Annotated in this window: 95 protein-coding genes, 1 rRNA gene and 1 pseudogene (1 of these 97 running past the window's edge); 37 read left to right on the forward strand and 60 right to left on the reverse strand. The window is 39.3% G+C overall.

Annotation, left to right across the window (positions count from 1 at the left end; all coding sequences use genetic code 11):
• Positions 1-94 precede the first annotated feature (94 nt).
• Positions 95-203, forward strand: a 5S ribosomal RNA gene (rrf, locus tag G3567_RS07600).
• Positions 204-336: 133 nt separating this feature from the next.
• On the opposite strand, the gene G3567_RS07605 is transcribed toward rrf, so the two are convergent.
• From G3567_RS07605 to G3567_RS07640, 8 genes are all read right to left on the reverse strand, one after another.
• Positions 337-2,361, reverse strand: a complete 2,025-nt coding sequence (locus G3567_RS07605) for a M3 family metallopeptidase (protein ID WP_164004737.1) — start codon at positions 2,359-2,361, stop codon at positions 337-339.
• A 14-nt stretch (positions 2,362-2,375) separates the two neighbouring features.
• Positions 2,376-3,434, reverse strand: coding sequence for a nucleoid-associated protein (locus G3567_RS07610; protein WP_164004738.1), 1,059 nt, complete (start codon positions 3,432-3,434; stop codon positions 2,376-2,378).
• A 42-nt stretch (positions 3,435-3,476) separates the two neighbouring features.
• Positions 3,477-3,995: an IS1096 element passenger TnpR family protein gene (locus G3567_RS07615; RefSeq protein ID WP_164004739.1), complete on the reverse strand. Its 519-nt coding sequence runs from the start codon at positions 3,993-3,995 to the stop codon at positions 3,477-3,479.
• Complete coding sequence (locus G3567_RS07620) at positions 3,985-5,022, reverse strand: COX15/CtaA family protein (RefSeq protein ID WP_164004740.1); 1,038 nt, start codon at positions 5,020-5,022, stop codon at positions 3,985-3,987. The genes G3567_RS07615 and G3567_RS07620 overlap by 11 nt, the downstream gene beginning before the upstream one ends.
• Before the next feature lie 93 nt (positions 5,023-5,115).
• On the reverse strand, positions 5,116-6,543 hold the full coding sequence (locus G3567_RS07625; protein ID WP_164004741.1) for a CCA tRNA nucleotidyltransferase: 1,428 nt from the start codon (positions 6,541-6,543) through the stop codon (positions 5,116-5,118).
• Between the two features lies 1 nt (position 6,544).
• The gene (locus G3567_RS07630; protein WP_164004742.1) at positions 6,545-7,114 is read right to left on the reverse strand and encodes an L-threonylcarbamoyladenylate synthase; all 570 of its coding nucleotides are present in this window, start codon (positions 7,112-7,114) and stop codon (positions 6,545-6,547) included.
• Positions 7,115-7,134: 20 nt separating this feature from the next.
• Positions 7,135-7,776 (reverse strand): class I SAM-dependent methyltransferase, encoded by a 642-nt coding sequence (locus G3567_RS07635; protein ID WP_164004743.1) that lies wholly within the window; start codon positions 7,774-7,776, stop codon positions 7,135-7,137.
• Positions 7,777-7,839: 63 nt separating this feature from the next.
• Positions 7,840-8,589, reverse strand: a complete 750-nt coding sequence (locus G3567_RS07640; RefSeq protein WP_164004744.1) for a DUF5672 family protein — start codon at positions 8,587-8,589, stop codon at positions 7,840-7,842.
• Between the two features lie 122 nt (positions 8,590-8,711).
• Here G3567_RS07640 and G3567_RS07645 point away from each other — a divergent pair, with 122 nt between their 5' ends.
• Positions 8,712-9,467: a lipopolysaccharide kinase InaA family protein gene (locus tag G3567_RS07645; protein WP_164004745.1), complete on the forward strand. Its 756-nt coding sequence runs from the start codon at positions 8,712-8,714 to the stop codon at positions 9,465-9,467.
• On the opposite strand, the gene G3567_RS07650 is transcribed toward G3567_RS07645, so the two are convergent.
• Positions 9,456-10,208 carry a glycosyltransferase family 2 protein gene (locus tag G3567_RS07650; protein WP_164004746.1) on the reverse strand — a complete coding sequence of 251 codons (753 nt, stop codon included), beginning with the start codon at positions 10,206-10,208 and terminating at the stop codon, positions 9,456-9,458. The genes G3567_RS07645 and G3567_RS07650 overlap by 12 nt on opposite strands.
• 130 nt (positions 10,209-10,338) lie before the next feature.
• On the opposite strand from G3567_RS07650, the gene G3567_RS07655 reads away from it, so the two are divergent.
• Complete coding sequence (locus G3567_RS07655) at positions 10,339-11,169, forward strand: glycosyltransferase family 2 protein (protein WP_164004747.1); 831 nt, start codon at positions 10,339-10,341, stop codon at positions 11,167-11,169.
• Here the strand turns inward: G3567_RS07655 and G3567_RS07660 are convergent.
• Together G3567_RS07660 and G3567_RS07665 are read right to left on the reverse strand one after the other, a co-directional pair.
• A complete protein-coding gene (locus tag G3567_RS07660) occupies positions 11,138-12,226 on the reverse strand; it encodes a glycosyltransferase family 9 protein (RefSeq protein WP_164004748.1) in 1,089 nt (362 codons plus the stop codon). The genes G3567_RS07655 and G3567_RS07660 overlap by 32 nt on opposite strands.
• Before the next feature lie 102 nt (positions 12,227-12,328).
• Positions 12,329-13,144 carry a 2,3,4,5-tetrahydropyridine-2,6-dicarboxylate N-succinyltransferase gene (locus tag G3567_RS07665; protein WP_164004749.1) on the reverse strand — a complete coding sequence of 272 codons (816 nt, stop codon included), beginning with the start codon at positions 13,142-13,144 and terminating at the stop codon, positions 12,329-12,331.
• An 82-nt stretch (positions 13,145-13,226) separates the two neighbouring features.
• On the opposite strand from G3567_RS07665, the gene ruvX reads away from it, so the two are divergent.
• The 5 genes from ruvX (at position 13,227) to G3567_RS07690 (ending at position 16,251) form a co-directional block, all read left to right on the forward strand.
• A complete protein-coding gene (gene ruvX / locus G3567_RS07670) occupies positions 13,227-13,634 on the forward strand; it encodes a Holliday junction resolvase RuvX (RefSeq protein ID WP_164004750.1) in 408 nt (135 codons plus the stop codon).
• A gap of 106 nt (positions 13,635-13,740) precedes the next feature.
• A complete protein-coding gene (gene def, locus G3567_RS07675; RefSeq protein WP_164004751.1) occupies positions 13,741-14,331 on the forward strand; it encodes a peptide deformylase in 591 nt (196 codons plus the stop codon).
• Positions 14,332-14,385: 54 nt separating this feature from the next.
• Positions 14,386-14,817 (forward strand): DUF5606 family protein, encoded by a 432-nt coding sequence (locus tag G3567_RS07680; RefSeq protein ID WP_164004752.1) that lies wholly within the window; start codon positions 14,386-14,388, stop codon positions 14,815-14,817.
• Positions 14,818-14,894: 77 nt separating this feature from the next.
• Positions 14,895-15,674, forward strand: coding sequence for a nucleoside triphosphate pyrophosphohydrolase (gene mazG, locus G3567_RS07685; RefSeq protein ID WP_164004753.1), 780 nt, complete (start codon positions 14,895-14,897; stop codon positions 15,672-15,674).
• A gap of 103 nt (positions 15,675-15,777) precedes the next feature.
• Positions 15,778-16,251: a DUF4168 domain-containing protein gene (locus G3567_RS07690; RefSeq protein WP_164004754.1), complete on the forward strand. Its 474-nt coding sequence runs from the start codon at positions 15,778-15,780 to the stop codon at positions 16,249-16,251.
• 51 nt (positions 16,252-16,302) lie between these two features.
• Here G3567_RS07690 and G3567_RS07695 read toward each other — a convergent pair whose 3' ends face one another.
• From G3567_RS07695 to G3567_RS07740, 10 genes are all read right to left on the reverse strand, one after another.
• The gene (locus tag G3567_RS07695) at positions 16,303-18,213 is read right to left on the reverse strand and encodes an endonuclease (RefSeq protein WP_164004755.1); all 1,911 of its coding nucleotides are present in this window, start codon (positions 18,211-18,213) and stop codon (positions 16,303-16,305) included.
• A 33-nt stretch (positions 18,214-18,246) separates the two neighbouring features.
• Positions 18,247-19,458: an RsmB/NOP family class I SAM-dependent RNA methyltransferase gene (locus tag G3567_RS07700; protein ID WP_164004756.1), complete on the reverse strand. Its 1,212-nt coding sequence runs from the start codon at positions 19,456-19,458 to the stop codon at positions 18,247-18,249.
• A gap of 30 nt (positions 19,459-19,488) precedes the next feature.
• Entirely contained in the window at positions 19,489-19,935 is a 447-nt protein-coding gene (locus G3567_RS07705; RefSeq protein WP_164004757.1) for a hypothetical protein, read from the reverse strand.
• Positions 19,928-20,425, reverse strand: a complete 498-nt coding sequence (locus G3567_RS07710) for a hypothetical protein (protein WP_164004758.1) — start codon at positions 20,423-20,425, stop codon at positions 19,928-19,930. The genes G3567_RS07705 and G3567_RS07710 overlap by 8 nt, the downstream gene beginning before the upstream one ends.
• Before the next feature lie 31 nt (positions 20,426-20,456).
• Positions 20,457-20,996: an RNA polymerase sigma factor gene (locus G3567_RS07715; protein WP_164004759.1), complete on the reverse strand. Its 540-nt coding sequence runs from the start codon at positions 20,994-20,996 to the stop codon at positions 20,457-20,459.
• A gap of 9 nt (positions 20,997-21,005) precedes the next feature.
• Positions 21,006-22,835, reverse strand: coding sequence for an ABC transporter ATP-binding protein (locus G3567_RS07720; RefSeq protein WP_164004760.1), 1,830 nt, complete (start codon positions 22,833-22,835; stop codon positions 21,006-21,008).
• Positions 22,836-22,844: 9 nt separating this feature from the next.
• Positions 22,845-24,566 carry a phospho-sugar mutase gene (locus tag G3567_RS07725; RefSeq protein WP_164004761.1) on the reverse strand — a complete coding sequence of 574 codons (1,722 nt, stop codon included), beginning with the start codon at positions 24,564-24,566 and terminating at the stop codon, positions 22,845-22,847.
• Positions 24,567-24,577: 11 nt separating this feature from the next.
• The gene (locus tag G3567_RS07730) at positions 24,578-25,555 is read right to left on the reverse strand and encodes a glycosyltransferase family 2 protein (protein WP_164004762.1); all 978 of its coding nucleotides are present in this window, start codon (positions 25,553-25,555) and stop codon (positions 24,578-24,580) included.
• A 4-nt stretch (positions 25,556-25,559) separates the two neighbouring features.
• A complete protein-coding gene (locus G3567_RS07735) occupies positions 25,560-26,072 on the reverse strand; it encodes a DUF4199 domain-containing protein (RefSeq protein WP_164004763.1) in 513 nt (170 codons plus the stop codon).
• A gap of 71 nt (positions 26,073-26,143) precedes the next feature.
• Positions 26,144-27,073 (reverse strand): DUF302 domain-containing protein, encoded by a 930-nt coding sequence (locus G3567_RS07740; protein ID WP_164004764.1) that lies wholly within the window; start codon positions 27,071-27,073, stop codon positions 26,144-26,146.
• A gap of 116 nt (positions 27,074-27,189) precedes the next feature.
• On the opposite strand from G3567_RS07740, the gene G3567_RS07745 reads away from it, so the two are divergent.
• Genes G3567_RS07745 through G3567_RS07755 form a run of 3 tightly spaced genes read left to right on the forward strand, consistent with a single transcriptional unit; the run spans position 27,190 to position 30,687 of the window.
• On the forward strand, positions 27,190-27,675 hold the full coding sequence (locus tag G3567_RS07745; RefSeq protein WP_164004765.1) for a biotin/lipoyl-containing protein: 486 nt from the start codon (positions 27,190-27,192) through the stop codon (positions 27,673-27,675).
• 11 nt (positions 27,676-27,686) lie between these two features.
• On the forward strand, positions 27,687-29,153 hold the full coding sequence (gene accC / locus G3567_RS07750; RefSeq protein ID WP_164004766.1) for an acetyl-CoA carboxylase biotin carboxylase subunit: 1,467 nt from the start codon (positions 27,687-27,689) through the stop codon (positions 29,151-29,153).
• Positions 29,146-30,687, forward strand: a complete 1,542-nt coding sequence (locus tag G3567_RS07755) for an acyl-CoA carboxylase subunit beta (RefSeq protein ID WP_164004767.1) — start codon at positions 29,146-29,148, stop codon at positions 30,685-30,687. The genes accC and G3567_RS07755 overlap by 8 nt, the downstream gene beginning before the upstream one ends.
• An 84-nt stretch (positions 30,688-30,771) precedes the next feature.
• Here G3567_RS07755 and argS read toward each other — a convergent pair whose 3' ends face one another.
• Positions 30,772-32,550: an arginine--tRNA ligase gene (gene argS / locus G3567_RS07760; RefSeq protein ID WP_164004768.1), complete on the reverse strand. Its 1,779-nt coding sequence runs from the start codon at positions 32,548-32,550 to the stop codon at positions 30,772-30,774.
• Positions 32,551-32,639: 89 nt separating this feature from the next.
• On the opposite strand from argS, the gene G3567_RS07765 reads away from it, so the two are divergent.
• Together G3567_RS07765 and G3567_RS07770 are read left to right on the forward strand one after the other, a co-directional pair.
• Positions 32,640-33,065 carry a hypothetical protein gene (locus G3567_RS07765; RefSeq protein ID WP_164004769.1) on the forward strand — a complete coding sequence of 142 codons (426 nt, stop codon included), beginning with the start codon at positions 32,640-32,642 and terminating at the stop codon, positions 33,063-33,065.
• 3 nt (positions 33,066-33,068) lie between these two features.
• On the forward strand, positions 33,069-34,496 hold the full coding sequence (locus tag G3567_RS07770; RefSeq protein ID WP_164004770.1) for an SDR family oxidoreductase: 1,428 nt from the start codon (positions 33,069-33,071) through the stop codon (positions 34,494-34,496).
• A 1-nt stretch (position 34,497) separates the two neighbouring features.
• Here G3567_RS07770 and G3567_RS07775 read toward each other — a convergent pair whose 3' ends face one another.
• Positions 34,498-35,469 (reverse strand): hypothetical protein, encoded by a 972-nt coding sequence (locus tag G3567_RS07775; RefSeq protein ID WP_164004771.1) that lies wholly within the window; start codon positions 35,467-35,469, stop codon positions 34,498-34,500.
• A gap of 82 nt (positions 35,470-35,551) precedes the next feature.
• Here G3567_RS07775 and G3567_RS07780 point away from each other — a divergent pair, with 82 nt between their 5' ends.
• Entirely contained in the window at positions 35,552-36,709 is a 1,158-nt protein-coding gene (locus tag G3567_RS07780; RefSeq protein ID WP_164004772.1) for a cysteine desulfurase family protein, read from the forward strand.
• Here G3567_RS07780 and G3567_RS07785 read toward each other — a convergent pair.
• The 5 genes from G3567_RS07785 to G3567_RS07805 all read right to left on the reverse strand — a co-directional run bounded on the left by G3567_RS07785 (position 36,695) and on the right by G3567_RS07805 (position 43,885).
• A complete protein-coding gene (locus G3567_RS07785) occupies positions 36,695-39,151 on the reverse strand; it encodes a TonB-dependent receptor (protein WP_164004773.1) in 2,457 nt (818 codons plus the stop codon). The genes G3567_RS07780 and G3567_RS07785 overlap by 15 nt on opposite strands.
• An 11-nt stretch (positions 39,152-39,162) precedes the next feature.
• Entirely contained in the window at positions 39,163-40,863 is a 1,701-nt protein-coding gene (locus G3567_RS07790; protein ID WP_164004774.1) for a M23 family metallopeptidase, read from the reverse strand.
• Positions 40,864-40,887: 24 nt separating this feature from the next.
• Positions 40,888-41,679, reverse strand: coding sequence for a TrmH family RNA methyltransferase (locus tag G3567_RS07795; protein WP_164004775.1), 792 nt, complete (start codon positions 41,677-41,679; stop codon positions 40,888-40,890).
• A gap of 68 nt (positions 41,680-41,747) precedes the next feature.
• Positions 41,748-43,139 carry a dihydrolipoyl dehydrogenase gene (gene lpdA, locus G3567_RS07800; protein WP_164004776.1) on the reverse strand — a complete coding sequence of 464 codons (1,392 nt, stop codon included), beginning with the start codon at positions 43,137-43,139 and terminating at the stop codon, positions 41,748-41,750.
• An 80-nt stretch (positions 43,140-43,219) separates the two neighbouring features.
• Entirely contained in the window at positions 43,220-43,885 is a 666-nt protein-coding gene (locus G3567_RS07805; protein WP_164004777.1) for a ZIP family metal transporter, read from the reverse strand.
• Between the two features lie 95 nt (positions 43,886-43,980).
• On the opposite strand from G3567_RS07805, the gene G3567_RS07810 reads away from it, so the two are divergent.
• The gene (locus tag G3567_RS07810) at positions 43,981-45,135 is read left to right on the forward strand and encodes a THUMP domain-containing class I SAM-dependent RNA methyltransferase (protein ID WP_164004778.1); all 1,155 of its coding nucleotides are present in this window, start codon (positions 43,981-43,983) and stop codon (positions 45,133-45,135) included.
• 1 nt (position 45,136) lies between these two features.
• Here G3567_RS07810 and G3567_RS07815 read toward each other — a convergent pair whose 3' ends face one another.
• From G3567_RS07815 to rlmD, 3 genes are read right to left on the reverse strand one after another with little or no spacing between them, the layout of a single operon-like run.
• Positions 45,137-45,883: a DUF6048 family protein gene (locus G3567_RS07815; protein ID WP_164004779.1), complete on the reverse strand. Its 747-nt coding sequence runs from the start codon at positions 45,881-45,883 to the stop codon at positions 45,137-45,139.
• Positions 45,849-46,349, reverse strand: a complete 501-nt coding sequence (locus tag G3567_RS07820) for a DUF6452 family protein (RefSeq protein WP_164004780.1) — start codon at positions 46,347-46,349, stop codon at positions 45,849-45,851. The genes G3567_RS07815 and G3567_RS07820 overlap by 35 nt, the downstream gene beginning before the upstream one ends.
• Positions 46,346-47,761 carry a 23S rRNA (uracil(1939)-C(5))-methyltransferase RlmD gene (rlmD, locus tag G3567_RS07825; RefSeq protein WP_164004781.1) on the reverse strand — a complete coding sequence of 472 codons (1,416 nt, stop codon included), beginning with the start codon at positions 47,759-47,761 and terminating at the stop codon, positions 46,346-46,348. Before rlmD ends, G3567_RS07820 begins: the two co-directional genes overlap by 4 nt.
• A 184-nt stretch (positions 47,762-47,945) precedes the next feature.
• Between rlmD and rocD the strand changes: the two genes are divergently transcribed.
• A complete protein-coding gene (gene rocD / locus G3567_RS07830) occupies positions 47,946-49,250 on the forward strand; it encodes an ornithine--oxo-acid transaminase (RefSeq protein ID WP_164004782.1) in 1,305 nt (434 codons plus the stop codon).
• Positions 49,251-49,366: 116 nt separating this feature from the next.
• Here rocD and G3567_RS07835 read toward each other — a convergent pair whose 3' ends face one another.
• A complete protein-coding gene (locus tag G3567_RS07835) occupies positions 49,367-50,257 on the reverse strand; it encodes a transporter (RefSeq protein WP_164004783.1) in 891 nt (296 codons plus the stop codon).
• Positions 50,258-50,476: 219 nt separating this feature from the next.
• Here G3567_RS07835 and G3567_RS13565 point away from each other — a divergent pair, with 219 nt between their 5' ends.
• From G3567_RS13565 to G3567_RS07855, 4 genes are read left to right on the forward strand one after another with little or no spacing between them, the layout of a single operon-like run.
• Entirely contained in the window at positions 50,477-50,605 is a 129-nt protein-coding gene (locus tag G3567_RS13565) for a hypothetical protein (protein WP_262887117.1), read from the forward strand.
• A 30-nt stretch (positions 50,606-50,635) separates the two neighbouring features.
• Positions 50,636-53,056, forward strand: a complete 2,421-nt coding sequence (locus G3567_RS07845; protein WP_164004785.1) for a YfhO family protein — start codon at positions 50,636-50,638, stop codon at positions 53,054-53,056.
• Between the two features lie 3 nt (positions 53,057-53,059).
• Positions 53,060-54,331 carry a glycosyltransferase family protein gene (locus G3567_RS07850; protein ID WP_164004786.1) on the forward strand — a complete coding sequence of 424 codons (1,272 nt, stop codon included), beginning with the start codon at positions 53,060-53,062 and terminating at the stop codon, positions 54,329-54,331.
• A gap of 4 nt (positions 54,332-54,335) precedes the next feature.
• Positions 54,336-55,802 carry a lipopolysaccharide biosynthesis protein gene (locus G3567_RS07855; protein ID WP_164004787.1) on the forward strand — a complete coding sequence of 489 codons (1,467 nt, stop codon included), beginning with the start codon at positions 54,336-54,338 and terminating at the stop codon, positions 55,800-55,802.
• Positions 55,803-56,082: 280 nt separating this feature from the next.
• Here G3567_RS07855 and uvrA read toward each other — a convergent pair whose 3' ends face one another.
• Entirely contained in the window at positions 56,083-58,875 is a 2,793-nt protein-coding gene (gene uvrA, locus G3567_RS07860; RefSeq protein ID WP_164004788.1) for an excinuclease ABC subunit UvrA, read from the reverse strand.
• Between the two features lie 215 nt (positions 58,876-59,090).
• Here uvrA and G3567_RS07865 point away from each other — a divergent pair, with 215 nt between their 5' ends.
• Positions 59,091-59,678 carry an RNA polymerase sigma factor gene (locus G3567_RS07865; RefSeq protein ID WP_164004789.1) on the forward strand — a complete coding sequence of 196 codons (588 nt, stop codon included), beginning with the start codon at positions 59,091-59,093 and terminating at the stop codon, positions 59,676-59,678.
• A 53-nt stretch (positions 59,679-59,731) separates the two neighbouring features.
• Positions 59,732-59,881 (forward strand): hypothetical protein, encoded by a 150-nt coding sequence (locus tag G3567_RS13350; RefSeq protein ID WP_205521204.1) that lies wholly within the window; start codon positions 59,732-59,734, stop codon positions 59,879-59,881.
• A gap of 31 nt (positions 59,882-59,912) precedes the next feature.
• Here G3567_RS13350 and G3567_RS07870 read toward each other — a convergent pair whose 3' ends face one another.
• Entirely contained in the window at positions 59,913-60,581 is a 669-nt protein-coding gene (locus tag G3567_RS07870; RefSeq protein WP_164004790.1) for an endonuclease III domain-containing protein, read from the reverse strand.
• A gap of 30 nt (positions 60,582-60,611) precedes the next feature.
• Between G3567_RS07870 and bcp the strand changes: the two genes are divergently transcribed.
• Together bcp and xerD are read left to right on the forward strand one after the other, a co-directional pair.
• On the forward strand, positions 60,612-61,061 hold the full coding sequence (gene bcp, locus G3567_RS07875; RefSeq protein WP_164004791.1) for a thioredoxin-dependent thiol peroxidase: 450 nt from the start codon (positions 60,612-60,614) through the stop codon (positions 61,059-61,061).
• Positions 61,062-61,185: 124 nt separating this feature from the next.
• Positions 61,186-62,082, forward strand: coding sequence for a site-specific tyrosine recombinase XerD (gene xerD / locus G3567_RS07880; protein WP_164004792.1), 897 nt, complete (start codon positions 61,186-61,188; stop codon positions 62,080-62,082).
• On the opposite strand, the gene G3567_RS07885 is transcribed toward xerD, so the two are convergent.
• Positions 62,083-62,688, reverse strand: coding sequence for a hypothetical protein (locus G3567_RS07885; protein WP_164004793.1), 606 nt, complete (start codon positions 62,686-62,688; stop codon positions 62,083-62,085). It abuts the gene before it with no gap.
• 2 nt (positions 62,689-62,690) lie between these two features.
• Complete coding sequence (locus G3567_RS07890) at positions 62,691-63,185, reverse strand: RNA polymerase sigma factor (RefSeq protein ID WP_164004794.1); 495 nt, start codon at positions 63,183-63,185, stop codon at positions 62,691-62,693.
• Positions 63,186-63,276: 91 nt separating this feature from the next.
• On the opposite strand from G3567_RS07890, the gene G3567_RS07895 reads away from it, so the two are divergent.
• Complete coding sequence (locus G3567_RS07895) at positions 63,277-64,572, forward strand: NAD(P)/FAD-dependent oxidoreductase (protein WP_164004795.1); 1,296 nt, start codon at positions 63,277-63,279, stop codon at positions 64,570-64,572.
• A gap of 75 nt (positions 64,573-64,647) precedes the next feature.
• On the opposite strand, the gene G3567_RS07900 is transcribed toward G3567_RS07895, so the two are convergent.
• The gene (locus G3567_RS07900) at positions 64,648-65,751 is read right to left on the reverse strand and encodes a TlpA disulfide reductase family protein (protein WP_164004796.1); all 1,104 of its coding nucleotides are present in this window, start codon (positions 65,749-65,751) and stop codon (positions 64,648-64,650) included.
• Between the two features lie 148 nt (positions 65,752-65,899).
• On the opposite strand from G3567_RS07900, the gene G3567_RS07905 reads away from it, so the two are divergent.
• Positions 65,900-68,278 carry a GAF domain-containing protein gene (locus G3567_RS07905; protein WP_164004797.1) on the forward strand — a complete coding sequence of 793 codons (2,379 nt, stop codon included), beginning with the start codon at positions 65,900-65,902 and terminating at the stop codon, positions 68,276-68,278.
• A 33-nt stretch (positions 68,279-68,311) separates the two neighbouring features.
• Here the strand turns inward: G3567_RS07905 and G3567_RS07910 are convergent, their stop codons facing one another.
• Positions 68,312-69,493: a Pycsar system effector family protein gene (locus G3567_RS07910; protein ID WP_164004798.1), complete on the reverse strand. Its 1,182-nt coding sequence runs from the start codon at positions 69,491-69,493 to the stop codon at positions 68,312-68,314.
• 38 nt (positions 69,494-69,531) lie between these two features.
• On the opposite strand from G3567_RS07910, the gene G3567_RS07915 reads away from it, so the two are divergent.
• Complete coding sequence (locus G3567_RS07915; RefSeq protein ID WP_164004799.1) at positions 69,532-73,260, forward strand: metallophosphoesterase; 3,729 nt, start codon at positions 69,532-69,534, stop codon at positions 73,258-73,260.
• Here G3567_RS07915 and G3567_RS07920 read toward each other — a convergent pair.
• On the reverse strand, positions 73,257-74,000 hold the full coding sequence (locus G3567_RS07920) for a C40 family peptidase (RefSeq protein ID WP_164004800.1): 744 nt from the start codon (positions 73,998-74,000) through the stop codon (positions 73,257-73,259). The genes G3567_RS07915 and G3567_RS07920 overlap by 4 nt on opposite strands.
• Before the next feature lie 15 nt (positions 74,001-74,015).
• Positions 74,016-75,191 carry an acetyl-CoA C-acyltransferase gene (locus G3567_RS07925; RefSeq protein WP_164004801.1) on the reverse strand — a complete coding sequence of 392 codons (1,176 nt, stop codon included), beginning with the start codon at positions 75,189-75,191 and terminating at the stop codon, positions 74,016-74,018.
• A gap of 214 nt (positions 75,192-75,405) precedes the next feature.
• On the opposite strand from G3567_RS07925, the gene G3567_RS07930 reads away from it, so the two are divergent.
• Positions 75,406-77,448 (forward strand): HD family phosphohydrolase, encoded by a 2,043-nt coding sequence (locus tag G3567_RS07930; RefSeq protein WP_164004802.1) that lies wholly within the window; start codon positions 75,406-75,408, stop codon positions 77,446-77,448.
• A 1-nt stretch (position 77,449) separates the two neighbouring features.
• Positions 77,450-78,139 carry a (d)CMP kinase gene (cmk, locus tag G3567_RS07935; RefSeq protein ID WP_164004803.1) on the forward strand — a complete coding sequence of 230 codons (690 nt, stop codon included), beginning with the start codon at positions 77,450-77,452 and terminating at the stop codon, positions 78,137-78,139.
• Positions 78,140-78,396: 257 nt separating this feature from the next.
• Here the strand turns inward: cmk and gap are convergent, their stop codons facing one another.
• The 8 genes from gap to G3567_RS07975 all read right to left on the reverse strand — a co-directional run bounded on the left by gap (position 78,397) and on the right by G3567_RS07975 (position 91,349).
• Complete coding sequence (gene gap / locus G3567_RS07940; protein ID WP_164004804.1) at positions 78,397-79,398, reverse strand: type I glyceraldehyde-3-phosphate dehydrogenase; 1,002 nt, start codon at positions 79,396-79,398, stop codon at positions 78,397-78,399.
• A gap of 2 nt (positions 79,399-79,400) precedes the next feature.
• Positions 79,401-80,297: a lipoyl synthase gene (lipA, locus tag G3567_RS07945; protein WP_164004805.1), complete on the reverse strand. Its 897-nt coding sequence runs from the start codon at positions 80,295-80,297 to the stop codon at positions 79,401-79,403.
• A 202-nt stretch (positions 80,298-80,499) separates the two neighbouring features.
• Positions 80,500-81,135: a PAQR family membrane homeostasis protein TrhA gene (trhA, locus tag G3567_RS07950; protein ID WP_164004806.1), complete on the reverse strand. Its 636-nt coding sequence runs from the start codon at positions 81,133-81,135 to the stop codon at positions 80,500-80,502.
• A gap of 109 nt (positions 81,136-81,244) precedes the next feature.
• Entirely contained in the window at positions 81,245-82,171 is a 927-nt protein-coding gene (locus G3567_RS07955) for a PorP/SprF family type IX secretion system membrane protein (protein WP_164004807.1), read from the reverse strand.
• Complete coding sequence (locus G3567_RS07960; protein ID WP_164004808.1) at positions 82,168-89,199, reverse strand: PKD-like domain-containing protein; 7,032 nt, start codon at positions 89,197-89,199, stop codon at positions 82,168-82,170. Before G3567_RS07960 ends, G3567_RS07955 begins: the two co-directional genes overlap by 4 nt.
• A 298-nt stretch (positions 89,200-89,497) precedes the next feature.
• On the reverse strand, positions 89,498-90,013 hold the full coding sequence (locus G3567_RS07965) for a DUF4468 domain-containing protein (protein ID WP_164004809.1): 516 nt from the start codon (positions 90,011-90,013) through the stop codon (positions 89,498-89,500).
• Between the two features lie 71 nt (positions 90,014-90,084).
• Positions 90,085-90,363, reverse strand: a complete 279-nt coding sequence (locus tag G3567_RS13470) for a hypothetical protein (protein WP_235923524.1) — start codon at positions 90,361-90,363, stop codon at positions 90,085-90,087.
• A 344-nt stretch (positions 90,364-90,707) separates the two neighbouring features.
• Positions 90,708-91,349 (reverse strand): SDR family oxidoreductase, encoded by a 642-nt coding sequence (locus tag G3567_RS07975; protein ID WP_164004810.1) that lies wholly within the window; start codon positions 91,347-91,349, stop codon positions 90,708-90,710.
• 323 nt (positions 91,350-91,672) lie between these two features.
• Between G3567_RS07975 and G3567_RS07980 the strand changes: the two genes are divergently transcribed.
• From G3567_RS07980 to G3567_RS08000, 5 genes are all read left to right on the forward strand, one after another.
• Positions 91,673-92,221 carry a type 1 glutamine amidotransferase domain-containing protein gene (locus G3567_RS07980; RefSeq protein ID WP_164004811.1) on the forward strand — a complete coding sequence of 183 codons (549 nt, stop codon included), beginning with the start codon at positions 91,673-91,675 and terminating at the stop codon, positions 92,219-92,221.
• A 179-nt stretch (positions 92,222-92,400) separates the two neighbouring features.
• Positions 92,401-92,979: an RNA polymerase sigma factor gene (locus G3567_RS07985; protein WP_317164167.1), complete on the forward strand. Its 579-nt coding sequence runs from the start codon at positions 92,401-92,403 to the stop codon at positions 92,977-92,979.
• Positions 92,980-93,045: 66 nt separating this feature from the next.
• On the forward strand, positions 93,046-93,594 hold the full coding sequence (locus G3567_RS07990) for a hypothetical protein (RefSeq protein ID WP_164004812.1): 549 nt from the start codon (positions 93,046-93,048) through the stop codon (positions 93,592-93,594).
• Positions 93,566-94,855 (forward strand): hypothetical protein, encoded by a 1,290-nt coding sequence (locus tag G3567_RS07995; RefSeq protein ID WP_164004813.1) that lies wholly within the window; start codon positions 93,566-93,568, stop codon positions 94,853-94,855. The genes G3567_RS07990 and G3567_RS07995 overlap by 29 nt, the downstream gene beginning before the upstream one ends.
• Positions 94,856-94,993: 138 nt before the next feature.
• Entirely contained in the window at positions 94,994-95,494 is a 501-nt protein-coding gene (locus tag G3567_RS08000; RefSeq protein ID WP_164004814.1) for a hypothetical protein, read from the forward strand.
• Between the two features lie 114 nt (positions 95,495-95,608).
• Here the strand turns inward: G3567_RS08000 and G3567_RS08005 are convergent, their stop codons facing one another.
• The 5 genes from G3567_RS08005 to pyrE form a co-directional block, all read right to left on the reverse strand.
• Positions 95,609-98,083 (reverse strand): M14 family metallopeptidase, encoded by a 2,475-nt coding sequence (locus G3567_RS08005; RefSeq protein ID WP_164004815.1) that lies wholly within the window; start codon positions 98,081-98,083, stop codon positions 95,609-95,611.
• Positions 98,084-98,153: 70 nt separating this feature from the next.
• Positions 98,154-99,059 (reverse strand): sterol desaturase family protein, encoded by a 906-nt coding sequence (locus G3567_RS08010; RefSeq protein ID WP_164004816.1) that lies wholly within the window; start codon positions 99,057-99,059, stop codon positions 98,154-98,156.
• Between the two features lie 107 nt (positions 99,060-99,166).
• Positions 99,167-103,135 (reverse strand): PAS domain S-box protein, encoded by a 3,969-nt coding sequence (locus G3567_RS08015; protein ID WP_164004817.1) that lies wholly within the window; start codon positions 103,133-103,135, stop codon positions 99,167-99,169.
• Positions 103,136-103,247: 112 nt separating this feature from the next.
• Positions 103,248-103,640, reverse strand: coding sequence for an SRPBCC family protein (locus G3567_RS08020; protein ID WP_164005091.1), 393 nt, complete (start codon positions 103,638-103,640; stop codon positions 103,248-103,250).
• A 2-nt stretch (positions 103,641-103,642) separates the two neighbouring features.
• A complete protein-coding gene (gene pyrE / locus G3567_RS08025) occupies positions 103,643-104,287 on the reverse strand; it encodes an orotate phosphoribosyltransferase (protein WP_164004818.1) in 645 nt (214 codons plus the stop codon).
• 8 nt (positions 104,288-104,295) lie between these two features.
• Here pyrE and G3567_RS08030 point away from each other — a divergent pair, with 8 nt between their 5' ends.
• Complete coding sequence (locus G3567_RS08030; RefSeq protein ID WP_164004819.1) at positions 104,296-104,919, forward strand: NUDIX hydrolase; 624 nt, start codon at positions 104,296-104,298, stop codon at positions 104,917-104,919.
• Here the strand turns inward: G3567_RS08030 and G3567_RS08035 are convergent.
• Complete coding sequence (locus tag G3567_RS08035) at positions 104,887-106,629, reverse strand: M14 family metallopeptidase (protein ID WP_164004820.1); 1,743 nt, start codon at positions 106,627-106,629, stop codon at positions 104,887-104,889. The genes G3567_RS08030 and G3567_RS08035 overlap by 33 nt on opposite strands.
• A 63-nt stretch (positions 106,630-106,692) precedes the next feature.
• On the opposite strand from G3567_RS08035, the gene G3567_RS08040 reads away from it, so the two are divergent.
• The gene (locus G3567_RS08040; protein ID WP_164004821.1) at positions 106,693-108,756 is read left to right on the forward strand and encodes a TonB-dependent receptor; all 2,064 of its coding nucleotides are present in this window, start codon (positions 106,693-106,695) and stop codon (positions 108,754-108,756) included.
• Between the two features lie 44 nt (positions 108,757-108,800).
• Here the strand turns inward: G3567_RS08040 and G3567_RS08045 are convergent.
• The 6 genes and pseudogenes from G3567_RS08045 to G3567_RS08070 all read right to left on the reverse strand — a co-directional run.
• Positions 108,801-109,159 (reverse strand): annotated as a pseudogene (locus G3567_RS08045) (amidohydrolase); the annotation flags it as partial.
• A 12-nt stretch (positions 109,160-109,171) separates the two neighbouring features.
• On the reverse strand, positions 109,172-109,552 hold the full coding sequence (locus tag G3567_RS13475) for a DsrE family protein (RefSeq protein ID WP_317164168.1): 381 nt from the start codon (positions 109,550-109,552) through the stop codon (positions 109,172-109,174).
• A gap of 163 nt (positions 109,553-109,715) precedes the next feature.
• Entirely contained in the window at positions 109,716-110,174 is a 459-nt protein-coding gene (gene coaD, locus G3567_RS08055) for a pantetheine-phosphate adenylyltransferase (protein WP_164004822.1), read from the reverse strand.
• A 36-nt stretch (positions 110,175-110,210) separates the two neighbouring features.
• Complete coding sequence (locus G3567_RS08060) at positions 110,211-111,200, reverse strand: D-alanine--D-alanine ligase (protein WP_164004823.1); 990 nt, start codon at positions 111,198-111,200, stop codon at positions 110,211-110,213.
• A 39-nt stretch (positions 111,201-111,239) separates the two neighbouring features.
• Positions 111,240-111,929, reverse strand: a complete 690-nt coding sequence (locus G3567_RS08065; RefSeq protein ID WP_164004824.1) for an RluA family pseudouridine synthase — start codon at positions 111,927-111,929, stop codon at positions 111,240-111,242.
• A gap of 56 nt (positions 111,930-111,985) precedes the next feature.
• Positions 111,986-113,614 carry an acyl-CoA carboxylase subunit beta gene (locus G3567_RS08070; protein ID WP_164004825.1) on the reverse strand — a complete coding sequence of 543 codons (1,629 nt, stop codon included), beginning with the start codon at positions 113,612-113,614 and terminating at the stop codon, positions 111,986-111,988.
• A 259-nt stretch (positions 113,615-113,873) separates the two neighbouring features.
• Here G3567_RS08070 and G3567_RS08075 point away from each other — a divergent pair, with 259 nt between their 5' ends.
• A protein-coding gene (locus G3567_RS08075) for a translocation/assembly module TamB domain-containing protein (RefSeq protein WP_164004826.1) crosses the window boundary here: on the forward strand, positions 113,874-115,343 show its 5' portion. Its footprint extends 3,552 nt past the window's final position; the window shows 1,470 of its 5,022 coding nt (coding positions 1-1,470); its start codon is at positions 113,874-113,876; its stop codon lies off the right edge, out of view.

The following is a 115,343-nucleotide window of genomic DNA, read 5'->3' on the forward strand; positions in this document are numbered from 1 at the left end:
TTATTAGAAGTGAGATATTAGACATCAGAGCTTAGATACAAGACATTAGATCAAAAACCTAATAAGTCTAAACTCTAATATCTACTTTAAGATTTAAGGTGGTTATAGCAACGGGGCTCACCTCTTCCCATTCCGAACAGAGCAGTTAAGCCCGTTAGCGCCGATGGTACTACATACCGTGGAAGAGTAGGTCGCCGCCTTCTTTATAGAAAAACCCTTAATTACAGCCGTAATTAAGGGTTTTTTATTTTTAATGCATTTTAAACTATAAGACAATAAAAAACCTCTGCATAAATCCAATTATGCAGAGGTTTCTGTTTTGTATGGTACCTAAACCTAGACTAAACCTGCCCTCTTGAGCAAAGCCTCGGGATCTGGTTCTCTTCCCCTGAATTCTTTATAAAGTTTCATAGGGTCTACGGTTCCTCCTTTTTGAAGTATATTTTCTTTATAACTCGAAGCTACAGCAGCATTGAATATTCCTTCTTCCTTAAATAATTCGAAAGCATCTGCATCCAGTACTTCTGCCCATTTATACGAGTAGTACCCCGAACTATAACCGCCCTGGAAAATATGTCCAAAAGCTGTGCTCATGCACGTCTCATCCACCTCAGGTAATAATTCTGTATCGGCGAAAGCTTTGTTTTCATGGGTTTTGATATCTTCAATGCCAATAGTGCTTTCAATCGCGTGCCAAGCCATATCAAGCTTTCCAAAGCTGACCTGTCTGGCGGTTTGTAAACCTTCCATGAAATTAGAAGATCGCTTTATCTTTTCAATGTACTCCAGTGGTATAACTTCGCCGGTCTTGTAATGTTTTGCAAATAGCTCCAAAGCCTCTTTTTCATAACACCAGTTTTCCATAAGCTGACTTGGTAGTTCAACAAAATCCCAATAGACGGAAGCACCGGAAAGTGAAGGATAGTTCGTTTTGGCATTCATAGCATGAAGCGCATGCCCAAATTCATGAAAAAGGGTAGTGACTTCATTGAACGTTAGAAGTGACGGCTGCTTCTTGGTGGGTTTTGAGAAATTACAAACAATAGAGACCTGAGGTCTTTCTTCCCTGCCCTCCTTCTTATACTGATCTTTATAAGTCGTCATCCAGGCGCCGTCTCTCTTGCCGGCTCGGGGATGAAAATCAGCATACAATGTGGCTAAGTACTTGTCATTTTCATAGACTTTGTAGGTCACCACGTCTTTATGGTACACCTCTATGCTCTTATCTTTTTCAAATCTTAGCTTGAAAAGTTTCGCGGTGATCTCAAACATTCCATGTATCACCTGATTCAGTTCAAAATAAGGCTTAAGCGTTTCTTCATCCAGATCGAATGTCTTTTGTTTTAGCTTTTCAGTATAATAGGCTTTATCCCATTTTTGAAATTCTTTGATACCATCCGTTTCTAAAGCAAAATCTTCAAGTTCTTCGATTTCTTTTTTAGCTGCAGGAAGTGCTTTTTCCAGAATATCATCCAGAAAAGTTTTCACGTTGTTTACGCTTTTAGCCATCCTTTCCTGAAGAACAAAATCAGCGTGAGATTCGAAACCCAACAATCGAGCTCTCTCCAATCTCAATTCCACGATATCTAGTACATTTTTCTCATTATTGAATTCATTGTTTTTGAAAGCCTTGGAACCGAAGCCTAAAAACATTTGTTTTCTCAAGTCTCTATGTTTTCCAAATTTCATCACAGGGATGTAAGTGGGATAGTCTAAGGTCAAGATATACCCTTTCTTAGCTTTTTCTTTTGCCAGTTCTCTTGCCGAATCTTTTACAGAATCCGGAATGCCTTCCAACTCACTTTCATCTGAAATATGTAACTCAAAATTATTGGTCTCCGCTAAAACATTTTCGCCAAATTTTAATGAAGCAAGAGATAGTAATTTGTCTATTTCTCTTAACCGGGCTTGTTTTTCTTTGTCTAAATTAGCTCCGTTTCTTGTGAAGTTTTTATAAATCTTCTCAAGTAGCCTGAGTTGTTCTTCAGAATAATTGTGGGCAGACCTGTTGTCAAAAACATCCTTGATTCTTTCGAATAAATCGAAATTCAAAAGCAAATCATTATTAAACTCACTTAACAGCGGAGAAATGTCCTGAGCTAATTTCTGAATTTCAGGAGTGGTCTCAGCAGAATTTAAATTAAAAAAAATACTGGCTATTCTTCCCAACAGGTTTCCAGAAAACTCCAGGGTTTCGATTGTGTTTTCATACGTTGCCTTTTCTGGATTTCTTACGATTGAATCTATCTCTTTTCGAGCCTGTTCCAGACTTTTTTCAAATGCAGGTTTAAAATGTTTTGCCTGTATTTTTGAAAATGGAGGATGATCAAACTTTTGTAATAAGGGGTTTATTTCAGTCATAGATTAATTTTGATTTAGCTTTTTTCTTCTTTGTTGAAGTAAACGAGGTAATAGAACATCTGTCGATCTTCATCCCATCCTTTTTCAATAAATTTCTCCGCACTATCGCCTTTAATAAAGTCCATTTTGATCTGGACATTCGTATCCAGGTTGATCACGCTTTTTATTTTTTTCCGTGCTGCGGTGACGGCAGTATTGGAAATTGGAAAATCGGATAGGTCTTCAACTTTATATTTTGGAGCTTTCTCGGTTTTATAATTTTGAAATTCTGGTTCCAAAGCCGGATTTTCCAGGACATCATTGAGGAAATTTCGCTCGTTGAAGTTATCGTTGGAGGCGAAGTGATTCATGGCTTTATTCATAAACAGTACTTCCTGTTGTTTGTCTTCAGCAGGGAGGACAACGTCTTTGGCAAAATTCTCACAGAACTTCAAATACTTTTTGGTATAGAAATTCTCATCTTCAAAAAAGTCCACTTGCAGAAACTGTTCAAGCCAGTATTTGGTATCGTATTTATTGGAATCTACCGAGAGTATTTTATAACCGGTTTCTTTTTCAGTATTGAAAATTAAAGCACCCTTATCCAGCTTATTCAGGTAAACCCCCTGTTGCAGGATAAGGTCAAGGTTATTTTGTTTTTCTTCAAACTGAAGAAAATCGTGTTTCAATTCTGATTTGAAAATCCCAATAGCAGAAACTTTTTCATTGTCGAGGAGCATATTTTCAAAATAAACCACATAGACTTCTCCGCCTTTGATGTGTTGATGCTTGGATTCTTCAAAAAGCAGTTGTGTAATCTTTTTCGAGACGGTATGGCTTTCAGAAGGATTATTGAATATGTCTGTAGCCAGGTTGTAGAGCTGGTGAAATTCCAAATCATTCTCATGTACAAAGTGATAGTAATTTTCCTCCTTGTCTCTAAAGGATTTCAGGAAATACTCTTTGATAAGCGGTTTTAATTCATCAGATAATTCGTGAGGATTTTCTGAGATGAATAAAGATTCATTCCTGCTTTTGTTTCCTACACGATGAATGGACATGCTCTCGATTTGAGCACTGAATAAGTTGATCATAAAAAAAGTATGTGTTTATCTGTTAGTGTTGATGGAATTCGATTAATTCCAGTTTTCATCAAAATCGAAATCATCTAAATTTTCAAAGGTAATGTCGTCATTATCGCCATTATCCTCATCATAATCATCCAATTTTTCAGCTTCAAATTTCTTTTCAGGCGGTGACTCGGGTAACTGGCCCTGAGCAAACATGAGATTGGGGTAATCCTGTCCTTCTTCCGGTTCAGCAATATCGGCCAATTCGACATAAAACGTCCACATATTGAAGAAATCGTAGACATAAATCATTTTGGTATAATCTCTTGAAAACACAGAGTCGAGTGTGGTTTCATCCATCATATTGACTTGGTCGTCCTCGTCTCCCATAGTGAAGAGCAGGTATTCTTCTCCCTGATTCCAGTCCTCATCACTTTTGTAAAATGATGCCATTTCGGTTCCGTCAAACCCAAAAGCCTGAGCGATGGCATTGTGAAGATCCTCCAAAGTGGAATCGTCTCTGATTTCTATGTCCCGTATAACATCGTCCAGGGTGTCTAGAACGACTCTATATTTATAAATCATGGGTTTTGTTTTTTGAAATTAAATTCGCTTCAAAACTTTGCATTAAAATATAAAATTGTACTCCAAATAACAAAGCAGCGAAGACTAAATGCAAAGGTTGAGAAAGAAACGGGAAATCCAGGTAATACATCGCGATTCCAGTCAGAATTTCAACACCGACTAATACTATCATCCAGTTGGTGAGCTTAAAGCCTAACTTTCGGGATCTGTTTAACCACCAGATGCCAGCATTGACGAGGAGTACTAAAATAGAAAACGAGCGATGCGCATAAAAAACCAGGTTTGGATTTTCCAGCCATTCGCTCTTATTGGAATAGCCCACACTATCTATTTGTTCATCCACAAATTGTCTCACCTGAGTTCCCATAGCTACCTGTATCAAGCTAAGAATAACTGCGAACACAAGCAAATTTCTGAAAGTAAATGTGCTTATCAAGGAAGAGTCTTCGTTGGAAGACAGTTTAAGAATATAAATAAGCAGGGCTACCAGCAAAAGCGCAACAAGCATATGAATGGTAATTCTTACAGGGGATAAAACCGAATAAACCACTGTCGCGCCCAACCAGGCCTGAAATAGAAGCAAGACAAGGCACAGAATAGAAAACAAGGTGAGTTTTTTATTTTTCTTCCATTGTCCAAAGGAGCTGATGCACATAATCAGTATAGCTATTCCAGCCAAAGCACCCAGAAGCCTGTTGATATATTCTATCCACGTATGGGCAGCGTTGAACTCCGCATAATCATGTTTCTCATAGGTGCTCCAATGCGCCTGATCATAACGATCTGAAGAAGTAAAAGCTTCTTTGGCTACTTTAAGCGACTCCTCCACAATGATGACCTGGCCTTTAAAATAGTCATGCTCAGGTTCCCATCTTAACTGACTTTCCTCGGTGGGAGGGATATAATATCCAAAACATTTTGGCCAGTCTGGGCAACCCATGCCGCTTCCTGTCATTCGCACCACTGCACCAGCGATGATAACCAGATAAATGATGATAATTGAGGCTTTAATCGATTTTCTGAACACGGTCTAGATTTTCTGTAAAGATAATTTATATGTGCTAGTTAAGGCATCAAATAATGAGTTTACAAGTCTATTTTGGGATGTTTTTGATAAAAATTAAGCTTGTTGTTTGAAGCCATAGGATTTTCCTTCCTTAAGCATAAATTCAAATGCAGCATCATATTCATTGGGGATAACGCCATCTAAAATGGCTTCTTTTATTTTGGCTTTGATTTCCCCAACAGCCTGACACGGCTGAATGTTGAAGGTTTCCATAATTTCGTTGCCAGATACCGGAGGCTGAAAATTTCTTACCTGATCACGCTCTTCAACTTCTTTGATTCTGTCTCTAACGAGTTTGAAATTGTTGTGGTATTGCTTGTAGCGTTTTGGATTTTTCGTGGTAATGTCTGCTTCGCAAAGCGTCATCAAATCTTCCAAATGTTCTCCGGAATCATGAACCAGTCGTCTCACAGCAGAATCAGTCACATCTTCATCCACAATGGCTATGGGTCTTGAGCTTAGCAAAACGAGCTTTTGGACATATTTCATTTTATCATTCAGTGGCATTTTCAGTCTTTTGAAAATCTGATATACCATTTTTGAACCTTTGAATTCATGTCCATGAAATGTCCAGCCAATTTTCTTATGAAAGCGTTTTGTAGGCGCTTTGCCTATGTCATGCAGTAATGCAGCCCAGCGCAACCAGACATTATCGGTTTCTTTGGATATGTTGTCTACCACTTCCAAGGTATGCCAGAAATTATCCTTGTGTTTTTGCCCATCAATTTCATCTATACCTTCCAGATTTGTAAGCTCCGGAAGAATGCGTTTGAGCAATTGAGTATCGTGAAGTAATTTAAAGCCTAAGGAAGGTTTTTCAGAGGCTAATATCTTGTGTAATTCAGTAACAATGCGCTCCTTACTAAGGATATCGATTCTGGAGGCATTGTCCTGAATAGCCTGCATGGACTTGGGGTCTATCACAAAATTAAGCTGGGATGAAAACCTGATGGCTCTCAGCATTCTTAAGGGATCATCAGAAAATGTGATTTCAGGATCCAGAGGGGTTTTAATCACTTGGGTTTTCAAATCCTGCAACCCGTCAAAAGGGTCTAAAAGTTTTCCAAAATGAGTTTTGTTCAGTTGAAGGGCAAGTGCATTGATGGTGAAATCCCTGCGATTTTGATCCTCTTTCAAACTTCCCTGTTGCACTTCAGGGTTTCTGCTGTCTTCAGAATAAGATTCTTTTCGGGCGCCTACAAATTCAACTTCAAGACCAAAAACATTCAGCATTGCCGTACCGTAGGTTTTAAAAACGGTGACCGGTGGTTTCCCAGGTAACTTTTCAGAAACTTTTTCAGCAAGTGCAATCCCACTGCCAACGGCAACGATATCGATATCTTTGGCATTACCGCGTTTTAAAAAGAAATCCCTTACAAACCCACCAATAACGTAAGCCTCCAGATTGAGTTCATCGGCAGCCTCGGTGAGGAACTTGAATATTTTGTGTTGTAAAGCGTCTTGGTAATAATTGTCTGACATTTTATTTGCGAATCACTTCAACCTTCCCGTCAAGATCTAACTTAATGATTGTGGAAGGTTTTTTGTTTTTATTGGATTGGTGCAAATTTACGACATAGTCCACGCCTTTTAAAATCTCTTCTGAAATTTCAAAAAAATTGTGAGGAGTTTTTTCGCTGCTTATGTTGGCAGAAGTAGAAACAATGGGTCTTTTATATTTTCTAACAAGCTCTTTGGCGAAAATATCGTTGACTACTCTTATAGCAAGGGTATCGTCTTCTGCGATAAGGTTGGTCGCCACTCTTATCGGATTTTGATAAATAATGGTGGTAGGCTTGTCTGCGTATTTGAGAATGTCATATGCCACTTCAGGAATTTCCTCTACATATTGATTCAGCATTTTGAAGTCAGAAACCAGGCATATCAGGGATTTGCCATTGGATCGTTGTTTTAATTTGTAGATTTTATCGATGGCTTCTGCGTTTGTGGCATCGCAACCTATCCCCCAGACCGTATCTGTAGGGTAGAGGATAAGCCCTCCTCTTTTAAGCGTTTGAATACAGTCCTGTATGGTTTCTTTTTGATCTTTCATAGTGTAAAGTCCTGTTTGTTTTATTTTTTGACGACGGTGGCGTACTGCACATAGAACATATCGATGGCTGTAAAAAATAAAAAAAGATTGTAAAGATAGGGTTTTAAAGAACCTGTTTTATTTATTCCCTTATGCATTATGATTTTGAAACCTAAATCTTCATACATTCTTTTAATGCTTTTTTTGGTGAAAAATCTCAAATGGGTATGATCCATCACACCGCTTTCCTGATATTTCCAATCTTTTTTTAGAACCAGGGATATCATGGCGCTGTGATATCTTATGTTAGGGATCGAACTTATAATCTGTCCATTTGGTGTGAGTTTCTTTTTCATGTTTTCCAAAACGCTGTAAGGATCGATCAAATGCTCTAAAACATCATTAAAATAAATCACATCAAAATAGTTGTCGGGTAGCTCCTCTATAAATTTCTCACATTCTCCAATGAATACCTTATCCAATATTTTTCTGGCTTTTTCTCCGTGGATTTCCATGTATTCTATCCCCCAGGTTTCCGTAGCGTATTTGTCTTTTATCTGTTTAACAAAAACCCCCTCTCCACAACCTACATCCAAAACAGTCTTTGCATCTTCGGGAAAAAACTCTAACATTTCCGGTCTTTTGTTGATGTAGTATTTCCCTTTTTTATTGAGATAGTCCATAATTATATTTACTTGTAATCTGTTTGTTGTGTTTAAAATATCGTTTTGACAACGTTAAATGAATCATTCAAGTCCATTTATATAATTTTTCCAAAACCCCTTAGTTTTATTTTTTTCAAATCCGTGACATCCAAATGGTAATTCGGAATTATTTATTTTCATTCCCAAATTCGGCTTTCTATCCAATGAAAATCGTGAAGCAGTGGTTACATCCGGAATTTTAAAGGATGTATATTTTGGAGCTATTACCGACCAAAATACATCTTCAATCCCAAATAAGTTATGGTGAATATAAGCCTTAACGCTATTTTGGTGATCCTGAAAAAAGCTTAAAAATGCATTTACCTTCCTTAAGGATAATCCGCCGTTTCCGACTTTATTGAATATGATATCCCTATTTTTTACTTTTTTGGATCTGAAAAGTTTAGCGATAAAACGTTCGTCTCTTAGCCAGGGAGCACCTATATAATCATAATCTAAATCACACCAAAAATCCAGTTCATCTTTAAAAAGATAAGCGTCCAACTGATGAATCAGCATGAACTTATAGTTCTCAAATCTTTGGTAAAACTCGTGGCTAAGTAATAATTTATTGTACCCGGAGATGTTTTCGAAAAAAAGAGGATCAAATCTTTCTGCATCACATTGTTCCAGTGCTGCAGGTAGTTGAAGGTGTTTTGGACAGATTATTTTTATCTGATTTTTGTTATAGAGTTCAAATAAATTCTGTATTACTAAATTTTCGTTGTGAGTCAGTTTATCTTTGTAAACCGGAACTAGAATTACATATTTGTCTTTTAAATTTTGTTTCAATTGAAAAATTTAGAATTTAACTTCTGTTTTGCAAATGTAATCAACTCAAAAGGTTTAATATATTAAATATCTAAATCCATTTATTTACGCGTAATTTTAACTCTTCTTGCTTAATCTTTATTATGACCTATAAAGTTTCAAAACACTTTCAAAATCATTTGCAGTCCTTATCAGAACTTATACATTCTTTTGACACTGTAGGAACTGAATTTGGGAATGGAGATAGGAACAGGATCAAAACTGTTGATTTTGAAGGCTTAACGTTAAATATAAAATCCTTTAAAGAGCCTAATTTCATCAATCAAATCGCTTACCAGTATTTCAGAAGGTCTAAAGCCAGGCGTTCTTTTGAGTATGCCACTTTCCTTAAAGGTAAAGGCATTGGTACGCCAGATCCCATAGCATATTTCGAATTCAGAAAAGGGATTGGTTTTGGAAAATCATTTTATATAAGTGAGCACGAGAAACCGGATCTGACTTATAGAGATTTAGTTCGTGAGCCTGATTTGATTAACCATGAGCACATTTTAAGAGCCTTCACACGTTTTACGTTTCAACTTCACGAAAAAGGAGTTGAATTTCAAGACCATTCTCCTGGAAATACGTTGATTTTCCTGGAAAAAGAAGGCATCAGATTTTCTTTGGTGGATTTGAATCGGATGACATTTAAAGCCTTAAATTTTAAAGAGCGCATGTTTAATTTCAGAAGGCTTACGCCCAAAAAGGACATGGTAAGGGTTATGAGTGATGAATATTCAAAACTTGTTGACAGACCACAACAGGAGGTTTTTGAAAGCATGTGGAAATTCACTTCAGAATTTCAGAGAAAATTCCATCTGAAGCAAAAACGAAAAAAGAAATTGAAATCACTTTTCTGACATTTTTTTCAACAGGGGGTATCGCTTGTAAACGCTCAAAGCATTGAGGTAGCAAATGATCAGTCCTTTCTTACCGTCCAGAATTCCCAGACGAATGATATAATTGTGTAAAAATTTATAAAAAGGTTTTATCACAAAATGAAAAGCATTGGGTTTTATCCCTTTGCCGTGAAGTTCTTTAGCTTTAAGGTGTGCATAACAGGCCATTTTTTTACTGTAAGAGTCGAAGCTGCTATAAGAATAATGAGTAAGCTTATTTTTAAACGTTGACAGGTTTCCATCCACTTTCAGAACCTCATGTACAAGTCGTTCCTCCGTATATCTCGATTTGCTTTTTTTAAAAAGACGTATGTTTTTATCAGTCTGCCATCCGCTAAAATAAAGCGGTTTATTTTTAAACATAAATTTTCTGTGAAAGAAATAGGCATCTGCAGTTTCCCTGAGTTTAAGGGTGTTCAGTATTTCTTTTTTAAGGGGTTCAGTCAACCTTTCGTCTGCATCCAGGAAAAGGATCCAGTCATGATTGGCCTTGCTTAAAGCAAAATTTCTTTGCCTGGTGAAATCTTCAAAATGATGCTGAAAGACTTTTACTTTTGGATATGTTTTAGCTATGGAAACGGTTTCATCTTCAGAAAAAGAATCTACAACAATAATCTCATCTGCAAAACTCAGGTTTTCTATAACATGTCCTATGTTTTTTGCTTCATTGAGAGTGATGATGAGTGCCGAAATTTTGGGCATGATGGATTAGCTTGTTTTGGATAGATTGAAGTCTATAAAGGTAAAATATTCTACAAGTTTAATTATAATAAATAGATAATTGATTTGTGTAGTTTCAAAATAAATTAATTTTGCAATAGAACCTAAGCCTATGAGAGCATCTGTCATAATGAGTACTTATAATTCTCCAGAATGGCTGGAGAAAGTCCTGTGGGGGTACAGTGTGCAGACCGTTTCAGATTTTGAAATCATCATTGCAGATGATGGGTCCATACCGGATACCAAAAAGATGATAGAGGCCATTTCAGAAAAAACGCAGCTTACCCTCACGCATGTATGGCACAAAGATGAAGGTTTTCAAAAGACGAGAATTCTCAATAAAGCGATTTTAGCAACAAAAACAGACTATTGTATATTCACTGATGGGGATTGTATTCCCAGGCGTGATTTTGTGGAAGCCCATTTATTGCATAGGATTCAAGGCCATTTTTTATCTGGCGGACATTTTCCACTTTCTTTAAGGTTATCCAGACTAATTTCAAAAAAAAATATTTTGAGCCAGGAGTGTTTTGACTTACACTGGCTAAAAAGCCATGGCTTAAAATCAACTTTTAAAACCGTAAAGCTTACGAAAAGCAGAATTATGGCTACGGTCATGAATTTCGTTACGACAACCAAACCAAGCTGGAATGGAGGAAATGCCTCTGCATGGAAGAAAGATATACTTGCTGTGAATGGTTTTGATGAGCGGATGAAATACGGAGGAGAAGATAGAGAATTTGGAGAACGTCTTATAAATTATGGAATAAGACCTAAGCGAGTTCGCTATTTTGCTATTATCATACACCTGGAACACGACCGAGGTTATGTGAATGAAGAGGCCTGGCAGATTAATAATAAAATAAGGCAAACCACTCAAAACGAAAATAGGACTAAAACCTCACACGGCATTAATCTGCATGTTGAGCAAGAAATCCTTTAAGAACATCAAAAAAAAGTTCAGGTTTCAATTTTGCATACATTTCAGTGGAAATCTTTTCAGATTTATCCAGAAACAAGTCCGGTTCATAATCTTTCAGATGGACAGAGGCGTGTGTTAAATTTTGATCTTCCAATCCATTCCATCCCTCTTTGTTTATCCCGGGTGAAAATATCGAAAAGGTTGGGACATCCAGGGCTTTTCCCATATTAATAGCTCCTCCTTCATTACCGATAATCGCCTTGCAAAATGTTGAAATCGACATAAATTCCCTCAGGCTTCTCATCTTGAAATCAAGCAGAATTTTCTTTTGGGTATTTTTTTCACAGAGTGAATAAAGCATTTCGATAGCGTCCTGTTGAGAGGGCATATAATTTAAAAGCAATAGAGTATTGCTATGGGAAACAATGTAGTCTAAAACCTTAGCCATATAAGGCAGAGGATAGGTTTTAGTCTCATGACTACCCAAAGCACTAATCATAAGGATAGACTCTTCTGTTTTGGACTGAAGGCCTGTGATTCGTTTTCTTGCAGCATCAAGTTCGTCTTTTGTCAAATGAATTTTTGGCTGCTGGCTAAGTATTTTGGAATGCTTAAACGCTTTTACAAGATTCAGCCTGTTTTCAATGGCAGATCCCAATCCAATTTCAGACTGTTTTGAGATTTTTACTGTAGACGTGCAAATGAGTTTATTTACAGGTTTATCCCAGCTGATTTTAATTTTAGCTCCGGAAAACAGAACGGTCAGGTTGCTTTCAAGTTTTCCATAGGCATCGATGACCACATCGTAGTTTGCTTTCCGGATGCTGTTGAGGAAGGTGTAGAACTCCATCTTGCTCGACCTGTAAGCCTCTTCAAAAACAATGACTTCATCAATATAAGGATTGTTTTCTATAACAGGGATTGTAAACCTGTTGACCAGATAGTGAATTTTGGCCCTGGGATAGTTTAGTTTCAGGTTTTCGCAAATAAGACTGGAGACGAGAACGTCTCCAATCATTTTTTGCTGAATGACCAGTATTTTAAATTCCTCCCCAGATTTAACTTTTACCTTTTCCATAACGTTATTATTTCCTTCCCTCCCGATAGCAATCGGGAGCGGAGGCTAGGAGGGGCTTCCTCCCCTTGAGAGATCCCGATTGCTATCGGGAAGGTGAGGATTTTACACCGCTACATCATAGGTTCTTAGCGCGTCATTCAAAGACGTTTTTTTGTTGGTGCTTTCTTTTCGTTTACCAATAATTAAAGCACAAGGGACATTAAATTCTCCGGCAGGAAATTTCTTGGTATAGCTTCCAGGAATCACTACCGATCTGGCAGGAACGATACCTTTCATCTCCACAGGTTCAGGTCCTGTAACGTCTATAATTTTTGTCGATGCAGTCAGGACTACATTGGCACCAAGTACAGCTTCTTTTTCAACCCTTACACCTTCTACCACAATGCTTCTGGAGCCTAAAAATGCGTTATCTTCAATAATCACAGGTGCTGCCTGAAGCGGTTCTAAAACGCCGCCAATGCCAACACCACCTGACAGGTGAACATTTTTGCCAATCTGAGCACAACTTCCAACCGTAGCCCAGGTATCTACCATAGTCCCTTCATCCACGTAAGCACCGATGTTGACGTAACTCGGCATCATGATCACACCGCTTGAAATATAAGCACCGTGTCTTGCTACCGCATTGGGGACCACTCGAATTCCCTTTTCCTTATAACCTCTTTTCAGGGGCATCTTATCATGGTATTCAAAAATACCAGCTTCCAAAGTTTCCATTTTCTGAATGGGAAAATACAGCACCACGCCTTTTTTCACCCATTCATTCACCTGCCAGCCGTCTTTGGTAGGTTCTGCACAACGCAACTCCCCACTGTCCAGTTTGGAAATGACACTTCGTATGGCGTCAATAGTTTCCTGTTCCTGAAGTAAATCTCTGTTATCCCAGGCCTTCAGTATTTTATGCTTTAAATCTTCCATGTTGTTTTTTTTGCGAAGATAAGGTTTATGGTTAAATTCAAAATAGGTTGATGTGGCTTATATTTGTAGCCTAAATAAGTTTATGAAAACTAAAGTTTTAGCCCTGGATTTTGGAATTAAACGAACCGGACTGGCCATTTCTGATGAAATGAAGATGATTGCTTCCGGCCTAAAAACGGTTGACTCCAGACATCTGATGGATGAATTGAAAATTATAATTCCTTCCGAAGCTATCGATACACTTGTTGTTGGTGAGCCTAAGTTTACGGATGGGAAACCCATGCAGTTAGAACGAAATATTTTATTTTTAATCGAAGATGTCCAGAAGATCTTTCCCGATTTGAGCATTGTAAGAATGGATGAACGTTTCACCTCCAAGATGGCTTTTCAAACGATGATAGACTCCGGTCTCAAAAAAAAGCAACGACAGAACAAAGGCCTGGTGGATGAAATAAGTGCTACCATTTTACTACAGAATTACTTAAAGTAAGTCTTTGGGTTTTAAAATTGGATTTGCAAATTCATTATAAATAAAACCTGTATTTTTGCATTTCTAAATCAAAAGGGTGCATACCCTCTCACTTAAATTTGAGATTATGACGTTACCAATTATAGCTTATGGTTCTCCGGTTTTGAAAAAAAAAGCTGTGGAAATTTCAAAAGATTATCCCAAGCTGAATGAGCTGATAGACAATATGTTTGAGACCATGTATAATGCAAGTGGAGTAGGTCTGGCAGCGCCTCAAATCGGATTATCCATTCGTCTTTTTGTAGTGGATGCAAAACCATTTGCTGAAGACGATTCCCTAAGCGATGCTGAAATTAAAGAATTAGAGTCGTTTAAACGGGTGTTTATCAATCCTAAAATTACGGAAGAGTCCGGAATTGAATGGGATTTTAACGAAGGCTGCTTAAGTATTCCGGATGTTCACGAAGACATTTTTAGAAAACCAGAGATAAAAATCGAGTATTTGGACGAAAATTTCGAGCCACAGACTCAAGTATTATCAGGCCTTCCCGCTAGAGTTGTCCAGCACGAATATGATCATATCGAAGGTATTTTGTTTACCGACCACATTTCCAGCTTAAAGAAAAGATTGATAAAGAGTAAATTAAATCATATTTCTAAAGGTAAGATTGACGTTGGCTATAAAATGAAATATCCCCTGGCTAAAAAAATTCGCTAAAGCTATTACAGAAAATAAACAAGTTGCATATTTGTCAGCCAAAAAATAAAACACATGAAATTAGACAAAGTATTATCTATATCCGGGAAACCTGGACTTTACGAACTTAAAGCTCAAACCAGAGGTGGTTTTCTTGCCGAGTCCTTTATCGATGGAAAGAAAATCCCTGTAAGCATGAGAAATAATGTAAGTATCCTTAGCGAAATTGCTATTTATACGTACACCGAAGAAATTCCTTTGAGGGAGGTCTTCCAGAAAATTTACGAAAAAGAAGAGGCTAAGCCTTCCATAGACCACAAATCTTCCAAAAATGAACTTACAACGTATTTTAGGGAGGTTCTTCAGGAATATGACGAAGACAGAGTTTATCCTTCAGACATTAAAAAAGTGATTCAGTGGTATAATCTTTTGATATCAAAAAATATAACTGATTTTTCAGATCCAAAGGCTGAGGAAGATTCACCTCAGGAAGAAAAAGAAAGCTAATTGCGACCAAATGTAAACCCTCTAATTTTATTTTAGAGGGTTTTTTGCTGAATATCCTTACCTTTAAATTAAAAACAATGCACACCAGGCAACAACAACTCGAGGCTTTTGAAAGACTTCTCGATATCATGGACGAATTAAGAGAGAAATGTCCCTGGGATCGCAAGCAAACCATGGAATCTTTAAGGAATCTAACCCTTGAGGAAGTTTACGAGCTGGGAGATGCGATCCTGGAAAAAGATTCAGAAGAAATAAAAAAAGAGCTTGGAGATGTGCTGCTTCACATTGTGTTTTATTCTAAAATAGGCAGCGAAACCAAAGATTTTGATATTGCCGATGTGATCAATTCACTTTGCCGTAAGCTCATTGACAGGCATCCTCATATCTATGGAGATGTGGAAGCCAACGATGAAACTCAGGTTAAAGCAAACTGGGAAAAGCTAAAGCTGAAAGAAGGAAACACGAGTGTTTTACAAGGCGTTCCTAAATCGCTTCCTGCCCTCATCAAAGCAAGTAGGATTCAGGATAAAGTTGCTGGCGTTGGATTTGACTGGGAAGAACCAGCTCAGGTTTTCGAAAAAGTGAAAGAAGAACTTGCTGAACTTCAGGAAGAAGTTCAAAATAAAGATCAGGATAACATGGAAGATGAATTTGGGGATGTCTTGTTTTCGATGATCAATTATGCCAGGTTTTTAAATATTGACCCTGAAACAGCCCTGGAACGGACCAATAAAAAATTTATGTTTAGATTCCAATACCTGGAAAAGAAAGCCAAAGCGCATAATTTAGACTTATCTGAAATGTCTTTAACTGAAATGGATAAATTCTGGAATGAAGCTAAAAGCATAAAACTTTAATAAAATACAAAAGCAATAAGTTAAACCTATCTTTAATCGAGCTGATTTATTTTCAGAACTGATTTAAATTCATATCATTGTTCCTACTTAAAAAAACGAAATCATGACAAAATTAATCACAACTGCAGGCATTTTTTTATTTACGCTTTTTGCTGTGACTGCTCAAACCGAGGATACTCAAGTAACGGATGCAGAATTGCAAAAATTTTCTGAAGCGTATATGTCAGTGCAACAGATGAATCAAACCATTCAACAGGAAATGGTTGTAGCTATCGAAAAAGAGGGGATGACCCCACAGCGTTTTAATGAAATTTATCAGGCAGAGATGGACCCTGAAGTAGAAGTTGATGCTACAGCGGAAGAACTTGAGAAAAAAGAGGCCGTAATGGTAGTCATTCAAAAAATCCAATCAGCCTCCCAGGCTAAGATGGAAGATAAAATTAAGGAAAAAGGATTGACTTTTCAGAGATTCCAGGAGATTGGAGCTCAGGTGCAACAAAGCCCTGAACTACAGCAAAAACTCCAGGGGATGATGATGAAGCAACAGACGGGTTCTAATCCAATGCAAAAGAATTAAACACTCTTTTCTAAAAATCACTTAAAAGGCCAGATGTACATCTGGCCTTTTTTAATTTAAAATCAGTCGTTTTACAACGAAATTATCATCCTGGATAATCTTTATAAAATAGCTTCCTTTTGAAAGTTGATTGAGATTTTCGATGTATTTTTTTTGATGCGTCCTTGTTGTTAGAAGTTTTCTGCCAGTAATGTCATAAACTTCTATGGTTTTAAGTCCGGCTTTATTAAAATCAAAATGAACTTTTGATTTTTTAGATGGATTTGGATATAACTGGACATCCAGTTTATCTTTAAATGAATAATTGGATAAGAGTTGCTCTCCGGTAACTAAAAAATTATCTACAGTCCACCGGGTAGCATTTTCGCCCTGCGTAGTATCATATTTAAAAGCAATATAAACCTGACCGCTCACTGCTGATATATCGACTGTATTGGCCTCAAATGTGAACAATGAACTGTTACCTGTAGGATGAAGCGGTATGGAGATGTTTGGAATTTGGTTCCATTCAAAATCGGAAGGATTTCCGTTGCCATCATAAGTTGAGGAGTAGAGGAGTTCTAACCTGGTGTTTCCAAAACTGGCAGACGTCCAGAAGTTTAGCCTTTCTACCTCATAATTATCAAAGTTTATTTTGTCAGTTGTAATCAGCCAATCCAAACTAGGGACCTGATTTCCATCCCGGTAGGCATTGATCTGATAAGCCTGAGAGTCGTTTTCTCCAAAACTGGTACATTCCCAGGTAATGTCACTAATTTCTCTAACCTTTGTAAAATCAGTCTGATTGGTGTTACAATTTTCAAAATCTTCAAAGATTAACAGATTGGACTCAGCCAGGGTAGTCACCTCTAAAGTTTCACCAGGCTCCGAAATATTTCCGCTTCTATCCACAGCATAGACCCTGAAGTTATATAGAATTTCAGAAGAAAGTCCGGTTACGGTGTAGCTTGTGTTGGTGGAGAGTACCTGTTGAATAGTCACGTTGTCCTGCTCTATGATGTACTCATCTACGCCAATATTGTCCTGGGCAGGTTCCCAGATAAGCTTCACACTAGAATCAGTGATAACATCAGCCTGCAAATTCAGCGGAGCTGTTGGTGCTTGATTATCTGAGGAATTCTCCCAGATTTGGGAGGCAAATTCAGGATGGTCTATCAAGGGGTTTCGGTTGCCCTGAAATTGAAAACCATTGTTGTTTCTGTCTATTTCTCTCTGGCTAACCGGATCGTTACTATGCCAGGAAAGCAGCAAATCGATATACCATCCAAGGAAAAAATCTTTTGGATTGCCAGCCAGGACTCCATTGCTTTTCCAGCTGCTATCGAATTCGTCTTCATAGCGAATGGCAAAATACAGCACAGACCTTGCAATATCCCCCTTAAATTCATCTATGGGTTCAAATACAGTTCCGGTGTAACCGGAAAATGTATTGGGTCCGCGTTTGGATCCATTGTCTGAGGTATAATCCGGATCGCTTACTTCGCCAAAAGGGTAACTTCCCCGGACGCCATTCACATAACCATCGGAAGGGACCACATGAAAATAATCATTTTTCATGGGAGAAGCACTGTTAAAGGTAGATTGCGGAACTAAATGCTCGCGGTTATAACAATCTCCTTCATTCAAGTAAGTCCCGCACTGGTTCTGAAAATGGTCATAAGTGTAGGAGTCGATGCTGTTTACACGCTCAGAATACATGTCCAGGACCGTCCCGTCATTTTCAAAATAATGATCTGTATCTCCGCTGTTTTGTGAATCGTATGCCGTGTATAAAGCCCCGTAACCCTGATCCTGATGATAGGGCTGGCCCGTGTGGTCATTTACATCGTCAATAATGGTTTTCAAAGCGGTCTTCAGCTCGTAGCCCAAAAGCCCTTCTGCACTGTTGTAGTAATTTTCGGGCGCTTGTGCAAAGCTGAAATTCAAAGCAAAAAAGAGGAGAAGCAGCAGGTAATATTTCATTTAAAATAGATTATGGAAACGGGATGATTTAATTTAAACAGATTTTTGAAGAACAGCATAGTAGAAACCATCGAAACCGGACTTATGGGCTAGAATTTTTTCATCGTTTTTCTTCTCAAAAGCATTTCCAGATTCAGAATTTAAAAATTCCTGGACCTGCATCTGGTTTTCAGAAGGTAAAATGGAGCAGGTGGCATAGACCAGTAAACCTCCGGGTTTCACCATTTTGCTGTAGTCCTGAAGTAAATCCTGCTGCTTTTGTCTTATTTCCACTAAAAATTCAGGAGTTAATTTCCATTTTGCATCTGGATTTCGACGCAAGACCCCTAGTCCTGTGCAGGGTGCATCAATAAGTACTCGGTCTGCAGAATCATGTAGTTTTTTGATGACTTTGGTAGAGTCAATGACGCGTGTCTCCAGGTTGTGAGCTCCGGCTCTTTTGGCTCTGCGCTTTAATTCTTTCAATTTATTGGCATAGATATCCATAGCGATAATCTGTCCTTTGTTTTCCATCAGGGCAGCCATATGAAGCGATTTGCCTCCAGCACCAGCACAGGCGTCAACAACACGCATGCCAGGCTCGAGTTCAAGTGCGTGCGCTACTTTTTGAGAAGACCCGTCTTGAACTTCAAAAAAACCTTTTTTGAAGGCTTCCGTTTTAAATACATCAGCTCGGTCGTAAAGCTCTAAAGCTTCTGGATAGCCTTTCACCGTTTTGGTGGGGATAAATTCCTCATCCAAAATGAGCTGAAGTTTTTTAGGTGTGGTTTTTAAAGTATTTGTTCTGAGGATGACTTTAGCCTGCTCATTAAGAGCTTTGATTTCCGGTTCCCAAAGCTTGCCCAGTTCTTTTCGACCAAGTTCATCGAGCCAGTCTGGTATGGATTCCGCATATTTGGTGATTTTAGACAGTTCATCGAACCTGCCTTTAATACGTCGGGTTGGGGTGTCCTCAAATTGCTTCCAGTCTGGAATTTCAATTCCTTTTAAGGTGGCCCAAACGGTAAAGAGTCTAAATAGATTTGGTCTGGAATACGGAGGGTTAACGTCGGCAATTTCAGAATATAATCTTTTCCATCTTACGATGTCGTAAGTGGTTTCTGCTATAAAGCCTCGGTCTCTGGACCCCCAGCGTTTATCGCGTTTTAAAGTATTGGATATTTCCTTGTCGGCGTACTTGCCTTCGTTGAAGATAAGGTGTAAAGTGTCTATGACAGCGAAAACTAAATTTCTATGTAAGCGCATGATTTTGATTTAATCTGCAAAAATAGATATTTAGTCCTTAGAAGACTTATCAGAACGGTATTGTTTCAAAAGTTTTTTATGAAAATCGTACTCCGCTTTTTTTAGCATCATAATTTGCTTGGCAGAAATCACTTCTTTTAAATCATTTACAAAGTCTACTCTGTAATCCACTCTTGCTTGTTTATAAGCCATATAATCTTCCAGAAGCTTTTCCGCTTCTGTCTGATTCAAATTTTTAATGGTATTCAATCTGGATTTGATCTGAGCCCATTCTTCAGATCGGAGCTTATCATACCTGTTGTTATGCTCATTGTAAACAGGCCAGAACCTCTTGGCTTCACTAGCGGTAAGATCGAGTTCTTTCGTGAAAAAGGCAATTTTTAATTGTTCAATTTTATCGCCTTCCGTATCCTGAGCTTTTCCATAAAAGCTGAAAATAAAGGTAAATAAAATCAGAAATATTGTTTTTTTACTCATTGTCAAAATCTTCATCCTCAAGATTATCGTTGAGGTATTCTATAATATCGTTATCTTCTAAAGTTGTAATGTTTTGGTCCACTAATTTATTAACAGAGGTGTTTTCATAATCAATAAACTCTTCAGGATTATCTAAATAGGTATCCAGGTACCTTTCAATCATATCATTATTCAAATCTGAAAACTGGATGTCCTGATTGGGACTTATTTCGTCTATATACAAGGCACCAATAATGGCAAAGGCTACAATAGCTGCTGCGGCTACCCATTTACCCCATTCCCGTAAGTGGATGACTCTGGTTTGATGTTCTTCTGAAGGCGTTTCAAGTTTAAAATTAGCAAAGTAGTCCTCAGGCGTTTTAAAACCAGATTTTTTAACGCAGGCATCCGACTTTAACTTAGATAATACACTAGTCTCCAGGGTCTCGAAATAATTTTCAGGGACCTTGAATCCAGATTTTTTAGCGTGTATGTTTTTAGTTTTTATCATTATAATTAAGACTCAATTTCAGGTGAAAGGTTTAATTCTCTTTCAAAAAATTTTCTACTTTCTTTCTGGCATGGTGAAAGTTAGACTTTAATGCCCCTACACTTGAATTTAATATTTCTGACATTTCCTCGTAAGGTATTTCTTCAAAGTAACGCATATTAAAGACGATCTTTTGCTGCTGAGGCAAGGCTTCAATAGCTTTTTGCAGTTGAAGTTGAATCTCATCGCCTTCAAAATAAACATCACTTTCCAAGGAATCCAAAAGATAATCATTTAATTCCTGATCTGAAAGCTTCATTTTTTTGGCTTTCTTATTCAAAAATGTGATGGACTCGTTGGTAGCTATCCGATACATCCAACTAAAAAGTTTGCTGTCTCCTTTAAAGTTTTTGATGTTTTTAAACACTTTTATAAAGGTATTTTGAAGCACATCATCGGCATCTTCATGCAGTTTCACGATGGTTCTTATATGCCAGTAAAGACGTACTTTATGCTCAGATATAAGAGCCTGAAAGGCCTCATTGGTTTTGATGCCTTTTTGTAAATTCTCAATGATGTCTTCTTCTTTCAAAGTTTTTAGTTATTCAAAGGATTGCATGTCGACTAGTTTTTTATAGACCCCGTCGATAGTCATCAGTTCATCGTGTTTACCCTGTTCTACAATTTCGCCCTGGTGTAGAACAAGAATAGTATCTGCATTCTTAATGGTAGACAGTCGGTGCGCGATGACCATAGAGGTCCGGTTTTGCATCATGTTTTCCAAAGCTTTTTGGACTAGCTGTTCGCTTTCCGTATCCAATGCCGAAGTAGCCTCATCCAGGATCATAAGGGGAGGGTTTTTTAAAACTGCGCGTGCTATCGAAATTCTTTGCTTTTGACCACCACTCAGTTTACCGCCGCTATCGCCAATATTGGTCTCCATCCGTTTTGGGAATGCCATTACAAATTCATATGCATTGGCAATTTTAAGCGCGCTGATCAGTTCATCTTCGCTAGCATCGGGCTTGCCTATTTTCAAATTTTCTTTGATGCTGTCATTAAATAATATGGAATCCTGAGTCACCAGACCCATAAGGCTTCTAAGAGACTCCTGAGTCATGTTTTTGATGTTGACCCCATCGATTTTAATCTCGCCTTCCTCGATGTCATAAAAGCGAGTGACTAAGTTGGCGATAGTAGATTTTCCGCTTCCGGACTGTCCAACCAAAGCTATGGTTTTCCCTTTTTTTACAGTTGCACTAAAATTTTTGAGCACGTATTCTTTTTCGTATCTGAAAGAGACCTGATCAAAGGTTAGTTCTGAAGTAAACGCGTCTTTAGTGACTGCGTCTTCCTTATCCTGAATCGTGTTGTCAGTTTCAAGAATTTCTAAAACCCGTTCTGCGGCTGCATTTCCTTTTTTTACATTATACGATGCTTTGGAAATTCCCTTGGCAGGTGTCAGGATGTTATAAGCCAATCCCATATAGGCAATAAAGGTACTTCCATCCAAAGTTCCGTCAATCAGGACCATTCGGCCTCCATACCATAACAATACAGCAATGACACTGATTCCTAAAAATTCACTGGCAGGCGAGGCCAGATTTTGACGGTTCAGTAATTTATTGGAAAAGTCATAAAATTTCTGAGTGGAAGCTTTGAATTTATTGTAGAAAATAGATTCAGCATTAAAGCCTTTTATGATTTTCAAACCCCCCAGGGTTTCCTCCAAAATGGATAAAAACTGACCTTGCTCTTCCTGAACTCTATCTGATTTTTTCTTTAGAGATTTTCCTATCATCGAAATGATAAACCCGGAAATCGGAATGAATATGAACACAAAAACAGTCAGTTCCCAGCTGATGAGCAGCATGGCTCCAATGGTGAATAGAATAGTAAGCGGTTCTCTGACGATCAGTTCTAAAATGGATAAAAATGAATGCTGAATCTCCAATACATCACTGGTTATCCTGGCAATTGTGTCCCCTTTTCGCTTTTCAGAATAATGAGAAAGCGGTAATTCTATGGTTTTTTTATACAAGGCATTTCTTAAATCCTTCAAGACTCCATTTCTTAAAAACGTAATGAAGTACATCGCGATGTAGTTGGAGATGTTTTTGAGAAAAAATAAGATAATGACCAAACTTATGACCAAAACCAGGGCAAGAGAAGCATCGTCCTGTGCAAATTCATTGACCTGAAAGGACAAGTAGTCCTTGAAATAGTCTTTGGCTTTACTAATACCGCTATAAACAGGAGGCTCTGTTATTTTTCCTGCATCACTACCTTTAAAAAGTACATCCAGCATAGGAATAAGCGCTATAAAGGATAAAGCACTGAACAGGGCATAGAAAGCATTGGCAATGATATTGAGTATGGCGTACTTCTTATAGGGCTTCGCAAAGCGTAGTATTTTTTTAAAATATGTCATAAACTTTATCTAGTCCGTAAGTCCCAAATCAGCTTTTATAGCCTCAATTTTTGAGTCTAATTCCTTATCAACCGTTTCAAATTCTGAAAGTTCTTCTAAAGATGAGTTCACACTGATGTAAAATTTAATTTTAGGCTCGGTTCCGCTGGGTCTTGCCGCGACTTTAGTTCCGTTTTCAGTATAGTAAATGAGAACGTTAGACTTCGGTATATCTATCTCGTGAGGTTCATGAGATTGCATATTTTTTGCAATCGACGTTTCATAATCTTCAATAAGAACCACCTGTTCACCAGCGATCTCTTTATGTGGGTGCTCTCTTAAATCTATCATTTTCTGTTTGATTTCTTCAGCACCTTCGAGTCCGCGTTTTACCAGGGAGACTAAGTTTTCCTTGAAAAAACCATGGTCTTTATAAATTTTGATGAGCTGCTCATACACAGAGGTCCCCTGAGCCTTTAACTCTGCTGCCATTTCACATACCAGTAAAATTGCCGTATTGGCATCCTTGTCTCTAACAAAATCGCCTACCATATAGCCAAAACTCTCTTCACCACCGCCAATATAATCCAATTCCGGATGATCCTTAATCAGTTTGGCTATCCACTTAAAACCTGTCAGGCTTTCCATGTATTTCACCCCATAAGCTTCGGTAATTACTTTCATAAGAGGAGTGGAAACAATGGTTGAGGCTACAAAATGAGACTCTTTAAGATTTCCGCTTTGCTTCATCTTGTCCAGCAGATACCAGGTCATCAGAACCATGGTCTGGTTGCCGTTAAGCAGCGTCAGTTCGCCCTGCTTATTTCTCACGGCAATACCCAGTCTGTCTCCATCAGGGTCTGTGCCGATGGCAAGATCGCTGTTTTGCTTATTGCCAAGTTCGATAGCCATTTCCAGAGCTTCCGGCTCTTCCGGATTGGGAGATTTTACAGTTGGGAACTCCGGATCCGGCTCAGACTGTGCCTCTACCAGCTGAAGGTTTTGGTAACCCGCTTTTTTCAAAAGTGCCGGAACGGTGGTGATCGATGTTCCGTGTAAAGCGGTGAATGTGATATTTAGATTTTTTTTGACTTCAGCAGATAGATTAAAATCGACATTCTTCACTGCTTCGTCTAAGTAGGCATTTTCAACAGACGCATCCAGTGTCATTATCAATTCTGAATTTCCATCGAAATTGATATCTGTAAAATCTAACCTATTAATTTCTGAAATGATTTCCTTATCCTGAGGCGGTACCAGTTGCCCTCCATCTTTCCAATAGACTTTGTAGCCGTTATATTCTGGCGGATTGTGACTTGCCGTCAGCATAATTCCGCAGTGGCAGTCCAGATGTCGAACCGAGTAGGATAGAAGTGGAGTTGGTCTTAATTCTGGAAAGATGTACACATGAATTCCATTGGCAGAAAACACATCGGCTACATGGTGAGCGAAAGCTTTGCTGTTGTGCCTGCAGTCATAAGCAATGACTACTTTTAGGCTTTCATCAGGAAACTGAGCTTTCATGTAGTTTGAAATTCCCTGGGTGTTTTTTCCTAAGGTGTATTTGTTGATTCGATTGGTACCCACACCCATGATTCCACGCATGCCGCCGGTTCCAAAGCTCAGGTTCTGGAAAAAGCTTTCCTCCAGAAGTTTTTGGTCGTTATCCATAAGATTCTGCACCTCTTTTATGGTATCCTTATCAAAAGTATCTGTGAGCCAGGATTTAGCCTTATCTACTATGTTACTCATAATCTTTTAAATTATATTTTTTCAGAAATTGAATACTGTTTTCGTTTATGTTTTGTTCTCAGAAATAATTCCCCCAGAAAACCCGCTAAAAACATTTGAACACCTATAATCATAGATGACAAAGCTATATAAAACCAGGGATTATTGACCACCAATATGTTAGGTAACCCATTCCAGAGCTTATAAAGTTTGGAAGCGCCAATCCATACCGCCGAAAGGAATCCCACTAAAAACATCAAAACACCAATGGCTCCAAATAAATGCATGGGGCGTTTTCCAAATTTTGAAAAGAACCATAGGGTGACCAGGTCCAGAAATCCATTGATGAAGCGTTCTGCTCCAAATTTGGTTTTACCGTACTTTCTAGCTTGATGCTTTACAACTTTTTCTCCTATTTTAGTATAGCCGGCTTGTTTAGCTAATACAGGGATGTAACGGTGCATTTCTCCATTGACATCTATATTTTTTACAACCTCCAGTTTGTAAGCCTTAAGGCCACAATTAAAGTCATGAAGTTTTAGGCCAGAAGTCATTCGTGCAGCCTTATTGAAAAGTTTAGAGGGTAAATTTTTAAAGAGCACAGAATCGTATCTCTTTTTTTTCCAGCCTGAAATGAGATCGTAGTCTTCCGTTTTGATAAGGCGAAATAATTCTGGAATTTCTTCAGGATTGTCCTGAAGATCTGCATCCATAGTAATGACCACCTCTCCCTTTGCTTCTATGAAACCGGCGTGGAGGGCTTGAGATTTTCCGTAGTTTTTTCTAAAATTGATACCGCGTACGCTATCAAACCCGCCTGCATACCCTGGGTGGGAAGGTTCAGAAGAAAGGCTTTTTATAATTTCCCAGGAGTCGTCCGTACTTCCGTCGTTGATGAAAATGATTTCGTAAGTGAATTTGTTGTTCTGCATAACGTCTCTAATCCAACTATGAAGCTCTTTCAGGGATTCAGATTCATTAAGCAGAGGGATTACAATGGATATATCCATAGGATCAATTGTTTCGTTTAATCATCCCAACGATAAGACCGACCAAAAAGGTTTTAAAAATAATGGAGATCAGGCCAAGTGTGGCAAGCACAAATGGAGACGCAAAAATACCCGATAAACCTTTTGTCATTTCAGCTTCTTCTTCACTCATTTGTTGCTGCTGAATTTCAGCTTCCATTTCAGCTTCCATACTGGCTTTCATGTCTGCGATAAATTCGGGCTGAATAAATTCATAATGCATATAGGTGTAGAACGCATAGATTAAACCGCCAATGACACCAATGGATAAGCCTAATTTAATGGAGGTTGTAAGATCTATAAGACCGTCATTATCAATTTTGTAAAGATGAATGGCATACCAGACAATAGCTACCGTGATAACAAAATTCATAATTGAAATCATGGTATTGGACTCATAATTGAACGCATAAAGCAAAACTAAGATGAGAATAGAATAGGCTCCAAAGAGAGAGCCAAATCTCGTAGCGTAAGGTTTTACAGGAATATCTTGATGCATATATAAGTTTTGTAATTCGCAAATATAAGCAATAGCCTACATTTTAAAGGTTTTAATTCTTCCTCTTAGTTTTACTTTTCATCTGAAATAGCTTCAGTAAGCATTTCTTTCAGGTTTTTTGTGATCTTGGTGGGTAAGTCATTTTCAAATTCTTCTCCATGTAATTTTGCCGTGAAGGACAACTCATGGAAATGAACCGAAACCTGCCCGCCTTCCTTTTCCTCTACAAGTACTTTGAGCGGAAGGTCAATGGAGAAATTAGGATTTTGCTTCATAAGCTGAGTGCCGACTTTTGGATTTCCAAATACAAATAGGTGAAGAGGCTTCAGCTCAAGACTGATTTCTTCAGCATCTTTTGAAAAGTCTTTAGATTCAAAACCTGTTAAATCGCCATTGTTCTCAATCATTTTTTCAATCGAAGCAACGGTCTCCTTATAATCTTTCGTGCTTTTTAAAGTGACTATGCCATTATAATCTAAAGAGTCTATTGGAGAAGTTTGTGTATACGCTGCCTTGCTGCTTTGCTTCAAAAAGGTTTCCGAAAGAGCTCCAATGCTTCTCAACGCCGCACTTTTAGGCAGGTTATAGCGCTTCAGGAAATAGTCTTCACTTCTGGCGACAACAAACTTTTCACTATCCATACTATAAAACCCTATTCTCACAGGAAATTCTAAAGCCATCAATGGATTTACTTTAATTAAGGGCACACTGTATCTTGGATTATCTATGAAAAAGACCTGATTAAAACCTAACTCAAGGTTGATGTTTTTTGCATTTTCAGCGTGATCTATGTCTGTAGAAATCTCCAGGGTCCTGTCTGTGTTTACATAGGATTTAAAATTTTCGGCTGCTTCTTTTAAGTCGTCGGTTTTGGTAAAAATTAATCCGGGTGAAACTTGTTCATCAATTTTTGAAATGTCTTTTTTTTCAGGATTGTCTATGCAGGAAATGACAAAAAAGGAGAGTAGGACAGGAAATATAATTTGGAATCTGTTGTGCATTGGTTTTGCTTTTTAACAAATCTACCAAAATAGAAACTATTCGTCTTCGATTTGACCGAATATATAAAGCAGAAGCTTTTAAATCTTTTATATTTACCATCAAACTATAAGAAACCATGAAACATTTGCTAAAAGTCAAAGTAAATGATGTCTATGAGTTTGAATTTGAACAACACCAAATTCAAAACTTAGATGTTCAGAAAACCACTTCTGGAACCCATCATTTGCTTGTCAAAGATAAGTCGGTAACTTCAGAATTAGTCGCTTCAGATTTTTTAAATAGAACGTATACAGTTAAAATCAATTCCAATCTCTATCAGGTTCAGATATCAAATGAACTTGATGTCCTGATTAAGGACATGGGACTTTCCTTATCCGCTCACCAGGTCATCAATGAAATCAAAGCGCCCATGCCCGGGATGATTCTGGATGTGATGGTGGAAGTTGGTCAGGAAGTGAACGAAGGCGATAATTTGTTGGTTTTGGAAGCGATGAAGATGGAAAACACTATCCTGGCACCCAGAGATGCGGTTATCAAATCCATAACTATAGAAAAGGGAAAGACTGTTAGTAAGAATGAGGTTTTAATCGAAATGGAATAAATCACGTTACAATGAAGAAAATATTAGTTGCAAACCGGGGAGAGATAGCCTTAAGAGTCATGAAAACCATCAAGCAAATGGGGATCAAAACCGTGGCTATTTTTTCCGAAGCAGACAGGAATGCCCCTCACGTCAGATTTGCCGATGAAGCGATTTGCGTAGGCCCGGCACCTTCCAATCAGTCCTATTTATTAGGCGATAAAATTATTGAAATTGCCAAGTCTCACGATGTAGACGGCATTCATCCCGGATATGGATTTTTAAGTGAAAATGCAGACTTTGCTGAAAACGTAGAGAAAAACGGCCTGACGTTTATAGGTCCCAAGTCCCATGCCATTCGCATTATGGGAGATAAACTTTCAGCCAAGGAAACTGTAAAAACATACGACATCCCTATGGTACCCGGCATAGATGAGGCCATTACAGATACGCAAAAAGCCAAAGAAATCGCCAAACAAATAGGCTATCCTATTCTTATCAAAGCCTCAGCCGGGGGTGGAGGTAAAGGTATGCGTGTGGTTGACGCCGAAAGTAAACTCGAAGAGCAGATGAAACGGGCCATTAGTGAAGCAGAATCTGCTTTTGGAAATGGTGCTGTTTTCATTGAAAAATATGTGGGCTCCCCCCGACATATCGAAATTCAGATTTTGGCAGACACCCATGGTCACGTGCTGCATCTGTTTGAGCGTGAATGTTCGATTCAAAGAAGACACCAGAAGGTCGTAGAGGAAGCGCCTTCTACGATCTTAAGCCCGGAATTGAGAGAAAAGATGGGACAGGCCGCTATCGATGTGGCAAAATCTTGTGATTATGTGGGGGCTGGAACAGTTGAATTTCTGATGGATGAACATAAAAATTTCTACTTCCTGGAAATGAATACTCGGCTCCAGGTAGAACATCCCGTTACTGAACTTATTACTGGCGTGGATTTAGTTGAACAGCAAATCCGAATTGCCAGGGGAGAGGTTTTGCAGATAGAACAAAAGGATTTGAAAATTAACGGACATGCTCTGGAATTGAGAGTCTATGCCGAAGACCCTACCGATGATTTTCTTCCAAGTGTGGGAACCCTGGAGCGATACAGGAAACCAAGTGGTGAGGGAATACGCGTAGATGATGGATTTGAAGAAGGTATGGAAATTCCTATCTATTACGATCCCATGTTGTCCAAACTCATCACTTATGGAGCCGATCGTGAAGCTGCCTTGCAACTCATGCTGGAAGCTATCAAACTTTACGAAGTGAAAGGCGTCGCGACAACTTTGCCGTTTGGAAAGTTTGTGTTTAATCATGAAGCTTTTCGCTCAGGAGATTTTGATACGCATTTTGTCAAAAACTTTTATACCCCGGAAATTCTGGAGGAGGAAGAAAAAGAAGAGGCTTATTTAGCCGCTTTGATGGCGATGAAGCAGTATCAGGCTGATCAGAAAAAATTACGTTTACCAAAAGTCACTTCAGAAATTAAAACCCATGAGTAAAAACATAAAAATACTTCAAGATAAACTCGACCAAGCCAAACTTGGCGGAGGTCAAAAGCGAATCGATAAACAACACGAAAAGAAAAAATTAACCGCCAGAGAACGGGTAAATTATCTCCTGGATGAAGGCTCCTTTGAAGAAATGGGAGCCCTTGTAACTCACAGAACCACAGAGTTCGGGATGCAGAATCAAATCTATTATGGGGATGGGGTGGTTACAGGTTATGGAACGGTAAACAACAAGCTGGTGTATGTCTATGCTCAGGATTTCACGGTCTTTGGTGGGGCTTTATCAGAAACCCACGCCGAAAAGATCTGTAAGTTGATGGATCATGCTGTTAAAGTAGGTGCGCCCATCATCGGACTCAACGATTCCGGTGGGGCAAGAATTCAAGAAGGCGTAAGGTCGCTTGGAGGGTATGCCGATATTTTTTACAGAAACGTGCAGGCCTCTGGAGTCGTGCCTCAAATCTCCGCCATTATGGGCCCCTGTGCGGGAGGGGCGGTATATTCACCGGCGATGACCGATTTTACGTTTATGGTAGAAAATACCAGTTATATGTTTGTGACCGGCCCCAATGTTGTGAAAACGGTTACCAATGAGGAAGTGACCTCTGAGGAACTAGGCGGAGCAAGTACGCATTCTACCAAGTCTGGTGTGACCCATTTTACCTCGGTGAATGATGTGGAGTGCTTAGAACACATCAAGGTTTTATTGAGTTATATTCCACAAAACAATAGGGAGACGGCTCAACATCTTCCAATGGAATTTGATGATGAACTTCGTGAAAACCTGGATTCACTCATACCCGATAGTCCCAACAAACCTTATGACATGCATGAAGTGATTCGGGGTATTATCGATAAGGATTCCTTTTTTGAAGTTCATAAAAATTATGCTGAAAATATTCTGGTAGGTTTCTCCAGAATAGGAGGAAGGAGTGTTGGCGTTGTGGCCAATCAGCCTATGAGCCTGGCTGGCGTTCTCGACGTGGATGCTTCTAAGAAAGCAGCCAGATTCGTCAGGTTTTGTGACGCGTTTAATATTCCCTTACTCGTCCTGGTGGATGTTCCCGGATTTTTGCCAGGTACAGACCAGGAATGGAACGGTATTATTTTACATGGTGCTAAACTGCTCTATGCCTTAAGTGAGGCTACAGTACCCCGCGTTACCGTTATAACGAGAAAAGCCTATGGAGGCGCCTATGATGTGATGAATTCCAAGCACATTGGCGCTGACCTTAATTTTGCCTGGCCAACGGCTGAGATTGCTGTAATGGGAGCAAAAGGCGCTTCGGAAATTATTTTCAGAAAGGAAATTCAGGAAGCAGAAGATTCTGAATTGAAATTATCTGAAAAAGAAGCTGAATATGCCGAAACCTTCGCCAATCCATTTAAAGCGGCACAAAGAGGCTTTATTGACGAAGTGATTATGCCGAGAGATACACGCAGAAAACTGATCAAAGCTTTTGCCATGCTCGAAAACAAAGAGGTGCAGCGCCCCAAACGAAAACACGGAAATATTCCATTATAGATTCAACAAAAAAACCTCAGAAATGAGGTTTTTTTGTTGAATTGAATTTTTATAATCCCGCTCGTGCTTTATTCAAACTTAGAATTACATGCGTTGAGGAACATCAATTCCAAGCACTTTAAAGCTTTTCTGAATGACTTCACCAACAAGTCTGGCAAGTTCCACTCTAAATTCGATTTGCTGAGGTTCATCTGCTCCCAGAATTGAAATGTTTTGATAGAAGGAATTGAACTCTTTCACCAAGTCATACACATAATTCGCGACAAGCGCAGGACTATACTGCTCTGCTGCCTGTTGAATGATCTCCGGAAACTGATTCAACATCTTGATTAAGGCTTTCTCTTTGACGTCAAACTGATACTTGGACAAATCTAAAGTGGTCACTTCCTGATCTGCCTTTCTCAGTATGGATTGAATTCTGGCGTAAGTGTACTGTATAAAAGGTCCTGTATTCCCTTGAAAATCTACAGACTCTTTTGGATCAAACAGGATTCGCTTTTTTGGATCCACTTTCAGGATGTAATACTTTAGCGCTCCCAGACCTATCATTCTGTATAGCTCGTTTCTCTCTTCCTCATCATAGCCTTCTAGTTTGCCGAGTTCCTGGGAAATGGATTTTGCTGTCGAAATCATTTCTTCGATCAAATCGTCTGCATCTACAACATTCCCCTCCCGGCTTTTCATTTTACCGCTAGGTAAATCGACCATACCATAACTCAGGTGAAAGAGATGGTCTGCCCATTCAAAGCCTAATTTCTTCAGAATCAGAAATAAAACTTTGAAGTGGTAATCCTGTTCGTTTCCAACGGTGAAGATCATTTCGTCGATCTCGTAATCCGAAATCCTTTGGATAGCGGTTCCGATATCCTGTGTCATATAGACAGCTGTACCGTCTGATCTTAGCACTATTTTTTCATCCAGACCTTCTTCAGAAAGATCTATCCATACGCTGCCATCTTCTTTTTTGAAGAAAACGCCGCTTTCCAGTCCGGTATTGATGTGATCTTTACCCAAAAGGTAAGTTTCACTTTCATAATAATTTTTATCGAAATCCACTCCCAGGTTAGCATAGGTAATTTCGAAGCCGTCATATACCCACTGGTTCATGGTTTTCCAAAGTTCAACGACTTCGGTATCACCTGCTTCCCATTTTTTGAGCATGTTTTGGGCTTCAACAAAGATTGGGGCCTCTTTTTTGGCTTCTTCTACAATCTTTCCTTTTTGTACAAGTTCTTCAATTTCTACTTTGTAAGCCTTGTCAAATTCTACATAATACTTACCAACTAAATGATCTCCTTTGACTCCCGAGGTTTTAGGCGTTTCTCCATCTCCGAATTTCTGCCAGGCCACCATGCTTTTACAAATATGGATGCCGCGGTCGTTGATGATCTGAGTTTTATAGACTTGTTTTCCGGCTGCTTTTTGAATTTCAGCTACTGAAAATCCAAGAAGATTATTTCTGACATGGCCCAGGTGTAAAGGCTTATTGGTGTTTGGAGAAGAATATTCTACCATCACCTTGTCGCTTTCAGGGCTTGCTTCTTTAAAACCAAAATTTTGGTCCTCTCGCATGTTTTTGATCAGGTCTGAAAAGTAAGATTCAGCCAGTGATAAATTCAGAAATCCTTTAACCACATTGAATTTTGAAATTACATCAGATGATTTTGTAAGATATTCGCCAATTTGTTCACCCAATTGAACGGGATTGGTTTTTATGTATTTCAAAAGAGGAAAAACCACAAGCGTTAGATCGCCTTCAAATTCTTTTCTAGTGAGTTGAAATTCAAAGGATTCAACATCCACTTGATGCGTTTCTTTTAAGTAATTTGATATGTGCTTAGAAAGTTTTGCTTCTAGGGTCATAGTAATTGTATTTCAGTTGCAAAGATAATCTAAAAATTAGAGGCTATTCCCAGAAGAGCGAGTGGAATTAAGTATATTTCAAAGAAAAAATGCTTTTAAATGTATCTTACAATAGGCCTAAAATAAAAGAGCAGATCATTGAAGAAGTTGGTAAGCCCTTTACAATCATGGAACGTATCAAACTGGGCGGTATAGGTTCAGGAAAACTGAATATTCACTCATCGAGCATTCAGATCTATAATCTTCTTATTTTAGACAACAATTTGAATATTTGTGGTGTTGAGATGAGACCCAAAGGAATTATTGTCACCTTTAGATCTTTACTCGAAACTTATGCGCTGGTTATTCCGTATTACAAACTCAAATTGTACAAAGGTCAGTCTAAGGTTTACTCCATTTACATGGATAATTATTTCGTAAAAGTTGAGGCCAAAGAAAAACGGAATCACGAATTTTTGAAAAAAATTTTAAAATATAAATCAGATCACTTTTCCAGCGATTTTGAAAAATACTAACTTATGAAAATACTTCTTACAGGTGCCAACGGATATATAGGAATGCGGGTACTGCCCATGCTTTTGGATGAAGGCCATGAGGTGGTTTGTGCTGTAAGAAGTGCAGATCGGCTTTCTGTCGATAAAGAAACCAAAAAGAAAATAGAAATAATTGAAGTGGACTTGCTGGATGAGGTGAAGCCAAACCTCTTTCCGAAAGATATTGACGCGGCTTATTATCTCGTTCATTCCATGACGAGTTCGATGTCCAATTTTTCAAAAAAAGAACAAACTACTGCGGAGAATTTTAATGCTTACATGAAAGACACCAATGTTGAGCAGGTGATTTTTCTGAGCGGTATCGTGAATGAAGACAACCTTTCGGAACACCTTGAATCTCGAAAAAACGTGGAGTCTATTCTTTATAAGGGAGATTATAAGCTGACAGTAGTGAGGGCTGGTATAATCGTCGGTTCAGGAAGTGCTTCCTTCGAGATTCTTAGGGATTTATGTGAAAAATTACCAATAATGGTTACGCCGAAGTGGGTTAATACCAAGTGCCAGCCAATTGGAATTCGCGACGTTTTGAAATTCCTTACGGGTGTTTTGGGCAAAGAGGAAACCTATAATGATTCATTTGATATCGGAGGCCCCGATGTGCTTACCTATAAGGAGATGATGAAGAAATATGCGAAAGTCAGAGAGTTGAATCTAACGATTTTCAATGTACCGGTGATGACTCCCAAGCTCTCGTCTTACTGGTTATATTTTGTGACTTCCACCTCTTATAAACTGGCGACGAATCTTGTAGATAGCATGCGGGTGAATGTGATTGCAAAAGATTGTCGCCTTCAGGATATGCTCAACATAGAGCCTCATACCTATGAAGAAGCTATACAGATGGCTTTTGTTAAAATTGAGCAAAACCAAGTCATTTCCAGCTGGAAAGATTCAAAAGTAAGCAGTCGTTATTCTCAGAAAGACTTAAATAAATACATCAAAGTTCCCAAATACGGGTGTTTGCATGATCGCCAGTCTATGAAGGCTGAGAATCCGCACAAGGCTTTGGAAAAAATCTGGGCGATTGGCGGAAAAACGGGTTGGTATTATGCCAACACGCTTTGGAAAATAAGAGGGTACATAGATAAGCTCTTTGGTGGAGTGGGCTTGAGAAGAGGAAGAACAAACTCAGATAAAATCAATATCGGGGATTCTCTGGATTTCTGGAGGGTGCTCATGGCCGACAAAGAAGAACGACGACTGCTTTTATTCGCCGAAATGAAAATTCCGGGGGAAGCCTGGTTAGAATTTTATATCGACGATGAGGATGTTGTTCATCAAAATGCCACGTTTAGGCCCAGAGGATTGAAGGGAAGGCTATACTGGTACTCTATGCTGCCTTTTCACTATTTCATATTTAACGGCATGCTGTTACAAATCTGCAAACCTTGAACTATCTAAAGGATAAGATTTCATCCTCTGTGGTTAAGCTAAAGACTCCAAAACCTTGAGAATCCAGTCGGATAGTCCGTTCTGAAGCTGTATTCTTAAGGGTGATATTATTGAAAACCACAGTGATATTAAAGCTTCTTGAAATTTGATTAGTTCTATAATAATCTACCACTAAAGATTCTGAACTGTCAGTATCCAGGTAATTTGGAATTCCATCCTGATCGGTATCATCATCTCTTGGATTTAAATCTGTTTGTGCAGGGGGAACGCCAGTGTCTAAAGCATTGAGATCCTCATAGCGTGTAATCACCCCGTCGCCATCGTCATCTGCGTCAAGGTAGTTGGGAATTCCATCACCGTCGGTGTCAGCGTTGATTTCATTGGCAGCTGCGGCATTAAGCTCTGAAATGGTAGGAATATTATCATTGTCATCATCGATGTCAAGAAAATTGGGTATTCCATCGTTATCTGTATCCAAATTGAAAACAGTGCCTGTAAAATTCCCGTTTTCATCTATCGGTCTTTCCTCTAAATCGGGTATGCCGTCAGCATCCGTATCCACATCGGGATCAGATTCTCTTGTTATCGTAAATTCCACACTCCCTCCTGAAGTGCTTTCATACTCTTCAATAACATTGGGCTGGCTGGGTGGAATTTCCCCGCAGAAATAGGCATCACTACTCACACTGGCGTCCAGTCTTCTGAAATTGACCAGGTTTGAATTGTTGATGGGAACTGAAAAACCATCTGGATTTATAACATCTATGATATTCTCAAGGATGTCTCGTTGAAAAGTGAAAGCAATAGCTTCATTCGACTCCGTTACGATGTGGAGTACTTTTCGGTTATTATCAAATTCACAAAGATTTAAATTGGATTCTTCATTAAAATTAAAATCGCTTACAATGATATCCCCGTCATCACAAGCTATGAGAGCAAGCAGACTGATGGAAAGTATAACTAGTTTTTTCATTTTCTTAAATCTAGGCTCAAATATAAGATACTAAAGAGATTCCATTAAAATTTAAATTAATTTTGTAAAATAATTTTAAGTCATGGAAACAGTTTATTTAGATAACGCCGCAACGACTCAGATCGATGATGAAGTGATTTCAGCGATGCATGAAAGTATGCGGTCAAATTTTGGAAATCCTTCTTCTACGCATGCCTTTGGCAGAAAAGCCAAGGCAGCAGTGGAGACAGCAAGGAAATCGATTGCCTCTTTACTCAATGTCTCTCCGTCAAATATCGTCTTTACCTCTGGCGGAACTGAAGCCGATAATATGGCTATTTCCTGTGCGGTGAGAGATCTCGGCGTGACCCGGATTATCTCCTCCAGAATAGAACATCATGCCGTTTTGAACTGCCTTGAGTTTTTGGATGCGGAACATAAAATCGATCTTCAGTTTGTCAATTTAGATGAGAATGGCTCTGTCGATTTAGCGCATTTGGAACAGCTTTTAGCTGAAAATCCTACTGCTAAAACGCTTGTCTCTTTAATGCACATCAATAATGAAATCGGAAACATCCTGGATATTAAAGCCGTGGGTGAATTATGCCAGAAACACAAGGCTTATTTCCATAGTGATACCGTTCAGTCTGTAGGGCATTATGAAATGAATCTTTCAGAGATACCTGTTGATTTTATCGCTGTTAGTGCTCATAAATTTCATGGTCCCAAAGGGGTCGGGTTTTTATACGTCAAAAGCAGAAGCCATCTTAAGCCTTTTATTCATGGAGGCTCACAGGAGCGGGAGCTAAGAGCAGGGACTGAAAGTGTTCATAATATAGTCGGTATGCAAAGAGCTCTGGAACTGGCCTGTTCCAACCTGAAAGAAGAATCAAAGTACATCAAGTCCTTAAAAAAACACTTCATGACTTCTTTGAAAGCCGAAATACCGGGCATACGCTTCAACGGGCTTTCCGGAGATTTGGAGAATAGCACCTATACCCTGGTGAATGTGAGTATTCCACTTTCGGTTTCAGAATCTGATATGATGCTTTTTCAGCTGGACCTCAAAGGAATAGCCTGTTCCAAGGGCAGCGCATGCCAGAGCGGTGCTCAGTTGGGTTCTTTTGTGTTAAATGAAGTTTACGGTGAAAAGCTGGATTATCCGGGTATTCGATTTTCATTTTCAAAATTCACAACCCCAAAAGAATTGGATTACGTGATCTCTACGTTGAAAAGCTTAGCTCTTTCAGAAGCGAACTGAGAGTTTTAAATTTAAAACCCGTGGACTCAAAAAGTTAGGAATGGCAAACTGGTTTCGAGTCGAAGCATCTCTTACAAAGGTGTTTGTGATGGAGTTTAACCGGTCAAACATATTGAAGACTTCAAAACCCAGCTCCACACTTTCAAAAATGCTTAGCCAGTCATTTTTGCTGAGGTTGTCATTCGGTTCCTTTAAAGCATAGAAAAAACCCACGTCTACGCGCTGATAATCGGGTAGACGGGTTTGAAAGTCATAGGGGTCTTCAAACTGGGGAGAACCTCCGGGCAAGCCCGTGTTATAAACCAGGTTCAGGTAAAGTTTCAGTTTAGGCATCCTGGGAACATAATCCTGAAATAAGGCAGCAAATTTGAGTCGCTGGTCTGTAGGCCTTGCAATGTACTCCCGCTGGCCCAGGCGCTCCTGAGTTTTTAAAAAGCCAAAGCTGAACCAGCTTTCCGTCCCTGGAACAAATTCCCCATTGAGCCTCATATCCAGTCCGTAAGCATAAGCTTCGGCATCGTTTCTGGCTCGGTATCGAATTCTCACGTTCTCTATGGTATAGGGATTGACATCCTCTAGTTTTTTATAATAGGCTTCCGTAATCAGTTTAAAAGGTCTGTCCCACATTTTAAAACTGTAATCGTTACCGGCGACCACGTGAAAGGACTTTTGAGCCTCTACCGTGGGAATGACCGTTCCGGTAGAATCTCTAAGCGCTCTGTAAAACGGAGGCTGGTGATAAAATCCCCCGGAAAGCCGAAATAACATGTCCTTGTCCCAATTTGGTTTTAAAGAGATTTGAGCTCTCGGACTCCAGATGTGTTGGGTGGTTGAATTGATGTTTTTACCGGAAACTCTCCAGGACTGAGTTCTGAGTCCGGCATTCATCCATAACTTTGAATCTCCAAGGCGCGTTCTGTAGCTCCATTGCAGGAAGGCTGAGATTCTGTCAATTTTTGTTGAATTACGTGCCCTTATGCTTTGGAAAACTTCTAGGGGAGCATCAAATGGATTGTAAGGCTGATCGTTGGCAAAATCGGGTAGTGGAGGTCTGATGCTAAAACCGGCAGAGTCAATGACCTCGTATTCCTTTAAGCGGTCCCGAATGTCTTCATGTGTAAATTTCGCACCGAACTCCAGAAGGTGTTCATCGATCTGATAGCTTGCCAGGTGCTGAAGATTAACGATCAAGGCATCCAGGTTATTCCTGGCATGCGTAAACTGAGAACCGGCCCCTTCGGTAAATTCTACCTCACCAAGGTTACCATCTCCAAAATCTGTACTGACGTTTCCCAGCCGGTAATTGGCAAGGATATCGAAATATTCCTGCTCTTTCGTATGGTAAGCAGAAGCAATAAGCTTTCCAACATATCTGTCGTTTGGTTTATAGGTGGCTTTGAAGGCTCCAAAATAGGTTTCGTATTTGTCTTCTTCTTCGCCTTCATAAAAAACCAGTAAAGCCTTAGGCTCGGTTATGGTTCCGAAATTGGTTTGCCGGGTTATCGGCTCATAATTGTAGCTGTTGATGGCTATATTTCCAAGAAAACTCAATTCAAATTTTGAGTTGAACTGGTAAGTCAAAAAGGTCTGAACGTCTGCAAATCTGGGTTTAAAATTAGCCTCTATATCTTTCGAATTGACAAAAAGAGAATTGTCTCTGTACCTCATGCCTAGGATAGCCGATAGTTTCTTGTCTTCGGAAACACCCTCTACAGAAGCACTTCCGCCCAGGAAACTGGCTTCAAAACTCCCTCCAAAACTTACGGGTCTTCTGTATTCTATATCCAAAACCGAAGACATTTTATCACCATACCTGGCTTTGAAGCCTCCTGCAGAAAATTCAACGTTTCTCACCAAATCGGTATTCACAAAACTCAGACCTTCCTGCTGTCCACTTCGTATTAGAAATGGTCTGTAAATCTCAATATCGTTCACATAGACCAGGTTCTCATCATAGTTTCCCCCTCTTACAGAGTACTGGGTGCTTAGCTCGTTGTTGGAATTCACTCCAGGCAGGGTTTTCAAAAGATTCTCCACACCGGCATTGGCTCCGGGAATCTTGCGAACGGTTTCAGGCGAAAGCGTCGTCACCCCCTCAACTCTGGTTCTTTTTTCATTCTGAAGAAATACCTCACCCATCTGTTCAATAGTGGTCTTTAAAACGAAGTTGATCTCTTCTATCTGATTGGGTTTTAAACTGAGTTTGACTGTAATGGGTTTATACCCCACATGGGATATTTTTAATTCTAAACTTTGATTGGCGGGTAGGCTAAGTCTGTAAAATCCATTGAGATTGGAGACGGTCCCCGACGATGAAGAACTGATATTTGCAAAGGGAACAGGATTTTGGTCTTCGTCAAAAATAATTCCTTGAACATTACCTGTTTGAGAAAAAACTGCCGTAGTGCAAACAACAAAAAGGAATAAATAAAGATATTTCAAGTCTGATGGAATTAGTTTTTCCTGAAAAATACTGCCTCAAATATAGCAGTATTTCCCACCTTATCTGTAACAACGACTTTTAATTCATTTTTAGTATCAGAAATTCTCCCATCGTTAAAATCATGGGTAAGGGTTTTGGTCTTATAATCATATTCCATCAGGATAAATTCGCCGTTCACGGTTGCTCTATAATTTTCAATGCCCGTGTCTTCATCGTCAATTTCCAGCTCCAGGAACCTGAAATTAGAAACCCACTGCTTGTCTCTGAAGTTTTTAGGCTTTATGGTTGGTGCTTTGGTATCTTCAAATAACCGATAAGTTCCAAATTCGTTCACCTTTGTGGTTAGCCTGTCTTTCTTTTTATAGGTGCTTACGTAATAGTTGCTGTCCCAGGGGGTTACCGAAGCGATATAAAGTTTAGCTTGATCTTCCGGGCTATACTGGCTAACGTCAAATCCCAGCGTAAGTGATTTATGCAGTGGAGTAGTAGGGTCGTGTAATTTTACACTCAAACCTTCTATGTCAATATCCAGATAGATGTCTTCATAAAGCGCATCTTTTGGAATATAAACGTCGATTTTACCTTCTTCAAAAACAGAAGCTGAATTTGCTTTGGCAAAATAGTCGGTTTCTTTTACAGCCTTCGGAATTAGATTTTCCCTGACCTCTGTAATTAGCGGAATGACTATGGATTGCGTGTTCCCTCTAAAGTCTGAAACCAAAATCTGAAAACTTTGATCGAGATTGTCTTTCTCAATAGTGACGCTCCCGTCGTTATAAAGATCCTTATACAGACTTAAAGGGTTGTTAGGCTCCAAAAAAAGTTTTTGGATTCTTCGCCTTTCCGTGGCATAGTATTCAAAATCGATAAGACGATTGATATAGCGGGATTCGGAGAACGAAAACTTGTCGAACCTGGCTTCAAAAACAGGCTTTCCATTTAGCTTCGTGACTACGGCATAGATACCGTTTTTATTGTAAGTTAAGTCCAGAATGTCGTTAGCATCTATTCCAAATCCAATCGTTCCAAAGGCTTTAACAGGTTCGGTCCTGTAGCTGCCATCATTGCGCTGAATTAATTTGAGCTGAACGCGGTCTGTCTGACCGTTCACGTGAGAATTTGGACTCAGTGGATAAGCATGAAGGGCGAATATTTGAGGTTTTTTTGAATCCTTGATGTCCTCAAATCCGAATAAAAACGGATTCATGGGTTTCGACCTATAATCCCGAATTTCAAAATGCAAATGTGGTCCTCCGCTTGAGCCAGAATTTCCACTGTATCCAATGATTTCGCCTTGCTCAACCTTCAGTTCTGTATCTGAAGGAAATATCTCGATCTCATAAGATTCCTTCTGGTACTGGGCTTTTTTAACCAAAGCTTCAATTTTAGGTGAAAAATTATTTAAATGCGCGTATACACTTTGATAACCATTGGGATGATAAACATAAAGGGCTTTGCCATAACCGCCATGTTGAATTTTGATTCGACCTACATATCCTTCTGCTGAAGCTTTAACGGCCAGACCTGTGACTCCCTTTGTTTTGATATCCATTCCCGCATGGAAATGATTGGACCGCAGTTCCCCAAAAGTACCTGAAAGTAACAGCGGTATGTCCAGGGGTTTTTCAAAATAATCTTTCGGAATTTCGCCTTGAGCATACAGGGTGCTGATGCTTAATACATAGATTAGAATGAGGTATTTAAGACGCATTTAGGGGAGTTTATAAAATTAAAATTATGAGTTTAAGCGTTGTCGTTTTGCTTCAAAAATAAGAATTGCAGCAGATACGGAAACATTAAGGGAGTCTACTTTACCCTCCATTGGTATATTGATGATCTTATAGGCTTCAGACCTCCAGTGTTCGGACAAGCCTTCGTGCTCTGTGCCTACAACAAAGGCAGCAGGTCCTGTAAAAGCTTCTTCCAGATATGAGCTGGAATCCTGGAGTGCAGCGGCAAAAATTTGAATGTTATGCTTCTTAAGGTAATCAATTATTTCAGAAGTTGTTCCCGTTGCAATAGAATTTGTGAACAGGGTTCCTACGCTGGAACGAATAATATTGGGGTTGTAAAGGTCTGTTTTAGGATTGGCAATAATCACGGCATCCAGACGGGCAGCATCACTGGTCCTTAACAAGGCACCGATATTCCCTGGTTTTTCCGGAGCTTCTGCTACCAGAATTAAAGGCGATTTAGTTTCAAACTTTAACTTTTCAAGCGTCAGTTCTTTGGAATCAGCAACTGCTATCACACCCCCGGTTGAAGAGCGGTAAGTGATTTTTTCAAAAACGGCTTTAGAGATCTCCAGCACTTCACAGTCTAAAGCATCCAGCGAGATGTCCTCTTCGAAAATGTCTGGGCAAACCAGCACTTGCTTTAGGCTATACCTGGCTTCCATGGCATAGGTGAGCTCTTGAATTCCTTCAATGACAAATTCACCGGAGGTTTTCCGAAGTCTGGATTTTTTCTGAAGCAAAAGCAAATGCTTGATGAGCGGGTTGCTAAGGCTTGAAATGTGTTTCCTCATAATTCAAAGCTAAAAAAGCTTCTGAAAGTCAAATTTCAGAAGCTTCATATGTATATAAATCTTAAGGTCTATAAATGAATGACTTCATCGTAAGCCGCTGCTGTAGCTTCCATCACTGCTTCACTCATCGTAGGATGCGGGTGAACAGTCTTTAAAACCTCATGACCAGTGGTTTCAAGTTTTCTGCCCAAAACAGCTTCAGCAATCATATCGGTTACTCCAGCGCCAATCATGTGGCAGCCCAACCATTCTCCGTATTTGGCATCAAAAATAACTTTTACAAAACCATCTTTAGCCCCCGAGGCACTTGCTTTACCGGAAGCTGAGAATGGGAATTTTCCAACTTTGATCTCATACCCTGCTTCCTTGGCCTGTTTTTCTGTCATTCCAACACTGGCTATCTCAGGATTAGAATACGTACAGCCAGGAATATTGCTGTAATCCAGAGCTTCAACTTTTTGACCAGCTATTTTTTCAACACAAATGATGCCTTCTGCAGAAGCCACGTGAGCGAGGGCCGGACCAGGCGTTACATCTCCAATGGCGTAGTAACCAGGAACGTTGGTCTGATAAAAATCGTTGACTGTAATCTTATCCTTATCGGTTTTGATTCCCACCTCTTCCAGGCCGATGTTTTCGATATGGGTTTTGATTCCCACAGCCGATAAAACGATGTCCGCTTCTATCGTTTCTTCTCCTTTTTTGGTTTTAACTGTTGCTTTTACTTTTTTACCGGAAGTATCCACGCTTTCTACCGAAGAATTGGTCATCACCTTGATGCCTTTCTTTTTGTATATTTTTTCGAATTGCTTTGAAACTTCTTCATCTTCCAAAGGAACGATGTTTGGTAAATATTCTACCAAGGTCACTTTGGTACCCATATCGTTATAGAAACTCGCAAACTCTGAACCTATGGCACCAGACCCCACAACAATCATCGATTCTGGCTGCTTATCTAACGTCATGGCTTTTCTGTAACCTATCACTTTTTTACCATCCTGAGGCAAGTTTGGCAACTCTCTGGAATGTGCTCCGGTGGCGATGATTATATGATCTGCTTCATATTCGGTAGTCTTGTCTTTATCATCTTTTACTGAAACTTTCTTTCCTTTTTTGAGGGTTCCATAGCCCATGATGACATCAATCTTGTTTTTCTTCATCAGAAATTGAACCCCTTTGCTCATTCCTTCAGCAATATCTCTGCTGCGTTTGACGACTTTAGTAAAGTCTTTATCGGGATTATCTACTTTAAGACCGTAATCTTCAGCATGGTTCAAATATTGAAAAACCTGTGCACTTTTTAGTAAAGCTTTTGTAGGGATACATCCCCAGTTGAGGCAAACACCACCCAAACTTTCTTTTTCAATAACAGCTGTTTTAAGACCAAGTTGAGATGCTCGTATCGCCGTAACATACCCGCCTGGTCCACTTCCTAAAACTATAACATCGTATTTACTCATAATATTTTTTTTGCTAAGATTTCTAAAAGCGCTAAATTAAGAATAATCCACAAATTCTACACTTAAAACACCAGTCTTATTTATAGAACCAGGGCTAAAGCTATCCCCAAAACGATAATGCCAAATTTGTAAATATTGAATTTGTGATCTTTTGAGGATTCGAATAGAATGGTGGTCGACACATGAAGAAAAATACCGATAACTATGGCATCTAGGTAGAGGCTGATTCCATCAAGTAAAGTGGTATTGTTCTGAACAAAACTTCCAAGTGGGGTCATCAGTGCAAAAAGAACAAGAAAGCTGATTATTTTGAATTTTGACAAATTGGTATTGAACAGAAATGAGGCTATAATAATGGCTATAGGAACTTTATGCACAATGACGGCATAGAGTAAATGTTCGTTGCCATGCAGGGGGATGCCTTCCAGAAAGGCGTGGATCGATAAACTGATAAAGAGGACAAAAGGAAAGCTTTCCTTTTCTTTTGAAAGATGGAAATGCCCGTGTTCTGCTCCGCCGGATAAATATTCTAAAATAATCTGAAGTAAAATACCACCTAAAATAAAAACGCCGACTGAACTGCCCCCTGAATTATAAATATCGGGTAGAAACTCTAAAACAGTAACCGATAGTAAAAAAGATCCGCTAAAGGCAAGTAACAGGTTGATTGTTGTTAATTTCCGATGAAGAAAATATGAGATCCCAAAACCTATAAGTACTGCGAGTATGGGTAAAAGTATATTCATAGGCTTGGTTTAATTCTATTTTGAAAACTTAAATCAACTTCTCAAAAATAAAGGTGCAAAATTAATGTATTTTTGCACTCCTAAATATCTTCTTTATGGAAAATAATTTTAAAATGATTGCGAAGTGTCTTTATGAATTTGAAGACGAACTTGCTAAAGAACTGAGGGAACTTGGCGCAATGGAGATCCATAAAGGGGTTAGACACGTCTCTTTTGTCGGAGATCTTGGATTTATGTATAAAGCCAATCTCAGTTTAAGAACGGCAATCAGCATTTTAAAACCTATTTTCAGTTTTAAAATTCGTAATGAAGATGACTTTTATAACAAAATCAATGCCTTTGCCTGGGAAAATCTGATTGATAAAAACGGGACTTTTGCGGTAGAGTCGACTGTAAATTCTGAAATTTTCACCCACTCCAGATATGTCGTTTTTCGAACCAAAGATGCTATTGTAGACAGGTTTAGGGATAAATTTGAAACCAGGCCCAATATCGATACCGACAGGCCAGACTGCCAGGTGAGTGTGCATATCGACAGAGAAAACTGCGAAATCAGTTTAAATACTTCGGGGGATCCGCTTTTCAAAAGAGGTTACAAAACGGCAACCAATATCGCCCCAATCAATGAAGTTCTGGCGGCTGGACTGCTCCTGAAATCGGGATGGTCCGGACAATGTGATTTCCTGGATCCCATGTGTGGAAGTGGAACCTTACTTGTTGAAGCGGCGATGATAGCCTGCAATATTCCACCCAACATCAACCGGGAGCATTTCGCCTTTCAGAAATGGGAAGATTTTGATGAAGAGCTGTTTGAAGTTATCAAAGATTCAACTTTGAAAAAAGTAAGATCCTTCAACTTCGACATTAAAGGCTACGACAAAGCGCCTTCAGCGGTTGAGAAGGCTACTCAAAACATAGAGAATGCCAATCTTTCTGACTTTATCAAGGTGGAGCGTCAGGATTTTTTCGAATCCTTTAAAAAATCAGAGCGGCATTTGCATATGGTGTTTAACCCTCCTTATGGTGTGAGGCTGGATGTGGATATTCCGGAATTTTATTCTAAAATAGGGAATACCTTAAAACAAAATTATCCCGGGACTTCGGCCTGGTTTATCGTGGCCGATCTTGAGGCTATTAAACATGTCGGGTTAAGGCCTTCACGAAAAATCAAATTGTTTAATGCAAAATTAGAATCCAGATTGCTGAATTATCAGATTTATGAAGGGTCTAAAAAAGCAGCAAAGCAGTAAGTTAGTTCCTAACCGCTTGTCTTTTTGTTTTTGTGTAAAGGGGAATCATGTAGCTTATCGAATATCCCCAGCCTGCGCCTATGCTTGAATAGTCGTAAGTTCTGCGGAATCCAGGTACGTATAAATTATCGAAGTTTGGGATAGACGTAGAGGTGATCATGGTCTTGAGTTGAAGATGAGCGCCAAGGTAAAAATTGCCAAAAATATTCACCCGTATCCCGGCTTGTAACTCCAGCCAGTTTGCAGTAAGGTTATTGAAGTTTCTATCGGCATCTCTTTGATCTGGTGGAAAATAACTATCTGTGGTATAAATGCTGTAAGTCTTCAGGTTTTGGGAGTAGGTGGCAAATCCATAGCGAAATCCAACGTAAATCAGGTTTTGCATTCCTATCCAGTTATCATATACATTATAATTGACCCCTAACTTGATATAACTTCCATCGGTTTCATTTAAAATATTATCTTCTCTGTAAACGGAGTTTTCATTTCCGAGTTCCCCGGCGATATAAAGATCTTCAGAGAACCTGTAGTCGGCTCCGATTTCAAGTCCCTGGTATTCCGAATCCCACAAACTTGTTCCGATTCTGCTTAAATCTAAACTTACTGTAAGTCCGTATTTATCTTTATAAAAGATAGAGTCAGTAACTTGTTGGTATTCTACTTCTGCGTTTTCCTGAGCGTAAAATTCGCCGGGAAAAGCCATGAATAGAACACTAATAAAAAATATATAGGTGAGTCTCAAATTCATTTTGAATGCTATTTTCTCTAACTTGAATATCACTTATCCAGTTTTCAGTGTTGGTCGTTGGGTTTTCAACTTCTGCTCTGAAGTCGATAAAGTTAACTTTAAAGCCGCAGGCTCTATTCACATAGAGTTCGTTGGTGTCATATGAAAAGCTTAAGGTATCGGTTAAGCCCCCGGATGCTGCTAAAGCATTCAGATTAAAAACATAAGTGGTTTCATTAGCGTCTGTCTTGAGTGGAATCGCAATGGAGGAAGTTGAATTGAATAGGATCGCGGTGTCTTTTTCAATTTCCCTAATGGCTAAATTTCTAACATTCTTAGGATTGCTGGGATTGTTCACGTCAAAGAATTCGATCACCAACTTTGGGGTGGTCTCAGTAGCTGCGGCACAGATGTCATCTCTTTCGCAGGAACTGAAAAGTAAAAGCATGCCTGCTACAATGAAGCTGGTGAACAGTGTTTTCCTCATGCTCTCAATCTTAAGCAAACTACATTTTCTACGTGGTGCGTTTGAGGAAACATATCTACGGCCTGACTCTTTTCAACCTGATAATGCGTATCCATCAGTTGCAGATCTCTGGCCTGAGTGGCCGAGTTACAACTGACATAGACTATGCGTTTTGGTTTAACCTGGAGGATTTGCTCAACCACTTCCTTATGCATTCCCTCTCTAGGCGGGTCTGTGATGATGACATCCGGTTGGCCATGTTCTGCAATAAATCCAGAAGTGAAGATCTTCTTCATATCTCCTGCAAAAAAAGAAGTGTTCTCAATCTCATTCAATTTGGCATTGGCTTTGGCATCTTCAATGGCTTCTGGTATAGCTTCAATTCCTACCACATGCTTTGCTTTTTTAGCAACAAACTGAGCAATGGTTCCTGTTCCTGTATATAAGTCGTAAACCAGTTCATCACCGCTTAAAGCGGCGAATTCTCTGGTGATTTTGTAAAGTTCGTAGGCTTGTTCCGAGTTGGTTTGGTAAAAGGACTTGGCATTGATTTTAAACTTCAAGCCTTCCATTTCCTCAAAAATGAAGTCCTGACCAAAATACGTGATCACTTCCTGATCATAAATGGTGTCGTTCCCTTTTTCATTGATGACATATTGAAGGGAAGTCACTTCAGGGAATTCCTGGATGATGTAATCCAGCAGGAGCTCACGTTTCTCTTTGTCCTCCTGGTAAAACTGAATCAAGATCATGTATTCACCGGTAGAGCTTGTTCGAATCATTAGCGTTCTGAGCAGTCCGCTTTGTTCTCTGGGATTGAAAAATTCGAGATTGTTTTCAGAAGCAAAATCTCTTATTTTATTTCTGATGTCATTGCTGGGGTCTTCCTGCAAATGGCATTTTTCAAGGTTCAATATTTTATCCCACATGCCTGGAATGTGAAAGCCCAGTGCATTTTTATCCTGAATATCTTTACCGCTGGAAATTTCAGATTCTGTTAGCCATCGGCTGCTGCTGAATGAGAATTCCATTTTATTTCTGTAGAAATAGATTTTTTCGCTACCCAGAATCGGTTTGGTTTCAGCGATGTTGATTTTTCCTATGCGCTTTAGATTCTCAAGAACTTCTTTCTCCTTATAGAAAAGCTGATGCTCGTAAGCCATATTTTGCCACTTACAGCCTCCGCAAACGCCGAAATGCTGACAAACCGGCTGGGCCCGTTTAAGGGATAACTCTACAAAACGATGAGGTTTTGCCTGATAGTAGGATTTTCTTTTTTTGTAAGTCGTTACGTCTACCACATCACCGGGCACAACCTGATCGATGATTAAAACCCTGCCATCGCTAGCTCTTCCTATCCCTTTGCCTTTGCTGCCCGCGTCGAGGACTTCTACGTTTTCAAAGGTTTTTTTAGTGTTTTTTCTTCTCGCCATGCCGCAAAAATAAAGTAATGTTTGGATAAGAACTTTCAAACGCTCAAAATATTTAAAGATCCGTTTAGTATTTTGAAATCCAGCGACCTATTTATATTGAAACTAAATTGACTTAAGGATTGGTTAATAATTTTTAATGGTCAATCAAATCCTTATTTTTGTGAAAATCGCTAAAAATTAAGTTATGTCAGTAGATACACTAGATAAAATGAATGTGGAAGATGTGAAATCCTCACAGCAAGCCATCGATTTAGAAGATAAATATGGAGCTCACAATTACCATCCGTTACCCGCTGTCCTTAAAAAAGGAGAAGGGGTTTACGTTTGGGACGTAGAAGACAAAAAGTATTATGACTTTCTATCGGCTTATTCTGCAGTAAATCAAGGTCATTGTCATCCCAGGATTGTCGATGCTATGCACAAGCAGTCGCAGACGATCTCCCTGACTTCAAGAGCATTTCATAACAATGTCTTGGGTGTCTATGAAAAATATGCCACCGAGTATTTTAAGTTTGATAAACTTTTACCGATGAATAGTGGTGCGGAAGCCGTTGAAACCGCTATCAAGATTTGTAGAAAATGGGCTTACGAAGAAAAAGGAATTCCGGAGACGGAAGCGAAAATCATCGTATTTGAAAACAATTTCCACGGAAGAACCACAACAATCATTTCTTTTAGTAATGATGAAGGGGCCAGAAAAAACTTCGGACCTTATACACCAGGCTTTATAAAAGTACCTTATAACGATGCTGAAGCTTTGGAAAAAGTACTGAAAGAAAACAAAAATATTGCAGGAGCACTAATAGAACCTATCCAGGGTGAAGCTGGTGTTTTTACACCTGACGATGACTTTATACCTAAGGTAAAATCGCTTTGCAAAGCACACAATGTTCTGTTTATGGCCGATGAGATCCAAACGGGTATTGCCAGAACAGGCGCTTTACTAGCGGTTTGCGGTAAATGCGATTGCCAGGGACATTGTGAAAGACAAGCCACATATTCCAGGCCCGATGTACTTATTTTAGGTAAGGCGCTATCTGGAGGAGCTTATCCGGTATCCGCCGTTTTAGCTGATGATGCCGTTATGAAAGTGATTCAGCCTGGACAACATGGTTCTACTTTTGGTGGAAACCCCGTTGCAGCAGCAGTAGCCATGGAAGCTTTGGAAGTGGTGAAAGATGAAAAACTTGCTCAAAATGCAAGACGTCTGGGTGATTTGTTCAGAAGTGAATTGAATAAATTTATCGAGAATCACAATATCGTTACCCTTGTAAGAGGTAGAGGCCTACTCAATGCCATCGTCATCAACGATTCTGAAGACAGCTCAACAGCCTGGGATATTTGTGTAGCCTTAAAGGAAAACGGACTCTTAGCAAAACCTACGCATGGTAACATCATACGTTTTGCACCTCCACTAGTTATCACTGAAGATCAGCTGATGGATTGTGTCCATATCATTACCAAGACTTTAGAGCAGTTCGAAAAATAATATTCTTACTTATAAGTTAAATAAAGCAAAAGCCTCAATCTGATGATTGAGGCTTTTGCTTTATAGTATAATTTCAATTTAAAAACCTGCTTTGCATATTTACGACAAGAGTTTACCTAGTTGGCATCTTTTATGACGTAGTCATCGGTATGCATATCTACTCTGTAAGAAAGTCCAATACCCGCTCTCCAGCGCTCTGGGGTGTCTTTAAAATTGATAAGTCCGGATACATCGACCTGTAGGTTTTTATTCACCAGGTAAGCCAGACCACCTCTTAGGATTTCATCGCTGTATAAATCATTGATATAGGTTTGAAATTCTACAAAAACACCGGTTCTGGAATAAAAGGTATGCGTTAAAGTAAAAATTCCTGCATAAGTCGGGAAGTCTGTTGTGGGTTTGTCGACAATAAAGTTGGAGACTAGCACCCAGTTTCTTCCGATGTTATTTTGTGTAATTAAAGCTGCTTTTGGCGAAAAACTAGGCTCATCGGTAAACTTGAAAGGATTTTCACCAAACAGAAGATTAACACCTGCATACACAGAAACTGCAGGAATCAGGTCTCTCCACTGCAGCAAGTTTTCTTTTTTCCAGCTATATAGATTTGGGCCTTCTTTATCCCGTTTGACAAAAGGATCGTAGAGGAGATACTTGGCACCAAATGTATTTCTTTGGAAATTACTATAGCTACCAGTTGTTACTGTCCCTCCTCTAAGTAAGCTTTCTTCTGCATTTACAAAAGTCCCGTCTAAAATGAGTTCAAGCTGTTCTACAATTAAGCCGTATCTCACCTGATACTGATAATCTACCTGCGTGCGATCGGGGATAAGTGTAAAGGCATGATCATCTTCTCCATAAGCTATTCCAGTTTCGAATTGAAGAACATTTGTGCCTACACTGTAAGCTCCAAAAGATTCGCCGGGTCTGTTGGAATTGATAGTTTCCGTATACTGTGCCTGGGTTACCAAAGCAGCAAACAAAAGCAAGCCAGTGAGTCTAAATTTCATAAGTAAAGTTTGAAATTCAAATATAAATTAAAATCTGATTTTTTAAGCCATCCAGTCTTAATGCTATAAAGTATTGGTATTTTTGTATATCAAATCGATGTTATGGTATTTCTCAAGACAATTTTAATTATACTTCTGGTTTATTTTGGGGTGAAGCTGTTAGCTAAGTATTTTGGACCTTTGTTGCTGAAGTATATTTTTAAAAAAGTTCAAAAAAACATGGAGAATCAGTTCAATCCTCCTCATCAGGACCCAAAAACAAAACCCCATACCTCTGCCAAAGCTTCTAAAAGAAAATCAAAGGAGACCAAAGTTGGGGAGTACGTAGATTATGAAGAAATTGACTAACTTTCCCATTTTTCAAACCAAAAATCACTGATGAAGTCTATTTTAAAAAACTCCTGGAAACATCTTGCTGTATTAGTCCTTTTTGTAATTGCCTCCTTAGCGTTTTTCTATCCTGTCCTGAAAGGTAAAACCATTTTTCAAAGCGATATTGTTCAGTATACAGGAATGGCAAAGGCTCAAAATGACTTTAGAGCGACAGAGGGGGAGGAGCCCTACTGGACCAATTCAGCCTTTGGAGGAATGCCAACCTACCAGCTCGGGGCAAACTACCCTTATAATTTTATAAAAGAAATAGATCGAACACTCCGATTTCTTCCCAGACCCGCCGATTATTTATTTCTCTATTTTGTCGGGATGTATATTTTGTTTTTGTGCATGAAAGTCAATTACAAACTGGCTTTTTTAGGAGCTTTAGCCTTTGGTTTTTCCACTTACCTGATTATTATTTTAGGTGTTGGTCACAATGCCAAGGCTCATGCCATCGCGTATTTCCCGCTAGTTGTAGGAGGGATGCTGCTCGTCTACAGGCAAAAATTGTTTTGGGGGAATGTTTTATTTTGCGTCGGACTAGCTTTTGAATTGATGTCGAACCACTTCCAGATGACCTATTACCTGATGCTGCTTTGTCTGGTCATAGTGGTGGTAAACGCAGTATATGCTTTTAAATCAAAAACTTTCACACCCTATCTGAAAGCTTCATTAAGTTTTATTCCGGCGATTATACTGGCTGTTTTGCTCAACATAACCAATTTACTCGCGACTCAGGAATATGCGGAATTCAGTACAAGAGGGGATACCGGTCTGAGCATAGACCCAGATGGTACAAAACAAGTAAACACCGGTCTGGATTACGAGTATATCACAGAATACTCTTACGGTATTTTTGAAACTTTCAATCTCTTTATCCCCCGATTTATGGGAGGATCCAACAGCGAATCTCTTGGTAAAGATTCTGAAGTTTACAAAGAAATCATTCAAATGGGGGCCTCACCGCTTCAGGCCTTGGAATTCAGTAAAAATCTACCCACTTACTGGGGAAAACAACCCATTGTTGCAGCTCCAGCTTATATTGGGGCCTGCGTGATTTTTCTTTTTGTTTTAGCCTTGTTTTTAACCAAAGGTAAAACCAAATGGTGGCTGGTTGCTGGTTCTGTCATGGCCTTGCTGCTATCCTGGGGTGATAATTTTTCGCTGCTCACTAATTTTTTTATCGACTACGTTCCTTTCTATGATAAATTCAGAGCCATTACTTCAATACAGGTCATTATTGAATTCTGTTTACCAGTTTTAGCCATTTTAGGAATTTCTAAACTCATCACTCCTGAAATTTCAAATCAGGCGAAGTGGAAGGCGCTAAAAACATCAACGCTGATTTTAGGAGGGCTAAGTCTATTCTTTTTACTTCTGAAATCTGCACTTTTCGATTTCAGCGGCTCAAATGATGCTGTGTTCTTAGAAAATTACGGTGCAAAGTTCGTGAGAGCACTCAAAGAAGATAGAAAATCCATGTTCACAGCCGATACCATTCGGTCTTTGATTTTTGTATTACTAATAGCAGGAAGCATTTACCTGTATCTCAAAGATAAAGTGAAGAAGCCGGTTTTTTTAGGGCTGATCGGAATTTTAATTCTGATAGATTTAATAGGGGTGGACACCCGCTATGTCAACGAAGACGATTTTGTGGCAGCTTCAGTCATGGAAAGACCTTTCCAGGCCACACCAGCAGATCTTGAAATTCAAAACGATCAGTCTCATTTTCGGGTTTACGACTTAACGTCAAGCCCGCTTAACTCAGCACGAGCGTCTTATTTTCATAATTCCATAGGGGGCTATCATGCAGCGAAGCCCGGCAGGATTCAGGAATTGTTCGACTTTTATATTTATGAAGGCAAGCAAAGCATCCTGAACATGCTCAATGTGAAGTATTTTATTTTCGATGAACAGGGAGAAGCAGTGGTTCAGGAAAATCCAGGTCATTTAGGCAATGCCTGGTTTGTAAATGAATTGATTACCGTAGAAGATGCCAATGCCGCTATACTGGCCTTAGACAGCATCAATCCAGGTAAAACGGCCATTGTGGAAGAAAACCAGTTTCCCCTTTCTGATAAGAACTATAACGTGGACCCTTCAGATGTTATCGAACTCACCGCTTACAAAGAAAATGAGCTTGTTTATAAGTACGAAGCAACTGGAGAACGCCTGGCTCTGTTTTCAGAACTCTATTATCCTAAGGGATGGAAAGTGACTCTGGATGGAAAAGAAGTCAATCACTTTCGAGCTAACTATGTTTTAAGAGCTATGCATTTACCAGCAGGCAGTCATCAAATCACCTTTTCGTTTGAGCCTGACGTGGTGAGTTTTGGCGGAAAGATAAGCCTGGCAAGTTTTATACTTTTAGCACTCATTATACTGGGAGGACTAGGCTATAGCCTAAAGCGAAAGCAAATTTAGAGGATGAAAAAAGTTTTGATCATTACATACTACTGGCCACCAGCAGGGGGTCCCGGAGTGCAGCGCTGGCTTCAGTTTTCCAAACATCTTCCGGAATTTGGGATTCAGCCCATTGTTTATAAGCCCCAAAATCCAAGCTATCCCATCAAAGATTCTTCACTTAGAAGCAGTCCTGAAGTGAAAGTGATAGAGAAGTCCATTTTCGAACCTTATGCGTTTGCAGAGCTTCTTTCAAAATCAAATTCCAAAACCATCAGCAGTGGCATCATTAAATCCAGGAAAAAACAATCCTGGAAAGAGCGGATGATGCTGTATGTGAGAGGCAATTTCTTTATTCCCGATGCCAGGGTGTTATGGGTAAAGCCTTCCATTTCATTTTTGATAGATTACATAAAACATAATGAAATCGAAACCATCATCACCACAGGACCACCCCATAGCTTGCACCTCATCGGCTTAGGTTTGAAAAATAGTTACCCGGACCTTCATTGGATTGCGGACTTCAGAGATCCATGGACGACCATCGGGTATCATTCAGCTTTAAAGCTCACCGAAAAATCAAAGCAAAAACATCTGGCTTTAGAAAAAGACGTATTGAATTCAGCAGACCAGTTGATTACCACCAGTTTTCAAACCAGGGCTGAATTCGAGAACAAAACCAAAACGCCTATTGAAGTCATCACCAATGGTTATGAAGACATCACTGCAGAGGCCGAGCTCAGTGAAAATTTCACAGTTTCCCACATCGGTTCTTTATTGAATGACAGGAACCCCAAAGTCCTGTGGGAAGTTTTAGGAGAATTAATAGACGAAAATCTAGTTTTTAAGGACTTTTTTGAGCTTAAACTTATCGGTAAAATCAGCGATACTGTCCTGGAATCCGCACGCAGTTATGGATTGAAAAACTATATAAGCGTAGCGGGTTATCTCAATCATAAAGATGCTATAGAAAGCCAGAGAAGTTCGCAGATGCTTCTGCTTATCGAAATTGATAAGCCGGAAACCCGTGGAATCATCCCTGGTAAATTATTCGAATACCTGGCTTCTCACCGGCCTATTTTAGCCATAGGACCTGAAGGCTGGGATGTCAGCAAAATTATTGCTGAAACCGATTCTGGCGACTGTTTCACCTACGAGGAGAAAACCCGTTTAAAGTCCTACATAGAAAAGGCTTTCAAGGCTTTTCTAAATGGAAAATTAAAAGGCAATACCAAAAATATAGAACACTATAGCCGCAGGAATTTAACGCAAAAACTGACTCAACTTATCAAATAGCTTCATGGGAATCGTCGCCAAACAATCCTTCAATAACCTTATTTCTACCTATCTGGGTTTTGGAATCGGCGCACTCAATGTCTTGTTTTTGTATCCCAAATTCTTAAGCGTAGAATACTATGGGCTGGTTACCTTTCTGTTGTCAGCAGGAAATCTATTCTGGCCATTTATGGCCCTGGGTGTACACAATACAATAGTGAAATTTTATTCCAGCTATACTACCCAAATTGACACCGATAAACTGCTCAATTTTGCACTGTTTTTGCCTTTGTCACTCGGACTTTTGATAGGAATCGTCGGTTTCCTTTTCTATGATGCTTTGCTGCAGTATTTCGAAGGCGAAAACGATCTGGTGCAGCCTTACATTTGGGGAATCTTTGTCATCGCCATGGCAACAGCCTATTTCGAGGTTTTCTTTGCCTGGGCAAAGGTCCAGTTCAAAAGTGTTTTTGGCACCCTCATGCGGGAAGTTTTTCATAGAATCGCTATTACCCTATTACTCCTTCTGCTTTATGCTGAATATATTAGCGTTCACCTTTTTATTTATTTGCTCATCGGGGTTTTTATCTTAAGAACCTTGGTGATGCTGGGCTATGCGTTTAGGCTATACCTGCCAAAATTTAGCTTTCAGCTTCCAGCAAGGCTAAAGGACTTAATGAATTATTCTCTGCTCATTTTTATTGCAGGTACTGTAGCTGTGGCTTTGTTCGATCTGGATAAAGTTATGATAGAATACTTCATGCCTATTGAAAACGTGTCTATTTACGGGATTGCCATTTATATAGCTACAGTGATTGCTGTGCCTTCCAAAGCCATGCACCAGATCACCAATCCCATTACGGCCAAGTACCTCAATCATGGTGAAAGCGAACTGCTAAAAGACCTGTATGTGAGAAGCTCCAATACCCTGTTCCTGATTAGTGGTTTTGTATTCGTACTCATCATTACCAATGTTCATCAACTTTACACGATTATTCCGGAACCCTACAGAATAGGAGTGAGTATTGTTTTTTTAATCAGTCTGGTGAAGCTGAGCGATAATGTGTTGGGGAATAACAACAGCATTATCTTTAATTCCAAATATTATAAAACGGTTCTTATCGCTGGAGTGGTCTTGGTTGGGGTTGCTTTTTTACTGAATCTCTGGCTCATCCCTATTTATGGCATTTACGGCGCAGCTTATGCTACTTTTATTTGTTTTCTGGCTTACAATATTTTTAAACTTTCGTTTGTGAGAATCACCTTTGGGATTCATCCGTTCAACAAGAAAAGTCTGTATATATTTTTGGTGATTACAGGACTTACCTTATGCTTTTATTTCTGGGATTTTACTACTGAATTTGCTTTGCTTAATATTATACTTAAATCGATACTGATAAGCATTTTCTACTTTATCATTAGCTTTAAAGGAACATTATCGGAAGACCTGACAAGCTTCTATACAAAAGTCATTCTAAAGAAAAATCCATAGCTGCAGATAGATCTAATGGCTAAACCTCTTAATATTTTCCTGGCTTTCAAATTAAAATTATCAGTTATGACTTAGGGGCATCGCCTTCAAATTTTCTTAACATAATGTATACAAATGAAATAGAGGGGCATCGCCCTGAAATCTAAAAAACGTTTCAAATGATCAAAATTGTAATTCTAGGATTGTATCCTTGATTTTAATAATTCTGCTAATTTTTTATCTCTCTTTCTTTCTGTGATTTTAATCGACAAGAGATTAAAAAAACTTTTGACTTATATAATCAAATTTTAGACTTTAAAAACTGACCTGTAAATGAAGTTTCTACTTTCGAGACTTCTTCAGGGGTGCCTTCAGCAACCAGCTGTCCGCCGTTTATGCCGCCCCCTGGTCCCAAATCAATAATATGATCGGCGCATTTGATAAGGTCTATATTATGTTCGATGACAATCACGCTATGCCCATTTTCGATCAGCGCTTCAAAAGATTTCAATAATTTACTGATATCGTGGAAGTGAAGCCCGGTGGTGGGCTCATCAAAAATGAATAGGGTTTTATCAGCATTTTTACCTTTGGTTAAGAAAGAAGCCAGTTTGATTCGCTGAGCTTCACCACCGGACAGGGTAGAGGAACTCTGACCCAAAGTCACGTACCCTAGTCCAACGCTTTGTAAAGCCATGAGTTTATTGGAAATTTTAGTTTCGTTGTGAGCGGAAAAGAATTCCATCGCATCATCGATGGTCATCGTCAGGATATCATCTATATTCTTGCCTTCAAATTCCACATCCAGCACCTGTTGCTTAAAGCGTTTGCCCTGGCAGGCCTCACACTCCAGATGCACATCTGCCATAAACTGCATTTCGATAGTTACCTCGCCTTCACCTTCACAGACCTCACAACGACCACCTTCTACATTAAAACTAAAATGCTTGGGCTTGAAATTCCTGATTTTAGAAAGCTTTTGCTTGGCGTATAGATTTCGAATATCGTCGTAAGCTTTGATGTAGGTCACTGGATTGGATCTCGACGATCTCCCAATGGGATTTTGGTCTACATATTCTATAAGTTTAATGTGTTTGAAATTACCGTCGATCCCGTCAAACTGTCCAGCTTTGGTGCCATAGCCGCCGTTTTGTTTGATCATAGCCGGGTACAAAATTTTCTTCACCAGCGTACTTTTTCCGCTTCCGGAAACTCCTGTAATGGCTACAAAACAGTCTAAGGGCACTTTTACCGAGATGTTATTAAGGTTATGCTCGCGAGCGCCCTTAATCTCAACATAGGATGCTGAGGTTCTCCTTTCCTTAGGGACTTCAATTTCCATTTTACCGTTGAGGTACTGTGAGGTTAGTGAATTTGCCTTCAGGAGTTGTTTATAAGTACCTTCAGCTACAAGATCGCCACCGTGAGTCCCTGCTTCCGGACCAATATCGATGATGTAATCTGCAGCTTTCATAATGTCTTCATCATGTTCTACTACGATAACCGTATTGCCGAGGTCTCTCAGGTCTTTTAAAACCTCAATTAGCCTTTCGTTATCCTTGGAGTGAAGTCCGATAGAAGGCTCATCTAAAATATACATGGAACCCACCAGGCTGCTTCCCAGGGAAGTCGCCAAATTGATGCGCTGGGATTCCCCTCCGGATAGGCTGTTGGATTTTCGGTTTAAAGTTAAATACGTCAATCCCACATCCATCAAAAATTTGAGTCGGTTATTGACTTCTTTTAATAAGCGCTTCCCAATTGCTTCATCGTGCTTATTCAGCTTGAGTTTTTTGAAAAATACACTGACCTTATCAATGGGTAAATCCACAAGCTGGGTGATATCCACGTCATTTATTTTTACAAAAGTTGCTTCTTTTTTCAATCGTCGTCCTTTGCATTCCGGGCAACGCGTTCTGCCACGGTATCTGGATAATAAAACCCTATTCTGAATTTTGTAAGCTTTCGATTTTACAGCTTCAAAAAATGCATTGACTCCGGTTACATACTGATTTCCTTCCCAGATGGTATTTTTTTGGTCCTCGGTCAATTCGAAATAAGATGTGTGTACAGGAAAATTAAACTTATGGGCGTGTTTTATAAATTCTTTCTTATACCAGCCTAAGGTGTCTCCACTCCAGGGTGCAACCGCACCTTCGTAGACACTTAGTCCTGTGTTCGGGATTACCAGAGCTTCATCGATATCGACGATATCACCGTAGCCTTCACATTTTGGACAGGCACCAATAGGATTGTTGAAACTGAAGAGATGTACATTAGGCTCGGTAAAAAGCATGCCGTCCAACTCGAATTTATTGTTGAAATTCGTAATGTCATGAGTTGAGGGATCTTCAATATGGAGCTCTCCTTTTCCTTCAAAAAATGCATTTTGAATGGAATCTGCCAACCGGTTGTAGAAATCTTCATCATCTTTGACCACAATTCTGTCTACCACAAGGGATAGTTCGCTTTTGCCGGAAATTTTTTGATTCTGGGCTTCGGTTATCTTGAGGACCTGATCGTCTACTTTTATTCTGCTAAAGCCTTGCTGCTGAAGAATATTTAGTTTTTCTTCAACGGTGCGTTTATTTTCTAAAGTGATGGGAGCAAGCAGGAGTAATTTTTTGTTTTCATCCTGAGACTTGATAAAATCAACCACATCGGTTACCGTATGTTTTTTGACCTGCCTGCCTGAAACCGGCGAAATGGTTTTGCCGATTCGGGCATAGAGCAATTTTAAATAATCATAGATCTCGGTCGATGTTCCAACAGTTGAACGCGGATTGGTAGAATTTACCTTTTGTTCGATAGCAATAGCAGGAGCAATACCTTTGATGTAATCGACTTTAGGTTTGTCCAGTCTGCCAAGAAACTGTCTGGCGTAGGCAGACAGACTTTCCACATAACGCCTTTGGCCTTCAGCATAAAGCGTGTCGAAGGCAAGACTGGACTTACCGGAGCCAGAAAGACCTGTGATGACCACAAGTTTATTTCTGGGAATAACAACATTAATATTTTTTAAATTATGGAGTTTTGCCCCTTTTATAATAATAAAGTCTTTGGGATCAATTTTATCTAAATCTGTGTGTTTCATAACTACTAGGAATAGGACAAATATAAAGATTTGTCAAGCCACTTTGGAGTTATACACTGATTCATAATATGTTAAAATTATTGACAGTATGCGCCGTATAAACATATATGTATATATTAGCCATTAAAAAATAGCCTATACAACACTTTTACTTAAACTCATTTAATAACAGGAACCACTTTTTTTGAAGCTGGTTTTATTTAAGTAAAAGACGTATGCATAGGACTTCAATATCTACTGAAGCTTTTCTGGTAAAGCAGTACATGGAGGGCGATGAACAATCCCTTTCCATATTAATCCACAGACATCAACAAAAAATTTTCGGCTTTATATTTTCCAAGGTTTACGATAAAGATCTTGCCGAAGATATTTTTCAGGATACCTTTATTAAAGTTATCCGCACGCTCAAGCGTGGAAAGTATAATGAAGAAGGAAAGTTTTTACCCTGGGTCATGAGAATAGCGCATAATCTGGTTATCGATCATTTTAGAAAAAGCAACAGGATGCCCAAATTCGAAGGAAAAGGAGATTTTGATATTCTTGACTTTATGACGGATGGTGATCTAAACGCAGAACGAAGAATCATCAAGGATCAAATTGACTCCGACCTTCATGAACTCATTAAAGAATTGCCACAGGATCAGCTGGAGGTGCTTGAAATGCGCATTTTCAAGGAGATGAGTTTTAAAGATATAGCGCTCAAAACAGGCGTAAGCATCAATACAGCTTTAGGAAGAATGCGGTATGCCTTAATCAATTTGAGAAAGATCATAGAAAAGCATCAGGTGGTGTTAACCAATTAGCAGAGGCAATAATTGATTTTTAAATGCGTTTTCGTTATATAAAATTTAAACCTATGGCGAAAATTTACTCAAATGAAGTTTCAGAGTTTTATTCTAAACCTACCAAACCTTCAGCAAAAACCCTAAAGCGGATTTTGGATTTTTCCAAAGCTTACAAGCTGGTTCGGTATAAGGATTTAGAGTTCGACAGTATTCAGAATTAAATGCATTACTTCCAAAACCCGAAAGGCTTCTTTATTTCGATTTAGAAGCCTTTTTTTTGGTATAGGCCTGAATCACAGATTTTCGTCCTATGGTTTTGGTGATGATGTCTTTGTCCAGATTCCAACCTCTTGCCGGAGAATATTCTCTGCCATACCAGATAATTTGCAAGTGTAAATCGTTCCAGACCTTTTGAGGAAACAGCCGTTTAGCATCTTTTTCGGTTTGCTGCACATTTTTTCCATTGCTTAAATTCCAGCGGTACATCAACCTGTGAATATGCGTATCTACCGGAAATGTAGGAACCCCAAAAGCCTGTGCCAGCACAACCGAAGCCGTTTTGTGTCCAACCGCCGGGAATTCTTCCAAAGCTTCCATATTGTTGGGCACTTTACCCTGGTATTTTTCGATGAGAATCTTAGAAAGTCCGTAGATTCCTTTCGCTTTCATTGGAGATAGTCCAACAGGCTTGATGATTTCTCTAATCTGATCGGGACTCATTTTAACCATATCCCAGGGATTATCGGCCTGCTCGAAAAGCAAAGGCGTAATTTGATTCACCTTGACGTCTGTACTTTGCGCGGAAAGCAAAACAGCGATGAGTAATGTATAAGGATCTTTGTGGTCTAAGGGCACGGGAATAGTGGGGTATAAGTCCTTTAACGTATTTATAACGAAATCTACTTTTTCAGATTTTTTCATTTGCTTTACTTTTAAACAAAAATAGGAATTATGACAACACTAAAAGCCGGAGATAAAGCTCCAAATTTTGAAGCTAAAGACCAAGATGGGAACCTGCACACACTTGAAGATTACACGGGAAAAAAATTAGTCGTTTTCTTTTACCCAAAAGCGAGTACCCCTGGCTGTACAGCCGAGGCTTGTAACCTGAGAGACCACTGGGAAACTTTTCAGGCTAAAGGCTATGAAATCCTTGGGGTAAGTGCAGATTCTGCCAAGCGCCAGCAAAATTTCAAAAATAAATACGAGCTTCCCTTTCCATTGCTTGCAGATGAAGATAAGGAAGTGATCGAAGCTTTTGGTGTATGGGGGCCTAAGAAATTTATGGGAAAAGAATATGATGGTATTCATAGAACCACCTTCGTCATTAACGAAGAAGGCGTGATTGAAGACGTTATCTCCAAAGTGAAAACCAAAGCGCACGCCGAACAGATTCTTTAGTCTGTTCGTGAAGTTTCAGTTAGCCTGCTAAAGAGATGAGACACCTCATATATTATCTTTTGTAAGCTTATCTTGCCTATCCCGAAGGGGTTGAATTACCCAAAAATTAATGTATTTTGGTGTCATGAAATGGGAGCAGGCAATTCAGGATTTTACTTACTACCTTAAAATAGAAAGAGGTCTGGCCGATAATACCATTCAGAATTATCGGCTGGACATTTTAAAACTGACCAATTACCTTTCAGAATTCGATATCTCTGTTTCCCTGGAAGCTATAACCGAGGAAGAATTGCAGGGTTTTATTTATGAGACCTCGAAGCTCTTGAATGAACGATCCCAGGCAAGGTTGATTTCCGGTTTAAAAAGCTTTTTTGATTATCTGATTTTTGAAGATTACAGAAAAAACAATCCCCTGGAGCTCATAGAATCCCCGCGTCTGGGTAGAAAACTCCCTGACACACTTTCCACCAAAGAGATAGATCAGCTCATCAGCGCTATAGATTTGTCTCATCCACAGGGTCAGCGTAACAAAGCCATCATCGAAACGCTTTATGGCTGTGGGTTGCGCGTTAGCGAACTCACGGGTTTGAAGCTATCCCACCTTCATTTTGATGAAGGATTTATCAAAGTTGTAGGAAAAGGGAATAAGGAACGTCTGGTACCTATAAATTCATACACGCAAAAGTTTATCGAACTTTATAAGGATGAGATAAGAATTCATCTGGATCCCAAACCAGAGTTTAAAGACATTTTGTTTTTGAACAGACGTGGGGCCCGGTTAACCAGAGCTATGATATTTACCATCGTGAAGCAGTTAGCCAAGCAAGCTCACATTCAAAAAAATATAAGCCCGCATACCTTTAGACATTCATTTGCTACGCATCTTTTAGAAAACGGAGCCAACTTAAGAGTCATACAGCAAATGTTAGGTCATGAAAGCATAACCACCACAGAAATCTATATGCATCTGGATAAGACACACCTCCGGTCGGTCTTGGAACAGTTCCATCCGCGAGCCTGATTAGGTCTCCATTTGAGTTAAAAGTTTATAATTTTTGTAAAGCCTTTTGGTTAAGATACCGTAGAGGAGTCTGTAAAAAAGAATTAATAAACCTAGGATGATCAGGAGAATAAACACCATAATGCCTGCAACTATCCAGAATTCCAGAGTGTTAAAGGTGGTCTCCAACAAAACGGCCCTTGCACCGCTGATGACAAAGATAATGATGAAGAGCACTATATTATAGCGTACATAATATTTTACAGCCTGTCTTGTTTTGATGATTTGTCGCATCAGTTTTTTAGCAGAATCGGTCACTTTGATACGCAGGTAATTTTTGCAAAATAAATAAATAAACCCAAAGAGAACGACATAATTCACTACCGTGGTCACTTTTAGAAACCATAAAAAGGCTTGACTTTCGATGGTTTCCAAATAATCTTCTGAAGAAACCATCATATCCAGGCCTATCCAGAATACAAATTCCAAAATGCTTATGATAAAGATCCACTTCACGCTGGAAGATGACTTTTTATGCAGCATAGGCATGAGTTCTTCTTGCGTATATTTCGGCAATTCGTCATTTCGTTTTTGCCAGTCTTTTTTAATAAGGTCTAACTCATCCATAATTAAGGATTCAAAATACGTTTCAGTTTAGTTTTCACTCTATTCATTTTCACTCTTGCATTGACTTCAGAAATCCCTAGCGTTTCTGAAATTTCTGTATAAGGCTTATCTTCCAGATAAAGCAGTACTAAAGCTTTATCAATATCGTTTAGTTCTTTTATGGCCGAATACATTAATTTTAAATTATCATCCAAAGTGCTGTCATAGCCTTCAGCAGACATCTTGAAATCGAAATTCTCCCAGGGCAGAGTCTGGACTCCTCTTTTTTTCTTCCGGTATAAAGTGATAGCGGTATTTAAGGCCACACGGTACATCCAGGTGCTAAATTTTGACTCTTCTCTAAATTTGGGATAAGCTTTCCATAACTGTATGGTTATTTCTTGAAAGAGGTCTTTGTGAGCATCAGCATCATAGGTGTACATCCTGCAAATTTTATGCACGATGTTTTGATGTTCCTCAAGAAGGTTTATAAATTTCTTTTCTAATGTCGTGTTCAAAATTTATAGGGTCTGTTGGTAAGTCGTTAAAATTATTAAAAGTTACAGACTTGGCTGTAAATTAAATTAATTTAGACGGAAATTAATTTTTATGAACATTCCAGTTACAGATTTACCTCGAGTGGTTATCATTGGCGGAGGATTCGGAGGCGTAAGTTTGGTGAAACAGCTTGAAAAAAAACCTTTTCAAGTGGTGATGTTGGACAAGAGAAACTATCATACTTTTCAACCCCTGCTATACCAGGTTTCTACCTCTGGGTTGGAGCCAGACTCCATAGCTTATCCACTTCGAAAAATTCTCAAGAAAAATAAGAATGCATACTTCAGAATGGCTGATGTCGAACACATCGACGATACAAAGCAACTGGTCAAAACGAATATCGGGGAGATCACTTACGACTATTTAGTCATCGCCACGGGCTCTAAAACCAATTTCTTCGGAAACAAAAGCGTTGAGGATAATGCGATCTGGATGAAAACCGTGCCCCAGGCTTTAAACTTAAGAAGTTTGATTCTGGAAAATTTAGAAGAGGCCACCATTACAGATGACCCTGAAAAAAGAAAGTCTCTTTTGAATTTTGTAATCGCTGGAGCTGGTCCGACTGGTGTAGAACTGAGTGGTGCTATAGCTGAACTGAGGAGAAATGTGGTTCCTAAGGATTACCAGGATATTGATCCAGAGGAAATACATATTCATTTAATTGAAGGTTTGGATAAAGTTCTCCCGCCTATGAGCGATACTTCTTCTGCCAATGCTCAGAAATACCTGGAGGAACTCGGCGTGAAAATCCATCTCAACACCTTTGTAGATTCTTATAAGGACCAAATTGTAAAAACCAGTGATGAAAACCTTACTTTCCATTGTGACACATTTATATGGAGTGCAGGCGTAACCGGTGCTGCGATAGACGGACTTAAGAATGGAGCTTTAATGGAAGAAGCAAATCGCTATAATGTTAACACCTTCAATCAAATAGAAGGTTACGAAAATGTGTTTGCTATTGGAGATATTGCTTTAATGGCCAGTGAGGATTATCCCAAAGGTCATCCTATGGTGGCTCAGCCTGCTATTCAGCAAGGCAAACATTTAGCTAAAAATCTAGGGAGAATTGTAAATAAAGAAAACCTTATCCCTTTTGATTACTTTGACAAGGGAACTATGGCCACGGTGGGTAGAAATAAGGCTGTAGTAGATTTAAAGAACATCAAGTTTGGAGGAGCTTTTGCCTGGTTTATCTGGATGTTCATTCACCTGTTGTTTTTGGTGGGCTTTAGAAACAAGATTGTCACCTTTTTCAATTGGACCTATAGTTATATCAATTACGACAGAGCTGCCAGGCTTATTGTAAGGCCTTTTAAAGCGGAAAAACTCAAGTCGCCAGATTGAAGATCGGATGCGACAACTAAAAAAAGCGGGTGATTCTATATTGAGAAATACCCGCTTTTTATTGTGTTTAAAAACTTATTCTCCTAAAACTTCTGCTACTTTTTCTCGGAGATCGTCCCCTCTTAAATCCTTTCCTATAATGATTCCGTTTTCATCGATCAGAAAAGCTGCAGGTATAGCTCTAATACCGTATTTAACGGCAATGGGATCCTGCCAGTACATCAGGTTTGAAATGTGATTCCAGTCGAGCTGGTCGTCTTCTATCGCTTTTACCCAGGCATCTTTATGGTTGGGTTTGTCCAGGGAAACACCTACAACGGTAAATCCTTTGTCTTTATAATCCTGGTAAATGCTTACGATATTTGGATTTTCCATTCTGCACGGTCTGCACCATGAAGCCCAAAAATCGATAAGAGTGACTTTTCCCATAACATCTTCGAGGGCCAGTTCTTTACCTTCTGGTGTAGGACCGGCAAATTTAGGAGCTTCTGCACCTATGTCTGTTGCGCCAATTTTGGCGATGTTCTGGCCAAGCATTTTTCCAAGTGGTGTGTCCTTGACTTCCGCATCAAAATTATCATAGAGGGATTTCATTTGATTCAGAGGAATGATTTTAGAATTCATCACGTCAGACAGTGCCATCATGGCCACAATTGAGTGGGTATTGTCTTTAATAAATTCCAATCCGGTTTCCTGGGACACCTTTTCGAGATCTCTCAGGTCTAGCTGAAGGTCCAGTTGTGCCTCCTCGTCCCCGCGCTGTAGGGCTTGGTTATAATTTTCACTGAGTTCGGTTTCTCGTTTTGAGAACTCAGTGATCATGTCGATATAGTTTTTTAGCAATTCATTATGCTCTCCTGCTTCCACTTTAGAATTTCTAAGGTTTAAGCTAGAGGCTTCCACTTTAATTTGTTCAGCATCATTGATAAAAATGATATTGCCATTTAGGGCTTCAACCTGAATGAGGTTGATATCCTGATTCATAGGTTCTAAATTAAACTCGAAAGAATTATCCTGAACCTGGGTTGTATCTAATGGAATAGGCATGTTTTGAGGTCCTAGTTCCGTAAGATATACATTGGTTCCGTCTGGAACATTTTCAATAGTGGCCTGCAGTTTTGGTTCAGTGTTGCAACTTAACAGGGCAAGTACCAGAGATAGACTAAATAAGGTTTTCATTCATTTAAAATTTAATTCTGCAAAAATAACATACTCCAGTAGAGTAAAGCCTTAACTTCAGAAGAAATTAGCTTAATTTGGTAAAAGTATCTTAAGTTAAAAGTTTAAAAATGTTTTTATAAATACTATTGTAAACCTATAATCAATTATGGAGCCTTACAAAGATATATATCCTTTTCAGATCAAACTGAGTTTTCAAAAAATTCGAGATAACTTTCAGAAGCGATTGTCAACTGAAAGCAATCCTATTTCCAGAAATTACATCCAAGGTATTTTAGATTATTCCGAATCTTATCCTGAACTTTTCAATGGAATTGCGAATTATGAAAACCTGGAACCCTACGAAGAACAGATCAAGATACTTCTGGACGATCTTTTTCCAGATATTTTAACCTATAACGAAATCAAGGTAGCGACAGTTCCTTTTCGAAATAAAATGTTTCGAAAAACCAAACGCTTTGAATCTATTCTAAATTCGGTACCCGATAAGGACTTTGAATTTCTTCCGCGTAATTTCAACATAGAGAAAGACTATATTCTAGCCTGTATCATCATCCTGAATACGTATTACAAGTATAATATTGATTTTTTCAGACCAGAGTATTACGATATTCCTGATGCTGATGGCAATCTTAGAAATTATAGATTGTTTGTTAATGCAGATTTTGTGGAGTTGTTTCCCACGGAACATGCTCCGGAAATAACCGATGCTGATGTGGACCAATTACTCAACAGACAAAATGATATTGATTTTTGGAAAGAAAAATTTCCTCCTGATTCCTGGATATTCAAAGGATTTACCATTTTAAATCTCACAGATGTAACTATTGATAACAGTATTTCTGAACTAAAAACCCTTCTGCTCAACAGCAATATATTTTCAGACTCCAGGGCAATAGCGCTTAAGATGATGACTATCTTAAAATCGATTTTCAGTTTGCCCAAACTGGAATTTGGTTTTGCCCTTTTTAATGAGGAAACTGAAAAATTTCAACCCAGCCATTCCAATTATATCGATAGTTTTATTTTGAATTCCATATCCGACAATGGCTGTAAGGAAGCTTTTTGTCATGGCGCCTATACCGCCATTGTAAATCAGCATACATACTTCAGCATTACCGATGTAGATGCTTATGCTCAAAAAAATAAGTCCAATAAATTTGCAAATTACCTTCAGGCTAAAGGCATAAAGTCTGCTATTCTGGCTCCTGTAACCAAAAACGATAAACTTCTTGCTATCTTAGAACTGGTGAGTTACTCTAAAAATGATTTAAACAACATCAACGCTACCAAGTTAGATGATATCGTTCCATACATCGCAGAAACGGTTCAAAGTTATAAGCAGGAGAGACAAAATAGGATAAAAGCGATAATACAAAATGAATATACGTCCATTCATCCAAGTGTGGAGTGGAAATTTGAAGAAGAGGCAGTAAAGCTTTTTGCGGAGTCAGCCCCGGATAAGAATAATGAGTTAAAAGAAATCAGATTTCATGAGGTTCATCCTCTTTTTGGTCAGATTGATATAGCAGATTCTTCTACAGAACGAAATTCTGCAATTCAAAATGACCTGATCTATCAATTAAACCAGGTTTTGAATATCGTAAATTCAGCCCTGGAAATTCAAGCTTTGCCAGTATTTGAACAACTGAGCTATAGACTTACAGATGCGCTTTCGCGTTTAACCGAAGGGATAACCGCTTCGACTGAAGAAAAAACGGACAAGTTACTGAAACAGGATGCTCAGCCGGTTTTAGAATACATTCTGAAGACTATTCCTTCATGCCATGCCATGGTTGAGCAATACATGGAAAAATCGAGTACCGGCGCTAAGGCATTTCACCAAAACAGAGATGTGTTTGATGAAACCGTCTCGAGTATCAACTCCAGTCTGGCTAGCTTTATCGACTTAAAACAAGTCGAAGCTCAAAAGTTGTTTCCGCATTATTTTGATCGCTATAAAACCGATGGCGTTGAGCATAATATGTACATTGGTCAATCCATTGCAAAAGATCTTACGTTTAGCAAGGTCGTCCTGGAGAACTTAAGATTATGGCAACTTTCGGTCATGTGTGAAATGGAAAATGAATTTTATAAGATTCAGGAAGCTAAACATATTAAACTGAGTTCTAGATCGCTTATTCTCGCCTTCAATAATACCTTGACCATACATTATAGGATGGATGAGAAACACTTTGATGTGGACGGGTCTTACAATGCGCGCTACGAAATCATTAAGAAAAGAATTGACAAGGCTTTCATCAAAAATTCTGAAGAGCGAATTACGTCCAGAGGAAAACTGACGATCGTGTATTCGCAATTGGAAACTCAGGAGGAATACCTCAAATACATCACCTATCTGCAAAGGAAAAAATATTTGAATGAAGAGGTTGAGCTAGTGGATGTAGAGGATTTACAGGGGGTTTCCGGCCTAAAGGCTATTCGTGTTGGAATTTTGTACCATAACGGAAATACCCCGGATACAGGAATCACTTATGAAAATTTGATTGAATCTTTAGAGGGATGATTTTTATTAAGCTTTAAACGTTCAAGGCCACTGTTAAATCAGGTAAAACGCTATAAAAAAGCTGATGACCGAAATAATGATGCCAGCCATAAAAATAGTATAGGTTAATCTTAAAAGACGGTACTTGCGTTCCAGAACCTTACCCAGCATATAAAGGTCTTTGACAAGGGCCTCGTAAACGTAGTCTTTATCTTTCATGATCTCTTTTACTCCCCACAGATAATTGTCGAAACTCATCTTATGAAAATTTCCAAAAAACAGGATATTGACATCTCTGTTTTCAACCTGGTCCTTGGTGAACTCACCGGAAGTTACATTGGGTCTGGTAGATAAAATAGAAAGGATGATAGCGGCAACACTGAAACAAATTAAAATCAAGGTAGGAATCATCAGGTGTTCATTGCTGGGATTGTCAAGCTTAGGGATGATATTGGCCAAGGCCAAAGAGATAATGATGGCATTTACAGATAATAGAATATTAGCTTTCGTGTCTGCGATATCACTAAGCTTGAGATGGTTTCTTAAGGTAACTCGAAAAAGGGTTTGAACGCTCCTTTCCGGATTATCGTTTTTGTACTGGGCTTTAAACTTGGCTTTTAATTTTTCTTTTTCTTTTTTCCTTTTCTTTTTTTCTTTGCTTTCAATTAATTCAACAAGATGTTCCTGTTTTTTCGGACTCCAATTTTTAATCGCGTAATCTGTATAATACCGATGCTGAAGAGAAAGCACTTTTATATTTATTTCTCTCCATTCCTCTGCAGAATATTCTTGCCCTTTTATATTTAACTCCTGCCTCAGCAATTCACTTACCTCCTTAAAATTTTCCTTTGCAAAATGAGAACAATCGGCATCCTTAAGGATCTTTTCAATTTCAGACGTTGGAGTAGCCTCCATTTGCGTTGAATTTATAGCATTTTCAACAGAGGAGATGATGTCTTCTGTGAGGTTTTGCTTGCTTAAAAATTCTCTGGCAATACGTTTGCTGTGTTCCTCGTGGTTGATTTCAGAAACAGTGTAGCCGGTATCATGTAGCCAGGCAGCTAGTAGCAAAAGGATTTTATCATCTTCATTCAGGTTTTCCTGTTCAGCTAAATACTGAGCGCTATCCACAACCCTTTTGGTATGATTGAAATTATGGTACACATATTTAGCAGATAACCTATCTTTGAATAACTGCAAGACAAAAGATTCAGTTTTTGAAATAAGATCCGTCATATATATTCTAAATTTAGAAGTAAAATCATCTGTATTGAATGAAGAAAAAATTATTACTTTTTGCAGTTAGTTTCCTAATGGTTTCCTGTGCGACTTACGAAGTTAACTATAAAAATCTAAAAAAATTCCAATCCACCTCTTATCCAAAAGATAAAATAGTGTCACAGCGTTTTTATCTCATAGGAGATACGGGGAATGATAAAACGGAGGGCGTTCCTCCGGGGCTCGCAGCTTTCAGATCCTTTGCAGAATCGGTGGATACCAAAACGGATAAAGTGATTATTCTTGGGGATAATATTTATCCAGCCGGTCTTCCCGGTAAAGGCGGTAAGGATAGAGAACAAGCCAAGAGCATCATAGATCAGCAAACGTCAGCACTTCAGTTTTTTGAGGGGGATGTGCATTTTATTCCTGGTAATCACGATTGGTATTCAGAAGGAATAGTATCCCTGAAAAACCAGAAAGCGCGTATTGAAGAGACCTTATCAGACCAGGACAAACCCTGGTTGCCCAAGCCAGGCTGCGGAATGTCTTCTGTTGATATCTCAGAGGATGTGCATTTAATCCTACTGGATTCTCAATGGATACTGGCCAGCTGGGATAAACATCCACTCATCAACAGGAATTGTGATGAGATCAAGACTCTGGACCAGTTCTATGAAGAATTTGAAAGTGAACTGAAGAAAAATCAAAATAAAACCACCCTTGTGGCTTTACACCATCCCCTATATACCAATGGGGTTCATGGAGGGACTTACGAATTTTCAAAACATGTATTCCCTTCCGACAAAAAAATACCGCTGCCAGGCTTGGCATCCTTAGCCAATCTCATTCGGGTTTCCGGGGGAGTGTCTGTTCAGGATACGCAAAATAACCAGTATCAGTCTATGTTGGATAAAATTTCGGCGATAGCCAGCCGTTGGAACAGGGTGATTTTCGCCTCAGGTCATGAACATAGCTTACAGTATATCGAGCATGATCTCCTCAAGCAAATCGTTTCTGGCTCCGGATCCAAAAAGTCTTATGCAAAACTGGGCAGCGATGGTCTATTCGCTTTCCCTGGATACGGGTTTGCAGTCCTGGATGTTTTTGAGGATGCTTCATCCTGGGTGCAATTTTATTCAGCAGAAGAAGATAGTCCAGCGCTTATTTTTCAGCAAGAAATTTATGAAGGCGAAAAAACCTATGAGTTAAACCAACTTCCTGAACATTTCACCTCCACTTATACGGGTTCTATTTATGAAGAGTTTGATTCGGAGCGCACCGGTTTTTATGAGAGTGTCTGGGGGCAACACTATCGGGATTTATACACCAGGAAGATCACTGTTCCTGTTATGGATATTGACACGGCCTATGGCGGGTTAAGGCCGATGCGAGTGGGAGGGGGAATGCAGACCAATTCGCTAAGACTTGAAGACAGCCTTGGCAGGCAATATAACATCAGGCAAATCAAGAAGGATCCCATCAGGCTTTTGCAGGAATCGGTCTATCCCGATAAAAATCTTACCGATGAATTTGATGAAACTGTCATCGAAGAACTCCTTTTAGATTTTATGACGGCTGCGCATCCCTATGGCTTTTTGGTTGTACCCGATTTGTCTGAAGCTATTGGTGTTTATCATACCAATCCAAAGCTGGTTTATATTCCAAAACAAAAGGGGCTCGGGAAGTTCAACCGGGTTCATGGTGATGAAATTTATATGATTGAGGAAAGACCAGAGGACCACTGGATAGGTACTGAAGGTATTTTTGGCAATCCCAATCACGATATTGTGAGTACCGCAGACATGATTGGGCGACTGCGCAGAGATGAAAAATACAGTTTGGATGAATCCAGTTATTTGAGAGCCAGGCTATTTGATATGCTTTTGGGAGACTGGGATCGGCATGAGGACCAATGGCGATGGTCTGAATTTGAAGAAGAAAATGGAGACCGCTACTTTAGACCTATACCAAGAGACAGAGATCAGGTGTTTGCCAATTTTGATGGTGGATTTTTTGAGGTATTGAGTACAGTTACTTCTTTTCCTAAAATATATCATCCCTACGAAGACGATATTGAACATTTGAAATGGTTTAACAATTCGGGCTTGAGTTTGGATAGGATGATCATTAGAAATGCAACGGCAGAGGACTGGAGAAAAGAAGCAGCTTACATTCAAGAAAACCTGACTGAGGAGGTGATTGATAAGGCTTTCGCTAATTTACCCCCTGAGATTGATGGCGAAAAGACCGAAAGACTGATGGTAACCTTCAAAAAAAGGCTAAAGTCTATCGATGATTTTGCGGATGAATATTTTAAAATCTTAAATGAAATACCGGTATTAATAGCTACAGATAAAGATGATTTTATCGATGTATACAGAGAACAAGGGGGTAAGACCCGAGTCGTTATTTCGAGAAATATACAAGGTGAACGCGCTTATAAAATCGTGGATAAAGTTTTTTCTGAAGAAATAACCAAAGAAATCTGGATTTACGGTTTGGATGACGAGGATGTATTTACAACTGCTGGAGCACATTCAGCCCCCATCAAAGTAAGGCTTATTGGCGGTCACAGCCAGGATTCCTATACCCTCAACTCCGGAAAAAACGTCTTGGTCTACGATCATAAATCTCTAAAAAACTCAGTTAATGAAAATAAAGGAGGAAGAATTGTCAGAACAGATGATTACGTAGTCAATACATTCGATAAAGACAGAAAAGTAAGTCAAATCACTACCTTTTTACCGCGTGTGGGTTACAATCCCGATGATGGTTTGCTCTTTGGTTTGCAGATGTCTTATGCTTACAAGGGGTTTCGGCTTAACCCTTTTACTTATAGGCATAACATAAAAGCAGGACTTTATACTGCCACTGGAGGCTTCGATTTTGGGTATGAAGGAGAGTTCGCTAATATCCTGGGCAATTATAATTTGTTTACGACCTTAACTTATACAAGTCCTAATTACGCCAGAAACTTTTATGGTTTTGGAAATGGCACAGCATCGTTTGAAAATGATTTTGGCAGGAGTTTCAACAGAGTTAAAATAAGAAAATCAGAATTTGAACTGGGACTTAGAAGGGTATCCAAATACGGGAGTACTTTCGAACATAAATTCTCTTATCAAAATTATAAGGTAGAAAGAACTGAGGGCCGATTTATCGATGTCATTGGAGATGAGCTGATCAGTCAGGATGCGGATTTTTTCGATCAAAAGGACTTCGTGTCCTACCAGTCGTCTTATCAGTATAAAAGTTTCGATGATGATTTGGACCCTAAGCGCGGCATGGATTTTAAAGTTGAGCTCGGCGGAACTCTGAATACCGCAGATGTCGATGAGCATTTCTTTTTCTTACATCCGCATTTGGAATTTTACAATGCACTTTCAAAAGATAAAAAATGGGTTTTGAGAACAAAAGCAGCTTCTCAGCTTATTTTCAATGAGGACTACGAGTTTTATCAGGGGGCAATTTTAGGATCCAGAAACGGTTTAAGAGGCTATAGAAGAGATAGGTTTATCGGAAGTCAAAGTTTTGTGAGTAGCATAGACTTAAGACATAGTTTTAACGCTATACATACCAATGTAGCACCTCTTCAGTTTGGAGTTTTTGGAGGTTTTGATGTAGGCAGGGTCTGGTCTGAAGTGCCGGAACCCAACAATTGGCATAACGACTATGGCGTAGGAATTTGGGTAAATGCAGCAGATGTATTTGCCGGAACCTTAAACTTTTTCCATAGTGAAGACGGATTTTTATTCTCCTTTGGATTTGGAGCAACCTTTTAAACAATCGTTTTAATCACTCTCAAATTATGGGAATACCGCCCGGTATCTACATTAAAAATACCGGAATGGTCTATTCTGTCTATGCGGACGTGACCATGGGCATGAATGATGTAATTATCTCTCATCATAATACCTACGTGAATGATGTTCCCTTCCTCATTATCAAAAAAAGCAAGGTCACCCGGCTCACTTTCTTCGATAAAAGAAAGCGCCTGACCTTGCTTGGCTTGTTGGGAGGCATCCCGAAATAAGGGAATGCCACTTATCTTATAAACCATTTGGGTAAATCCGCTGCAATCTATTCCAAAAGGAGATTTTCCGCCCCATAGGTAAGGAGAATTGAGGTAAAGCATGGCCGTCTCTACCAAATCATGTTTAGAAAAGCCCTGGTTGGTGGCACCCTCAAACTGATGATCTAAAAAGCTTGTGGCATGTAGAGCAGACCCTATACAAACGGGCATCAACTGACTTGTAGCAGTAGTCATTAAACTCAGTAAATCTGTTGAATACCTATGTTTATCCTTAAGAACCTTAAACTTGCTTTCATCAATTTCAAAGGCTTGTTTTTTGTCCAGCCAGCCTTCATAGCCATCAAAAGCTATACGGATTTTAATCCATTTGGATTGGGTTTCAATAACTTCAAAATGATCACCATAAAGTAACTGAGTGACCATTTCTGACCTGTCGTTTGCTTCTGCTCGCACAGGAACCACACTGAGTGGACAAATACCGTATAGCATTTCGATGGATTAAAATTAACGTTCCAGAACCATTGCAGAAGCACCACCTCCACCGTTACAGATGGCTGCAGCACCCAGTTTGGCGTTGTTTTGCTTCATGATATGAATAAGTGTAATAAGAATTCTAACTCCTGAACAGCCTAAAGGATGTCCTAAAGATACTGCACCACCATGTACATTGACTTTTTTCTCATCTAATCCAAGCAGTCTTGTATTTGCTATACCCACGACAGAAAAGGCTTCATTGAATTCGAAAAAATCAATATCCTCTTTTGTCAGGTTTGCTTTTTTAAGTGCTAGCGGAAGCGCTTTGGCTGGAGCAGTCGTAAAGCGTTTCGGTTCTTTGGCAGCATCAGCATAACTCTTTATAGTTGCCAGTACTTCCAGGCCAAGTTCTTCAGCTTTTTCCCTGGTCATGAGAATAACGGCTCCCGCACCATCATTTATAGTTGAGGCATTGGCAGCAGTTGAAGTACCCTCTTTGCTGAAAGCTGGTCTGAGTTTACTGATTTTATCAATTTTGATATTTTTAAACTCCTCATCTTCATTCATCACTACAGGCTCTCCACGTCTTTGAGGGATTTCTACAGGGACTACTTCATCCTTAAATTTTCCAGCGTCCCAGGCCGCTTTGCTTTTTCTATAAGATTCTTTGGCAAATTCGTCCTGTTCCTCTCTGGAAATGTTGTGTTCTGTGGCGCAAAGGTCTGCACAAACCCCCATGGCATTATGGTCATAAGCATCTACAAGTCCATCGCGTTGCAAGCCGTCCACCATTTGCGCCGGACCAAATTTTTGTCCATTTCTCAAATGAAGGTAATGTGGAATCATACTCATGTTTTCCATACCCCCAGCTACAATAATTTCAGCATCACCAGCGGCAATAGCCTGTGCAGCCTGCATAACGGCTTTCATCCCGCTGGCGCAAACTTTATTGATGGTGGTACAAGGCACTGTATCTGGAATGCCAGCACCCATAGCGGCTTGTCTGGCAGGAGCCTGACCATTATTGGCTTGCACGACATTCCCCATCAGCACTTCATCTACCAGTTCCGGATTTAAATTAATTTTGGAAAGTGCTCCTTTTATTGCAATCTCACCCAGCTTAGTCGCAGGAATTGTAGATAAGCTTCCTAAAAAACTTCCAATGGGTGTTCTTGCAGCACTTACTATAACGATATCTTTAGACATAAAAATTGAAATTTTAATTTCAGCGAATTTAATAATTTAAACCCAATCCCGTTTATTTTAAGGAGACCTTAAACTATTTTTGTGACCTCGATTCCTTTATTTCCTTCTAAATCAGCCTAATGAAATGTCAATCAGGTTTTATGCCCATGAAAACTAATGCGTGCAGATAGAGACTTAGACCATATATTTTCATAAATTTGAGCAATATTTTGATATGAAGAACCTTTTAGACAATTTATACAGGAATCAATCTATAATCTTTAAGTTTTTTCTTTTAGCTGTAAGTGTTTTTCTTATTGTTTATTTCTTTCCAACCGGGGGGCAATTCAAATATGAAATCGTAAAAGGTAAACCCTGGCAGTATGAAAATCTTTATGCTCCTTTTGATTTTGCCATTTTAAAATCTGACGAAGAGATTGCCGCTGAAAAGTCTAAAATACGGAAAACCCATATTCCTTATTATCAATTTGATGTCGCTACGGCCGAAAAAGTTGAAAATACCTGGCAAAGCAAGCTTGAGACATCCCAGGATTCCTTACTTCAAAATAATCCAGAGCTTTCCAATTTCATTTCAGAAACCATAAGCGATGTCTATGAAAATGGAATTCGGATAAAAGAGGATGAGGAAAACAATTATAGCGTCGTTTTTCTCATTAAGAATAAGCAAGTTGAAGATGTGCTTTATGAAGATTTGCTTACCCAGGAAGATTTAAAGCCTTTCCTCATTTCAGAAATTCAAGAAGCTGATTTAACAGCGTATAGAAATACCCTGTTACAAATCTTTTTCGATGTTTTAGAAGTCAATGTCAAATATGATGAGGAGCTCAATCAAAACCAAATACAGTCCAAATTTGACCAGATATCTTACACCAGAGGCCGAGTCACCAAAGGCAGTAAAATCATTGCCAAAGGGGAAATTATTGAAGGGGAGAAATTAAGAATGCTGAAGTCTCTCAAGCATGAGTATGAATCTCAAAGTTTGGAATCTTCTTCTTATGTGGTTGTGATTACCGGGTATACCTGTTTAGTAGCGCTTTCTCTTTTGATGCTTTTATTATTCATCAGGCAGTATCGCCCTGATATTTTTGACAATAACAATAAAATCAGCTTTATATTTTTCAACATTCTTTTTCTTGTGTTTCTCACTTTGCTGGTGCTGAAGCTCGATAATGATTATATCTATGTGGTTCCGCTCTGTATTTTGCCACTTACCCTCAAGGCTTTTTTCGATGCCAGACTTGGTTTATTTACCCACATGATTACCGTTTTAATTCTTGGTCTTGTTGTGCCAGACAGTTATGAATATATGTTCCTGCAAATCATCGCCGGAATTGTTACCATTCTGACGGTCTCAGAGCTTTATAAAAGAGCAAACCTGTTTATCTCTGTAGTTCAGATTACACTGGTGTATATTTTCGCCTATTTCGCCTTCAATATGATTAAGGAAGGCAGTATTGCCGATATCAATTACAATAATTTTATTTACTTCCTGCTCAGTGGAGTAGGCCTCTTATTTGTCCAGCCTTTGATTTATGCCTATGAAAAGATTTTTGGACTTATTTCAGATTTATCCCTGCTTGAGTTATCGGATACCAATTCGAAACTGCTCAAAGAACTGGCCAATATCGCTCCGGGAACCTTCCACCATTCTTTGAATGTGGCCAATCTTGCGGAAGCTGCTGCCAATGAAATTGGTGCCAACTCCTTATTGATAAGGGTAGGAGCCTTATACCATGATATTGGAAAAATGAAAAATCCAATTTATTTCACAGAAAACCAATCCACGTCTGTTTCACCTCATGATGAGCTTTCTCCAAAAGAAAGTGCAGAAATTATTATCAATCACAGACTTGCAGGAATAGAAATCGCCAAACGCAGGAACCTTCCGGATCGTATTATTGATTTCATAAGAACTCATCATGGTACTACAACGGTTTATTATTTTTACACCAAGCAAAAAGAAGAAGAGGAAGGCGAAGTCAATGAAAAGGATTTCAGATATCCCGGACCGATTCCCTTTAGTAAAGAAACCGCTATTCTTATGATGTGTGATGCTGTAGAAGCAGCCAGCAAATCCCTGAAAGAACCCAACACCAAATTGATTGATGATTTTGTCGATAAAATTATTAATAAGCAAATTCAGGAAGACCAGTTTATCAATGCCAATATTACCTTCAAAGAAATTCAGTCCATCAAAAAGATTTTAAAATCTAAACTGAACAATATCTATCACCTCAGAATTGAATACCCAGATTAATATGAAACCCATTGTTATTGCCATAGACGGCCATTCCTCCACAGGGAAAAGTACGGTTGCCAAAAAACTAGCCAAGGAACTTCAATATAAATATGTGGATACCGGGGCCATGTACAGAGCGGTAACGCTTTTTGCTATGAGAAATAACTGGCTTCAAAACGCTGAAGTGGATGAGTCAAAACTGGTTGAAAATTTACCTTCCATAGAAATTAATTTTGAATACAATCCTGAAGCGGGTACCAATGATGTGATTCTCAATGGAGAAAATGTGGAGAACGAAATCAGGGCCATGGAGGTCTCTGAAAACGTAAGCTCTGTGGCCAAGATTGATAAAGTGAGAGAGAAACTCGTTCAGACTCAAAAGCAGCTGGGTGAGGAAAAAGGAATTGTGATGGATGGCCGTGACATTGGAACGGTTGTGTTTCCAAACGCTGAACTTAAAATCTTTATGACGGCCAGTGCCGATATCAGGGCACAACGCCGCTACAACGAACTTAAAGAAAAAGGCGAGGACATCACTTTTGAAGAGATTCTTAAAAACGTCAAACATCGGGACCATATAGATACCAACCGAGAAAACTCTCCGCTTATTCAGGCGGAAGACGCTATCAAAATCGATAACAGTCATCTTAGCCAGGAAGAGCAGTTTGAAACCATCATGCATCTGGTCAGGGAAAGAGTAGAAGCCTGATTCACCTCCGGGATATAAATCATTTTTAATTGGTAAGAGTGTGACACCTGTCTACCGACAAATACAGGCTCGCGCCAGCCATTGATTTATCTATTTAGCTTGATGTGTCATCTTTATTTTCATCCTGAAGGGATTGCATATTTATAGACCTCAAAAGGTGTTTTTATTCGATCCCGATGGGGTCGTATCGAATTCAATATTTGTTTTCTATAAAGATTTGAATCCCTCGGATGCTTCTATTCCAGAAGCTTAAACCCTTAATTCATTTTCAGAATCAAATCCATCAAACGGTTGCTGTATCCTCTTTCGTTGTCATACCAGCCTATCAGTTTTATCAGATTTCCTCCAATCACCGAGGTCATTTCTGCATCAAACACACAGGAATACGGATTGCCAACAATATCAATACTCACCAGAGGAACTTCAGAATATTGCAAAATGCCTTTTAAATGCGTTTCAGATGCTTTTTTAAATAGAGCATTGACTTCTTCAATACTTGTGGAGGATTTTACATTCAGGGTCATATCGGTTAGAGAACCGTTGGGAACAGGGACGCGTATACCACAGCCGCCAATCACATCGCTCAGGTCGGGAAATATTTTGGTCAGCGCTTTTGCTGCACCGGTTGTGGTAGGGATGATGGATTGTGAAGCTGCTCTAGCTCGTCTTAAATCACGATGTGGCCTGTCATGTAAACTCTGGTCTGCCGTGTAGGAATGAACCGTTGTGATGTAAGCCTGCTCCACTTCAAGCGCCTCATGAATGACTTTCAGCATAGGGGCGGCATTATTGGTTGTACAGGACGCGTTGGAAATCATTACATCATCTGCGTTCAGTACCCAGTCGTTCACACCCAGAACTATCATTTTAACGGAGTCATCACTTGGCGGAACACTCAAAATCAATTTTTGGGCACCGGCCTCCAGGTGTAAATTGAGTTCAGCTTTGGTCTTGAATTTACCTGTACATTCTACAAGCGTCTCCACATCAAATCTGGCCCAATCCAGATCTTTGAGCTGAGGAGTATTCACCAAAGGGAATAATTTGCCCTCTACCAAAATCCCTTCCTCATTATAACTGACATCAAACGGAAACTGACCGTGAATGCTGTCGTATTTTAGCAAATGAGAGAGTGTCCTGGCATCTGTCAAATCATTGATGGCCACTACTTCAAGGTGTGGATGCTCGTATAATAAACGGAAAAGGCTTCGACCGATACGACCAAAGCCATTTATTCCTACTCTTATAGTTTTATGCATTCTTATTCAAGATGTTTATGAGCCTTGTAAGAAGAGCGAACTAAAGCAGAACTTTCCACATGTCTGAAGCCCAACTCTTTTCCAATAGTTTCGTATTTCTTAAACTGCTTGGGAGTAATAAATTCCTGAACAGGAAGGTGCTGTTTGCTGGGTTGTAAATACTGACCTATGGTCACAACATCCACATCCACACTTCTCAAATCTTTCAAAGTTTCAATGACTTCCTCTTCTTTTTCTCCAAGCCCCAGCATGATACCGGATTTTGTTCTTCGGATGCCTTGTGCTTTAAGGTATCTCAGCACCTCAAGACTTCTGTCGTATTTAGCCTGAATTCTTACTTCTCTGGTCAAACGTCTTACGGTTTCCATATTATGAGACACAACTTCAGGAGATACTTCGATGATTCGGTCAATGTTTCTAGTGTTCCCCTGGAAATCTGGAATTAAGGTCTCCAGAGTCGTTGTAGGATTCATTCGTCTGATGGCATTCACAGTTTCTGCCCAAATGATAGACCCCATATCTTTCAGGTCATCTCTGTCTACCGAGGTTACTACCGCATGTTTCACTCCCATAATCTTGATAGATCTGGCCACTTTTTCCGGCTCATCCCATTCAATATCTTCGGGTCTTCCTGTTTTTACACCACAAAATCCGCAGGAACGGGTACATACATTACCTAAAATCATAAAGGTAGCAGTCCCTTCTCCCCAGCATTCACCCATATTCGGGCAGCTTCCAGAGGTGCAAATCGTATGTAAGTCGTATTTGTCGACTAACTTTCTTAGGTTTCTGTATTTCTTGCCGGTAGGCAATTTAACCCGCAGCCATTTGGGTTTCCCGGTTCTGGTTGTGGTTTTATTTTCGGTAGACGTTTTATTTTCAAGTACTGCAGTATCCATAGGTTGCAATTTTATACAAAGGTAAGAAATAATGAATAGTTAAGCTTTAGTTTAGGTTGCCTCTTGCGCCTAAATTAATAAACTCTAAGACAAATTTAACCTGGGTTGATATTTTTGATCCCTGTGTTGTTTTTTTATTCTGAATTTGCTGCCGTTTTATATAGGGTGTAGAACGATTCAGCATGTATTATTTGTACAGGCTTTAGAGTCTAGCTACTGAAAAATAAATCATCAAGAAATGACTAAAGCTTCCCAGCAATACAAAAATATGCCAAATGACATGATTGAAGGTCATGGAGGTTTTGACGTAAAAATAAATGCCCAGCGTATAAAAAAAGCCGCCGAGCGCAAGCAGGATGAGTTCCAGACTTCTGAAATTTTCAAGCACGGCAACACTATCAAAAATGATAAGCCAGCCCATGACCAGATAGAGTAAGAGCGATAGTTTTTCAAACTTTCCAGTGAAAAATAGTTTTAAAACGGTGCCGATAAAAGCAATTGCCCAGACGGCATAAAAAAGAAATTCTCCGTGGCTGTCTTTCAGGAGGGTGAGCACCATAGGACTGTAGGTTCCTGCGATGAGGAAGTAAATGCTGACGTGATCCAGAACTCTTAGACGGCGTTTCAATTGCCCGTTTGAAACATAATGATAGGCGGTCGAAGACGCGTAGAGTAGAACCAAAGAAAAAGCATACAGGCCGAGTCCAAACTTAAGATAATGCTCATCGAGTTTCGCTGTAGCAAACAGCATTGCAATCCCGATAAAGGCCAATAGCAGACCAACTCCATGGGTGAATGTGTTCCAGAATTCTTCTTTTCGCGTTTGAGTGTTTTCCATCCGTATTCAGTCATCAATACCTTGCAAAGCTAATTTATAAACTTCTCCAATAGTTAAATTAGCTGGCAATTTTCCAGGGAAATAGTAAAGAAAAGATGAGTTTGGCGTTTTAGTAAGTAAAGCATCCGCAGCGGTCTCTCCTAAAGCGTTCTTTTGCTCTGAAGTTGATCATCAGGGAATGAATTCCGCCATTGTAGCGTGAAAAGGTAGTCACAGAGGTATCGTAAGAGTATCCAATCATGATTTGATCTATGACACGAACACCGATAAATGCTCCTGCAGTCACATTGTGTTCATAATTTGCACTTGCAAAGAGTTTATCTTTCCAGTCTAGATTAAAGGAAACCAGCGCGCTGTAAGGCGCTCCGCTGGCAAAACGAGCCATAATAGTGGGTTGAAGGTAAACCTCCCGTTCCAGCTCGAACCTGTAACCTGAACTCAAATAAAAATTGGGCGTTGTATTAGCCAGGGTATTCCTGAAGTCATCTATATAGGATGTCGTCAGAAAATTAGGAACAGATAAGCCAACAAAAAAGTTTTCACGATGCAAGAAAAAGCCTGTTCCAAAAATAAGACTGGTTCTGGACAAATCGCCAAAAGGATTTCCAAATTCACTTTGATCTTCGATGGATAGCAAGGTATAATCTATGGCGTAATTATTTACACCAAATTTTACTCCTGCAGACATCAGCCAGTCTTGAGATAACCTCAAGTGGTAAGCCACGTTCCCCACGACTCTGTTTTCCTTGCTCGCGCCGATTTTATCACTCAGGATATCAAATCCTGCTCCCAGATTGGTAAGGCCTATTCTATCGTGTCCGCTAAGAATTAAAGTCTCAGGGGCGCCCTCAAATCCAACCCATTGAGAGGTGTAAAAGCCAGTTACGGAATACCCGTCAGAACTTCCGGCATAGGCGGGGTTATAGATTAAAGGGGCAAAAACGAAATTGGATAATTTTACATCGGATTGTGCCTGCCCCAAAAAAACAAGGCTAAAAATCAATATGATGGATACGTTTTTAAAAAATGTCATCATTTCGCGTTGTTATCAATTTGCACAAAACCCTTCTTCGTATTGTTCCTGCATGGGGAGTTATAATTTAAAATATAGTAGTAGGTCCCTGTGGGTAAAAAACGGGTCTGACTGAGTGTTCCTCCCACATTCGAGGCTCCTTTGAAGGTGTTGTCGGTATTATTGTAGCCCGTAGTTTCCCAGACCAACTTACCGTAGCGATTATAAATTTTCATCTCATTTTCAGGAAAGGACTCAATGTTTACGACATTCAGATTATCGTTAAGCGTATTTCCATTGATCGTTATAAAATTATTGACGCTGATAATCCCTTCAATAATGCTGACCTCGACGCTAAGGCTTTCACTGCTGAGGCAATTCAAATCAACATCATAATTTCTGGCATAAAAAACCTCACTTTCCGTGATCAGGTAATCGTCGGGGAGGGCCTGGTCATCGGTTGGGGATAAATACCACTGGATATCCATGCCCTGAACATTGAGATCGCTAAGTCTGGGTTGATCTTCAGTACAAAACTCCTGGGAAGTCTCCCCGGTGGGAGGAGGGATGTCATTGATGTAATCTTGCTCAATCTCAATTTCTAAGACTTCCATGCACCCGTTGTCATCCATCACTTCAATGTCATAAACCCCGGGTTCCAGACCTTCAAAAAGAAAGGTAGAATCTCCAGTTCCGAAATTTGAAGTGTAAGGTGGAGTTCCCCCTTCCACAAAAAGGCTGATCGTTCCATCGTCTGTCCCAAAACAATTGGCCTGGGTGGTTTGGTAACTCACTTCAAGCGGGGCGGGTTCTTCAATGACAACTTCCAGATCGATGGCACAATTGCTGGCATCCATAACGACCAGAGCATAAGTCCCGGCATCGAGATCATTTAAAATGGGTTCTGAACTGGTAAATCCATTTGGACCTGTCCACTGGTAATTGTAAGATTCACCGGCAAAGGTTCGGCCTCCATCTATCTCTACGCCTATAAATCCGTTTGCAGCACTATAACAGCTGATGTTTTCATACGTATAATCCATAACTAAAGCAGTAACCCCTTCAATTTCAACACTTACCACTTCCTCACAGTTATACTTGTCCGTAATATTAGCGGTATAAGTTCCCGGGGCCAGGTTTGAAAGGGTTTCACCCGTCATTCCATTATCCCATGTAATGGTATAGGGTGCTGTTCCTCCTTCAATATCCAAAGCAATGCTGCCGTCTTCACTTGAAGCACAGGTTTCATTTTTTGAATTGATGCTAATATCGATAGGCTCGGGCATAACCAGTTCTATCTCTTTAGAAACCAGACAACCCAGATTATCGTAGACATTAACTTTATAGAGCCCTGGACCAACACCGGTTAAATCTTTTTCTGTAGAAATAACTTGATTGTCAGAATTCATCCATTCATACCTGTAGGTGAATTCGCCTGTACCTGTTTGAAGTGGGGTTCCTCCCTGAACATCAATAGTGATGAATCCGTTAAAGACTGCCTTAGCAGTTGCAGCAGCAGTTTTTGGAATAAAAATCTGGTCGGTACAAACCAGGGCTGTTTTTTCTATGACCTCAATAGCTATGGGAGCAGGCTCGGTGACCAGAAAGTCTTCGATTGCAGTACAGTTATTTTGATCTGTGACGATAAGTGTATAATAACCAGCACCAATGTTCTCAAGATCCTGAGTGGAAGCTATGAGTACCCCGTCTTTGAGCCAGGCGTAGGAATACATGCCCGAACCGCCCGAAGCGGAGGTGAGAATTTTGCCGGTAAAGTCGCCGTAACACTGAATGTTAAGTACAGCATCTTCTGAAATCACAAGCTCCTGAGGAGCTGTAATGGCATAGGAGAACTTATAGACACAACCAAAACCATCAGTAATTTCGAGATTATAAGTCCCCTGTTTCAAATTGAAAATATCCTCCTGATTAGAACTAAACCCGTCTGGACCCGTCCAGTTAAACAGATACGGCTGTTCAGTCGACCTGGGGATTCCTCCAGAAGGGCTTATTTGAATACTTGCATCGTTTGCATCAAAACAGCTGGTTTGGTTTCCACTGAAGTCGGATATCACTGCATTGTCCTCCAAATCTGAAGCCACCGTTATGGTGAATTGCTGGGTGCTCTGACCACAAGGGTCGCCTGAAAAGCTGCTTTCTGAAGTGACGGTGACTACGGCGGTTTGCGTTTCTCCTGTAGAGTTTGTAACGGTGAATGTCGGGATTGAACCAGAGCCCTCTGCTGCCAGACCAATGTTAGTATTGGAATTAGTCCAGGCATAACTGCTCACCATGCCAGGCTCTGTCGTTGAGAAATTAATACCGGCTATTTCATCACCATTACAGACTTCCAAATCACTAATTGGATTTAATTCTGCAAAAGGAACGACGCTAAGTTGGGCCGGGTTTGACACAACAGGACCACATTTTGAACTATCAAAATTTATAGTGACATAATAAAATTGATCTCCGGCCACATCTGTTGGGGGTAAAAAAGTGGACTGATTTTCACCAGCAATAGGGGTTCCTCCGGTACTACTATTCTCATTGTTTTCATACCATTGGTATGTAGGATTTCCAATGCTAAAATTTAGATTTACAGATAATACATCCGGGGTCGCATTCAGGCAGAGTTCTTCAGACTGGGGATGCTGGCTGATGTAGGGCTGATCTTCAATCCTGATTCTTGCATTTTCACTTGTAGTTTCACAACCCGACGCAGTTTGGGATACAACCACATAGTAATACAAAGTACCAGCCTGATTTGTGGGCGGTGTAAAGCTTGGGCCGATTTCGCTAGGAATAGCATTGCCTGTGGTCGTATCTGCTGTATCATTAACATACCACTGATAATTATACTGACCAATTCCTCCAGAAACCGCAACATTCATTTCATCTGCAGGAGCATTTAAACACAGGTCCTGATCATCCAGCTGTTGGGCAGTTATAGTTGGATCTTCAACAACTTCTACCACAGAAACCTCACTTACAACATCACCACACTGATTTCCTTCAGGATCGACAACCACATAGAAATAAAAAGTTCCGGGCGTATCGAAAGCAGGCGGCAGGTAGGTGGAATTTGTCGCTCCGGCTATAGGTGTTCCTCCCGTATTGGTTGAAGTCGTATTTCTGTACCATTGATAACTCGAGGAAGTAGAGTTGCCACCTTCCAGGATTATGCTTAAAGGGGTGATCTGCCCACCCTCGCAAAGGCTTTGAAACGCTTCAGGTTCTCCCTCAATAAGTCCGGAACTTTCCACTATAATTTCAACAGTAAACGCATCTCCAAGGCAAGTTCCAGACTGAGGGATTACCGTATAGGTGAGAGTAGCTGTATTTTGTGAGGTGTTTGTTACATTTTGACTAATTTCAGTTTGTGGAGTACTTTCTGCAGTTCCGCCAGTAATAGCCCCGGCTGGATTGCTTACGGGTTCAGTCCAGGTATAGGTCGTTGATGCAGGAATACTATTGTTTCCAGTATTAGAGGGCTGAATTGTAAATCTTCCATCGGTGCAATAGCTTTGGGTAATAGGCTCTACATAAGGTTTTGGCTGGACTACGATTTCAATAAAAAACGAATTACCCTCGCAGGCGGCATACTCAGGAAATACTTCGTAAGTCACAATCACATCCTCATCACTACTGCTAGTCAGGCTTTGAACGATTTCATCCTGAGGGCTTGCAGCTTCTGTAATTCCACTGATTGTTCCGGGTTGAGACACGAGCGGAGCTCCCCAGGTGTATTGAGTTCCTGCAGGAACCCGGTTAGGTGAAATATCTTCAGGACTTAGACTAAAAGTTTCCCCACTGCAAATGACGGCATCATAATCCCTTATAATCGGTTCCGGATTTACTGTTACAGTAAGTGTAAAAGCATCACCTTGGCAACCATTCACCACAGGAGTGACAGTATATACGGCTGTTGAAACTGAGCTTGAAGTGTTTTCCAGTAGCTGATCAATAGAGCTCACCGGGCTGGCTTGTGCAGTAGCTCCTGTTATGGTTCCGCTGGGGTTTATAACTGGGGTCTCCCAGGTGTATTGGGTTCCTGCCGGGATCTGATTTCCGGAACTATCTTCATCCGGAATTTCAGCAAAGGCTTCACCACTGCAGATGTCCAGAGTGATATCCTGGATAACAGGCTCTTCGGGGAAATTAACAGTTAGGGTAAAGGTTTCTCCTTCACAAGACCCTAAAATCGGTGTAACCGTATACACCAGACTTGCAGCATTCGCCGTAGAATTCTCGACCGGCTGAGAAATACTGGTCTGGGGTGTGCTTTCTGCAGAACCTCCTGTAATTGCCCCTGCCGGAGTACTGACAGGTTCGTCCCATATATAGGTCGTGCCAGCGGGAAGAATATTTCCTGTAGAACCTGGGGTGAAATTTAATTCCTCTCCAGGACACAGATCCACCGTAGCATCTGATAGAATAGGAGTAGGCTTGACTGTAATTGTAAAGGTTTCAGGAGTTCCCGGGCAGGTTATACTTCCGGATTTTACGAATGGCGTAACGCTTACAGTCGCAACTATAGGATTTTCAGTAAGATTTTCAGTGGTGAAACCTGGTATGTTTCCCTCACCCGTCATGGGTGTTAAACCAATATTAGTATCTATTTCCCATTCAAAATTGGTTGTGTTCGACGTGTTTGGTGTACTGAAAACAATTTCAGACGTCATTTCAGCAGCACAAAACTCTAAATTTGGAAGTGAGTTCACTTCACCGTTTGGAAGAACTTCAACATCTACAGAGTCTGAAGTTTCCTCGCAGGGCCCATCCGGATCATCGGTGGTTATAGTGAGGGTAAGTGTACCAATAAAACCAGCAGGTGGCGTAAAATCTGAATTTGGATTTGTTGGATCCGAAAATGTCCCTCCTGCTGAAGAAGACCAAGTTATGCCGGAGGCAGATCCACCAAAGCTGGCCTCCAGCGAAATGCTAGTATCTAAGCAAATTGGGGCATAGGTCCCGGCATCTACAACTGGTTCAGCCTGAACAATGACTTCGTGATCATCGCTGACCTCAGAACATAAAGTTCCGGAGTTGTCCGAGCTAAGCGTAAACCTGATAGTCCCCGCGTATCCGTTTGGAGGACTATAGATTGGATTTAAAGCGCCTGCATCTGGAGAAAATGTTCCTCCTTCAATACTGGCTGACCATTCCCCATTTCCGGTTCCTCCAGAAATGTCTCCGTTAAGCTGTATACTGCCGTTAGCACAAACCTCTGCAGGGCCATCGGCCTGGACCACTGGGGGAACTAAAACTTCGATATTGCCAGTATAGGTGTTTGAACCGCATTCATTTGTGACGGTTAATTCGTATGTATAATTCCCGGTTGTATCGTAGGAAATTGTAGGATTTGGATCTGTAGAATTTGGAATGGAAGCCGAAGACGAGGAAGAAAAATCCCAGGAATAAAAAGTGCCTGACGTGGTATAACAATCGTAAACGACTGGATTGATTTCAAATGGCTCATTTTGACATACAATCAGGTCTTCTAACTCAGCTTTGGGCTTATCTTTTATAATGATCACTTTCTCATAAACATCATTTTGACATTTATCTTTTTTCCCATTTCCCGGCGTGTCTTGAACAGAAACCTCTAAGCGTATAATGTAAATTCCAGGAGCGTTGAACTGAAATTCAGGCTCAAAATCCTCCGGACCTGTTCCATTGGCAAATTCCCAGTCGGTCTCAAATGGCGGACACTCATTGTTTTCTGCTTCAACTTTCCATTCATATGTCGGTTCTATATCACAGCCCTCTGCCTGTGAAATATTTGTGGTGGAAACAATTTGGTTGTCTTCAAAACAGGCTTCATCCTGACTTAGCGTAAACTCAGAAATAATTTCTGGGATGATGCATATTTCCTTGGTAATCCTGCTTTCACCACAATTGTTTCTCGTTACTAATGTGATGTCATAATATCCTGGAGTATCAAAGATTACCCCTAAATTTTCAGAACCATCTGTCCAGGAAAACCAGTCGGTATTTCCATTGTTATCCCCTAACTGACTTCCTCCATCTAAGGTATATCCGCTAGCCGGGCTGATTTCCCAGTACCTTCCATATTCTCCGTTACAGCCATCCTGAGCCGTATTGGTGCCGGATAAAGAAATGTCATTAAAATTGACGGTTGAATTCACGCAGGCTATATCCGCCGGAAGTTCAAAATCGGCCTGTGTTGGTTCGGAAACACGTATAGGGCCTGTAGAGACAAAATTTCCACTTGTATTACAGGGATTGGTCGCGGTTACAGTAACTGAAAATGAATTCGGAAAATTCGAGCCATTGATGAATGAGGTTGTATTACAGGAAGTGTCTAAAAACGTGTGTAAAAAAGTCTCAGTAAATGAAGATCCAAGCGGGAAATCGGAAGACTCTAATATTATAGGTTCTGAACCGTCATTAATCGTAATGGTATAGGTTGTTCCAGGAGTATTGTTGGTGGAAGTTACACTAAATTCATATTGATCCGGCAGGCAGTTTTCATTACCGGTAAGCTGAACGTTTACCGAGGGAGGCTCTGTGCCCACAAAGACTTTAAATTCTGTAGTATCCACACTGCCGTCAGGGAAAATCACCGAATACGCAAGTGTATAGACCCCAGAACTATAGGTGTGAGTTTCGACCTGTGTACTGGTGGTACCATCACCCCAGTCTAGAAGATAGTTTGTTCCCGATGGATAAGTGGACTGGCTCGGATCTTCAAACTCGAAAATTCCATTGTTGCTTAAGTTGGAAGAACACCTCAAAAAACTTTTAACTCCATTTTCAACGATAATAGCGTAGCCACCTGCTCCGCCTAAACTGTTATTTATGGTAAGATCAGAACTTTCTAAAGCAAGCTTGGACTGGTCTGTAAAAATCTCAAAAAAAGAATTTACGCGCTTCGTCGACTTTGAGATTGTATCGGCTTCTCTGCTTTTTGTGTTAGTATAAGCGATTTCATCGGTGGCGCTGTTAACCTTATTAGAAGGATTGACTAATACAAAACCGATTATTAGTAAACATCCAATAAGTAGTGAGGATAAAAGTTTTGTTTTCATCAGCAGTCATTTTCTCATAGTCTTCTACTGCAAAATTCATTGGGTATTTTATAAACCTTAAAACAATAAGAAGAAGTTAGACACTACAATACTAATGACAATAATTAATATATTACAGCAATAATAAATAAATATTTTCAATTTTATTGATAATAAATGAATCTGAAATACCTAAGCAATTGACAATTAAACACTTAAAACTATTTTATTAAATAGTGATGACAAATGTTAGGCAATAAAAATTTAAAAGTTGTCTTTGACTTTTGGGATATGCAGAGGAAGCTTAGGAGGTGATTTTTCACCAGTCTTCGCTGTCCTTAAGAATGAATTTAACCAGGGCTTGATTTAATTCGTTGAGAAAAATGGAAATCTGGGAGCGGCTGTTTTCTAAATCTCTTCTGATATCTTCATCCTGTATAAGGCTTATGTTTGCTATGGTTCTGTATTCGGTATAGTATTTATACTTTAACGAGGTGACTTCTATTTTATACTTTCCATCTCTCAGAGAAATGTTGAGTTGGTATTTTAAATCGGTCGTCAGATTTTTGACTTCCAGAAGTTGGTGCGCCAGTGCTGTAATATAAAAGGTGTCTTCTGAATATTGGCATTTTAATAATTCAGATTCTGAGTAATAACCATCCAACCAGTTTTGAATATTTACTTTAAGCTCTGCTTTGTTAATAGTTTCGGTTTGAATTATAATTGCTTTAGGGAGCTCATAATTTTCTAAGTCAAAGCGAGGCAAGTCTTCACTTTGGCTAAATGAATGTATCGAGATTAAAACTAAAAGTGCTAAGAGGTGAATTTTGGACATAAATAATATTCTTTAAAATTCAATTTAACATTATTAACTTGAAAAAACGCTTATTAATGAAATTAAGCTATTTATTTAACGCCGGTGAATCGTGTTACAAATCCTTTATCACTGTGAAATTGCCCCTCTTTCAAATCAATCTCAAGTTCTTTTCCCTGACCATCTGTTAAGTTCTGAAAATCTTTTTTAAGCAGGTTTAAAGCATAAAGCATATCCGTATTTTTTGGACCGCCCGATTTATAATTATCCTTTAGCTGTTTAGGATGAAAAGCCTCTAAAATTGGTTTTCCACCGGGTTTCAAAGATGTAATAACATTGTGATGAAACTGGTTCCTGAGTTCTGAATTCAAATGGGCATAAATCAAGACAACGAGGTCATAAGTGTTTTCCTTAAACTGAAAATTTTCAGCTTCGCTAATCTCATAGCTTATGGAGCTTTGTTAGTCTTGCTTAATCTCAGAGCTTTCTCTTATCCTGCTGCAGAAAAATTAAAAGCTTCTATGTTCCAGCCTTACTGAGCAGCATAGAAGTCAGCCTCCAACGGAAATAAACAGTGCTTTTTAGCCTATTTTATTCAATTCAGTTTTAAAAAAAGAATTGGGCCTGATTCCATAACTATACAACCCTGCCATATCTTTCGTTCCAAAATTCTTTCATTTAAAAACCCGAAGCTCAAACTTCGGGTGAATTGAGATTACTTATAATTTTTCATTTCTCCTTTGAGATCCTTATCTCCGGAAATCATTTCAAAGGAAGTATTTTTAGTGCGTTCGAGTTCGAGGGCGTAAACCAGAGCTTTGGCAACATCCTCTCTGGGAATTTGGCCCTGCTTATTTAAATGTTTGGTAATTTCAACGCGTTCGTTCCCTTTTTCATCGGTTAATCCGCCTGGCTGTACGATGGTGTATACCAGCTTGGATTCCCGTAGAAAATCATCCGCAGCTTTTTTGGATTTTAAATAGTGCTCAAGACCTTCTACACGGCTTGGTGCATCAGTGCCCATCGAGCTTAGCATCACAAACTTTTGAAGTTTATGGGCTTCAGCAAGTTCTACAGCTTTTTTAGCTCCTTTATAGTCGACTTCAAGTGTTTTTTCATCACTTGTATCACCTCCTGATCCAGCAGCAAAAATAACTTTATCCATGCCTTTAAAAGCATCAGAAAAATCCTCTTCCAGATCTCCCATTCTTGTTTCTATGCCTAGATTTTCAAAAAAAGGTTTTTGAACATCTTTTCTTATCATCGCGTAGGGTTTAAAATCTGAAGAATCTCTCAGGATTTTTGAAATAATTCTTCCGGTTTTACCATTGGCTCCTATGACTAGTATATGTTGCATTGATTAAATTTTATGGATTCATTTCAAAGTTATTTAACTTATTCCCCATTTTGATTAAAATCAAATTAAATGTTCGGTGAATTAAGTTAAATACTACTAATAGGTAGCGCCATAATTTCTTTTTTAATCAAAATGAAAGCTTTGAGACTTTGATTATAAGTTTTGTCGGGAATAAAGGAGATCTAGGTACTCTGCATCAGTATATTAAAAGAAATTAAAGAAAATTAATAAGCTTTAACTTGAAAAAGACTTTTTTTATAAGGCCTTTAGCAGAGTTTTTTTGTATAAATCTTATATTAAAGAGAATCACAAAAAATGAGATCATGGAAAAAAGAATAGCACTATTAGCAACCAACGGATTTGAAAAAAGCGAACTGTTCTCACCTAAAGAAGCTTTAGAAAAGGAAGGCTTCCGGGTAGATATCGTTAGCTTGAAAAAAGAAAAAATAAAAGGCTGGGAAGGAACTGACTGGTCCGGTGAAATAGAGGTTGATTTTGCAGTTCAAGAGGTAAGTGCAAAAGATTACAATGCTTTGATACTGCCAGGCGGCGTCATGAATCCGGATCAGCTCAGGAGAAATGAAGATGCCCTGGTATTTGTAAGGGATTTCTTTAAGCAAAGCAAGCCTGTCGGCGCCATTTGTCATGCTGCCTGGACTTTAATTGAGGCTGAAGTTGTCGAAGGCAGAACCATGACTTCTTTTCAATCCATCAAAAAAGACTTACAGAATGCGGGAGCTCTTTGGGTTGATAAAGAAGTCGTGGTTGACGAAGCTTTAGTAACCTCTAGAACACCTGATGATTTACCAGCCTTCAATGCGAAAATGATTGAAGAGATTCATGAAGGAAAACACGATTTACAGCACGCTTAAGCGGAGTCTGAAATTTTGATTTTACACAAAAGCTGTTTGAGGGATTCAAACAGCTTTTTTATGTTGAAAAACCTATTATGGACTTAGCATTTCAGTAAACTCGATTTCAGTATTTTAGCTATAACATAGATTTTTATTTCACTTTTTTGTAACGCCAGAGATTTTCAAACGTATTTATAGTGAAGCCATTTAATTTATCTCTACTGAATTTGTTTACAACCAAACTAATAGAAGAAAGTTTAAAAGGAAGCAGAAAAGCTCAGCTAAAGCTTTACAATGCCTATTGCGATGCCATGTTGACCATAGCTTACAGGTATGTAAAGGATATGGATACGGCTCGAGATGTAACTCAGGAAGCTTTTATAAAAGCCTTTTCGAATTTAAGAAGATACGATGGTACTTCAAGCTTTGGGGTCTGGCTGAAACAGATTGTTATTCATCAAAGCATAGATTGTCTCCGCAAGAGAACATTTGATCTGTGTCTGGATCAGGTTCCGAATTTAAGCGTTGAAATCGATGACAACTGGGACGTAGAGGAACATCTGGAAGTAAGCCATATTAAAAGGGCAATTGACGAATTGCCTGAAAAATATGCTGTGGTCCTCAAGCTTTATTTGATGGAAGGTTACGATCACGAGGAGATTTCTGAAATTCTGGATGTTTCTGTCAATGCATCGCGTACTCAACTTCACAGAGGTAAAAACATGTTGAAAGATAACTTAAAAAGGACAGGCTATGAAATGAGCCATAACCGCTAAACACGAGCAAGCAGGGTGTCCCGTGGTGAAGGCATAGGATTGCTTTAAAACACTAAAATTATACAGATGAAAGATTTGCGTAAGGATTTTAACTACACAGAGGACCAACTAAAAATGCCCGAAGGTCATCTCGAAGGTTTTCAAAGGAAACTCGGGCCAGAACCTGCTGGAAAAGCAAGTCAAAGTCTGTGGTTACAAAGAATAGCAGCTATACTTATCCTTGGAATTTTAATCTCTACCTATTGGTTTCCAAATGCTTCACCAGAATCCAATACCAGCTCAATTGCTGATGAAACACTGGATTTGAATGACATATCACCAGAGTTAAGCAATCTGGAAACCTTTTTTAAAGCCTCTATAAATTATGAACTGGCGACTCTGGAATATGGAAATTACGAGGAAGTCGCTTTTTCGTACTTAGAGGAATTAGAAAAAATTGAAAAGGACTACAAAACATTAAGCAAAGACTTACAAACCCATGGCTATAATCAACTCATCATACAGGCCATGATAGAAAACCTTCAGTTGAGACTTGAATTGCTTCAAAATTTAAAACTCAGATTAAACGAACTTAAAACCCTTAATCATGAAAAAGACCAAACCTATCAGCTATAAATTAATGATTATTTTCTTACTGCCACTCCTGGGCCTGGCTCAAAGTAAACGCGAAACCCTGGAAACTTTCGATGTGGATAAAAGTCCGGTTATTACACTGGATGTGTCTCATGCTCAAGTCGTGGTGACTACCTGGAATAAAAATAAGATAGAAGTGAAGACCACTTTATCCAGTGAGACGCTTAGCGAAAAAGAAGCCAGTGAACTTTTTGATGTTCATGAAGTCAAGGTACTTGGAAACAGCAATAGGGTAGAGGTTTCATCTGCAAACAATCCAGGTGTAAGAAACTTTGCATTTATTCAATCTCCAAAGCCGCCTAAACCCCCCAAGCCAAATGCAGGTTCGCCAAGGCCTCCAAGACCACCAATGCCACCAAGACCAGCTTTGGAATTTGACTTTGATTACTTGGCCTTTAAGGAGGAAGGGAAAGCTTACCTGGAAAAGCTTAAGCAACAATTGAATTCCACTAGCTTTAAAGAAGAAATGAATAATTTCAGAAAAGAAATGATGGTCTGGAAAGATAAATTCCTGAAGGACTCTCTGAAGGGTTTCCGTTCGGATTTAGACTCTTTAAAAATTTACGTCAAAACCTTTAGAGATGAAGCTCAGGATATATTTCAAGACTTAAAAGAAGATTATGAAAATTCAATTTCTAAAAGTGCTGTAAGGAAAGTTATAGAAATCAAAGTTCCAAAGTCGGCCAGGTTTGAAGTTGACTTACGCCATTCCAAGCTTGAGGCTGATGCCATGAAAGACTTGACCGCTCACCTTAGGTATTCAGACTTTAAACTGAAAGACCTGTCTGGAGAAAATTCAGAGATCAACATGAAATACTCAACTTTGCGAATAGATTCTGCAGATCAGTTAAGTTTAAATCTTGTGTATTCCAAAAAGGTTGAATTAGGAGATGTGAATAAACTTAATGTGAAATCCAAAATGTCTGAATTAAGCATAAAACACCTTAGAGACCAGGGTCTTATTAATGGTTCTTATGGCAAATTATTCATAGATGCAATCGACCCTGACTTTTCTTTAATCGATATTCAGTTAGAGAAATCGACTGCCAGTCTTAAACTCCCTGAGAATATAGATTATAGATTCTATGCTAAATCTTCCAATTCCAAATTCAATCTGAATACTGATCTAGACCTGAAGATGTCCAAAAGCTTTGAGGATGTGATTTACACCACTACTGGTCAGACTAATGATGCTCAGATATTGTCTTTATCTGCTAATTATAGCACAGTCAATTTAGATTAGATTCATTTTTATAAAGGAAACAGTAAGCTTTACTTAAATCTAATTTGTCCAAAGTCAAAACTAAATTTACAGTTTCATGCAATTTGAAAATATATTCCTTACTAGCTTTTTATTTTAAATAGATTAGTACATTTAGGCATGAACGAGATATATTTCACAAAAGAAAATATTGATGAAAATTTCAAAAGCATGGCTTTATCAATTATCCAACAATTAGAGGATAGTTATACAGAGGCTGAACTTGAAAAAATAAAAAATAAAAATTTAAAAAAAATAGTAGAAGATCTTGACAAGCATAAGCCAAAAAGCCATGCGAGAGAGATGAAGAAAAATTTACTTAAATATGTCAATCATTTTATAGAAGTTCCAATAAAAGAATATGATGAAATTGAATTAACAACATTAGAAGCAACATATATATTACCAATTTTAAACAACCGTTTTATTAAGTATGGCTATACTTTAAAATGGTTGTGGCTTTGGACATTGCTTTTTGCTCTTTCATTCGATGCTCTATTATTTGTTTTTATAGGAAAATATTATTTCTACATTCCTATAATAACTATACTACTTATACCATTTATTTTTATGCAGATACGAACGGAAATCAAAGCCAAGAAAAATAATAGATTGTGGTGATTAAACTTCTTGAAGATTACCAAATCTAATGAAAATTAAAATCTAAGATTTAATATTTTTTTCCAACAAAGAAAAAGAATTAACCCCGATGATTAGGTCATCGGGGTTAATTCTTTACCTAAACTCCTGACTCCTGTTATTCACCATAAACAGGGCATTCACGAAAAACAATTTTCCATTTTCCCAGAAGGAACGGAACATCACATCATCTACCATATAAATGAGGCTTCCACGCCCGAATCGCTGTTCCCCAAAAACCAGGGAATTTGAAATCTTTTCTGCTGCCTTTCCTCCCGCAAAACCACTTAAACGTTCAGAGGACACATCGAAGTAAGCCACATTATAGCCATTGTCGAGATACTGGTAAGCTGTAGCGCTGGTTTTTAGAGAGGCATAAGTGTCCCCGTAGCCAAAAGCAAGAGGGTGCGTGTTATCCACTTCCACTTCAAAAATGGCTCCCGTAATATTGTCCTTGGTGCGTTCTTTTTCCCGCTGGGCATAAGGAATAAGGTTAGTAATCGTGCTGTCCTTTTCGGTTTTCACTTTTTCCAGGCCAAAACCTTTTTTACCTTCAAAAGTGGATAAGGCATTTGCTATAGCGATGACTTTTCCTCCACTTTTAATCCAATCGCTGAGGCCTTCAAATGTTTCGCCATTTAAAACGGAAGAATAACTACCATTGGGAAGAACCAGTACATCATAATCGTTTAAATCTATTCTGCTGAAATCATCTGTAGAGATGGATATAATCGGATAATTTAATTCCTGTTCAAAGAAATACCAAAGTGAACCGTAACTAAGTGAGGAAGTTCCTTCCCCTCTTAAAACAGCGATGCGTTGTGGATGAACTTTCTGGATGTCCGGTGAGCCAAAATCTGTACCTGAATCTGAAAAGCCGGTTGTTGTAGCTTTCAATTCAATGTCAAATGCACTGGCTAATCCAATGACCAGGGAATCGAAATCCGCTTGTTTGTTATTGGTTTTGGTGAGGACCAGACTTCCACGTTCAAACGATAGATTTTGAATTTTAAATGGCTTCGTAGTCGCTCTCACATCAATGCCATGCTCGAGAAGTTTTGCCAGAAATTTAGCATGCGCCATGCTATTCCATTCAGAAATGTAACCGACTGTTTCTCCTTTAATAGCTTGTTCAGGAAGTACGTCGCTCTTCGCTGTTGTATCGATGTCTCCATTTACCTGATAAACATCCACCCCATGAGCCAGGGCTAAATTCCAGGACGTAATATCGTAGGTAAGCGGCGTGCTCAGTTTTGGATCAGCTTCAAATAAAACCTTTAGCATTTTAGCTTTTGGCTGACCTGCAGGCAGGACTATGGCATGTTTAGCATCAAAAGAAGTTTTAGAATTGCCGTAAACCTGGCTTCCATTTAAAGTCTTGGTCATTGAAATGTCATAAAGATAGTCGTGCTTATCAAAAAGTTCCCTCAAAACCTTCAGTTTTTGTTCATCTCCAGCCAGAACGTAATAATCAAAATCTGGCGATTGGTTAAAGTAAGTCTTGAATTCAGAATTTAATCTTGCAGCATGTTCAGAAGAAATTTCAACGGTAGATAAACCGGTTAGCGTGTGATGCTGAACCCGATCAACCAAGGTTAATTCATAGCCTTCATCGGTATTGATCCCAAGACCAGCGCGTCCGTGACCAGCCTGCTCGTATGTCATACCGATCGCCCCATTGTAAGTAGGGTAGGTGTCTCCGTAGCTTGGATAAAACAAATCAAAACTTTCCCTGGTAAAATAGAGCCATGCTTTCTCATCGAAAGCTTCAGCATTGTTTTTTCCTATTTCGGTTTGGAATTCCTTTTGAAATTCTGTGATCACCTCATGAAAGGGCGCTGCCGCTGGTGCAAAATAATAAGGTGAATTGATGCCCTGCTCGTGAAAATCGACGTGCACATGAGGCATCCACTGGTTGTAAAGTTTCAAACGCTGCTGGGTCTCTACCTGTGTGGCCCACATCCAGTCCCTGTTCAAATCGTATAGATAGTGGTTGGGCCTTCCTCCAGGCCAGGGTTCGTTGTGTTCTACCGCATCCTGATACGGAGAATAAGGTGTTGCTTTGACCTGATTGTACCAGTTTACATAGCGATCTCGACCATCCGGATTGATACAGGGGTCTATAATGACCACTGTATTTTCTAAAACATTTCGGCGATTGGTTACCAGCTCATACGCCGTGAGCATCGCAGCTTCTGTACTGGAAGCTTCATTCCCATGCACATTATAGCTCAACCAGACAATCGCGATGTCAGGACTGGATTCTCCTTCGATAATTCCCGTTTGTTTGAGATTATTGATTCTGATTTCTTCAATGTTACTTAAATTTTCTTCGGAAGAAATCACAGCATAGCTTAAGGTTCTGCGTTCGTTTGTTTTACCGTAGGCAGAGTAAGTAAGGTTTGGGCTGTTTTCAGCCAGGTGATTAAAGTAGTCTATAACCTGGTGATGCCGAGTAAATTCTGTACCAATTTTGTAGCCTAAAAATTCCTCTGGTGATTGAATTGCGTTTTGGGCATGATTAAAACCGAAAAAACAAAAAATGAAGATAAAGGTTAAACTGAATTTCATGTGTTAAGAGTTTGAGGTAAATTTAAATTAAATACCCTTAACAACGGATTGTATTCAATATAAAATCAGACTATTGTTTTTTTAATCTGGCTTTATGAACATTTATCTTTTCCATTTCAGATTTGTGATAATCCACCGGGCTGCCAAAGGCCATTTGAAACGCATTTTTTAAAGACTTGGCTTTGGTTAAGTCTTTAAAAAGAGCAATCCATTCGTGAAATACAAGAATAAAGGGATTGTAAGTGTCTATGGGTTTCGTGATGCCATAAACAGGTTTTTCTTCTTCTAGGGCGAAGGTTCCAAAAATTCTATCCCAGATAATAAGCGTTGAGCCATAATTTTTGTCCAGGTACTGTTCGTTTTTGGAATGGTGAACCCTATGGTGAGATGGCGTCGTGAAAATATATTCAATAGGTTTTGGAAGTTTTTTAATATATTCAGTATGTATCCAAAATTGGTAAAGCACTTCTATCTGGTGAACAACTAAAAACACAAAAGGATGGAATCCCATTAATATCACGGGTAAAAAGAAGATAATTTTAAGGTTTTGAGTCCAGGATAATCTAAAAGATGTTGAAAGATTATAATATTCAGAATTGTGATGAACCACGTGAGTAGACCACCAAAACCGCTGTTCGTGAGCAATCCTATGTGACCAGTATCTCACAAAATCCAGTGCGATAAAGCAAAGAATAAAAGACCACCAGGTCATAGGGATATATAAAGGGGTAAGGTTATAGAAAAACAGGAAAAAGGCAAAAACTCCAATTTTCATCACGCCGTTAAGAAGAATATTGACCACTCCAATAAACGTAGAAGCCATGAAATCTTTGCCTTCATAAAGCTTTTTGTTTTGCTTGTAGCTGAAGTAGGATTCAAGCGCAACCAGCGAGAACATCACCGGTGCAGCAATCCAGATAATGGTTGTAAAATCTAAATTTGCAACATCTTCTAAACTTATTTTTACTTTCTCCATGTATGGGTATTTTCTGCAAACATAAAGAATGAGAAACTTTATTTTTCGATTTTATTCTATTATTACTTCTGGAAATGCAATTTTTAGGATAAGTTCAACCTTTTCGTTTAGCGGAGTACCTGCAATGAATCGATAAGCTTTTTAATCTCAGCCTTAAATCTTGTTTTTTGGCAATCTAATTCTTTTTTACTGCTAAGTTTTAACTTTTCAATTTTCAAGGCATAATCCGACAGGGTTGAAGCCCCAAGATTTAAAGCCGTTCCTTTTATTTTATGGGCAAGTTTTTTGAATTCTGTCTCATTTTCCAGTTCTTCCAAATCGACCAAAGCTTGCGTCAAGGTTTCATCTGCCAGTTTAATAAGTTCATTAAAAAACTGCTCATTATGACCAATCATGTTCATCAGGTGAGATTTTTTGAAATCACCGGTTTCATTTTTATCGATGACCTTACTGGGTTCTCTTTCAGGTAAAGATTTCCCCGGGTTTTTATTTATGTCTTGGGCATATTTGGAGATAATATTTTTAATAGACTCCTGCAAAATAGGTTTGGATATATAATCATTCATGCCCGATTCAATACATTTTTCTTTTGTGCCTTTTACAGTTCCTGCAGTTATCGCAATAATAGGAACGGTCTTTCCTGTTTTCTCTTTTCTGATGGATTCTGCAAGTTCATATCCGTTCATGTTGGGCATCTGTATATCTGAAAATACCATATCCGGACTGTACTTTTTAAAGAGTTTGAAGGCTTTTAAACCGTCCTCTGCTTCAAAAATATTTACGGAGGAATATATGTTTTTCAAGTAAGATTTTATCAGCTCCATATTGATCAGGTTGTCTTCTGCAATCAAAAACTTCAGACCTTCTGTTTCTTCAACCGGGGTTGTATTGATTTCATCAGCGACAACTTCATTCTCATTTTTTTCAGTTTTTAAAATTAATTTTAAAAGATTACTCTTCTTGACAGGCTTAGTCAGGAGTTGATCGAAATGCTTGATAAAATCTTCGTTTTCATAATACTCTGACGAATTGGATTTACTGATTAATACAAACCGAGTATTTTTCGACTTGATATGTGTTTTTAATTTCGAAACGAGTTGGTAGGAGTCTGTAATGCTGTGTTCCTGATTGATGAAAATAATCTGTGGAGAAAATTCATTCATTTTTTGGGATGCTGTTTTTAAATCTTTGGCATAATGTGTTTTAAGTTTAAAAGCTTTCAGATTATTTTTGATCGTCTCAAAATATTCAAAAATAGAAGAGATAACCAGCACATGTTTAAGATCTGTATCGGAGGTATTTTTCTGATTTAGATCATATTCAGACTGCAAAGACACTTCAAAATAAAATTTGCTTCCTTGGCCTGTCTTGCTTTTCAACCTCAATTTACTGTTCATCATATTCAGGATCTTATCTGATATGGCAAGACCTAATCCAGTGCCACCATATTTTTTGGTGACTGAAGTATCCTCTTGAATAAAGGCATTAAATATTTTCTTCTGATTTTCTTTAGCAATCCCTACACCTGTATCTTCTACTGAGAATGTTAAGTTTGAAAGATGATTGGATTTATTTTTTAAGGATACTCGCAGTGTTACACTTCCCTGATCTGTAAACTTAATGGCATTGTTTAAGAGATTCATAAGAATTTGCTTAAGTCTGACACTATCTACCCACACGTAATCAGGAACATTAGTATTGACTATTAAAATCAGTTCCAGGCCTTTTTTATGGGCTTCATACTTTGTAAGGTCGATAACTTCTTCAGTAATGCTGTGTAAATCAGTTTTTGTAGTATCAAGCTGTAACTTTCCAGATTCAATTTTGGAAAAATCGAGTACGTCATTGATCAAATCCAGAAGAATATGAGCCGATTGAAATACGGTTCGCATGTACTGATGCTGCACTTCATTCAATGGGGTTTTCATCAATAAGTCGGAGAAACCAATAACCCCGTTAAGCGGAGTTCTCATCTCATGACTCATATTGGCAACAAACTCAGACTTAGCCTGGCTTGCCTTGATAGCTTCAGCTTTAGAGGTTTTTAATTTCTTTTCAATTTTTTTCTGCTCGGTGACATCCTGTAAGGTAGAAATGACAATTCTTCTGCCATGTTTATCAAAATGTATGAGTCCATTGATATCGACGGTTATGAGGTCACCGGACTTTGTTTTAAGAACTTTTTCAATGGGTCCTAATTTCTTTAGATCTTTTAATTTTTGAATTTGTTTGTGATCTGATGCCGTAGTTTCGTTTTCTGGCGTTATGCTCCAGATATTTTTGCCTAGAATTTCTCTTTCACTATACCCTAGCATCTCCAGCATAGCCTTGTTCACGTCTAAAAATTCCCCGGAACTAAAATCAGTAATGATGATACCTACAGGCGAGAGTTCAAAAATATTTTTGAACTGCTGTACGTTTTGTTTGAGTTCCTTTTCGAGAGCTTTCTTGTCTGAGATATCCTGGTGAGTACCAAACATCCATTCGGGTTGACCATCTTCTGTCCAGGAAATAACCTTGCCTTTATCGAGAACCCATATCCAGTGACCAAGCTTATGTTTTAGACGAAGTTCCATTTGGTAGAAATCGGTTCGTCTCTCGAAGTGTTCATCAAGTAGTTGATTGCTTTTCTTGAGATCTTCAGGGTGTGTGGCATTATTCCAAACCTCAAAAGAGTTGTCTAGTGGAATTTCATTTTGTGTATACCCCATCATTTCTACAAACCTTTGGTTAAACAAGGACTCACCGGTCTGTATATTCCATTCCCAGGTCCCTAAATTGGTCGCATTAATGATATTGTTTAAACGTTCTCTTTCTTGCTTGAGCTTCTCTTTGGTGCTTTTCACTTCAGTGATATCCTGGAACGATCCGTATACTGCTATGCATTCACCATTCACGATTTCTGGCTTGATGTTGACAAGTGCCCAAAGGTGTTTTTTCTGTGCAGTAATAACTTCAAACTCACCGGTATAGGAGGTGTTAAGCTTAATGCTCTCAGACATTTTTTCAGTCATCAGTTCTCTGTTTTCTCCTGCTTTGAAAAAAAATAAGGCTTCGTCTATCGTAGGCTGAACTTCCGGTCCTATTCCTGCAATGTCTTTTAAGATGGGGGTCCAGAACAATTCCCTTTTCTTCACATCATATCGCCATCCGCCTACTTTTGCCAAGCTTTCTGCTTCCTCCAGCAAATTATTGATTAGCTTTAGTTTTTCTTCTGTTTTTTTGCGGCCAGTCACTTCTCTGATGACGCAAAGGATCTCGGTGTTATGATGTTCTCTTTGTATGACATTGACGTTCATATTAAACCACCTCTCCAGGCCATTTCTGTTTAATTCATATTCTACAGGAATACTGGAATGGTATAATTTACTTGCCTTAACGGCCAGTTTAATCTGATTGGAAAGCTTTTTATCAAGGTTTATATCTTCGATATTTTTTCCTATAAAGCTTCCTTTTTCCATAAACAAATCATCTCCTTTTCCATAAAACTCCATGAAATTCAAATCAGAGTCCAGAAGAAAGACAAGGTCTCCGGTATTATTGAGTAAGGTCTGGAACCGGCTTTTTCCATCTGATATGTTGTTGTTAAGCTGTCTGAGATTCAGGCTTTCTTTATGAGAAATGATCTTGTCCATAGCTTCCTGTGAAAGCTGTTTTAAGATGTGCTGCTGGGAAGCGCTTAGTTTTTTGGCTTCCGAATCAAACACACATAAGGTTCCAATGGAATAGCCGTCTGGATCTACAATTGATTTTCCAGCATAAAAATTGATGTTATTAGACCTTAAATAATCGATTTTTCTATTCGTGGTCTTTTCTTTCGAGGCATCGCGAATGATGAAGACCTCATTGGGATTATCAATGCTAATGTCGCAAAATGAATCTTCTTTAGAGATCTCCTCGCGATCAAAATTAAAACTCGATTTTATCCAAAACCTGTTTTTATCCAGTATACTCAGCGTAGCATGCGAACATTCACATACCCTGGCGGCAATTTCAACTAATCTATCGAAACCTGAATCTTGATTGGAATCCAGGAGACTGTATTTGTCTATTGGGTTAAATTTATTTTTATCCATGGAAATATTGTCACGCCATAAATTTACTATTTTAAATCAGGATATGGTCTGGATTGATTAAAAAAAGGCAATCAAAGTGAATTAATTGCCTGCTTTTAAGAATGGATAGGATTTAGATCGTAGTCAGGTTTTCACTTAAAGTCGTGATAAACTTTTGGATTGGTTTTTTTATCATCATGGCCATCATGCTGTTAAATTCCCCTTCAAAAATAAGCTGCACCTCAGAACTGTTTTCGTCAATTTCAGTTATTTCACCTTTCAGTGTAAATGGAAGTTTATCGCTGGCGGCGGCCAAAACCACAAGATGATGGGGTTCCGTCTTATCCAGTTTTAATTTGATGGCAGGCATGCCTTTCAGTTGAAAAAGAAAACTGTCTTCACCAAGCATTTCAAACTTTTCAATGCTCTCCGGCATCAATTGTTTAAAATTTTCAACTTGTTTTAAAAACTCAAAAGTTTCTTTCTGACTTTTATTTACCGTTATTTTTTCGCTTTCTATATGCATAGTTAGTGGTTCCATTGGACAGGATCTCTGCGCCAGTTTTTTAATAAATCTACTTCAGATTTGGTTAGATAATTCGTTTTATAGGCTTGCTTGAGAAGAATGTCATAATTTCCCAAGGTGTACACTTCCAGATGTTCATCTTTAAAAGCCTGTTCAGATTCTTCAAAGCCATAAGTGAAAATGGCCATCATACCTTTTATGTTAGCCTGTCCTTCTTGCTTCAAAGCATTTATAGCATTCATACTGCTCTTTCCAGTGCTTATCAGATCTTCAATCACGACCACATTGGCATGAGGATGAAGTCTGCCTTCAATTTGATTTTGACGTCCGTGCTTTTTAGGCTCTGGCCTTACATAAACAAAGGGCAAACCCAGATAGTCTGCTATGATAGCACCTATACCAATAGCTCCTGTAGCTACACCAGCAATGGCATCCGGCTTTCCAAAAAGTTCTTCTATGGGCTTGGCTAATTCAGAAACAATAAAGTTTCTAATCGTAGGATAGGATAAAATTATTCTGTTGTCGCAATATATCGGGGACTCTAAGCCACTTGCCCAGGTAAAAGGCTTTTGTGGGTTTAATTTTATTGCGTTAATTTGCAGCAAAAGCTCTGCTGTTTTATGGGCTGTGTTTTCATCTAAAATCATAGTTGCAAATGTATAAAGTTTTCGTCAATGACGTGCCAATTATATTGTCTACTCAGGAAAATATAGGTTCAAACTACACTAATATAGCCATAAAAAAAGCAAAACTCAAAAAACTTATACGTCAAATTGAGTCTGGTGAACTTACCTACCTTAATTTGTACCACAAGAATGAACAAAAGCTTTTAAAGCACCTCAAACGAAAGTTAAAGGTCGTTGTTGCAGGTGGTGGTTTAGTTTATAATGCCAACCAGGAGATCCTTTTCATCTATCGTAATAAAAAGTGGGACCTGCCAAAGGGAAAAGCTGAGAAGGGTGAAAATATAGAGGAAACCGCTCTTCGCGAAGTAGAAGAAGAAACCCATGTAGAGGGTCTTAAAATCGTTTCTTTTCTTCAAATCACCTACCATATCATCAACAGGAATGATAAATACAAACTCAAGGAAACCCACTGGTACGAAATGAAAACCGATTTTACGGGTGAACTGGTCCCCGAACTTTCAGAAGGTATAAAAAAAGCCAAGTGGAAAGACTTCGAAAAGACTCAAAAAGCTCTTCAGAAATCCTATGCCAACATCAAACTCCTGTTTCCAAAAGAATATCTAGTTCAGCACCCTAACGACAGGGTAGGTTAAATGCGCTTTTTCGTAAGAGTTGGAATGCTTGTGGATCCAGTCCAGCTGGGCATACCAATTCTTAGCAAATTCAGGTTCAGTGTTTTGTTTTTCTTCAAATTTCGCTTTTAATTCAGGATTATTATTAAAGATTTCTATAGCCAAATCTTCAAATACATAAGGTGAAAAACCTTCTTTTTGCTGCAAAATACTATCGAAAAAATTCCAGTTAAAAAACGAATCTACGGCCACAGGCTCAAGGGTTTCAATCAGATAGCGTAAGCCGGGTTGATTGGTATTGACCAAAACATCACCCTGAGAAAAATTCTTTTGAACTTGTTTTGAACGGACCTTGGTTCCAGAATGTAGATAATGCCCTTCATAAGCCGTCCTTCTAGTCTTAAAATCAACGATACTATATTCCTCCACTTCCATAACCGTGTCCTTGGCAAATCGTTCGTAATCTATGTTGTTCCAGTTCATCAGTTCCACGATAGAAGACCACTGTTTTGGAATGATGTAGGCTTTGGGTACAACCACAGAATCTGTAGGTTTAAAAACATTGTAATAGCTCACTTCCTTCTCATAAGGTTTATCTCTTCTGAATTTGATTCTCGGTAACTTCGTGATTTCGCTGGTTAAATTTTCAAGCTCGTACCCCAGGAACTCAAGGCGTCTGTAGCTGGAAGAATCCACCTGAAAGTTTAGAGGATAAGTTTTAGCCTTCGCAAAGGCCTGAACGTTTTGCTTTCTGGCCTCCTGAATACTTGTTTTTTGCTGTTGAGACACCTGGACCAGCGTCTTTAGCATCTCTAATGTCCCTTCCACACGCTTGGGGTAAGGTTTGAGCATGTGGGTTTCAATCATGAGACCCAGCGTATTCCATAAAGCCGTATAGCCGGTAGAATATCTGGGTGAATCGTTAAATTGTGTAAACCCCTTTTCCGGACTCTCATTGTTGACATTGACATAAGGAGTGATTTCCCAGTCTTTTTCACTTAACTGGTTTTCAACGGCAGGGATGAATTTAGTTTCCAAATGCCGGCTCAATTCGCCACCAAGCTTGTTGTGCTGCGTAAAAAGATGAGTCAGAGTGTACTGGTAATCGGCACCATTACTCACGTGTGTATCCACAAACACATCAGGATTTACCTGGTGAAAAATGCTATAAAAGGCTTTGCTGTTTTTGGTGTCAGATTTTATAAAGTCTCTGTTCAGGTCGAAGTTTCTGGCATTTCCTCTGAACCCATACGCAGCCGGCCCGTTTTGATTGACTCTGGACGTTGAGTTTCTGTTTAAAGCTCCACCCACATTGTAGACAGGTATGGCATACAATTCAACAGCATCCGGTAAAGCCCATTCGTTATTGGATAAGGCTTTAAAGAGTAACATAGTGGCATCAATCCCGTCCGATTCTCCAGGATGAATACCATTATTGATCAAAAACTTGAGCGGATTATCTTGAACTTCAGCAGGGATAAATTTGACCAGATGAAGCGGCTTTCCTATATCGGTTTCGTACACTTCTTCTAAAGTTATTCTATCATCCTTATCGGCCAGGTATTTGTAAAACTGGATCACTTCGGGATAGGTCGAGGTTGAGTCTCCATCGGTGCGTTCGAAGCCAATTTTAAAGTCCTCGGAGAGGGCATCCGAAGGTTTCTTTTTGGTAGAGGGGTCACAAGCTATAAAGCAAATGGTTAAGGAGAGCAGTAGACAGTATCTTAACATTAGTATTTTTTTAGAATTATCTTTTCTTTATTCGTTTACTTTTGAATTTCTAAAAATAAGCACTTGAAACAGTTTAGCCTCATTATCTTTTTTATTTCTGGAATAATTTTTTCCCAAACTCAAAATGACACCACCGCCTTAAAAGAAGTCAAACTTAAAACTTCACTGGATATAGAAAAGAAGTATCAATCCGAACTCAACGTTTTTTATTTAAGTCAGCAGGAATTGCTACAGTCCAACCAGACATCGATTGCTCCGTTTTTGAATAAAATCCCAGGGGTTTATATGCAGCAGGGTGGTCTCAATACGGCTAAAATTAATATTCGGGGCATAGGGGCGAGGGCCCAGTATGAAACTAACAGGATCAAACTGTATTATAACAATATACCGCTCACCTCTGCCAATGGCACTTCCATCCTGAACGATATCGATCTGACCACCATTTCTGAAGTGAAAGTGATGAAGGGACCCCAGTCTACCAAATTTGGTGCTGGCCTGGGGGGCGTTATACAGCTTAGCTCGGTTTTAAAAGATCAAAGCTATACCGCATCCGAATTTCTTTTTGGGAACTACGATCTTTTAAAACAGAATTTTGCTTTGAATGTCTCGGAAGGCAACAAAAAAATTAATCTAACCTATAACAATTTGAGTTCCGGAGGTTTTAGAGAAAATAGCAATTACCAAAGGGAGTCTTACTTTTTAAATTCAGAATGGAATTTGTCCAAAACCTCCAAACTTCAGCTAGTTGGCCAGGTCATTCAGTTAAAAGGATATATACCGAGTTCCCTGTCTAGAAGCAGTCTGGAAGAAGATCCAAGCCAGGCAGCGTTCACCTGGGGTCAGGCCAAAGGTTTCGAATCTTATACCAGAGGTGTTGTTGGATTAAATTTTGCAAACAAAATCGGTACGACTATTCAACAGAATACTGCCGTTTTCACCACCATTAAAAATGCTTTTGAACCTAGACCTTTTGATATTTTAAAAAATGAAAATGCAGGCATAGGACTCCGGCATACTTCAGAACTGGATTTTGACTTATTTGGACTTTCCTCAAAAATAAGTCTGGGCGGTGAATTCTTAAGAGATGATTATGAAGTATCTACCTTTGAAAATTTATATGCGCAAAATAACGGGCAGGGATATCTGCAGGGCGATTTGCTTTCCGACTTAACCCAGACCCGCCAATATATAGAAGGCTTTACAACATTAGAGGTTTCTGTATCCAGAAAACTGGAGGTCAAGCTGGGCTTAGCGACCAACAAAACGCGTTATGAAATTCAGGACCTGTACTCCGGTTCAGGAAATTCCCAGACCGGAGATTACAGCTACGATCAGGTTTGGCTGCCTAACCTGGTCGGAACTTACGCCATTTCAGAAAATCAAAAAATTTCAGCGAGCATCAGCAAGGGCTTCTCCGTTCCAACCGTTGAGCAGAGTCTCACCGAAGAAGGGGTTTTCAACACAGCACTTCAGCCTGAAAAGGGATGGAACTATGAAGTGGGGTATAAATCCAAGTGGTTTGGGGATAAGTTGTTTGCAGAAGTGAATGCGTATTATATGGATGTGGAAAATTTACTGGTGGCCAGGCGTGTGGCAGAAGATCGCTTTGTGGGAATCAATGCGGGTTCCACCTCTCATCCTGGTATTGAATTCTCTCTAAAATCGAATCTCAATTATGGCTCCTGGCTGAAACTTCAGCCTTATATCAATGGGAGTTTCAATTTTTATGAATTTGACGTGTTCGTGGATCAGGGCGAATCCTTTTCCGGTAATGATTTAACGGGTGTGCCTTCAAGGCAGTTCAGTTTTGGACTTGATGCCCAACTGGCCGATAGGTTTTTCCTGTATTATCAGACCAATGCGGTTTCAGAAATTCCGGTAAATGATGAGAACACTGTGTTTACTGAGTCATACGCTGTATCTTTACTTAATGCCGAATACAGGTTTCCGCTTTTTGATAGCCTGACTGCAAGATTAGCTTTTGGGGTAAACAATTTATTTAATGAACAGTATGCCTCAAGTATTGTCACCAACGCCATAGGATTTGGAGGAAGTGAACCGAGGTATTTCTACCCCGGTGAACCCAGAAATTATTTTGGAAGCTTTGCTTTGAATTATACTTTTTAATTCAAGAATCTAAGATCTGAAATCTAAAATCTTTCATTTTATCTCAGATATTCTGTAACCACTTCACTTTTAAAAGGCAAATCGTTGCGTTCGGTGACCGGTAAAGCGTCTATGTCTGCTCTCAAGGCAACCATCTTTCCCGTTTCTTTTCCTTTTAAAATGCCTACTATGCCGGTATGAGCCACTCCTGTTTCTACCTCCAGTCCCAGGTTTCTGAGATGCTCTGCAATTTTTTCTGAACTTTTAAATTCACGGTTGGAGAGTTCAGGATTTTGATGAAAATAATGCCTCCAGTCAATGACTTTCTCTTCGATAGACTCTATATCTTTTACGAGTTGAGCATCCATTTGTGAAAACATATTCATAACAGATAAAAGACTAAGCTTGTAAATAGTAATTTCATAGTTTGTGTCTTTTAAAAATTTAGAATAGTGTAACCTTCTTTTTGAAAGTGGATCAGAGTGGTCATGGCCGAAAGGGCGATTTTGACATCGGGATGGAGTTTACTCCTGTCTATGGACCTGTGCCTGGACGTCGGGCCGCACAAAATGAGGTCTACCTTATGTTCAGAAAGGATACTTAACAATTCATAATTGGGATTCCTGAGATTTTTCTCGTTATGATGAAGGGCATATGCTTGATGATCGAGTAAATCGAATATAGCAGAACCGTGAACCACCAGAGCCGCCTTCACTGAATTGTTTTCTAGTTCAGTAGCTTGAGGAAGCCTCAGATAACGAGCTATAGTTATAAAGTTTTGATTGGGTTTTTCTTTAGAGTCGGTACCGCTGGCCACATAAAAAAACCGCCTTGAATTCCTGATTTAAATCAATTTCAAAATCAGCATCTTCAATCTCATATACGGGTCCATAAGCGTCTAGCCTAAGTTTGGTTTGAGAAAATCCCAGAACAAAGACCAATACAGCTACAATGAGTAGTATGTTTTTTATGGATTTAAGTTAGGATTTTACAATCACGGCATCAGGCACTAAGGCGGAATAGTCACCATTATGCCGTATGACATCTCTTACAATCGAGGAAGAAATGTAACTTTTTCCACTGGATGTGAGTAAAAAAACGGTTTCTATTTTTTCCAGTTTTCTATTGGTGTGCGCAATGGCTTTTTCAAATTCGAAATCAGCAGGGTTTCTCAGGCCTCTTAAAATGAAATCGGCATTTTCTTTTAGGCAGTAGTTAACAGTGAGACCCTGGTAAGTATCCACTTTTATCTTGGGTTCATCTTTGAAGGTTTCTTCCAAAAAAGATTTTCTTTCCTCTAAGGTGAACATGTATTTCTTGTCTGAATTGACTCCAATAGCCAAAATGATTTCATCGAAAAGCGTAAGTCCTCTCACAATGATATCGTAATGTCCAAGAGTAATGGGATCGAAGGATCCTGGAAAAACAGCTCTTCTCATGACTTAAAAATTTGTTCTAAGATACTTAAAACTCAATTAGCTTTCAAAGTTTTTGACGGCGACTTCAACCGCACTTGTAAACAACTCCTGAAGCGAAATTCCCGCAGCTTTGGCTTGCTGAGGTAAAATACTGGCTTCAGTTAAACCTGGACAGGCATTACATTCCAAAAAATGAGGCTGATTGTTATGAAATATAAATTCCGATCTGGTTAAACCTTTCAGCTTCAATAATTTGAATATTTTAACGGCCAGGTTTTGAACTTCTTCCGTTTGTTCCTTACTTAAATTGGCGGGTGTAATTTCCTGGGATTTGCCCAAATATTTAGCTTCAAAGTCGAAAAATTCGTTTTCAGATATGATTTCAGTAACAGGTAAGGCCTGGGTTTCATGACCGATATTGATGACCCCCACACTCACTTCACGACCATCTAAAAATGATTCTATAATCACTTCATCATCTTCTTTGAAAGAGAATTCCAAAGCGGATAAAATGTCCTCTTCCTTTTTAACTTTAGAGATTCCATAACTGCTTCCTGCCCGGTTAGCTTTTACAAAACAAGGTAAGCCTACATGATCAACGATGGCTCGCGTATCGATGTCATCCCCTTTATTGATGTAGACATTTTTAGCGGTTTGAATGCCGTAAGCTTTCAGGACTGAGATGCAATCCCTCTTGTTGAATGTAAGCGCAGCCTGGTAATAATCACAGGCGGTTTGAGGGATTTGCAGGGTTTGTAAGTAGCCCTGAAATAAGCCGTCTTCACCTGGCGTACCATGAATCGTATTGAACACGCAGTCGAAATGTACCCTTTGCCCTTCAATATCTACTGAAAAATTAGATTTATCGATGGAAAATTCCAGACCTGAATCTGTTTTTATATACCAGTTATCTTTTAAAATATGAGCTCTGTAAACCTTGAACTCAGGATTAGCAGACAGGTGCTTATACACAACCTCTCCGCTTTTAAGCGAAATAGCTGCTTCGCTGGAATAACCGCCCATGGCTACGGCTATAGTTTTATTCATTGTTATAATTTTGTTCAAATATAAGTTTTCAATTTTGAATCAAGACAGACAATTATTCCATATCACATCATCAGGAGGAGCAGCTTCAAAAGTAATTTTTTCTTTCTGTACAGGGTGAGTTATCGTCAGTTTTCTGGCGTGAAGGTGAATGCTTCCGTCTTTATTGCTTCTGTCAAAGCCATATTTAAGGTCACCCTTTATCGGTGATCCAATAGCAGACAACTGGCTTCTGATTTGATGATGTCTTCCCGTTTCTAAAACCACTTCCAGGAGATGATAATTATCCAGGGATTTAGCTATCTGATAGGAAAGTATGGCTTCTTTAGACTCCGGTACAGCCTTGATGTGTGCGTAGGATTTGTTTTGCTTTGGATTCCGCTTGAGAAAGTGTACAAGCCTGGCCGACTCCTGCCTGGGTTTACTTTTGACCACAGCCCAGTACGATTTTTGAGTCTCCCGGTTGGCGAAGGCTTTATTTAAGCGGGATAAAGCTTTGGAGGTTTTGGAAAAAACCACAATGCCAGAGGTAGGTCTGTCCAGTCTGTGTACAACACCCAGATAAGCCTCGCCAGGCTTATTGTATTTATCCTTCAGGTAAAGTTTTACAACTTCACTCAAAGGTAAATCCCCGGTTTTATCTCCCTGAACAATATCACCGGATCGCTTATTGATGACGATAAGGTGGTTATCTTCAAAAATAATTTGAAGGTTATTTGGGGTTGAGCGCATAGAAAGTATTAAGAAGTTACAAATTATGGGTTTTTATAAGCTATACATCCTGAAATTTAGGTCTGGATCACACCCAAATTAAAATCTTTGGTGATAGGAGCGTGGTTGGCAACCTCAATCCCACTGGAGATCCATTTTCTGGTATCCAGGGGTTCTATGACCGCATCGGTCCACAATCTTGCCGCTGCAAAATAAGGACTGGTTTGCTCGTCGTAGTTGTTTTTGATCTTATCGTAAAGTTCTTTTTCCTTTTCCTCGGTGATTTTCTCGCCCTGAGCCTTTAATCTCGAGGTTTCTATCGAGAGTAAAACTTTAGCAGCCGAATTTCCACTCATCACCGCCAGCTCTGCACTAGGCCAGGCAAAAATCAATCTTGGATCATAGGCTTTTCCACACATGGCATAGTTCCCGGCACCATAAGAGTTACCTATAATCACGGTGAATTTTGGAACAACTGAGTTACTGACAGCGTTTACCATCTTGGCGCCATCTTTTATAATGCCTCCATGTTCACTTTTACTGCCTACCATAAAGCCAGTGACATCCTGAACAAACACCAGGGGTATTTTCTTCTGGTTACAGTTGGCTATAAAACGGGTAGCCTTGTCGGCAGAATCACTGTAGATTACACCACCAAACTGCATCTCACCTTTTTTGGTTTTAACAATTTTGCGTTGATTAGCCACAATACCAACGGCCCAGCCATCGATTCTCGCATAACCGGTAATGATGGTCTGGCCAAAGCCTTTTTTGTATTCTTCAAATTCCGAATCGTCCACAAGACGCTCTAGGATAGGCATCATGTCGTACTGGTCACTTCGCTTGGCTGGAAGTAAGCCGTAAATTTCTTGAGGATCCAGTTTCGGTTTTTTAGGTTTTTTGCGATTAAAACCAGCTTTATCAAAATCACCGATTTTATCTACAATCGTCTTTATTTTAGTGAGCGCATCTTTGTCATCCTCGGCTTTATAATCTGTTACCCCGCTTATTTCGCAGTGGGTAGTGGCTCCTCCTAGGGTTTCGTTATCCACATTTTCGCCGATGGCAGCCTTTACCAGATAGCTTCCGGCAAGAAAGATACTGCCCGTTTTATCAACAATCATGGCCTCATCACTCATGATTGGCAAATAAGCTCCACCTGCCACACAACTTCCCATAATCGCAGAAATCTGAGTGATTCCCATACTGCTCATCACGGCATTGTTTCTGAAAATTCTGCCAAAATGCTCTTTATCGGGAAAAATTTCATCCTGCATAGGTAGATACACACCTGCACTGTCTACAAGATAAATAATAGGGAGTCTGTTTTCAATAGAGATTTCCTGAGCTCTCAAATTCTTCTTGCCTGTAATAGGAAACCAGGCTCCAGCTTTTACAGTAGCATCATTAGCCACAACGATAACTTTTTTCCCCGAGACTTTTCCAATTTTTACAACCACGCCGCCACCTGGACAACCGCCATGGTCTTTATACATGCCATCTCCGGCAAAAGCTCCAATTTCAATAGCATCTTTGGCATCATCGAGCAGAAAATCAATACGCTCTCTTGCTGTCATTTTACCTTTACTGTGGTGTTTTTCAATTTTTTTCTCTCCTCCGCCAAGTCTTACTTTAGCAAATCTGCTTCTGAGGTCAGAGACTAAAAGTTTATTGTGATCTTCGTTTTTATTGAATTTTATATCCATGAATAAGGCTCTATAAGTTGAATTGCTAAAATACAAAACCTAGCTAACAAACCTTAAACGATTTCGTTTACTCTTGCTAAATTTTCCAAACTTATCTTCCAGGGAACCCAGGCAGCTTTAATTTTTTTGCACAAATTTCCCTTATTTAACTTAATTTAAACGCGATAGCCTGTTTATAATAGAGATGTTATTCTAAATTTGATTTTTATTTCAACCTGTGAGCGAAAACCAACCCTCTTCCCGGCCATTATACAAAAAGATGCTTAGGGTACTTCTGAGAATCTTTCTGGGTCTGTTCATTTTTTTCATACTTCTGATCCTGTTCATCCGAAGTCCCTGGGGACAGGATATCATAGTAGGTAAGGCTACAGATTATATCAGTGAAAAGATAGATACCAAATTCAATATTGGTAAGCTATACGTCACCTTTTCCGGGAATCTGACTCTGGAAGAGCTGTACCTGGAAGATACCTCTCAGGATACCCTGGTCTACTCTGAATATTTAGAAGCCAATGTCCCGTTTAGACCTCTTCTTTTTAGAGATGAAATTCAAGTTGATTTTGTTGACTGGCGGGGACTCAAAGCCAATATCTATCGGAAAGACAGCGTGCAGGGCTTCAATTTTCAATACATTATAGACGCCTTTGCAACTGATGCTGACAACCCACCTCAAACTCAGGATAATTCTGAAAGTTCCTTCAGTCTCTCTCTTGGAAGTCTTTCCTTTACTGAGTTTGATCTTAGTTATTATGATGAAGTCACAGGAATAGATGCAAAACTTAATCTCGGTGGTTTAGAACTCGAGAATGAAAGCCTTGATCTTGAAAACATGAAGTTTCATCTGTCTGAACTCAGCTTACAAGAGACCTCTATTTCGCTGTCTCAAATGCAAGCGTCGAAAACGCCTGAAGAAGAGCAAAAATCAAGCTTACCCTGGATTTTGGTCGATGAATTCAGTTTACAGGATGTGGATATTCACTATAATTCTTCAACCGAAGGCATCGCTTCTGAAGCCTATATAGATGATTTTTCTTTTTCAGATCTGGATGCCAATCTCAACACGCAGGAGGTTGCTTTGGACCAGTGGGTGTGGAAAGACAGCCGCCTAAAGCTGGAAATGAAATCGTCTGCACCTGCAAAGGAAAAAGCCGGAGAAGCTGGGGATTCGGAAGAAGCCTTTACCTGGCCTCAATGGGAGGTTAATGTGAATGAAATCGCTTTTGAAAATCATCAGATTGCGTTTTACAGGAACGGAAAACGCCCTAGCAAAGGGGAGTTTTCCGCTGAAGCTATTGCGGTGGAGAAGTTTAATTTTAAGATGAAAGACTTGACTTTTTCTAAAAATGAAAGTTTGAGTTTTAAACTCGACGACCTTCGATTCAGAGAAGAAAGCGGACTTGTTTTGGAGGAATTTCAAATGCTAACGCAATTTAATTCAAAAGAAACTAAACTGAATAATGTTAGGATGAGGCTTAATAATAGTCTGCTCTTTGCCGATTTAAATTTTAAGTATACCACCCTTGAAAACCTTATCAGTTCACCACTAAATTCGACTTTGGAGGTTGATGTGAGCAGTATCAAATTCAATGTCAAAGATGCTTATGTGTTCTCGCCAGATCTTAGAAAGAATAAGCAAATACAGAAGTTAGCTAAAAAGAATTTTAAAGGCAATTTTGAAGCGCATGGCGATGTCGAAACTTTAAGTATTTCGCAGTTCAACTTGTACTGG

The organism is Psychroflexus aurantiacus (assembly GCF_010820555.1).
Lineage (GTDB): Bacteria > Bacteroidota > Bacteroidia > Flavobacteriales > Flavobacteriaceae > Psychroflexus > Psychroflexus aurantiacus.

Bases quoted from the DNA above. Each gene is read 5' to 3' on its own strand.
- G3567_RS07605 (WP_164004737.1), bottom strand. From the start codon at position 2,361: ATGACTGAAATAAACCCCTTATTACAAAAGTTTGATCATCCTCCATTT.
- G3567_RS07610 (WP_164004738.1), bottom strand. From the start codon at position 3,434: ATGATCAACTTATTCAGTGCTCAAATCGAGAGCATGTCCATTCATCGT.
- G3567_RS07615 (WP_164004739.1), bottom strand. From the start codon at position 3,995: ATGATTTATAAATATAGAGTCGTTCTAGACACCCTGGACGATGTTATA.
- G3567_RS07625 (WP_164004741.1), bottom strand. From the start codon at position 6,543: ATGTCAGACAATTATTACCAAGACGCTTTACAACACAAAATATTCAAG.
- G3567_RS07630 (WP_164004742.1), bottom strand. From the start codon at position 7,114: ATGAAAGATCAAAAAGAAACCATACAGGACTGTATTCAAACGCTTAAA.
- G3567_RS07635 (WP_164004743.1), bottom strand. From the start codon at position 7,776: ATGGACTATCTCAATAAAAAAGGGAAATACTACATCAACAAAAGACCG.
- G3567_RS07645 (WP_164004745.1), top strand. From the start codon at position 8,712: ATGACCTATAAAGTTTCAAAACACTTTCAAAATCATTTGCAGTCCTTA.
- G3567_RS07650 (WP_164004746.1), bottom strand. From the start codon at position 10,208: ATGCCCAAAATTTCGGCACTCATCATCACTCTCAATGAAGCAAAAAAC.
- G3567_RS07655 (WP_164004747.1), top strand. From the start codon at position 10,339: ATGAGAGCATCTGTCATAATGAGTACTTATAATTCTCCAGAATGGCTG.
- G3567_RS07660 (WP_164004748.1), bottom strand. From the start codon at position 12,226: ATGGAAAAGGTAAAAGTTAAATCTGGGGAGGAATTTAAAATACTGGTC.
- G3567_RS07665 (WP_164004749.1), bottom strand. From the start codon at position 13,144: ATGGAAGATTTAAAGCATAAAATACTGAAGGCCTGGGATAACAGAGAT.
- ruvX (WP_164004750.1), top strand. From the start codon at position 13,227: ATGAAAACTAAAGTTTTAGCCCTGGATTTTGGAATTAAACGAACCGGA.
- def (WP_164004751.1), top strand. From the start codon at position 13,741: ATGACGTTACCAATTATAGCTTATGGTTCTCCGGTTTTGAAAAAAAAA.
- G3567_RS07680 (WP_164004752.1), top strand. From the start codon at position 14,386: ATGAAATTAGACAAAGTATTATCTATATCCGGGAAACCTGGACTTTAC.
- mazG (WP_164004753.1), top strand. From the start codon at position 14,895: ATGCACACCAGGCAACAACAACTCGAGGCTTTTGAAAGACTTCTCGAT.
- G3567_RS07690 (WP_164004754.1), top strand. From the start codon at position 15,778: ATGACAAAATTAATCACAACTGCAGGCATTTTTTTATTTACGCTTTTT.
- G3567_RS07695 (WP_164004755.1), bottom strand. From the start codon at position 18,213: ATGAAATATTACCTGCTGCTTCTCCTCTTTTTTGCTTTGAATTTCAGC.
- G3567_RS07700 (WP_164004756.1), bottom strand. From the start codon at position 19,458: ATGCGCTTACATAGAAATTTAGTTTTCGCTGTCATAGACACTTTACAC.
- G3567_RS07705 (WP_164004757.1), bottom strand. From the start codon at position 19,935: ATGAGTAAAAAAACAATATTTCTGATTTTATTTACCTTTATTTTCAGC.
- G3567_RS07710 (WP_164004758.1), bottom strand. From the start codon at position 20,425: ATGATAAAAACTAAAAACATACACGCTAAAAAATCTGGATTCAAGGTC.
- G3567_RS07720 (WP_164004760.1), bottom strand. From the start codon at position 22,835: ATGACATATTTTAAAAAAATACTACGCTTTGCGAAGCCCTATAAGAAG.
- G3567_RS07725 (WP_164004761.1), bottom strand. From the start codon at position 24,566: ATGAGTAACATAGTAGATAAGGCTAAATCCTGGCTCACAGATACTTTT.
- G3567_RS07730 (WP_164004762.1), bottom strand. From the start codon at position 25,555: ATGGATATATCCATTGTAATCCCTCTGCTTAATGAATCTGAATCCCTG.
- G3567_RS07735 (WP_164004763.1), bottom strand. From the start codon at position 26,072: ATGCATCAAGATATTCCTGTAAAACCTTACGCTACGAGATTTGGCTCT.
- G3567_RS07740 (WP_164004764.1), bottom strand. From the start codon at position 27,073: ATGCACAACAGATTCCAAATTATATTTCCTGTCCTACTCTCCTTTTTT.
- G3567_RS07745 (WP_164004765.1), top strand. From the start codon at position 27,190: ATGAAACATTTGCTAAAAGTCAAAGTAAATGATGTCTATGAGTTTGAA.
- accC (WP_164004766.1), top strand. From the start codon at position 27,687: ATGAAGAAAATATTAGTTGCAAACCGGGGAGAGATAGCCTTAAGAGTC.
- G3567_RS07755 (WP_164004767.1), top strand. From the start codon at position 29,146: ATGAGTAAAAACATAAAAATACTTCAAGATAAACTCGACCAAGCCAAA.
- argS (WP_164004768.1), bottom strand. From the start codon at position 32,550: ATGACCCTAGAAGCAAAACTTTCTAAGCACATATCAAATTACTTAAAA.
- G3567_RS07765 (WP_164004769.1), top strand. From the start codon at position 32,640: ATGCTTTTAAATGTATCTTACAATAGGCCTAAAATAAAAGAGCAGATC.
- G3567_RS07770 (WP_164004770.1), top strand. From the start codon at position 33,069: ATGAAAATACTTCTTACAGGTGCCAACGGATATATAGGAATGCGGGTA.
- G3567_RS07775 (WP_164004771.1), bottom strand. From the start codon at position 35,469: ATGAAAAAACTAGTTATACTTTCCATCAGTCTGCTTGCTCTCATAGCT.
- G3567_RS07780 (WP_164004772.1), top strand. From the start codon at position 35,552: ATGGAAACAGTTTATTTAGATAACGCCGCAACGACTCAGATCGATGAT.
- G3567_RS07790 (WP_164004774.1), bottom strand. From the start codon at position 40,863: ATGCGTCTTAAATACCTCATTCTAATCTATGTATTAAGCATCAGCACC.
- G3567_RS07795 (WP_164004775.1), bottom strand. From the start codon at position 41,679: ATGAGGAAACACATTTCAAGCCTTAGCAACCCGCTCATCAAGCATTTG.
- lpdA (WP_164004776.1), bottom strand. From the start codon at position 43,139: ATGAGTAAATACGATGTTATAGTTTTAGGAAGTGGACCAGGCGGGTAT.
- G3567_RS07805 (WP_164004777.1), bottom strand. From the start codon at position 43,885: ATGAATATACTTTTACCCATACTCGCAGTACTTATAGGTTTTGGGATC.
- G3567_RS07810 (WP_164004778.1), top strand. From the start codon at position 43,981: ATGGAAAATAATTTTAAAATGATTGCGAAGTGTCTTTATGAATTTGAA.
- G3567_RS07815 (WP_164004779.1), bottom strand. From the start codon at position 45,883: ATGAATTTGAGACTCACCTATATATTTTTTATTAGTGTTCTATTCATG.
- G3567_RS07820 (WP_164004780.1), bottom strand. From the start codon at position 46,349: ATGAGGAAAACACTGTTCACCAGCTTCATTGTAGCAGGCATGCTTTTA.
- rlmD (WP_164004781.1), bottom strand. From the start codon at position 47,761: ATGGCGAGAAGAAAAAACACTAAAAAAACCTTTGAAAACGTAGAAGTC.
- rocD (WP_164004782.1), top strand. From the start codon at position 47,946: ATGTCAGTAGATACACTAGATAAAATGAATGTGGAAGATGTGAAATCC.
- G3567_RS07835 (WP_164004783.1), bottom strand. From the start codon at position 50,257: ATGAAATTTAGACTCACTGGCTTGCTTTTGTTTGCTGCTTTGGTAACC.
- G3567_RS13565 (WP_262887117.1), top strand. From the start codon at position 50,477: ATGGAGAATCAGTTCAATCCTCCTCATCAGGACCCAAAAACAAAACCC.
- G3567_RS07845 (WP_164004785.1), top strand. From the start codon at position 50,636: ATGAAGTCTATTTTAAAAAACTCCTGGAAACATCTTGCTGTATTAGTC.
- G3567_RS07850 (WP_164004786.1), top strand. From the start codon at position 53,060: ATGAAAAAAGTTTTGATCATTACATACTACTGGCCACCAGCAGGGGGT.
- G3567_RS07855 (WP_164004787.1), top strand. From the start codon at position 54,336: ATGGGAATCGTCGCCAAACAATCCTTCAATAACCTTATTTCTACCTAT.
- uvrA (WP_164004788.1), bottom strand. From the start codon at position 58,875: ATGAAACACACAGATTTAGATAAAATTGATCCCAAAGACTTTATTATT.
- G3567_RS07865 (WP_164004789.1), top strand. From the start codon at position 59,091: ATGCATAGGACTTCAATATCTACTGAAGCTTTTCTGGTAAAGCAGTAC.
- G3567_RS13350 (WP_205521204.1), top strand. From the start codon at position 59,732: ATGGCGAAAATTTACTCAAATGAAGTTTCAGAGTTTTATTCTAAACCT.
- G3567_RS07870 (WP_164004790.1), bottom strand. From the start codon at position 60,581: ATGAAAAAATCTGAAAAAGTAGATTTCGTTATAAATACGTTAAAGGAC.
- bcp (WP_164004791.1), top strand. From the start codon at position 60,612: ATGACAACACTAAAAGCCGGAGATAAAGCTCCAAATTTTGAAGCTAAA.
- xerD (WP_164004792.1), top strand. From the start codon at position 61,186: ATGAAATGGGAGCAGGCAATTCAGGATTTTACTTACTACCTTAAAATA.
- G3567_RS07885 (WP_164004793.1), bottom strand. From the start codon at position 62,688: ATGGATGAGTTAGACCTTATTAAAAAAGACTGGCAAAAACGAAATGAC.
- G3567_RS07895 (WP_164004795.1), top strand. From the start codon at position 63,277: ATGAACATTCCAGTTACAGATTTACCTCGAGTGGTTATCATTGGCGGA.
- G3567_RS07900 (WP_164004796.1), bottom strand. From the start codon at position 65,751: ATGAAAACCTTATTTAGTCTATCTCTGGTACTTGCCCTGTTAAGTTGC.
- G3567_RS07905 (WP_164004797.1), top strand. From the start codon at position 65,900: ATGGAGCCTTACAAAGATATATATCCTTTTCAGATCAAACTGAGTTTT.
- G3567_RS07910 (WP_164004798.1), bottom strand. From the start codon at position 69,493: ATGACGGATCTTATTTCAAAAACTGAATCTTTTGTCTTGCAGTTATTC.
- G3567_RS07915 (WP_164004799.1), top strand. From the start codon at position 69,532: ATGAAGAAAAAATTATTACTTTTTGCAGTTAGTTTCCTAATGGTTTCC.
- G3567_RS07920 (WP_164004800.1), bottom strand. From the start codon at position 74,000: ATGCTATACGGTATTTGTCCACTCAGTGTGGTTCCTGTGCGAGCAGAA.
- G3567_RS07925 (WP_164004801.1), bottom strand. From the start codon at position 75,191: ATGTCTAAAGATATCGTTATAGTAAGTGCTGCAAGAACACCCATTGGA.
- G3567_RS07930 (WP_164004802.1), top strand. From the start codon at position 75,406: ATGAAGAACCTTTTAGACAATTTATACAGGAATCAATCTATAATCTTT.
- cmk (WP_164004803.1), top strand. From the start codon at position 77,450: ATGAAACCCATTGTTATTGCCATAGACGGCCATTCCTCCACAGGGAAA.
- gap (WP_164004804.1), bottom strand. From the start codon at position 79,398: ATGCATAAAACTATAAGAGTAGGAATAAATGGCTTTGGTCGTATCGGT.
- lipA (WP_164004805.1), bottom strand. From the start codon at position 80,297: ATGGATACTGCAGTACTTGAAAATAAAACGTCTACCGAAAATAAAACC.
- trhA (WP_164004806.1), bottom strand. From the start codon at position 81,135: ATGGAAAACACTCAAACGCGAAAAGAAGAATTCTGGAACACATTCACC.
- G3567_RS07955 (WP_164004807.1), bottom strand. From the start codon at position 82,171: ATGATGACATTTTTTAAAAACGTATCCATCATATTGATTTTTAGCCTT.
- G3567_RS07960 (WP_164004808.1), bottom strand. From the start codon at position 89,199: ATGAAAACAAAACTTTTATCCTCACTACTTATTGGATGTTTACTAATA.
- G3567_RS07965 (WP_164004809.1), bottom strand. From the start codon at position 90,013: ATGTCCAAAATTCACCTCTTAGCACTTTTAGTTTTAATCTCGATACAT.
- G3567_RS07975 (WP_164004810.1), bottom strand. From the start codon at position 91,349: ATGCAACATATACTAGTCATAGGAGCCAATGGTAAAACCGGAAGAATT.
- G3567_RS07980 (WP_164004811.1), top strand. From the start codon at position 91,673: ATGGAAAAAAGAATAGCACTATTAGCAACCAACGGATTTGAAAAAAGC.
- G3567_RS07990 (WP_164004812.1), top strand. From the start codon at position 93,046: ATGAAAGATTTGCGTAAGGATTTTAACTACACAGAGGACCAACTAAAA.
- G3567_RS07995 (WP_164004813.1), top strand. From the start codon at position 93,566: ATGAAAAAGACCAAACCTATCAGCTATAAATTAATGATTATTTTCTTA.
- G3567_RS08000 (WP_164004814.1), top strand. From the start codon at position 94,994: ATGAACGAGATATATTTCACAAAAGAAAATATTGATGAAAATTTCAAA.
- G3567_RS08005 (WP_164004815.1), bottom strand. From the start codon at position 98,083: ATGAAATTCAGTTTAACCTTTATCTTCATTTTTTGTTTTTTCGGTTTT.
- G3567_RS08010 (WP_164004816.1), bottom strand. From the start codon at position 99,059: ATGGAGAAAGTAAAAATAAGTTTAGAAGATGTTGCAAATTTAGATTTT.
- G3567_RS08015 (WP_164004817.1), bottom strand. From the start codon at position 103,135: ATGGATAAAAATAAATTTAACCCAATAGACAAATACAGTCTCCTGGAT.
- G3567_RS08020 (WP_164005091.1), bottom strand. From the start codon at position 103,640: ATGCATATAGAAAGCGAAAAAATAACGGTAAATAAAAGTCAGAAAGAA.
- pyrE (WP_164004818.1), bottom strand. From the start codon at position 104,287: ATGATTTTAGATGAAAACACAGCCCATAAAACAGCAGAGCTTTTGCTG.
- G3567_RS08030 (WP_164004819.1), top strand. From the start codon at position 104,296: ATGTATAAAGTTTTCGTCAATGACGTGCCAATTATATTGTCTACTCAG.
- G3567_RS08035 (WP_164004820.1), bottom strand. From the start codon at position 106,629: ATGTTAAGATACTGTCTACTGCTCTCCTTAACCATTTGCTTTATAGCT.
- coaD (WP_164004822.1), bottom strand. From the start codon at position 110,174: ATGAGAAGAGCTGTTTTTCCAGGATCCTTCGATCCCATTACTCTTGGA.
- G3567_RS08060 (WP_164004823.1), bottom strand. From the start codon at position 111,200: ATGAATAAAACTATAGCCGTAGCCATGGGCGGTTATTCCAGCGAAGCA.
- G3567_RS08065 (WP_164004824.1), bottom strand. From the start codon at position 111,929: ATGCGCTCAACCCCAAATAACCTTCAAATTATTTTTGAAGATAACCAC.
- G3567_RS08070 (WP_164004825.1), bottom strand. From the start codon at position 113,614: ATGGATATAAAATTCAATAAAAACGAAGATCACAATAAACTTTTAGTC.